General features: G+C 63.8%; 96 protein-coding genes, 2 tRNA genes, 3 pseudogenes and 1 riboswitch (1 of these 102 only partly in view). Of the genes and pseudogenes, 60 read left to right on the top strand and 41 right to left on the bottom strand.

Annotated features, from left to right (window positions below):
* The 6 genes from ACN0X6_RS13940 to ACN0X6_RS13915 form a co-directional block, all read left to right on the top strand.
* Positions 1-285: the end of a lipopolysaccharide kinase InaA family protein gene (locus ACN0X6_RS13940; protein WP_417704750.1), read on the top strand. The gene continues 1,161 nt to the left of window position 1, outside the view; only the last 285 of its 1,446 coding nucleotides appear in the window; its start codon lies beyond the left edge, outside the window; the stop codon is at positions 283-285.
* A gap of 99 nt (positions 286-384) precedes the next feature.
* The gene (locus ACN0X6_RS13935; protein WP_417704748.1) at positions 385-2,115 is read left to right on the top strand and encodes a carbamoyltransferase; all 1,731 of its coding nucleotides are present in this window, start codon (positions 385-387) and stop codon (positions 2,113-2,115) included.
* Between the two features lie 13 nt (positions 2,116-2,128).
* Complete coding sequence (locus ACN0X6_RS13930; protein WP_417704746.1) at positions 2,129-3,187, top strand: glycosyltransferase family 9 protein; 1,059 nt, start codon at positions 2,129-2,131, stop codon at positions 3,185-3,187.
* Complete coding sequence (locus ACN0X6_RS13925; RefSeq protein WP_417704744.1) at positions 3,187-4,122, top strand: glycosyltransferase family 2 protein; 936 nt, start codon at positions 3,187-3,189, stop codon at positions 4,120-4,122. Before ACN0X6_RS13930 ends, ACN0X6_RS13925 begins: the two co-directional genes overlap by 1 nt.
* Positions 4,119-5,261, top strand: a complete 1,143-nt coding sequence (locus ACN0X6_RS13920; RefSeq protein ID WP_417704742.1) for a glycosyltransferase — start codon at positions 4,119-4,121, stop codon at positions 5,259-5,261. Before ACN0X6_RS13925 ends, ACN0X6_RS13920 begins: the two co-directional genes overlap by 4 nt.
* On the top strand, positions 5,258-6,127 hold the full coding sequence (locus tag ACN0X6_RS13915; protein ID WP_417704740.1) for a glycosyltransferase family 2 protein: 870 nt from the start codon (positions 5,258-5,260) through the stop codon (positions 6,125-6,127). The genes ACN0X6_RS13920 and ACN0X6_RS13915 overlap by 4 nt, the downstream gene beginning before the upstream one ends.
* Positions 6,128-6,138: 11 nt before the next feature.
* Here the strand turns inward: ACN0X6_RS13915 and ACN0X6_RS13910 are convergent, their stop codons facing one another.
* The gene (locus ACN0X6_RS13910; protein ID WP_417704738.1) at positions 6,139-6,786 is read right to left on the bottom strand and encodes a polymerase; all 648 of its coding nucleotides are present in this window, start codon (positions 6,784-6,786) and stop codon (positions 6,139-6,141) included.
* A gap of 14 nt (positions 6,787-6,800) precedes the next feature.
* Positions 6,801-7,916 carry an O-antigen ligase family protein gene (locus ACN0X6_RS13905; RefSeq protein WP_417704736.1) on the bottom strand — a complete coding sequence of 372 codons (1,116 nt, stop codon included), beginning with the start codon at positions 7,914-7,916 and terminating at the stop codon, positions 6,801-6,803.
* A gap of 185 nt (positions 7,917-8,101) precedes the next feature.
* Here ACN0X6_RS13905 and msbA point away from each other — a divergent pair, with 185 nt between their 5' ends.
* The 4 genes and pseudogenes from msbA (at position 8,102) to ACN0X6_RS13885 (ending at position 14,012) form a co-directional block, all read left to right on the top strand.
* A complete protein-coding gene (msbA, locus tag ACN0X6_RS13900) occupies positions 8,102-9,910 on the top strand; it encodes a lipid A export permease/ATP-binding protein MsbA (RefSeq protein ID WP_417704734.1) in 1,809 nt (602 codons plus the stop codon).
* Between the two features lie 41 nt (positions 9,911-9,951).
* A complete protein-coding gene (hldE, locus tag ACN0X6_RS13895) occupies positions 9,952-11,373 on the top strand; it encodes a bifunctional D-glycero-beta-D-manno-heptose-7-phosphate kinase/D-glycero-beta-D-manno-heptose 1-phosphate adenylyltransferase HldE (RefSeq protein ID WP_417704733.1) in 1,422 nt (473 codons plus the stop codon).
* Positions 11,374-11,515: 142 nt separating this feature from the next.
* A pseudogene (locus ACN0X6_RS13890) lies at positions 11,516-12,786 on the top strand (acyl-CoA dehydrogenase family protein).
* Positions 12,787-12,800: 14 nt separating this feature from the next.
* Entirely contained in the window at positions 12,801-14,012 is a 1,212-nt protein-coding gene (locus ACN0X6_RS13885; RefSeq protein WP_417704731.1) for an acyl-CoA dehydrogenase family protein, read from the top strand.
* 75 nt (positions 14,013-14,087) lie between these two features.
* On the opposite strand, the gene ACN0X6_RS13880 is transcribed toward ACN0X6_RS13885, so the two are convergent.
* From ACN0X6_RS13880 to thiC, 10 genes are all read right to left on the bottom strand, one after another.
* Complete coding sequence (locus ACN0X6_RS13880) at positions 14,088-14,810, bottom strand: PqiC family protein (protein ID WP_417704729.1); 723 nt, start codon at positions 14,808-14,810, stop codon at positions 14,088-14,090.
* 171 nt (positions 14,811-14,981) lie between these two features.
* The gene (gene parC / locus ACN0X6_RS13875; RefSeq protein ID WP_417704727.1) at positions 14,982-17,231 is read right to left on the bottom strand and encodes a DNA topoisomerase IV subunit A; all 2,250 of its coding nucleotides are present in this window, start codon (positions 17,229-17,231) and stop codon (positions 14,982-14,984) included.
* Positions 17,232-17,238: 7 nt separating this feature from the next.
* On the bottom strand, positions 17,239-17,724 hold the full coding sequence (locus ACN0X6_RS13870) for a retropepsin-like aspartic protease family protein (RefSeq protein ID WP_417704770.1): 486 nt from the start codon (positions 17,722-17,724) through the stop codon (positions 17,239-17,241).
* A 35-nt stretch (positions 17,725-17,759) separates the two neighbouring features.
* Positions 17,760-18,743, bottom strand: a complete 984-nt coding sequence (locus ACN0X6_RS13865; RefSeq protein WP_417704725.1) for an esterase-like activity of phytase family protein — start codon at positions 18,741-18,743, stop codon at positions 17,760-17,762.
* On the bottom strand, positions 18,743-20,641 hold the full coding sequence (gene parE, locus ACN0X6_RS13860) for a DNA topoisomerase IV subunit B (protein WP_192980214.1): 1,899 nt from the start codon (positions 20,639-20,641) through the stop codon (positions 18,743-18,745). The genes ACN0X6_RS13865 and parE overlap by 1 nt, the downstream gene beginning before the upstream one ends.
* A 15-nt stretch (positions 20,642-20,656) precedes the next feature.
* Positions 20,657-21,268, bottom strand: coding sequence for a YqiA/YcfP family alpha/beta fold hydrolase (locus ACN0X6_RS13855; RefSeq protein ID WP_417704723.1), 612 nt, complete (start codon positions 21,266-21,268; stop codon positions 20,657-20,659).
* A 61-nt stretch (positions 21,269-21,329) separates the two neighbouring features.
* Complete coding sequence (gene cpdA, locus ACN0X6_RS13850; protein ID WP_417704721.1) at positions 21,330-22,145, bottom strand: 3',5'-cyclic-AMP phosphodiesterase; 816 nt, start codon at positions 22,143-22,145, stop codon at positions 21,330-21,332.
* 199 nt (positions 22,146-22,344) lie between these two features.
* Positions 22,345-22,797, bottom strand: coding sequence for a DUF1249 domain-containing protein (locus tag ACN0X6_RS13845; protein ID WP_417704719.1), 453 nt, complete (start codon positions 22,795-22,797; stop codon positions 22,345-22,347).
* Positions 22,788-23,387: an NUDIX domain-containing protein gene (locus ACN0X6_RS13840; RefSeq protein ID WP_417704717.1), complete on the bottom strand. Its 600-nt coding sequence runs from the start codon at positions 23,385-23,387 to the stop codon at positions 22,788-22,790. Before ACN0X6_RS13840 ends, ACN0X6_RS13845 begins: the two co-directional genes overlap by 10 nt.
* Before the next feature lie 255 nt (positions 23,388-23,642).
* Positions 23,643-25,538 (bottom strand): phosphomethylpyrimidine synthase ThiC, encoded by a 1,896-nt coding sequence (gene thiC / locus ACN0X6_RS13835; RefSeq protein ID WP_417704715.1) that lies wholly within the window; start codon positions 25,536-25,538, stop codon positions 23,643-23,645.
* A gap of 98 nt (positions 25,539-25,636) precedes the next feature.
* Positions 25,637-25,743, bottom strand: a riboswitch (TPP riboswitch).
* 223 nt (positions 25,744-25,966) lie between these two features.
* Between thiC and ACN0X6_RS13830 the strand changes: the two genes are divergently transcribed.
* The gene (locus tag ACN0X6_RS13830) at positions 25,967-27,409 is read left to right on the top strand and encodes a TolC family outer membrane protein (RefSeq protein WP_417704713.1); all 1,443 of its coding nucleotides are present in this window, start codon (positions 25,967-25,969) and stop codon (positions 27,407-27,409) included.
* A 161-nt stretch (positions 27,410-27,570) separates the two neighbouring features.
* Here the strand turns inward: ACN0X6_RS13830 and waaA are convergent, their stop codons facing one another.
* Both waaA and ACN0X6_RS13820 read right to left on the bottom strand, forming a co-directional pair.
* Positions 27,571-28,836 carry a lipid IV(A) 3-deoxy-D-manno-octulosonic acid transferase gene (gene waaA, locus ACN0X6_RS13825; RefSeq protein ID WP_417704711.1) on the bottom strand — a complete coding sequence of 422 codons (1,266 nt, stop codon included), beginning with the start codon at positions 28,834-28,836 and terminating at the stop codon, positions 27,571-27,573.
* 43 nt (positions 28,837-28,879) lie between these two features.
* Positions 28,880-29,767: a LysR family transcriptional regulator gene (locus ACN0X6_RS13820; RefSeq protein WP_417704709.1), complete on the bottom strand. Its 888-nt coding sequence runs from the start codon at positions 29,765-29,767 to the stop codon at positions 28,880-28,882.
* An 89-nt stretch (positions 29,768-29,856) separates the two neighbouring features.
* Between ACN0X6_RS13820 and ACN0X6_RS13815 the strand changes: the two genes are divergently transcribed.
* The 4 genes from ACN0X6_RS13815 to ACN0X6_RS13800 all read left to right on the top strand — a co-directional run bounded on the left by ACN0X6_RS13815 (position 29,857) and on the right by ACN0X6_RS13800 (position 33,323).
* Positions 29,857-30,189 carry a DMT family transporter gene (locus ACN0X6_RS13815; protein ID WP_417704708.1) on the top strand — a complete coding sequence of 111 codons (333 nt, stop codon included), beginning with the start codon at positions 29,857-29,859 and terminating at the stop codon, positions 30,187-30,189.
* Between the two features lie 98 nt (positions 30,190-30,287).
* Positions 30,288-31,463 (top strand): NAD(P)/FAD-dependent oxidoreductase, encoded by a 1,176-nt coding sequence (locus tag ACN0X6_RS13810; RefSeq protein WP_417704706.1) that lies wholly within the window; start codon positions 30,288-30,290, stop codon positions 31,461-31,463.
* Positions 31,460-32,269, top strand: a complete 810-nt coding sequence (locus tag ACN0X6_RS13805) for an aldo/keto reductase (RefSeq protein WP_417704704.1) — start codon at positions 31,460-31,462, stop codon at positions 32,267-32,269. The genes ACN0X6_RS13810 and ACN0X6_RS13805 overlap by 4 nt, the downstream gene beginning before the upstream one ends.
* A 145-nt stretch (positions 32,270-32,414) precedes the next feature.
* Entirely contained in the window at positions 32,415-33,323 is a 909-nt protein-coding gene (locus ACN0X6_RS13800; RefSeq protein WP_417704702.1) for a metal ABC transporter ATPase, read from the top strand.
* 65 nt (positions 33,324-33,388) lie between these two features.
* Here the strand turns inward: ACN0X6_RS13800 and ACN0X6_RS13795 are convergent, their stop codons facing one another.
* Positions 33,389-34,918 carry an AhpA/YtjB family protein gene (locus tag ACN0X6_RS13795; RefSeq protein WP_417704700.1) on the bottom strand — a complete coding sequence of 510 codons (1,530 nt, stop codon included), beginning with the start codon at positions 34,916-34,918 and terminating at the stop codon, positions 33,389-33,391.
* 175 nt (positions 34,919-35,093) lie between these two features.
* Between ACN0X6_RS13795 and serB the strand changes: the two genes are divergently transcribed.
* Complete coding sequence (serB, locus tag ACN0X6_RS13790; protein WP_417704698.1) at positions 35,094-36,308, top strand: phosphoserine phosphatase SerB; 1,215 nt, start codon at positions 35,094-35,096, stop codon at positions 36,306-36,308.
* 63 nt (positions 36,309-36,371) lie between these two features.
* On the opposite strand, the gene ACN0X6_RS13785 is transcribed toward serB, so the two are convergent.
* From ACN0X6_RS13785 to ACN0X6_RS13765, 5 genes are all read right to left on the bottom strand, one after another.
* The gene (locus ACN0X6_RS13785; protein WP_417704697.1) at positions 36,372-38,441 is read right to left on the bottom strand and encodes an EAL domain-containing protein; all 2,070 of its coding nucleotides are present in this window, start codon (positions 38,439-38,441) and stop codon (positions 36,372-36,374) included.
* Between the two features lie 62 nt (positions 38,442-38,503).
* Positions 38,504-40,306: a molecular chaperone gene (locus ACN0X6_RS13780; protein WP_417704695.1), complete on the bottom strand. Its 1,803-nt coding sequence runs from the start codon at positions 40,304-40,306 to the stop codon at positions 38,504-38,506.
* Between the two features lie 167 nt (positions 40,307-40,473).
* Positions 40,474-41,334 carry an archaetidylserine decarboxylase gene (asd, locus tag ACN0X6_RS13775; protein WP_417704693.1) on the bottom strand — a complete coding sequence of 287 codons (861 nt, stop codon included), beginning with the start codon at positions 41,332-41,334 and terminating at the stop codon, positions 40,474-40,476.
* A gap of 70 nt (positions 41,335-41,404) precedes the next feature.
* Positions 41,405-42,220, bottom strand: coding sequence for a rhodanese-like domain-containing protein (locus ACN0X6_RS13770; RefSeq protein ID WP_417704691.1), 816 nt, complete (start codon positions 42,218-42,220; stop codon positions 41,405-41,407).
* Between the two features lie 50 nt (positions 42,221-42,270).
* Positions 42,271-43,794, bottom strand: a complete 1,524-nt coding sequence (locus ACN0X6_RS13765; protein WP_417704689.1) for an HDOD domain-containing protein — start codon at positions 43,792-43,794, stop codon at positions 42,271-42,273.
* 119 nt (positions 43,795-43,913) lie between these two features.
* Here ACN0X6_RS13765 and motA point away from each other — a divergent pair, with 119 nt between their 5' ends.
* Both motA and motB read left to right on the top strand, forming a co-directional pair.
* Complete coding sequence (motA, locus tag ACN0X6_RS13760; RefSeq protein ID WP_417704687.1) at positions 43,914-44,765, top strand: flagellar motor stator protein MotA; 852 nt, start codon at positions 43,914-43,916, stop codon at positions 44,763-44,765.
* Between the two features lie 3 nt (positions 44,766-44,768).
* Positions 44,769-45,770, top strand: a complete 1,002-nt coding sequence (motB, locus tag ACN0X6_RS13755) for a flagellar motor protein MotB (RefSeq protein ID WP_417704686.1) — start codon at positions 44,769-44,771, stop codon at positions 45,768-45,770.
* Here the strand turns inward: motB and rsgA are convergent.
* The gene (rsgA, locus tag ACN0X6_RS13750) at positions 45,764-46,795 is read right to left on the bottom strand and encodes a small ribosomal subunit biogenesis GTPase RsgA (RefSeq protein WP_417704684.1); all 1,032 of its coding nucleotides are present in this window, start codon (positions 46,793-46,795) and stop codon (positions 45,764-45,766) included. The genes motB and rsgA overlap by 7 nt on opposite strands.
* A gap of 87 nt (positions 46,796-46,882) precedes the next feature.
* Between rsgA and ACN0X6_RS13745 the strand changes: the two genes are divergently transcribed.
* On the top strand, positions 46,883-47,677 hold the full coding sequence (locus ACN0X6_RS13745; RefSeq protein WP_417704682.1) for a class I SAM-dependent methyltransferase: 795 nt from the start codon (positions 46,883-46,885) through the stop codon (positions 47,675-47,677).
* Between the two features lie 29 nt (positions 47,678-47,706).
* A complete protein-coding gene (gene orn, locus ACN0X6_RS13740; RefSeq protein ID WP_417704680.1) occupies positions 47,707-48,249 on the top strand; it encodes an oligoribonuclease in 543 nt (180 codons plus the stop codon).
* A 103-nt stretch (positions 48,250-48,352) separates the two neighbouring features.
* Here orn and queG read toward each other — a convergent pair.
* A pseudogene (gene queG / locus ACN0X6_RS13735) lies at positions 48,353-49,457 on the bottom strand (tRNA epoxyqueuosine(34) reductase QueG).
* A gap of 20 nt (positions 49,458-49,477) precedes the next feature.
* Here queG and ACN0X6_RS13730 point away from each other — a divergent pair.
* The 14 genes and pseudogenes from ACN0X6_RS13730 to ACN0X6_RS13665 all read left to right on the top strand — a co-directional run bounded on the left by ACN0X6_RS13730 (position 49,478) and on the right by ACN0X6_RS13665 (position 64,551).
* Positions 49,478-50,977: an NAD(P)H-hydrate dehydratase gene (locus tag ACN0X6_RS13730; RefSeq protein WP_417704678.1), complete on the top strand. Its 1,500-nt coding sequence runs from the start codon at positions 49,478-49,480 to the stop codon at positions 50,975-50,977.
* A complete protein-coding gene (gene tsaE / locus ACN0X6_RS13725) occupies positions 50,965-51,432 on the top strand; it encodes a tRNA (adenosine(37)-N6)-threonylcarbamoyltransferase complex ATPase subunit type 1 TsaE (RefSeq protein WP_417704676.1) in 468 nt (155 codons plus the stop codon). Before ACN0X6_RS13730 ends, tsaE begins: the two co-directional genes overlap by 13 nt.
* A gap of 10 nt (positions 51,433-51,442) precedes the next feature.
* Complete coding sequence (locus ACN0X6_RS13720) at positions 51,443-52,870, top strand: N-acetylmuramoyl-L-alanine amidase (protein ID WP_417704674.1); 1,428 nt, start codon at positions 51,443-51,445, stop codon at positions 52,868-52,870.
* Positions 52,870-54,750 carry a DNA mismatch repair endonuclease MutL gene (mutL, locus tag ACN0X6_RS13715; RefSeq protein WP_417704672.1) on the top strand — a complete coding sequence of 627 codons (1,881 nt, stop codon included), beginning with the start codon at positions 52,870-52,872 and terminating at the stop codon, positions 54,748-54,750. Before ACN0X6_RS13720 ends, mutL begins: the two co-directional genes overlap by 1 nt.
* A gap of 53 nt (positions 54,751-54,803) precedes the next feature.
* The gene (gene miaA, locus ACN0X6_RS13710; RefSeq protein ID WP_417704670.1) at positions 54,804-55,775 is read left to right on the top strand and encodes a tRNA (adenosine(37)-N6)-dimethylallyltransferase MiaA; all 972 of its coding nucleotides are present in this window, start codon (positions 54,804-54,806) and stop codon (positions 55,773-55,775) included.
* A 101-nt stretch (positions 55,776-55,876) separates the two neighbouring features.
* On the top strand, positions 55,877-56,137 hold the full coding sequence (hfq, locus tag ACN0X6_RS13705; RefSeq protein WP_003459200.1) for an RNA chaperone Hfq: 261 nt from the start codon (positions 55,877-55,879) through the stop codon (positions 56,135-56,137).
* Between the two features lie 12 nt (positions 56,138-56,149).
* Positions 56,150-57,451 carry a ribosome rescue GTPase HflX gene (gene hflX / locus ACN0X6_RS13700; protein ID WP_160019213.1) on the top strand — a complete coding sequence of 434 codons (1,302 nt, stop codon included), beginning with the start codon at positions 56,150-56,152 and terminating at the stop codon, positions 57,449-57,451.
* A gap of 97 nt (positions 57,452-57,548) precedes the next feature.
* The gene (gene hflK, locus ACN0X6_RS13695; protein ID WP_417704668.1) at positions 57,549-58,718 is read left to right on the top strand and encodes an FtsH protease activity modulator HflK; all 1,170 of its coding nucleotides are present in this window, start codon (positions 57,549-57,551) and stop codon (positions 58,716-58,718) included.
* Positions 58,718-59,587 carry a protease modulator HflC gene (gene hflC / locus ACN0X6_RS13690; RefSeq protein ID WP_417704666.1) on the top strand — a complete coding sequence of 290 codons (870 nt, stop codon included), beginning with the start codon at positions 58,718-58,720 and terminating at the stop codon, positions 59,585-59,587. The genes hflK and hflC overlap by 1 nt, the downstream gene beginning before the upstream one ends.
* 105 nt (positions 59,588-59,692) lie before the next feature.
* The gene (locus ACN0X6_RS13685) at positions 59,693-59,878 is read left to right on the top strand and encodes a DUF2065 domain-containing protein (protein WP_003459207.1); all 186 of its coding nucleotides are present in this window, start codon (positions 59,693-59,695) and stop codon (positions 59,876-59,878) included.
* A gap of 37 nt (positions 59,879-59,915) precedes the next feature.
* A complete protein-coding gene (locus ACN0X6_RS13680; RefSeq protein WP_417704664.1) occupies positions 59,916-61,103 on the top strand; it encodes an ATP phosphoribosyltransferase regulatory subunit in 1,188 nt (395 codons plus the stop codon).
* Positions 61,104-61,159: 56 nt separating this feature from the next.
* Positions 61,160-62,455 (top strand): adenylosuccinate synthase, encoded by a 1,296-nt coding sequence (locus ACN0X6_RS13675; RefSeq protein ID WP_021487874.1) that lies wholly within the window; start codon positions 61,160-61,162, stop codon positions 62,453-62,455.
* 179 nt (positions 62,456-62,634) lie between these two features.
* Positions 62,635-63,693, top strand: a pseudogene (locus ACN0X6_RS13670) (HAMP domain-containing protein); the annotation flags it as partial.
* Positions 63,667-64,551 (top strand): methyl-accepting chemotaxis protein, encoded by an 885-nt coding sequence (locus ACN0X6_RS13665; protein ID WP_417704769.1) that lies wholly within the window; start codon positions 63,667-63,669, stop codon positions 64,549-64,551. The pseudogene ACN0X6_RS13670 and the gene ACN0X6_RS13665, both read left to right, overlap by 27 nt.
* A gap of 124 nt (positions 64,552-64,675) precedes the next feature.
* Here the strand turns inward: ACN0X6_RS13665 and ACN0X6_RS13660 are convergent.
* Positions 64,676-64,762, bottom strand: a tRNA-Leu gene (locus tag ACN0X6_RS13660).
* Between the two features lie 84 nt (positions 64,763-64,846).
* Positions 64,847-64,933 (bottom strand) — tRNA-Leu (locus ACN0X6_RS13655).
* Between the two features lie 207 nt (positions 64,934-65,140).
* Between ACN0X6_RS13655 and rnr the strand changes: the two genes are divergently transcribed.
* The 8 genes from rnr to alr all read left to right on the top strand — a co-directional run bounded on the left by rnr (position 65,141) and on the right by alr (position 73,564).
* The gene (gene rnr, locus ACN0X6_RS13650; protein WP_417704662.1) at positions 65,141-67,648 is read left to right on the top strand and encodes a ribonuclease R; all 2,508 of its coding nucleotides are present in this window, start codon (positions 65,141-65,143) and stop codon (positions 67,646-67,648) included.
* On the top strand, positions 67,645-68,397 hold the full coding sequence (gene rlmB, locus ACN0X6_RS13645; RefSeq protein WP_417704660.1) for a 23S rRNA (guanosine(2251)-2'-O)-methyltransferase RlmB: 753 nt from the start codon (positions 67,645-67,647) through the stop codon (positions 68,395-68,397). The genes rnr and rlmB overlap by 4 nt, the downstream gene beginning before the upstream one ends.
* A gap of 174 nt (positions 68,398-68,571) precedes the next feature.
* Entirely contained in the window at positions 68,572-68,994 is a 423-nt protein-coding gene (rpsF, locus tag ACN0X6_RS13640) for a 30S ribosomal protein S6 (protein ID WP_003246846.1), read from the top strand.
* A gap of 28 nt (positions 68,995-69,022) precedes the next feature.
* Positions 69,023-69,253, top strand: a complete 231-nt coding sequence (rpsR, locus tag ACN0X6_RS13635) for a 30S ribosomal protein S18 (RefSeq protein WP_003246847.1) — start codon at positions 69,023-69,025, stop codon at positions 69,251-69,253.
* Between the two features lie 36 nt (positions 69,254-69,289).
* The gene (locus ACN0X6_RS13630; RefSeq protein WP_417704657.1) at positions 69,290-70,183 is read left to right on the top strand and encodes a hypothetical protein; all 894 of its coding nucleotides are present in this window, start codon (positions 69,290-69,292) and stop codon (positions 70,181-70,183) included.
* Positions 70,184-70,204: 21 nt separating this feature from the next.
* Positions 70,205-70,651 carry a 50S ribosomal protein L9 gene (rplI, locus tag ACN0X6_RS13625; protein ID WP_125833549.1) on the top strand — a complete coding sequence of 149 codons (447 nt, stop codon included), beginning with the start codon at positions 70,205-70,207 and terminating at the stop codon, positions 70,649-70,651.
* A 260-nt stretch (positions 70,652-70,911) separates the two neighbouring features.
* Complete coding sequence (dnaB, locus tag ACN0X6_RS13620) at positions 70,912-72,306, top strand: replicative DNA helicase (RefSeq protein ID WP_160019221.1); 1,395 nt, start codon at positions 70,912-70,914, stop codon at positions 72,304-72,306.
* Between the two features lie 181 nt (positions 72,307-72,487).
* The gene (gene alr / locus ACN0X6_RS13615; RefSeq protein ID WP_417704655.1) at positions 72,488-73,564 is read left to right on the top strand and encodes an alanine racemase; all 1,077 of its coding nucleotides are present in this window, start codon (positions 72,488-72,490) and stop codon (positions 73,562-73,564) included.
* A 68-nt stretch (positions 73,565-73,632) separates the two neighbouring features.
* Here the strand turns inward: alr and ACN0X6_RS13610 are convergent, their stop codons facing one another.
* On the bottom strand, positions 73,633-75,540 hold the full coding sequence (locus ACN0X6_RS13610) for a diguanylate cyclase domain-containing protein (RefSeq protein WP_417704653.1): 1,908 nt from the start codon (positions 75,538-75,540) through the stop codon (positions 73,633-73,635).
* A gap of 288 nt (positions 75,541-75,828) precedes the next feature.
* On the opposite strand from ACN0X6_RS13610, the gene ACN0X6_RS13605 reads away from it, so the two are divergent.
* From ACN0X6_RS13605 to ACN0X6_RS13580, 6 genes are all read left to right on the top strand, one after another.
* Positions 75,829-78,129 carry a YgiQ family radical SAM protein gene (locus ACN0X6_RS13605; RefSeq protein ID WP_417704652.1) on the top strand — a complete coding sequence of 767 codons (2,301 nt, stop codon included), beginning with the start codon at positions 75,829-75,831 and terminating at the stop codon, positions 78,127-78,129.
* Between the two features lie 175 nt (positions 78,130-78,304).
* Positions 78,305-79,546 carry a parallel beta-helix domain-containing protein gene (locus ACN0X6_RS13600; RefSeq protein ID WP_417704650.1) on the top strand — a complete coding sequence of 414 codons (1,242 nt, stop codon included), beginning with the start codon at positions 78,305-78,307 and terminating at the stop codon, positions 79,544-79,546.
* Positions 79,547-79,548: 2 nt separating this feature from the next.
* On the top strand, positions 79,549-80,655 hold the full coding sequence (locus tag ACN0X6_RS13595; protein WP_417704648.1) for an SO2930 family diheme c-type cytochrome: 1,107 nt from the start codon (positions 79,549-79,551) through the stop codon (positions 80,653-80,655).
* A 185-nt stretch (positions 80,656-80,840) separates the two neighbouring features.
* Positions 80,841-84,134, top strand: coding sequence for a DUF2126 domain-containing protein (locus tag ACN0X6_RS13590; protein WP_417704646.1), 3,294 nt, complete (start codon positions 80,841-80,843; stop codon positions 84,132-84,134).
* A gap of 119 nt (positions 84,135-84,253) precedes the next feature.
* Complete coding sequence (locus ACN0X6_RS13585) at positions 84,254-86,740, top strand: circularly permuted type 2 ATP-grasp protein (RefSeq protein ID WP_417704644.1); 2,487 nt, start codon at positions 84,254-84,256, stop codon at positions 86,738-86,740.
* The gene (locus ACN0X6_RS13580; RefSeq protein WP_417704642.1) at positions 86,737-87,630 is read left to right on the top strand and encodes a transglutaminase family protein; all 894 of its coding nucleotides are present in this window, start codon (positions 86,737-86,739) and stop codon (positions 87,628-87,630) included. Before ACN0X6_RS13585 ends, ACN0X6_RS13580 begins: the two co-directional genes overlap by 4 nt.
* Positions 87,631-87,679: 49 nt before the next feature.
* Here the strand turns inward: ACN0X6_RS13580 and azu are convergent, their stop codons facing one another.
* The 10 genes from azu to fabR all read right to left on the bottom strand — a co-directional run bounded on the left by azu (position 87,680) and on the right by fabR (position 95,853).
* On the bottom strand, positions 87,680-88,129 hold the full coding sequence (gene azu / locus ACN0X6_RS13575; protein ID WP_417704640.1) for an azurin: 450 nt from the start codon (positions 88,127-88,129) through the stop codon (positions 87,680-87,682).
* A 390-nt stretch (positions 88,130-88,519) separates the two neighbouring features.
* Positions 88,520-89,455 carry a DUF808 domain-containing protein gene (locus ACN0X6_RS13570; protein ID WP_417704638.1) on the bottom strand — a complete coding sequence of 312 codons (936 nt, stop codon included), beginning with the start codon at positions 89,453-89,455 and terminating at the stop codon, positions 88,520-88,522.
* Between the two features lie 68 nt (positions 89,456-89,523).
* Positions 89,524-90,111, bottom strand: a complete 588-nt coding sequence (locus tag ACN0X6_RS13565) for a TIGR00730 family Rossman fold protein (protein ID WP_417704636.1) — start codon at positions 90,109-90,111, stop codon at positions 89,524-89,526.
* 236 nt (positions 90,112-90,347) lie between these two features.
* Complete coding sequence (locus ACN0X6_RS13560; protein WP_417704634.1) at positions 90,348-90,962, bottom strand: LysE family transporter; 615 nt, start codon at positions 90,960-90,962, stop codon at positions 90,348-90,350.
* Between the two features lie 523 nt (positions 90,963-91,485).
* Complete coding sequence (locus ACN0X6_RS13555) at positions 91,486-92,400, bottom strand: glycerophosphodiester phosphodiesterase (protein ID WP_417704632.1); 915 nt, start codon at positions 92,398-92,400, stop codon at positions 91,486-91,488.
* 217 nt (positions 92,401-92,617) lie between these two features.
* Positions 92,618-93,190: a HupE/UreJ family protein gene (locus tag ACN0X6_RS13550; protein ID WP_417704630.1), complete on the bottom strand. Its 573-nt coding sequence runs from the start codon at positions 93,188-93,190 to the stop codon at positions 92,618-92,620.
* Positions 93,191-93,212: 22 nt separating this feature from the next.
* On the bottom strand, positions 93,213-93,827 hold the full coding sequence (gene ureG, locus ACN0X6_RS13545; protein ID WP_417704628.1) for an urease accessory protein UreG: 615 nt from the start codon (positions 93,825-93,827) through the stop codon (positions 93,213-93,215).
* Positions 93,828-93,841: 14 nt separating this feature from the next.
* Positions 93,842-94,516, bottom strand: coding sequence for an urease accessory protein UreF (locus ACN0X6_RS13540; RefSeq protein WP_417704626.1), 675 nt, complete (start codon positions 94,514-94,516; stop codon positions 93,842-93,844).
* Positions 94,517-94,553: 37 nt separating this feature from the next.
* Positions 94,554-95,054: an urease accessory protein UreE gene (ureE, locus tag ACN0X6_RS13535; RefSeq protein ID WP_417704624.1), complete on the bottom strand. Its 501-nt coding sequence runs from the start codon at positions 95,052-95,054 to the stop codon at positions 94,554-94,556.
* Between the two features lie 163 nt (positions 95,055-95,217).
* On the bottom strand, positions 95,218-95,853 hold the full coding sequence (fabR, locus tag ACN0X6_RS13530; RefSeq protein WP_072423248.1) for an HTH-type transcriptional repressor FabR: 636 nt from the start codon (positions 95,851-95,853) through the stop codon (positions 95,218-95,220).
* Between the two features lie 147 nt (positions 95,854-96,000).
* Here fabR and ACN0X6_RS13525 point away from each other — a divergent pair, with 147 nt between their 5' ends.
* Both ACN0X6_RS13525 and ACN0X6_RS13520 read left to right on the top strand, forming a co-directional pair.
* Positions 96,001-97,089: a ferredoxin reductase gene (locus ACN0X6_RS13525; RefSeq protein ID WP_417704623.1), complete on the top strand. Its 1,089-nt coding sequence runs from the start codon at positions 96,001-96,003 to the stop codon at positions 97,087-97,089.
* Positions 97,047-98,168: a fatty acid desaturase family protein gene (locus ACN0X6_RS13520; RefSeq protein ID WP_417704621.1), complete on the top strand. Its 1,122-nt coding sequence runs from the start codon at positions 97,047-97,049 to the stop codon at positions 98,166-98,168. Before ACN0X6_RS13525 ends, ACN0X6_RS13520 begins: the two co-directional genes overlap by 43 nt.
* A 67-nt stretch (positions 98,169-98,235) precedes the next feature.
* Here the strand turns inward: ACN0X6_RS13520 and ACN0X6_RS13515 are convergent, their stop codons facing one another.
* Positions 98,236-98,619: a hypothetical protein gene (locus tag ACN0X6_RS13515; RefSeq protein ID WP_417704619.1), complete on the bottom strand. Its 384-nt coding sequence runs from the start codon at positions 98,617-98,619 to the stop codon at positions 98,236-98,238.
* A 273-nt stretch (positions 98,620-98,892) separates the two neighbouring features.
* Between ACN0X6_RS13515 and ACN0X6_RS13510 the strand changes: the two genes are divergently transcribed.
* From ACN0X6_RS13510 to ACN0X6_RS13490, 5 genes are all read left to right on the top strand, one after another.
* Complete coding sequence (locus ACN0X6_RS13510) at positions 98,893-99,792, top strand: AEC family transporter (protein WP_417704617.1); 900 nt, start codon at positions 98,893-98,895, stop codon at positions 99,790-99,792.
* 93 nt (positions 99,793-99,885) lie between these two features.
* On the top strand, positions 99,886-100,833 hold the full coding sequence (locus tag ACN0X6_RS13505; protein ID WP_417704615.1) for an alpha/beta fold hydrolase: 948 nt from the start codon (positions 99,886-99,888) through the stop codon (positions 100,831-100,833).
* Between the two features lie 158 nt (positions 100,834-100,991).
* On the top strand, positions 100,992-101,498 hold the full coding sequence (locus tag ACN0X6_RS13500) for a TRAP transporter small permease subunit (protein ID WP_417704613.1): 507 nt from the start codon (positions 100,992-100,994) through the stop codon (positions 101,496-101,498).
* Positions 101,498-102,823 (top strand): TRAP transporter large permease, encoded by a 1,326-nt coding sequence (locus tag ACN0X6_RS13495; RefSeq protein ID WP_417704611.1) that lies wholly within the window; start codon positions 101,498-101,500, stop codon positions 102,821-102,823. The genes ACN0X6_RS13500 and ACN0X6_RS13495 overlap by 1 nt, the downstream gene beginning before the upstream one ends.
* A gap of 127 nt (positions 102,824-102,950) precedes the next feature.
* A complete protein-coding gene (locus tag ACN0X6_RS13490) occupies positions 102,951-104,003 on the top strand; it encodes a twin-arginine translocation signal domain-containing protein (RefSeq protein ID WP_417704609.1) in 1,053 nt (350 codons plus the stop codon).
* Positions 104,004-104,042: 39 nt separating this feature from the next.
* Here the strand turns inward: ACN0X6_RS13490 and ACN0X6_RS13485 are convergent, their stop codons facing one another.
* Positions 104,043-104,960 (bottom strand): LysR substrate-binding domain-containing protein, encoded by a 918-nt coding sequence (locus tag ACN0X6_RS13485; RefSeq protein WP_417704607.1) that lies wholly within the window; start codon positions 104,958-104,960, stop codon positions 104,043-104,045.
* Positions 104,961-105,076: 116 nt separating this feature from the next.
* On the opposite strand from ACN0X6_RS13485, the gene ACN0X6_RS13480 reads away from it, so the two are divergent.
* The 5 genes from ACN0X6_RS13480 (at position 105,077) to ACN0X6_RS13460 (ending at position 110,446) form a co-directional block, all read left to right on the top strand.
* Positions 105,077-105,406 carry a nuclear transport factor 2 family protein gene (locus ACN0X6_RS13480; protein ID WP_417704605.1) on the top strand — a complete coding sequence of 110 codons (330 nt, stop codon included), beginning with the start codon at positions 105,077-105,079 and terminating at the stop codon, positions 105,404-105,406.
* Positions 105,403-106,179, top strand: a complete 777-nt coding sequence (locus ACN0X6_RS13475) for an SDR family oxidoreductase (protein WP_160019261.1) — start codon at positions 105,403-105,405, stop codon at positions 106,177-106,179. The genes ACN0X6_RS13480 and ACN0X6_RS13475 overlap by 4 nt, the downstream gene beginning before the upstream one ends.
* 231 nt (positions 106,180-106,410) lie before the next feature.
* A complete protein-coding gene (locus ACN0X6_RS13470) occupies positions 106,411-107,784 on the top strand; it encodes a glutamine synthetase family protein (protein ID WP_417704603.1) in 1,374 nt (457 codons plus the stop codon).
* Between the two features lie 95 nt (positions 107,785-107,879).
* Positions 107,880-109,268 (top strand): aldehyde dehydrogenase family protein, encoded by a 1,389-nt coding sequence (locus tag ACN0X6_RS13465; protein ID WP_417704601.1) that lies wholly within the window; start codon positions 107,880-107,882, stop codon positions 109,266-109,268.
* A gap of 8 nt (positions 109,269-109,276) precedes the next feature.
* Positions 109,277-110,446, top strand: a complete 1,170-nt coding sequence (locus tag ACN0X6_RS13460; RefSeq protein WP_417704600.1) for an iron-containing alcohol dehydrogenase — start codon at positions 109,277-109,279, stop codon at positions 110,444-110,446.
* Positions 110,447-110,629: 183 nt separating this feature from the next.
* Here ACN0X6_RS13460 and ACN0X6_RS13455 read toward each other — a convergent pair whose 3' ends face one another.
* The 4 genes from ACN0X6_RS13455 to ACN0X6_RS13440 form a co-directional block, all read right to left on the bottom strand.
* Complete coding sequence (locus ACN0X6_RS13455) at positions 110,630-111,151, bottom strand: hypothetical protein (RefSeq protein ID WP_417704598.1); 522 nt, start codon at positions 111,149-111,151, stop codon at positions 110,630-110,632.
* A 55-nt stretch (positions 111,152-111,206) separates the two neighbouring features.
* Positions 111,207-111,689, bottom strand: a complete 483-nt coding sequence (locus tag ACN0X6_RS13450; RefSeq protein WP_417704596.1) for a hypothetical protein — start codon at positions 111,687-111,689, stop codon at positions 111,207-111,209.
* Entirely contained in the window at positions 111,690-112,046 is a 357-nt protein-coding gene (locus ACN0X6_RS13445) for a DUF6152 family protein (RefSeq protein WP_417704594.1), read from the bottom strand.
* A 106-nt stretch (positions 112,047-112,152) separates the two neighbouring features.
* Positions 112,153-113,418 (bottom strand): Hsp70 family protein, encoded by a 1,266-nt coding sequence (locus tag ACN0X6_RS13440; RefSeq protein ID WP_417704592.1) that lies wholly within the window; start codon positions 113,416-113,418, stop codon positions 112,153-112,155.
* Positions 113,419-113,645: the final 227 nt, after the last annotated feature.

Genomic DNA, 113,645 nt, shown 5'->3' with positions numbered 1-113,645 from the left:
TTACCCGCCGAGGCGGAACTGCGGGCGCTGGATGACCTGTTTGCAGCGCTGCTGCGCGAGCGCATCAGTCATGGAGACCTCAAAGGCAGCAATATCCTGTGGCAGGATGGGCGCTGGATGTTGATCGACCTGGACGCCATGCAGCAGCACCGCCGAGCCGGTAGTTTCGTGCCCGCCTATGCTAAGGATCGGGCGCGTTTCCTGCGTAACTGGCCGCAGGACAGCACGCTGTACCAGGTTCTGGACGAGCGCCTTCCATCGGTGGTGGCAAAACCGAACAGTTAAGGCGGTAAATGTGCCCGACCGGGGCGACTGAATAACGAACGCTGTTGCTTGAAGCTTGCCGCTTGAAGCCTGCAGCCGCTTTTTTAAGAGGCTTTACCCTTGGCATTGACGATCCTCGGCCTTTCCGGCGCCCTGAGCCATGATCCATCCGCCGCGCTATACATCGACGGCAAGCTTGTCGCTGCCGCCGAAGAAGAGCGCTTCGTGCGTGACAAGCATGCGAAGAACCGCATGCCCTACGAGTCCGCCAAGTTCTGCCTGGAGCAGGCCGGCATCAAGCCGTCCGACGTCGATGTGGTCGCTATTCCTTTTGCGCCCATCAGTCTGTTCGGCAAGGCGCGTTGGCATTACGCCAAGCGTTACTGGTATGCGCCGGATCGTGCGCTTGACGCGCTGCTCATGGGTAACCGCCGCTACAAGCGTTATCGCAAGAAGATCGTCTGGTGCCTGGAGCAGCTGGGTTTCGATGCCAAGAAGGTCAAGATCGAACCGGTCGAACACCACCTGGCCCACGCCGCCAGCGCTTACCATTGCTCGGGCTTCAAGGAAAAGACCGCGATCCTCGGCATCGACGGCAAAGGTGAGTACGCCACCACCTTCTTCGGCTACGGCGAGAACGGCAAGATCCACAAGATCAAGGAGTTCTTCGACCCGGACTCGCTCGGCGGTCTGTACGGTGCCATCACCGAATTCCTCGGTTTCGAGATGCTCGACGGCGAGTTCAAGGTCATGGGCATGGCGCCCTACGGCGACGCCAGCAAGTACGATTTCTCGCGCCTGGCCAAGTTCGAGAACGGCGAGCTGATCATCAACACCGACTACGCCAACGTCATCGGCCTGCGTCGCTACAAGGAAAAGGGCAAGGGGTTCTACTTCTCGCCCAAGCTGATCGAGTGGCTGGGCCCGAAGCGCGAAGGCGATATCGCCGACGACCCCTACATCCACTACGCCGCCAGCATGCAGGCGCTGTTCGAGAAGCTGGCGCTGGAAATGATGGACTACTACCTGGGCGACATCATCCGCGAGACCGGCAAGATCGCCTTTGCCGGTGGCTGTGCGCTGAACGTCAAGCTCAACCAGAAGATCATCGCCCGTCCCGAGGTGAAGGAACTGTTCGTGCAACCGGCTTCTGGCGACGCTGGTACGTCGGTCGGCGCTGCTGCCTATGTCTCGCACCAGCGTGGCGTGCCGGTGGAGAAGATGGAGCACGTCTATCTCGGTCCTGCCTACAGCAACGAAGACATCATTGCCGCCTGCGCGCGTCACCCGAACGCACCGAAGTGGCAGAAGATCGACGACATGCCGCAGCGCATCGCCAGGATCATGGTCGATGGCAACCCGGTGGCCTGGTTTCAGGGGCGTATGGAGTTCGGCCCGCGCGCACTCGGTGGTCGTTCCATCATCGGCTGCCCGAGCATCCCTGGCGTGGCCGATCGCATCAACGAGCAGATCAAGTTTCGTGAGCGCTGGAGACCGTTCTGCCCGTCCATGCTCGATACCGTCGCTGCGCAGATGCTCAAGGTCGATCATCCGAGCCCGTTCATGACCTTTACCTTCGAGGTCAACGACGAGTGGAAGGAGCGCGTCAGCGAAGTCGTCCACGAAGACGGTACCTCCCGCGCTCAGGTGCTCGAGCGTGAATACAACCCGCGCTGGTACGACCTGATGCTCGAGCTGGAGAAACTCACCGGCAACGGCGTGTCGCTGAATACCTCGCTCAACCGTCGCGGCGAACCGATGATCTGCTCGCCGACCGACGCGCTGAACATGTTCTACGGCTCCGACCTGCAGTACCTGATCATGGAAGATATTCTTGTCGTGAAAGAGTAATAGTTGGATGGCAATGGACTTGCAGAAACCTATGTTGCAGACGTGGGAGGAAGCGCAGGTCAGTCGCTCTGACTGCCATATCGCGTTGGTGCCTTCTCTCGGATTGGGCGACAGCCTGATCTATCTGGTCGTGGCCAACAACCTGGCGCGGGCCGGCTACCGTGTGACGATGCTGAGCAATCACCTCGCACACTTCGCCGACTGGTTGCCGAATTTCGCCGTTCTGCCGTTTCCCAAGCCCGAGGACACACACAGCCTGGCAGGCGACTACGACCTCGTGCTGTCCGACTGTGGCGGCATTGTGGTGGGTCTTGACCAGGACCCGCTGCAATTGGCGAAGCACTACGTGTTCGTCGGCACGCTCCGCGTCGATCCCGCCTATATCCATGACCACAGCGCTCGCGTCGAGCAGCGCTGCGGGCCTGAAAAGGCTGAGCTGATGAGCGCGCTGTCCCGCTGTGCAGGGCCGATGCGGGTGATTGATGACCCCTGCGTCACCATGGTTGACCAGGCAGTTGCTTTCTGTCGGACCCGATTGGCCATCGAGCAGGCGTCCTGTGATCCGGGTTTCAGCATTCCCGATGTCCATGTTGCACGCCGCTATCCCAAGCGGGTAATGCTGCACCCGACATCCTATAACCGGAAGAAGAACTGGCCTGTCCAAAAGTACCTGCGCCTTGCCCGCCGCCTCAAACGGCAGGGATACGATCCGCAGTTCGTGCTTTCACCGAAGGAGCGGGCCGAGTGGGGCGCGCAGTTGGGCGATGCCTTTCCGATTCCTCACTTTGCTAATGCTCGTGAGCTGGCGGTTTATCTCTATGAGTCGGGCTATATAATTGGTAACGATTCGGGCGTTGGGCATCTTGGGGCTGCCCTTGGTGTGCCGGTACTGACGGTGTACCGCAAGCGCCGGGACGGTTTCTGTTGGCGCCCCGGTTGGGGAAAGAATTCAGTGGTACGGCCTCGTATTTCGCTGGGTGCCGTAAAGAATGCTTGGATGTATTTTCTCAGCGTCGGGCGTGTAGAAAGAGCGTTCGGACGGCTGGTTGCCAAGAGTGAGGTAGGGATTTGATGGGCGTCGCAGGCAACAGCTCGGGTATTACGCTTTCAGTAGTGATTCCTGCTTACAACTATGCGGCGGTGCTGCCGCGTGCGATCGAGTCCGTCCTGGCCCAGGCCGAATCCGCTGGTTCGGTTGAATTGCTTGTCGTCGACGACGGCTCGACGGATGACACCGCAGCGACGCTGGAATTACTGCAGACGCGCTATCCGGGGCGTTTCCGTGTGTTGCGGAAAAGCAACGGGGGCGCATCCTCTGCTCGCAATTTGGGAATTCGGGAGGCTGCGGGAGATTATCTGCTGTTCCTGGATGCCGACGATGAGTTGGCACCTGGTGCACTGCAGGCGCTAAAGGAACACTTGTCCGCACACCCGGATACGCGTCTGGTGATCGGCGGGCACATTGCCGTATGGCCCGATGGCAAGCGCCGTGAACACGTGCCGACGGATCTGCCGGCAGAACCCTTGGAGCGTCTTCGTGCTTATCTGCTGGACAAGCGCCTGGCGTTGTCCAACGGCGCCTGTGTCATGCACCGCGAGGTCTTCGAGCGAGGCGGCTACCCCGAGCAGTTTCGCAGTGCCGAAGATATCCCCGTATTCGCACAGGCCGTGGCCAATTACGCCTGCTCGCTGATTGCACGGCCACTGGCATTGATACACAAGCACGATGACAGCCTGCGGCACCAGTTCAGCCATGCCAAGGCGGGTGGGTTGGCGCTGGTGGACGAGGTGTTCTCCCCCCGCCGGCTTGATGAGCGTTTCCAGGCGCTGAAGCCAGCGTTCTATGTGCAGCGTAGCCTGTCGCTTTTCCGCAGTGCTTACCTGGCCGGCGATGTGGCTGCTGCAAAAAGTTATTTCCGCTGCGCCTGTCACTGTGACTGGCGGGTGCTGTTGAAGGGATCGTATATGCGCAAGGCTGTGCGCCTGTGGCTCGGGATCGGTGTATGAGTCGCAAGATCAGGGTTCTGCAGATGCAGAACCGTTACAACGTCAATGCGTCCGATCTGGCCGAGCAGATCATTCAGGGGTTGCCCACGGACAACTTCGACGTCACCACGCTGTTTCTGCGTGGGCGGCCAGGTGAGGGCGAGCCGGAAAGTCGTGCTGCACGCTCCCTGTATCTGGGCTTCAGCCAGTCGGATCTCAAGGGGGTACGGCTGCGCGCGCTGTGGCGCCTTTATCGTCTGATCCGGGCTGAGCGTTTCGATGTGGTGATCGCCCATCGCTTCAAACCGATGAACATGCTGATGCTGCTCAACCGGGTATTGCGTATTCCGCTCTGCATCGGCGTGCAGCATGGAATTGGCGATTTCGATCGCCCCTACCGCCGCTGGGAGGCACGTCGGTTGCTGCAGGCGAACTGGCGTATCGTGGGCGTCTCCCGGGCTGTGCGCGACTATCTGATCGGTTGTGGCGCTGGTTTCGACGCGACCAATACGGCGCAGATCAACAACGCGATCGATATTGATCGTGCCGAAAGATTGCAACATCCCAAAGCATACGCCCGCGAGTTGCTTGGCCTTTCGCAGGAGCCTTTTGTCTTCGGGGCTATCGGTCGGCTGGTGCCGGTCAAGGGGCATGTCCACTTGATCGAGGCGTTTGCCCAGGTGCGTGCCCGTTACCCTCAAGCTCAGTTGGCCATCATTGGCGAAGGGCGCATGCGTCAGGAGCTTGAGGCGCTGGTCGCGCGCCTCGGTCTGGCCGATGCGGTGTTCCTGTTGGGCGCGCGTGAAGATGCCCTGCAGTATGTCAGGGCATTCGACGCTTTCGTCATGCCGTCTCTGAGCGAAGGGCTGCCGTTGGCCCTGCTGGAGGGTATGAGCGGGCACCTGCCTGTCATCGGCTCGGATATTCCGAGTCTGAAGCCCATCCTCGAGGATTGTGGAGGGCGCCTGTTTCCAAGTGGGCAGCCGGATGTGCTGGCCGCGATGATGATGGATCTGCTGGCCATGACGGAGCAAGAGCGGGATGAGGAAGGGGCTCGGTCGTATGCTTATCTGCGTCGAGCTCATGACATCGAGGATTTTCGCCGACACTACCGCAAGCTTGTAGAAGAAGGTGTTGGCAATGAAAGGCGTTTTTCATGAGTGAATCGAACCGGCAGCCGCTTGTCAGTGTTGTCATTTCGTCCTACAACCATGCGCCCTATATCGAACGCTGTATCGAAAGCGTATTGGCGCAAACCTATCCGAACATCGAGTTGCTGGTCGTCGATGACGGTTCCAGCGATGACAGTGTCGTGCGGATCCAGGCATTGCAGGCGCGCCACGCATTCGATTTCGTCGCCCAGGAGAATCAGGGGCTGGCTCGTACCCTGAATGCCTGCATCGCTCGTTCACGGGGGAGTCTGGTCGCGCCTTTTGGTTCCGACGACATTATGTGCCCCGAGCGTATCGCTATTCAGGTCGCCTATATGCAGGACAAGCCTGAGGTCGGCATCTGTGCCGGGGAAATCCAGTGCATCGATGCAGAGGGGAAACCGCAGTCTCGGCGTGAGCGCAAGCTTGGGTTTCGTCGCCTGGATTTTGAAGATCTGTTCAACGACAAAAAGGCCGGCGCTCCCGCCCCGACCCTGCTGTTTCGACGTGAGGCGCTGGAAGCCGTCGGGGGCTTCGATCCGCAGATCCGTCTGGAAGATCTGTTGGTCGAGTTGAAGATTACCCGGGCCGGATACTTCATCGACGTGCTCCCCGATGTGCTGGCGCAGTATCGGGTGCATGAAACCAACACCTACAAGAACCGGCGCATGATGGTGGACGCGGTGCTAAGCACCTATGGGCATTTCGCCGATCACCCGGATTATCCGAAGGTGTGCGCGGCCTTCATCAATTCGATGCTGCTCAAGTGTGCGCGCGATGACAAGCCGCTGGCTCGTGAGCTGTTGGCGCAACTGCCGATGAAGTACCGCAATCTGAAGACGGCTCGCGCGATTTTTCGCCTGATGACGCCCTGAGGTCGGGCGAATCAGGGCAGGGTTGGGTAGGCCTTGTTCAACGCACGTTCGAAGCTCATCGCGTGCCTGCTGCTGCAGTTCTGGGCATAGCCCGCTAGCCAATCCTGTCGATGCTGCTGTGTGAGCCACGCGGTGTCTTCCGGGTAGCGCAGAATGTGCTGAATATTGCGCTTGCGCTTGCCGGCATTGAGCGGGTGGCTGCCAACCTTCATGTCCGACAGGTCGATCAGCCCCAGTGTGCCGTCTGGCAAGCGCAGGACGTTGCCCAGATGCAGGGAGCGGAAGTAGACACCTGACTGGTGCAGATGGGCGAGAAAGGCTCCGAACTGACGAACTTCGATTGAGCGCTGTTCAGCATCGATCCGTCGCCAGTGGTTGCGCAGCGTGTCCCCTGGCAGCGGCCGGTACAGCACGGCATTCAATTGCCTGTCAGGAATGAGCAGCAGCTCCACGACATCCGGGCAGGCGACACCCAGCGCTTTCAGGCGCTGCACGTTGCTGGCGAAGCGCTCGCTCGGCAGGATCCAGAGCGCCGACGACAGCAGGCGCTTGCGCCGGTAGAACTTCAGGAAATTGCCGTCCGACAAGCGTGCGACCTTCAGCCCGAAGCCATCGCTTTCTATCGCGGTGGAGTTCTGCAGGAGCGCATCGAGCTGCAAGGGGCTGATTGTTCTCATCGTTTGTCCAGTTGGCGCTGCTGGATGGAAAGTGCTGCTATCAGTGACAGCGGAATCCAGATCAGGAACCAGCTTTCGTTGGGCCTGGAGAGGTAGGAGCTGCCTTCGGTAAGGCCGGCAGCGATACCGTAGACGAGCAGTGCCGATGCGATCTGAAAACCGGCGTGTCTTCTCTGTTGCAGACAGCGGAACAGGGCGGCTCCGTACATCATCAGCCATAGGATGAGTCCGACGGCGCCGAGTTCCAATAGCACGGCCAGCTCTACGTTATGTGGGTCACTCAGAAGGCGACCTATTTCCGGGATGTCGAAGATGAACTTACTGTCGTAGCCATATCCGAACCACGGCTTCGCGGCCGCCTGGGAAACGGCGTCGGCCCAGAGTTGAGGTCGGAAGGAAAGCCCGCGCTCCAGGAATATCTCCGGCATCGCTGCAAAGGTCGCGATGGCCAGGGCGATCAGCGCACCTATCAGGTAGGCCCCTCGACGAGGTGTCATCACCAGCATCCACAGGCTGGTCAGGGTCAGCGCCAGTAGCGGGGTGCGGGAGCCGGTGGCAAGCAGTGCAAGCAGCAATGGAGTGGCACAGATAATCGGTAGCCAGTCACGGCGCTCGCTCTGCGCGAGCCAGGCAGCCAGCCAGTAGGTGCAGAAGAAACCCAGCACATGGGACGTCAGCAGCGGATTGCTGAGCGCTCCGGTTCCAATCAGCCGTTGTTCGGATGGATAGGCGTTGGCGTAGATGCACAGATTGATCACGGCCGCGCCTACGGCCAATAGCGCCCCGACTCTCAGTGCGCCGAGCAGCAGGCGCTGATCCTTGCAGGCGATCAGGGTGCAGGCGGCAAAGATCATGAATACGTAAAGTGGCCGCTTGGCCAGGCTGCTCAGGCTGGAGTCTGCCTGGGTCCACGAAAGGCTCAGCAGCAGCCAGGCCGCGAATGTCAGGTAGGCCAGCGTGATCGGCTCCTTGAGCAACTGCATGAATATTCTTGGTGAGAGCAGCAGTGCGATCAGGGCGGGGGCGGCGAGCAGCGCGTAGAACAACTTCGTGTACTGGCTACCGTTCGCGGACCAGAATAGGCCGCTCAACAACACCAGGTAGCCCGCCACCAGCCAGTAGCTGGAAATGAAGTCGCTGATACGCAGGGGCATGGGGCGTGTGGGAGGGAGTGATGTCTGCACGTTTGAAACCGGTGGCTGATTTTTGAATGGGCGGCATCTTAATGCATCCTCGGGGGGGAGGCTGCATCTGTGCTAGAATTCGCGCTTTTTCGGCCAAGTCGAAGTGTGAGCGCATGACCGACAAACACACCCCAGCAAGCCCATCCAGCAGCCTGAAAATCTACCTCCGGCTACTCGGATATGTCAGGCCCTATGTAGGCATGTTCCTGATCAGCATCCTGGGTTACGTCATTTTTGCTTCCACCCAACCAATGCTGGCGGGCATCCTCAAGTACTTCGTGGATGGCCTGTCCAACCCCGACGTCGTGCTGTTCCCCACGGTGCCCTACCTGCGCGATCTGCAACTACTGCAGACGGTGCCCCTGCTCATCGTCCTGATCGCCGCCTGGCAGGGGGTCGGTTCCTTCCTGGGTAACTATTTCCTGGCCAGGGTCTCGCTGGGCCTGGTTCACGACTTGCGTATCGCGCTGTTCAACAGCCTCATGGTGTTGCCAAACCGCTATTTCGACAGCCACAACTCCGGTCACCTGATCTCGCGCATCACCTTCAACGTGACGATGGTCACCGGGGCTGCGACGGATGCAATCAAGGTGGTTATCCGCGAAGGGCTGACGGTCATCTTCCTGTTCGCCTACCTGCTGTGGATGAACTGGCAACTGACTCTGGTGATGCTGGCAATCCTGCCGCTGATCGCATTGATGGTGAACAGTGCCAGCAAGAAATTTCGCAAGCAGAGCAAGAAGATTCAGGTGGCGATGGGCGATGTTACCCACGTTGCCTCGGAAACGATCCAGGGCTACCGGGTGGTGCGCAGTTTTGGCGGGGAGACCTACGAGTCCCGGCGCTTTACCGCTGCCAGCCAGGACAATACCGAGAAACAGCTGCGCATGACCAAGACCGGAGCGGTGTACACGCCGATGCTGCAACTGGTGATCTACAGCGCGATGGCCGTGTTGATGTTCCTCGTGTTGCTGCTGCGTGGCGATGCTACGGCAGGTGACTTGGTGGCCTATATCACCGCTGCGGGGCTGCTGCCCAAACCCATTCGCCAGTTGTCCGAGGTCAGCTCGACGATTCAAAAGGGTATTGCCGGTGCCGAGAGCATCTTCGAGCAGTTGGATGAGCTGCCCGAGGTCGATCAGGGAACGGTAGAGCGCGAGCGCGTCAGCGGTCGTTTGGAAGTACGCAACCTGAGCTTCCAGTATCCGGACACGGAAAAGCCTGTGCTCAGCGATATCAGTTTCACCGCCGAGCCTGGGCAGATGGTGGCATTGGTCGGGCGTTCCGGTAGCGGAAAATCGACCCTGGCCAATCTGATTCCCCGTTTCTACCATCACGAAACGGGTCAGATCCTGCTGGATGGGGTAGACGTCGAGCAATACAGGTTGCGTAATCTGCGGCGTCATATTGCCCTGGTCACGCAGCAGGTCACTCTGTTCAACGACAGTGTGGCCAGCAATATCGCCTACGGCGACCTGGCCGATGCGCCGCGTGAAGCGATTGAGCAGGCGGTCGAAGCGGCCTACGCCAAGGAGTTCATCGACAAGCTGCCGCAGGGGCTGGATACCGAGGTTGGCGAGAACGGCGTGCTGCTGTCTGGTGGCCAGCGCCAGCGCTTGGCAATTGCCCGGGCTTTGCTCAAGGACGCACCGATCCTGGTGCTGGACGAAGCGACCTCGGCCCTTGACACTGAGTCCGAGCGGCATATCCAGGCCGCGCTGGATCGGGTCATGGAGGGCCGAACCACCTTGGTGATTGCACATCGTCTGTCGACCATCGAGAAGGCCGACATGATTCTGGTGATGGATCAGGGGCGTATCGTCGAGCGCGGTACTCATGACCAGTTGCTGGCCCAAAACGGTTTCTACGCACGTTTGCATTCCATGGGGCTCGATGAAGGCGCGCCCTTGGATATCGCCTGATAAACTACGAGCCCGCCAAGACTAAGGCCCCCGGAGTTCACATGAAGTTGACCATGCCCCGTTACGATCAAGCCGCCGTTCTGGTGGTGGGCGACGTGATGCTCGATCGCTATTGGCATGGCGGCACCTCACGGATTTCTCCTGAGGCGCCGGTGCCGGTGGTGCGTGTCGAGCAGATCGAGGATCGTCCCGGTGGTGCTGCCAACGTGGCCCTGAATATCGCCGCGCTCGGCGCGCGAGCCTTGCTGGTTGGCGTGACCGGCAATGATGAAGCCGCTGAAAGCCTGAGCGACAGCCTGCGTGGTGCGGGTGTGGATGCACATTTTCAGCGTCATGACAGCCGGCCGACCATCGTCAAGTTGCGGGTGATGAGCCGTCACCAGCAACTGCTGCGCATGGATTTCGAAGAGCCTTTCAACACCGATACCGCGGCCCTGGCGCGTGAGGTCGATAGGTTGCTCGATGGGATCAAGGTGTTGGTGCTGTCGGACTATGGCAAGGGTGCGTTGCAGAATCATCAGGTGTTGATCCAGGCCGCGCGCAAGAAGGGCATTGCGGTGCTGGCCGATCCCAAGGGCAAGGACTTCTCCATCTACCGTGGAGCCAGCCTGATCACGCCCAATCTGCATGAGTTCGAACTCATCGTGGGGGGGTGCGCCGATGAGGCCGAGCTGGTCAGCAAGGGCGCCACGCTGATGCGCGAACTGGAGCTGGGCGCGCTGTTGGTAACTCGTGGCGAGCACGGCATGACCCTGCTGCGCCCGGAGCACGCCCCGTTGCATCTGCCAGCCCGTGCCCGCGAGGTATTCGACGTTACCGGTGCAGGCGATACGGTCATTTCCACCCTGGCAGCGTCCATCGCTGCTGGTGAGGAGTTGCCGCTGGCGGTGGCTCTGGCCAACCTGGCTGCCGGCATCGTCGTCGGCAAGCTGGGCACTGCAGCGATCAGCGCGCCCGAGCTGCGCCGCGCCGTGCAGCGCGAAGAAGGCTCCGAGCGTGGCGTACTGAGCCTGGATCAGTTGCTGATCGCCATCGAGGACGCTCGCGCCCATGGCGAGAAGATCGTGTTCACCAATGGCTGCTTCGACATTCTTCACGCCGGCCATGTGACCTATCTGGAACAGGCCCGTGCGCAGGGTGACCGCCTGATCGTGGCGATCAACGATGATGCCTCTGTCAGCCGTCTGAAAGGTCCTGGACGTCCGATCAACGCCGTCGATCGGCGCATGGCCGTGCTCGCCGGTCTCGGTGCGGTGGATTGGGTGGTGAGCTTCGCTGAAGACACGCCCGAGCGCCTGCTCGCACAGGTACTGCCGGATGTGCTGGTCAAGGGCGGCGACTACGGCATCGATCAGGTGGTAGGTGCCGATATCGTCCAGGCCCATGGCGGCGTAGTACGTGTGCTGGGGCTGGTGGAAAACAGCTCGACCACCGCTATCGTCGAGAAGATTCGCAGCAAGTGACCGCTGGCTGAGCAAGGCGCAGACCTTGCTCAGCTTGTCCGTGGCTTGACCCGATTGCCGCCGCGCCGCGTCTTGAGGGTCATAGGCGTGTGCCAGTCGGCAGCGCATCATCGATGGCATCCCTCACGTGGAGCGAGATGCCATGATCGTCGATACACAGGGCCAGGCCCTGAACGTACTGAGCAAGCTGGCCCAGGCTGACTGGCCAGACCGCCTCAAGGTACGCAAATCCTTCGAGAAGCTCGTCTACAGCGGTAGCCGCGCCAGTTTTCGCCTGGCCGCCGGCGGCACCCGCAACAGGCCGCGCCCTGCAGCCGATGACCTGTTTGACCTGTCGCTGACCGAAGAACAGCAGATGCTGGTGGACATGCTCCAGGGCTTCGCACTGGAGGTTCTGCGCCCGGCCGCGCACGAGGCCGATGCCCAGGCTCACGTGCCGGCAGCACTGCTCAATCAGGCGCATGAACTGGGCCTGGCGCACTATGGTGTTGCCGAGGCACTAGGTGGTCTTGCTGGGGAGCGCACCGTGCTGAGCAACGCGCTGATCGCCGATAGCCTGGCGCAGGGCGACTTTTCTCTGGCCGCCGCCTTGCTGGTGCCGCTGTCTGCAGCCAATTGCATTCGTCGCTGGGGAAGCTCGGCGCAGCAGGCTGCCTGGTTGCCGGCATTCGTCAGCGAGCAAGGTGCGCCAGCCTTCGCCTTGGCGGTCACTGAGCCCGGCGTATTGACCGATGCTGGTCAGCCTGCGACGCGGGCGCGCAAGCGCGGCACGCACTATCTGCTCGATGGAGAGAAGGCGCTGGTCATCGCCGGTCTGGCTGCCAGTCGATTGATCGTAAGTGCCCAGGCAACTGATGGCCCGGCGCTATTTATCGTCGATGCGGCGAGCAAAGGCGTCAGCCGCCGTGCCGAACCGGGAATGGGGCTCAAGGCGTGTGGGTTGGCGCGTATTCAACTGAAAGGCGTCAAGGTGTCGAGCGAGTGCCGCCTGGCAGGCGATGGCTTCGACTTTCTGACCTTCCTCGATTACTCGGCCTTGGCATTCTGCGCCCTTGCAGTCGGTACGGCGCAGGCGGCACTGGATTACGTGACGAGGTACTGCAACGAGCGCCACGCGTTCGGCGAGCCGATCAGTCATCGCCAGGGCGTGGCCTTCATGGTGGCCGACATCGCCATCGAACTGGACGCCATGCGCGTGCTGCTCTGGCGGGCCTGCGCCCGTGCCGAGGCCGGTTTGCCGCTGCGCCGTGAGGCCTATCTGGCACGTCTGCTCTGTGTGGATAAGGCGATGAAGATCGGTTCCGATGCGGTGCAACTGCTCGGGGGCATGGTTTTACTCAGGAACACCCGGTCGAGCGCTGGTATCGCGACCTGCGCAGCTTGGCAGTGCTCGCTGGCGGCCTTCATCTCTGAACAGGCAGACAAGCATGAACCTGGAAACCCCCCGTAAATTCCACGGCCTGCAACAGCAGGCGCAGCAGGTGGCCAAGCACTACTTCCGGCCGATCTCGCGCAAGTATGACAAGGTCGAGCACGCCTATCCCAAGGAGCTGGATCTGCTCGCCGCGTTGCTCGATGGCATGAACGAAGGCTCGCCCGACGCAGTCGGTGCCGGCTCGGCCAGCAAGCGCGGGGCTGCACGCGAACAGCAGGCAGGCAACGAGAACGCTGGCAACATGGCAGCGCTGCTCGGCGTGATGGAGCTGTGCTGGGGCGATGTCGGCCTGCTGCTGGCCATGCCACGCCAGGGCCTGGGCAACGCAGCCATCGCGGCGGTGGCCAATGACGAACAACTGGCGCGTTTCGCCGGGGCCTGGGCGGCCATGGCCATTACCGAGCCCGGTTGCGGCTCTGACTCGGCCGCGATCCGCACCACGGCGGTGCGCGACGGTGATCACTACATTCTCAATGGCGAGAAGATCTTCGTCACCTCCGGTGAGCGTGCCGATGCCGTGGTGATCTGGGCCACGCTGGACAAAAGCCTGGGGCGTGCAGCGATCAAATCCTTCGTGGTGGAGAAGGGCACAGCGGGAATGACGGTTACGCGGCTGGAGAAGAAGCTGGGGATCAAGGCATCCGATACGGCTTCGATCAGCCTCAGCGATTGTCGGGTACCAGCGGCCAACCTGCTGGGAAACGCCGAGATCGACGTGCAGAAGGGCTTTGCCGGGGTCATGGAGACCTTCGACAACACCCGGCCGCTGGTGGCGGGCATGGCGGTCGGTGTCGCGCGTGCTGCGCTGGAGCGCACGCGTGAGTTGCTGATCAGGGCGGGCTGCCGCCTTGATTACGCCAAGCCGCTGCTGACCGTCACTCATGCCGAGGCGACACTGTATCGCCTGGAGGCGGAATGGGAGGCGGCGCGTCTGTTGACGCTGAAGGCCGCCTGGATGGCTGACAACAAGTTGCCCAACTCGAAAGAGGCCTCGATCGCCAAGGCCAAGGCCGGCCGTGTGGCCAGCGAGGTGACGCTCAAGTGCGTGGAGCTGGCCGGTGCGCTGGGCTACGGTGAGGATGAGTTGCTGGAAAAGTGGGCGCGCGACTCGAAGATTCTCGATATCTTCGAAGGCACCCAGCAGATTCAGTTGCTGATCGTCGCCCGGCGTCTGCTGGGCAAGAGTTCCAGCGAGCTCAAGTAAGCCCGCACGCCACGGCCGAGCGCTGGTGCGCACGGCGCACCCTACAAGCAAAAGCCCGCGTTCGCGGGCTTTTGCTTAGAAACGGAAGACTTCCGTATCGATCTTGATCGGTTCTGCCACCGGGATCTTTGGTTCGGCCGCGGAGGGTTCCTGCGGTTGGGCTTTGGCCACCGGAGGCTTCTTGCGCGACGGCTCTGGGGTAGGCTCGGCTGCAGCGATGGGCTGAATGGCCACTGCCAGTTCAGCCGCCAGGCGTTGCAGCAGAATACTCTGCGCCTTGACCTGCTCGGCCATGGGCCCGCCGTGCGCCTCTTCCAGGCGAATCAGGCGACTGTCGCGCAATTGTCCACGGCGGTCGAGCAGGCGCCACTGGGCTTCCAGCACGGCAGGTTGAGTCGGCCCCGAGTCCAGGCGGGTGATGGTCAGCATGACTTGGGCGTCGGCACTGAAGCCTGGTGCCGCAGGGGCTAGAACCAGGCGTTGGCTGTCCAGGCGCCAGGCCAGCTGGCGCAACATCTGCTGGTCGATATCGTTGGCCAGGCCGCTGGCCCAGCGGGCGTCATGCGCGGCCACCAGGCTGCCATCAGCCTGACGTTGCAGCAGATTTTGCTGGCGCAGGTAATCGGCCACGCTGATCGGACCGACCAGTACGGTCACACCGTTGTCCTGGGTCGGCGTTACGGCGCTGCCGCTATCGAGTTGGTAAAGAGGCACCGGCTTCTGCTGCAGCAGACTGCAACCACTCAATACGAGCAGCGCGGTCATAAGCAGGGCCACAGGGCGTACTACAGTCATCATTAATTCCAGGCAGCCGCTTCTGGGGCAGTTGCACATCGATCCCATATCATGCAGAGGGTCATTTGCGCATGACCCGGGGCGCGTATCATCCGTCAAACCGCGCTACGACTCCAGCCTTGACTGCTGGCTGGTAGCGCGGATATCCCGGAAGAACGAGGCGTGTTGCCGACGCTATTCGACCAGAAGCTGGTCGACACGCTGGAAGCCTCGCGGCAGCTTGTTGCCGCGGCGGCCGCGCTCGCCCTTGTAGTGCTCGAGGTCGTCGGCTTTGAGTGTCAGGGTACGCTTGCCGGCCTGCAAAACCAAACTGGCACCGCTGGGCAGCACGGCCAGATCGGTCAGATATTCCTCACGCGAGGCGACGCGCTCGCCGGGAATGCCGATGATCTTGTTGCCCTTGCCTTTGCCCAGTTGCGGCAGATCCGTGACCTTGAACAGCAGCAGACGACCTTCGGTCGTCACCGCAGCCAACCAGCCGTCTTCCAGATTGCTGACGGGCTTCGGTGCGACCACCTTGGCGCCGTTGGGCAGGGTCAGCAGCGCCTTGCCCGCCTTGTTCTTGGCCTGCAGATCCTCGCCCTTGACCACGAAACCGTAGCCCGCGTCGGAGGCGATCACGTACAGCGCATTGTCCTCCGGCAGCATCACGCATTCGAAGGTCGCACCCGGAGGCGGTGTCAGGCGACCGGTCAGTGGTTCACCCTGGCCGCGTGCCGACGGCAGGCTGTGGGCCGCGAGCGAATAACTCCTGCCTGTCGAGTCGATAAAGACTGCGTACTGGTTCGAGCGGCCCGGCGCTGCTGCCTTGAAGCCGTCGCCGGCCTTGTAGGAGAGGCCGGTGGCGTCGATGTCGTGACCCTTGGCGCAGCGCACCCAGCCTTTTTCCGAGAGCACCACGGTGACCGGCTCGGTCGGCATCAGCTCGGTTTCCGACAGGGCCTTGGCTTCGGCGCGGGCGACGATGGGCGAGCGGCGATCGTCGCCGTACTTCTCGGCGTCCTCGATGATTTCCTTGCGTACCAGCTTCTTCAGCTTGGCTTCGCTGCCCAGAAGAGCCAGCAGTTTTTCGCGCTCCTTGGCCAGCTCGTCCTGCTCGCCGCGGATCTTCATCTCTTCCAGGCGCGCCAGTTGACGCAGGCGGGTGTCGAGGATGTAGTCGGCCTGCACGTCGGTCAGGCCAAAACGCTCCATCAGCACCGGCTTGGGCTGGTCCTCGGTGCGGATGATGCGAATGACTTCGTCGAGGTTGAGGAAGGCGATCAGCAAGCCCTCCAACAGGTGCAGGCGACGCTCCACCTTGTCCAGGCGGAACTGCAGGCGACGACGTACGGTGCCGACGCGGTACACCAGCCACTCGCTGAGCAGGGTGCGCAGGTCCTTGACCTGTGGCTTGCCGTCGAGGCCGATGACGTTGGTATTGACCCGGTAGCTGGACTCCAGATCGGTGGTGGCGAACAGGTGGGTCATCAGCTCGTCGGCATCGACGCGGTTGGAGCGCGGGATGATGACGATGCGGGTCGGGTTCTCATGGTCCGATTCGTCACGCAGGTCGGCGACCATCGGCAGCTTCTTGGCCTGCATCTGCGCGGCGATCTGTTCCAGCACCTTGGCCCCGGAGACCTGATGCGGCAGGGCGGTGACGACGATGTCGCCGTCTTCGAGGCGATAGACGGCGCGCATGCGCACCGAGCCGCGGCCGGTCTCGTAGATCTTTTGCAGATCGGCCCTGGGCGTGATGACTTCGGCTTCGGTGGGGAAGTCCGGGCCCTGGATATGCTCGCAAAGCTGCTCGACCGTGGCGCTGGGCTCATCGAGCAGGCGCACGCAGGCCGCCGCGACTTCGCGCAGGTTGTGCGGCGGCACGTCGGTGGCCATGCCCACGGCGATGCCGGTGGTGCCGTTGAGCAGCAGGTTGGGCAAGCGCGCCGGCAGGGTCGCCGGTTCGTTCATGGTGCCGTCGAAGTTGGGCACCCAGTCGACAGTGCCTTGGCCGAGTTCGGAGAGCAGCACTTCCGAATAGCGCGACAGGCGCGCCTCGGTGTAACGCATGGCGGCGAAGGACTTGGGATCGTCCGGGGCACCCCAGTTGCCCTGGCCGTCGACCAGGGTGTAGCGGTAGCTGAACGGTTGCGCCATCAGCACCATGGCTTCGTAGCAGGCGCTGTCGCCGTGCGGGTGGAATTTACCGAGCACGTCACCGACAGTGCGCGCGGACTTCTTGTGCTTGGAGTCGGCATCCAGGCCCAGTTCGCTCATGGCGTAGATGATGCGCCGTTGCACGGGTTTCAGGCCGTCGCCGATATGCGGCAGGGCACGGTCCATGATCACGTACATGGAGTAGTTGAGATAAGCCTGCTCGGTGAAGTCGGCGAGTGAACGGCGTTCAACGCCTTCCAGGCTCAAATCGAGGGATTCGCTCATGCGGGCCTCATTGCAAGGTTGATTGGCGCAGCACCAGGGTGCCGCCCTTCTGACTGAATTCGAGTTGTTTCAGGGCACTCATGCCCAGCAGCACGTCGTCGCCGTCCATGCCGGGGGCGATCAGTGCGGCGACGTCACGCAGTTCGATATCGCCCAGGCGCAGGCTGTCCAGGCGTGTGCGATGCCCGGTGGCGCGGCCGTTGGCCGTGCTGATGATGATCGGGGCGCCGCGTTGCAGGCCGAGACGTTCGGCCACCGCGCTGGGTATCGCCACCTGGGTGGCGCCGGTGTCGAGCAGAAAGGTCACGTCATGCCCATCGATCTGGCCATCGACCAGGTAATGACCCTGACGACTACTGGCCAGGCTCACCTCGACGAAACCATCGCCATGCACCGACTGCGGCGCCTGGTTCGGGTTGCGCTGGCGATCTTCCCAGTTACCGAAGAAGTGCGTGGCCAGCAGCAGGCCGGCGCCCCAGGCGAGTATCAGCATCACTCGTCCGGCGCGGCGGCCCGGTGTCTGGTCACTCACGGACGTCGGCTCCAGCCGCCCTTGGGCGCGGCAAAACGCCAGACGATGGGACGCTCTTCGCCGTCGGCGCGGGTCTGACTACCATTGTCGACGCCGATCCAGGCGCCGTCCTTGTCGATCCACAGCGCTTCGGCCATGCCGTAGTTCGACGCGTAGCGGCGCGGCTCGCTCAAGGCCTCGGCTGCGAACGACCAGCAGATCTCCGTGGCGCCGTTGCTCAGGGTGCGTCGGCAGACCCGATGGGCCTGGCGCTCCAGGGTAAAGAGCTTTTCCTCGAAGTAATCCAGGCCGGAGAAATCACGCGGTGCCGGCTGGCCGCCCAGCGCTTCAGGCGATGCCTCGTCACCGCTCTCGCTGGTCAGCACGCAGCCGCCCGTGCAGCGCCAGCCGCTGCCGTTGCGATGCAACACGGCCAGGCCACGGCGACGTTGTTCTGCCGCCAGCCACAGGCGGTCGCCCGCCGGGTCGATGGCGATGCCTTCGAAGCCCTGGTTGAAATGCAGCAGCATGCCGCTGGCGCGCGCCTGGCGTACCAGGCCGGTCGGCAGGTTGAGCCACTGCGCATGGCCGTTGCTGCCGACCTGCAATACGGCGGCGCGGGTTTCGCTGATCAGGTAGCGGTTACCCTGCGCGTCGCAGGACATTCCCTCGAAATCCAGCTTGCCGCCACGCACCAGGCCAGCGGCCCAGTTGCGCATGCGCAGGCCCCAGGGCAGGGCACTCTCGGGTGGTTCGGGGGCGACGAAGGTTTCTGCTTCGGCGCGTAGCAGGCCGTCTTCGCGACGCAGTTGATAGAGGCGGTCGTCATCACGGTCGGAAACCGCCCACAGCGTTTCGCCGCACAGGGCCAGGCCGGAGAGGTTGCCGCCCGGCATGTCCGTCACCGGGTATTCGGCTTCCAGCTTCAGCTCTTCCAGCACCACCGGCTCGGCGTTCGCGACGCCGGCCAACAGACCCAGTGCAAGGAGGTGGTTGCGCATCAGGCCAGTACCTCGGCCAGGTTGCCCTTGCTTTCCAGCCAGCTCTTGCGATCACCGGCGCGCTTTTTCGCCAGCAGCATGTCCATCACTTCGCGGGTGCCCTCGAAATCATCCAGGGTCAGTTGCACCAGGCGCCGGGTGTTGGGGTCCATGGTGGTTTCACGCAACTGCGGCGGGTTCATCTCGCCGAGGCCCTTGAAGCGGGTGACCTGCGGCTTGCCGCGACGTTTCTCGGCCACCAGGCGGTCGAGGATGCCGTCGCGCTCGGCGTCGTCCAGGGCGTAGAAGATTTCCTTGCCCAGGTCGATGCGATACAGCGGCGGCATCGCTACGTAGACATGGCCTGCATCCACCAGCGGCCGGAAGTGACGGACGAACAGGGCGCAGAGCAGGGTGGCGATGTGCAGGCCGTCGGAGTCGGCGTCGGCAAGGATGCAGATCTTGCCGTAGCGCAGCCCGCTCAGGTCGCTGGAGCCGGGATCGATACCGACGGCCACGGCGATATCGTGAACCTCCTGGCTGGCCAGGACTTCGCTGCCGTCCACTTCCCAGGTGTTCAGGATCTTGCCGCGCAGCGGCATGATGGCCTGGAACTCCTTGTCGCGTGCCTGCTTGGCGCTGCCGCCGGCCGAGTCACCCTCGACCAGGAACAGCTCGCAGCGCAGCGGGTTCTGCCCTGCGCAGTCGGCCAGCTTGCCGGGTAGAGCCGGGCCCTGAGTGATCTTCTTGCGCTCGACCTTCTTGCCGGCCTTGAGGCGACGGCCGGCATTGCTGATGGCCAGCTCGGCCAGCGCCAGGCCGGTTTCCGGGTGGGCGTTGAGCCACAGGCTGAAGGCATCTTTAACGACGCCGGAGACGAAAGCCGCCGCTTCACGCGAGGACAGGCGCTCCTTGGTCTGGCCGGAGAACTGCGCGTCCTGCATCTTCATCGAGAGGACGAAGGCAATGCGCTCCCAGACGTCTTCCGGGGCGAGCTTGACGCCACGCGGCAGCAGATTGCGGAACTCGCAGAACTCGCGCATGGCATCGAGCAGGCCCTGGCGCAGGCCATTGACGTGGGTACCGCCCTGCGCGGTGGGGATCAGGTTGACGTAGCTTTCCTGCACCGCGTCGCCGCCTTCGGGCAGCCACAGCAGGGCCCAGTCCACCGCCTCCTTGTTGCCGGCCAGGCTGCCGACGAAGGGCTCGGCCGGCAGGCGCTCGAACTCGCTGACGGCATCGACCAGATAGGAGCGCAGGCCGTCCTCGTAATGCCACTCGACCTTCTCGCCCGAGGCCTTGTCTTCGAAGCTGACGTTCAGGCCCGGGCAGAGTACGGCCTTGGCCTTGAGCACATGCTTGAGACGGCTGATGGAGAACTTGAAGGAGTCGAAGTACTTGGCGTCCGGCCAGAAGTGCACACTGGTGCCGGTGTTGCGCTTGCCGACCGTACCGATGACTTCCAGCTCGCTGGCCTTGAAACCGTCGGCGAAGCTCATCTGGTATTCGTTGCCGTCACGCTTGACGGTGACCACCACGCGGGTCGACAGCGCGTTGACCACGCTGATGCCGACGCCATGCAGACCGCCGGAGAACTGGTAGTTCTTGTTGCTGAACTTGCCGCCGGCGTGCAGCTTGGTGAGGATCAGCTCGACGCCTGGCACGCCTTCTTCCGGGTGGATGTCCACGGGCATGCCGCGGCCGTCGTCGAGCACTTCCAGCGAATTGTCCTCATGGAGAATCACCTGGATCGACTTGGCGTGCCCGGCCAGGGCTTCGTCGACGCTGTTGTCGATGACTTCCTGGGCCAGGTGGTTGGGGCGCGTGGTGTCGGTGTACATGCCCGGGCGCTTGCGCACCGGGTCGAGGCCGGAAAGGACTTCGATGGCATCGGCGTTATAGGCGTTCTGCTGGGCCATAGGGTCTCTTGATCGTCAATTGAATACGGAAAAGTCGGTATCGCGCCAGAGTGTGGCGCTAATGCCGGCGAATGCGAAGAGTGCCGGCAGGCGTTCGGCGAAGCCCTGGAATCCATGATCACCACCGGCCTGGATGCGCAGGGCGCAGGCGCGGTAGTAACGCTCGGCGTCGCGGTAGTCGAGCGTTTCGTCGCCGCTTTGCAGCCAGACCTGGTAACGCGCCGGGTCGCTCGGCGGTGCAACCTCGAGTTCGGCCAGGGCCTGGACGTGATCTTCGGTAAGGTCCCAGGTCTCGTCGCTGTAGTAGTTCTTCTGCGGGCCAAGGTAGCCGTCGAAACGCAGGTGCGGCTGCACGGCGGGGTTGATCAGTAGCGCCTTCAGCCCATGCTGTTCGGCCAGGTACGTGGCGTAATAGCCGCCCAGGGAGCTGCCCACCAGCAGCGGGGCGCCGAGTTCGCTGATCAGCGCCTGCAACTGCGCCATGGCCTGACGCGGATGATGATGCAGGGCCGGTACGCGCAGCTGGTTTGCCAGACCCAGGTGGGCCATGGCGCGGCTCAGCTGGCTGGCCTTGTGCGAGGCCGGCGAGCTGTTCAGGCCGTGTATATAGAGGATGGATGCGGTCATGGAGCGGGAGGCTACTCGTCCGGGGCCTCAAGCTGCAAGCTTCAAGCTGATTGAGGGGATGTCAGTAACCCTTGACGCTGTAGTCCACTTCGAAATGGATGCCGGTGACGCGCGATACGCCGGTGTCCAGCCTGCCATCGGCATGCAGGCGCAGCCAGCGGTAGCCGGGGGCTTCACTGTCCACCTGAAACTCCTCGCTGCCCGGCGCGAACTGTACGCAGGTCGAAGGCGAAGCGAGCAGGCGCAGATTGCCGCGCTGCTGGTCGAACTCCTGATGGATATGTCCCCAGAGCACGGCGCGCGCCTGCGGGTAGCGGTCGAGCACAGCGAAGAGAGCGGCGGGGTTGCGCAGGCCGATGGGTTCCATCCACTTGCAGCCGATGGAGACCGGATGGTGGTGCAGGCAGATCAGGTGATGGCGCTGCGGCGCTTCGCCAAGGGCGCGCTCGAGCAGTTCGAGTTGACTCTCGGCAAGAAACCCGGGCACCGCACCCGGAATCGAGGAGTCGAGCATGACGATGCGCCAGGCGCCAAGGTCGATTACCGGCTCCAGCAACTCGCTGCCTTGGCAGGCGGCCTGCATCGGCGGGATTTCGTCATGGTTGCCGGCCAGCCAGCGAGTCGGCGCGTCGATGGCTGAGGTGAGTTGGCGAAAGCGCTGATACGACAGCTCGCTGCCGTCCTGCGAGAGATCACCTGTAGCCAGGATCAGGTCGATCTGCGGCTGTTCCTGCAGGACCCGTTCGATCACCCGCTGCAGGCTGTCGCACGTATCCATGCCCAGCAGCTTGCCGTCCGCTTCGGCGAACAGGTGGCTGTCGGACAACTGCACCAGCAGTACCGAGGAATCAGGGGATGGGGTGGGCAGGCTCGGCAAGACCGTCTCCTAGGGCACAATCGAGTGAATTATGGTGGTTGCTGCAGCAAAGGGAAAACCCGGGAAGCGGACGCAGATCACAGAAAAAACGCCAGGAGCGCTTTTTGCCGTCATTCGTGACAACCCTCAGGCAGGGCTGCTCACTCAAACCATGCAACGCCGCGCTATCGGCCCGGCATCGAAAAGCTTGATCGTCGGCCTACATCACGGGCTGCGGCTCATGCCCACAGGCCAGGCAATGACTCAGCCATTCACCGAGGAACAGGTTGAGCTGACTCTTTTCGTCCGGTTGATGCATCGCCGCGTTGGGGTAGGGGTAGCGAATATGCAGGCGGCGCGCGTTCTCGGCGCCGACGACCTCGGCCATACGCGCGTCGTGATAGACCCGCACTTCCAGTTGCGGCACCGGTAGCCAGGGCAAGCTGTGTTCCTGGCGCACGCACAGGGTGGTGGTGTAAGGGCAACTCTCCAGCACGTCCAGCGCCAGCACGCCGAGCAGGTGTTCGCCCTGGCTCAGCGCCACGCGGCGGCTTTCCGTGTGCTCGCGCATGTGCGGCAGCAGGCGCATCAGGCGCGCGTAGTTGGCCTCGCAAGCCGCTTGCAGCTCGACCAGGTCGACCCGATAGCGCTCGCGCAGCAGATTCACGACCACATCCCCCGCACTTCGTCGCGGTTCAGCGCCAGCCATTGCAGGGCGATGATGCTGGCTGCGTTGTCGATACGCCCGTCGCGCACGGCAGCCAGGGCATCTTCCAGCGACATCACCTGTACCCGGATGTCCTCGCCTTCCTCGGGCAGGCCATGCACACCGCCGGCACCTTCACTGCTGCAGCGCCCGACGAACAGGTGCACGCGCTCGTCCGAGCCACCGGGCGAAGGGTAGTACTGGGTGATCGGCCAGAGCGAAGTCAGGGGCAGGTCAGCTTCCTCGATGGCCTCGCGACGCGCGACCTCCTCGGGCTGCTCGTCCTTGTCGATCAGGCCGGCGACCAGCTCCAACAGCCAGGGGTTGGCGCTCTTGTCCATGGCGCCGACGCGAAACTGCTCGATCAGCACCACTTCGTCGCGCTGCGGATCGTATGGCAGCACGCACACGGCGTCGTGGCGCACGAACAGCTCGCGGGTCAGCTGCGGACCCATGTTGCCGGCGAACTGGCGATGGCGCAGCTTGATCCGGTCGAGGCGGTAGAAGCCGCGAAAACAGTTCTCGCGCCCGATGATGTCGATGTCGTCTTTGCCCATGGCAACTCCCCAGATAGTCGTAACGGGCCAAGCTCAGACTGTGTGAAAACTACTGCGCTCGCTCATGCTGCGTTAAAAAACGGCTCGTGCGCGAGTCCGATCAAAATGCTCATTTACAATTCGTAAACTGCGCTTTTCGCCGTTTTTTGCCTTGCCTGACCTTCGCTCGCTACGTTTTCACACGGTCTGATGCGGCCCGTTACCTGTCACACTAGCGAGCATAGCGCTGCCAGATCAAGCTTCCATGACGGCCTGTTACACGCGCTGGTAGAGCTGGCTGCCTTGCGCCTTGAATTCCTCGGCCTTGGCCTGCATGCCCTGCTCGGCATCCAGATCGACGGCGTCGATGCGCTGCTCCTTGGCGTACTCGCGCACTTCCTGGGTGATCTTCATCGAGCAGAACTTCGGCCCACACATGGAGCAGAAGTGGGCCACCTTGGCCGAATCCTTCGGCAGCGTCTCGTCGTGGTAGGCGCGCGCGGTGTCCGGGTCCAGGCCGAGGTTGAACTGGTCCTCCCAACGGAACTCGAAGCGCGCCTTGCTCAAGGCGTTGTCGCGGATCTGCGCGCCCGGATGGCCCTTGGCCAGGTCCGCTGCGTGGGCAGCGATCTTGTAGGTGATGATGCCGGTCTTCACGTCATCCTTGTTCGGCAGGCCCAGGTGCTCCTTGGGCGTGACGTAGCAGAGCATGGCGCAGCCGAACCAGCCGATCATCGCCGCGCCGATGCCGCTGGTGATGTGGTCGTAGCCCGGCGCGATGTCGGTGGTCAGCGGGCCGAGGGTGTAGAACGGCGCCTCGTCGCAGCATTCCAGCTGCTTGTCCATGTTCTCCTTGATCAGTTGCATCGGCACGTGGCCAGGGCCTTCGATCATGCACTGCACGTCGTGCTTCCAGGCGATCTTGGTCAGTTCGCCGAGGGTTTCCAGTTCACCGAACTGCGCTTCGTCGTTGGCGTCGGCAATCGAGCCCGGACGCAGGCCGTCGCCCAGCGAGAAGCTGACGTCGTAGGCCTTCATGATTTCGCAGATGTCTTCGAAGTGGGTGTAGAGGAAGTTTTCCTTGTGATGCGCCAGGCACCACTTGGCCATGATCGAGCCGCCGCGCGAAACGATGCCGGTCACGCGCTTGGCGGTCAGCGGCACGTAGCGCAGCAGTACGCCGGCGTGGATGGTGAAGTAGTCCACGCCCTGTTCGGCCTGCTCGATCAGGGTGTCACGGAACAGCTCCCAGGTCAGGTCCTCGGCGATGCCGCCGACCTTTTCCAGCGCCTGGTAGATCGGCACGGTGCCGATCGGCACCGGCGAGTTGCGGATGATCCACTCGCGGGTTTCGTGGATATGCTTGCCGGTTGACAGGTCCATCACCGTGTCCGAACCCCAGCGGATGCCCCAGGTCAGCTTGGCCACTTCTTCTTCAATCGAAGAGCCGAGCGCCGAGTTGCCGATGTTGCCGTTGATCTTCACCAGGAAGTTGCGGCCGATGATCATCGGCTCCAGCTCCACGTGGTTGATGTTGGCCGGGATGATGGCGCGGCCACGAGCCACTTCGCTGCGCACGAACTCGGGGGTGATCTCTTTCGGGATGGCAGCGCCGAAGCTGTGGCCGGCGTGTTGTGCATCGAGCAGACCGGCTTCACGCGCCTCGGCCAGCTTCATGTTCTCGCGGATGGCGATGTATTCCATCTCGGGCGTGATGATGCCCTTCCTGGCGTAATGCATCTGGCTGACGTTGTGCCCGGCCTTGGCCCGGCGCGGGTTGCGCACGTGGGCGAAGCGCATCTTGGTCAGCTCGGCATCGTTGAGGCGGCGCTGGCCGAACTCGGAGGACAGGCCCGGTAGCTTCTCGGTGTCACCGCGATCCTCGATCCAGGCGCTGCGTACGTCGGCCAGACCCTTGCGCACGTCGATGGTGACGTTCGGGTCGGTGTAGGGGCCGGAGGTGTCGTAGACGGTGACAGGCGCGTTGATCTCGCCACCGAAGTCGGTCGGCGTCACGTCCAGGCTGATTTCGCGCATCGGCACGCGAATGTCCGGGCGCGAACCCTGTACATAGATTTTCTGCGAGCGGGGGAAGGGCTGTACCGACTGTTGGTCGACCTGGGCGCTTTCGCTCAGAATCGGACTCAAATTCTGTTGTTGTTGTGTGCTCATCAAGGCTCTCTCCGGGATAGATGTCGGAGTTGGAACCTGAGCGGACGAAGGGCGCGAGATGCACCATGGAGCGGTGCCGAGAGGACTCGCCGGTACGCTGGCGAGGACATCTTGTTCCCTACGCAGGCCTTAACCTGATCAGGTTCAACGGGATCCGGCAGCTGCCAATCTCAGCCCCGCATATGGGGCACCCCGACAAGAACTCGGCCAGTCTAAACAAGCTGGTGGGAGAAAACCAACTCGGCGGTCAATAAACATCGACCCGTGCGTCGGAAAGCGACTGCGTGCGCTGCTGATGGCGGATTGTTCCCGACGAGCAACATAGCTTGCCGCCAGCTAGACTGATGCCGTCCATGGTGCGCTTGACCCCCGACTGTGGCGACCCGTAGCCTTGCCGATTACCGCCTATTCAAGGATCGACATCCATCATGTTGCGCAGACTATCCCTGGCAATCGCCGTGGCCGCCGCTTCGGTGGGCCTGGTTCAGGCCGAAGAGGCCCCGCTGTCGAGCAAGACCGACCTGGTCACCGTGTATCAGGAGGCGGCGAAGAACAACGCCGATATCGCCGCCGCGCGCGCCGACTATCAGGCTCGCCGCGAAGTGGTGCCGCAGGCGCGTGCCGGCTTGCTGCCCAACCTGTCGGCCGGTGCCAATTACGGCGACACGCGTACCGAGGTCGATTCGCCCAGCGTGACCCTCTCGCGCAGCGGTCTGGTCTATCAGGCCAACCTCAGTCAGCCGCTGTTCCGTGCCGACCGCTGGTTCCAGCTGCAGGCTGCCGAGGCCACCAGCGAGCAGGCTTCGCTGGAGTTGTCCGCCACCGAGCAGAACCTGATCCTGCAGAGCGCCGAAACCTATTTCGCCGTGTTGCGTGCGCAGGACACCCTGGCCTCGACCAAGGCCGAGGAAGCGGCCTTCAAGCGTCAGCTGGACCAGGCCAACGAACGTTTCGATGTCGGTCTGTCCGACAAGACCGACGTGCTCGAGGCGCAGGCGGGGTTCGATACCGCCCGCGCCAACCGCTTGCTCGCCGAGCGCGCGGTTGATGATGCCTTCGAAGCCCTGGTGACCCTGACCAACCGCGATTATCTGGCCGTCGAAGGGATCGTCCACACCCTGCCGGTGCTGGCGCCGACACCGAACGATGCCAAGGCCTGGGTCGACACCGCCGCCGTACAGAACCTCAACCTGCAAGCCAGCCTTTACGCTGTGACGGCCGCCGAAGAGAATCTGCGCCAGCGCAAGGCCGGCCATGCGCCGACCCTGGATGCCGTGGCCAGCTATCAGCAGGGCGATAACGACAGCCTGGGCTTCAGCAATTCCGGCTCCTTTGGTGCGCCGCGTTATAGCGGCGACGTCTCGCAGCGCTCCATCGGCCTGCAATTGAACATCCCGCTGTACAGCGGCGGCCTGACCAGCTCGCAGGTGCGCGAGGCATACCAGCGCCTCGGACAGACCGAGCAACTGCGTGAGAGCCTGCGTCGCCAGGTGGTGCAGAACACCCGTAACCTGTTCCGCGCGGTGAACACCGACGTGGAAACCGTACAAGCGCGCCGCCAGTCGATCATCTCCAACCAGAGTGCGCTGGAGGCCACCGAGATCGGCTACCAGGTCGGTACCCGCAACATCGTCGACGTGCTCGACGCCCAGCGTCAGCTGTTCAGCGCCGTGCGCAATTACAATGACGCGCGTTACGACTACATCCTCAACAACCTGCGCCTGAAGCAGGCGGCCGGCACCCTCAGCCCGGCCGACCTGGAAGCGCTGGGCAGCTTCCTCAAGCCGGACTACAACCCGGACAAGGACTTCCTGCCGCCGGATCTGGCCTCTGCCGCCGAAGAGCGCCTGCAGAACAATCAGGATTTCTGAGCCGTTCGCAGCAAGCAAAAAGCCCGACTCGCGTCGGGCTTTTTCATTTCGGCGATTGGTACGTAGGGTGCGCTGCGCGCCGATCGGGTTGGCGGTGCGCACGGCGCATCCTACCCGAGCCAAACCAAGTCATCCGTAGGGTGCGCCGCGCGCACCATGGGCTACAGAAGACGCTGCAACCCCTCCAGCAGGCGCTCCAGCGCGCCCTGGTTGGCCTTGAGTACGCTCAGGCCGGCCTCGCTCATGCGCTGTATCTCGCTCGGTTGGTTCAGCAGCGTCGCAACCCTGTCCGCCAACTGCACGGCGTTTTCCACCTCGCTCAGGGCGCCGGCGTCACGCAGTTGCGCGGCGATTTCCAGGAAGTTGAACAGGTGCGGGCCGCTCAGCACCGGCTTGCCCAGCGCGGCCGGCTCCAGCAGGTTATGACCGCCATTGGCCACCAGGCTGCCGCCGACGAAGGCGATATCCGCCAGCGCATAGAGAAACAGCAGCTCGCCCATGGTGTCGCCCAGCAGCACCTGGTCACCTGGCAGGACCGGTTCGCCCATGGAGCGGCGGCGTGTCGTCAGCCCTTCACTGATGCACTGCTCATGGACCGCGTTGAACCGTTCGGGGTGACGTGGCACCAGGATCAGCAGCGCATCCGGCCGCGTCTCCAGCAACTGGCGATGGGCGGCCAGGACGATCTCGTCTTCGCCCGCGTGGGTGCTGGCGGCAATCCAGACCGGGCGCTGCTCGGCCTGCCACTGGCGACGCAGCTCGACGGCGCGTTGCAGCAGCTCGGCATCGATCTTCAGGTCGAACTTGATCGAACCGGTGACTTGCACGCAGCCAGGGCGAGCGCCCAGCTCGAGAAAACGCTGCGCCTCGGCCTGGGTCTGCACGGCGATCAGCGACAGTTCGGCAAGCATTGGCGCGGTGAGTTTGCCAAAGCGTGCATAGCCGCGTGCCGAGCGCTCGGACAGGCGCGCGTTGGCCAGGGCTACCGGGATGCCGCGCTTGGCGCACTGATGGATGTGGTTCGGCCACAGCTCGGTTTCCATTACCACGGCCAGACGCGGCCGTGCGCGATCGAGAAAGCGCGCGGCGGCCCAGGGCAGGTCGTAGGGCAGGTAGCAGTGCTGCACGTTCTCACCGAACAGCGCCTGGATGCGCTCGGAGCCGGTCGGTGTCATGCAGGTCACGGTGATCGGCAGCTCGGGATAGCGCGCCTGCAGTGCGCGAATCATCGGCGCGGCGGCGATGCTTTCACCGACCGATACCGCGTGCACCCAGATGCCGTCCGCTTTCATCGCAGGCAGGCCGAAGGAGAAACGTTCGTCGATACGCCGAGCGTAAGCCGGCGCCTTGCGCGCACGCAGGGCCAGGCGCAGAGCAATCAGGGGCAGGGCCAGGTGCAGCAGCAGGGTGTAGAGGAGTCTGTTCATGGGGGCGCAGCTTATCGCCGCCAGCCATCGGCTGGAAGCAGGATCACGCGTGCGGGCGCAGCAGTTCACGCGCCAGGCAGTCGGCCAGCCAGTTGGCGGCGGGGCCGAGCGCACCGTCGCGACGGCAGACCAGTTCCACCACCAGCGGCAGCGGTGCCCAGTCGCTACGCAGTTCCTGCAAGTGGCCCTGATAGGTCGGATACTGCGCCACATGGCGCGGCAGCCAGGCCCAGCCAAGGCCGCGTATCACCAGCTCGGCCATGACGTAGAAGCTGTCGGCGCGCCACACCAGCGGACTGATCTGTTCGCCGCCGGGGTAGTGGCTGTCCTGCGGCGTCATCAGCAACTGACGGTGTTCGGCCAGGTCACGGCGTTCGACGCTGTCGAGCTCGGCCAGCGGGTGTTGCGGGCTGCACACCGTGACCATCTCGATGGTGCCCAGGCGCTGGCTTTCCAGCTCCCTTGGCATCTGCTCGTGATGAAACAGCAGGCCCAGATCGGCCTGGCGTTGCAGCAGCTTGCGCGCCACGTCGCCCTGGGCGCCGCTGGAAAGCTGCACTTCGAGCAAGGGGAAGGCGTCGGCCAGGGCTTCCAGGCTGGCCAGCACCGGCTGGTAGGGCATGGCCTCGTCCTGCGCCAGGCGCAGGCGCGCTTCCTCGCCGCGTGCCAGGCCCAGCGCGCGGCCATCGAGTCGCTCGCACTGCTGCAACACGCTGCGGGCCTGCTCCAGCAGCGCGATGCCCGCCTCGGTCAGACGCGGCTGGCGGCCACTGCTGCGTTCGAAGAGGGTGACGCCGAGATCGCTTTCGAGCAGGGCGATGGCGGTGCTGACCGCCGATTGCGCGCGTCCGGTTTGCCGAGCCGCAGCAGAAAAGGATCGGCTCTCGGCCGTACGGACGAACAGTTGAAGCTGATCGAGATTCCAGTTCATGGCTGACCTATCTCATAAGTAGATAGGTAATGACTTTATCCCATCATGGAAGAACTTAGAATTGCGCTCATCTTTCAGGAGTCGCCATCATGCCCGGATACCTCTATCTCGCCATTGCCATCGCGGCCGAAGTGGTCGCCACCACCTCGATGAAGGCGATCGACGGCTTCAGCAAACCCTTGCCGCTGCTGCTGGTGATTGGCGGTTACGCGATCGCCTTCTGGATGCTGATTCTGGTGGTGCGCACCATCCCGGTGGGCATCGCCTACGCCATCTGGGCGGGGTTGGGCATCGTCTTGGTCAGTATCGCGGCGATGTTCATCTATCAGCAGAAACTCGATCTGCCGGCTGTGCTCGGCATGGGGCTGATCGTCAGTGGCGTGGTGGTGATCCAGTTGTTCTCCAGCTCCACCGGTCACTGAGGCCGTGCGTAGCTGAGGGCCTTGGTGCGCATGGCACACCCTACGGGTACTGCCTTAAGCCGTTATACTGCGCGCCTGTTCTTCGCCGAGGCCCGTTCATGTCCCTGTCTCTCAGCACCGATGTCCTGATCGTCGGCGGCGGTATCGCCGGCCTCTGGCTCAATGCACGCCTGCGTCAGCAGGGCTTCGCCACTGTTCTGGTCGAGCGTGGCAGCCTGGGGGGCGGGCAGAGCCTGAAGTCGCAGGGCATCATCCATGGCGGTGCCAAATACGCCCTGCATGGCGCGCTGACCGGTGCCTCCGAGGCCATCGCCGATATGCCGCGACGCTGGCGCGAGGCGCTGGCGGGCCATGGCGAACTGGATCTGTCCGGTGTGCGCATTCTTTCCGACGCGCATTACCTGTGGTCGCCCGGCACCCTGGCCGGCAACCTCACCAGTTTCTTCGCCAGCAAGGCCGTGCGCGGCCGTGTCGATCAGGTCAAGGGCGAGCAATTGCCGCCGGCGCTGCAGCACCCGAAATTCAAGGGCAAGGTCTATCGCCTCGCCGAGCTGGTGCTCGATGTGCCGAGCCTGATCGCACGCCTGGCTGAACTGGCCGGCGACAGCCTGCTGGCCGCCGAGCGTATCGAACCGCTGCAGGTCAATGGCGAGCTGTGTGGGCTGGCCGTCGACGGTCGCGAGATTCGTGCGCAGCGCGTGGTGCTCAGCGCGGGGGCCGGCAATGCCGAGCTGCTCGCCGCGCTGGGCGTCGAACAGCCCGCGCAGCAGTTGCGCCCCCTGCATATGGTGCTGGCCAAGGGGCCGGCGCTGAAACCGTTGTACGCGCATTGCCTCGGCGCTGGGCCCAAGCCTCGGGTCACCGTGACCACCCATCCGGCGGCCGATGGGCAGTGGGTCTGGTACCTCGGTGGCGACCTGGCTGAGGCTGACGGCGTCGCGCGCGACGAAACTGCACAGATTCAGGCCGCGCAAAAGGAAATGGCGGCGCTGCTGCCTTGGGTCGACCAGAGCCAGACCCGCTGGGCCACATTGCGTGTGGATCGCGCCGAGCCCGCGCAGTCGGGCCTGGTGCGCCCGGACAATGCCTTTCTCGCCGAGCAACAGCGCCTGCTGGTGGGCTGGCCGACCAAGCTGGCGCTGGCGCCGGACTTTGCTGACCGCGTACTCGCGGCTCTGCAGCGCGATAACCTGCAGCCATCTGGCCATGCACCATTGCCTGAACTGCCGCGCCCAGCGCTGGGGCAGCCGGTGTGGGAGGCATTGCTGCCATGAGCACCCTGCACGAGCTGCATCGTCCGCTGGGCTCCACCGGCTTGCGGGTTTCGCCGCTGGGGCTCGGCACGGTCAAGCTCGGTCGTGACCAGGGCGTGAAGTACCCCAACGGCTTCACCATTCCTGACGATGCGCAGGCGCTGGCCTTGTTGCAGCAGGCCCGCGAGCTGGGCATCAACCTGATCGATACCGCGCCGGCCTACGGCCTCAGCGAGCAACGCCTCGGCCCGCTGCTGCGTGGTCAGCGTGATGAGTGGGTGATCATCAGCAAGACCGGCGAAGAGTTCGAGCAGGGACAGTCGCACTTCGATTTCTCCCCCGCGCATACTCGCCTCTCGGTCGAGCGCAGCCTCAAACGCCTGGAGACCGACCGTATCGATCTGCTACTGGTGCATTCCGACGGCAACGATCTCGCCGTGCTGCGCGAGTCAGGTGTGTACGAGACGCTGGCCGAGCTCAAGCGCGAGGGCAAGATCCTCGCCTATGGCCTTTCCGGCAAGACCGTCGAGGGCGGGCTGCTGGCGCTGGAACAAGGTGACTGCGCCATGGTCACGTATAACCTGAGCGAACAGGGCGAGAAGCCGGTACTGGACTACGCTGCCAGTCACGCCAAGGGCATTCTGATCAAGAAGGCGCTGGCCAGCGGGCATGCCTGCCTGGCCGAAGGTGTCGACCCGGTACGCGCCAGCTTCGAGCTGATCTTCGCTCATCCGGGCGTCAGCAGCGCCATCGTCGGCACCATCACGCCCGCGCACCTGGCGGCCAATGTCGCGACAGTCGCGGCGGTTTTGCAGGGCATCCGCTGAGGCCCCCGGTCACGTCCTCTTACAGCCTCGGGTTGTGCTGGGTGGTCGGCTTGGGGCAGCCTTGAGCGGTTTTCGCTTCAACCTGACCCTCGCGTGAGCGCTCGCTGCCGAGCCGCCTCACGCCCAGCCGGAACAAGGAGTCGAGATGCCGCGTACGCTGATCCGCAAGGACCCGAGTAACTTCAAGACCCTGCCGCTGTTCGTCGAAGCCGGCCCTGATGGCCTGAGCTACCAGAGCCTGGGACAGCCCCTGAATTTCCAGCAGATGCTCGAGCGTCGCCGCCCGATCGACGTGGCGGACAGCTCGCGGTTTTCCGTCGAGCTGGCCAACCTCGGTGTTTCCGTGCGCCTGACCCTGCGTCTGCACGGGCGCGACTACTGGCTGCTGGTGCGTCAGCGCCGCCCGGATCGCGGCGACACCGTGCTCAAGCTGATTTCCGGTTATGTGCCGGCGCATGAGCTCAACCTGCCATTGCTCACCGCCATTCAGGAGGTCGCCGAGGAGTGCCTGCTGGAGAGCGCCGATGGCTGGCTGAGCGGGCGTTTCGCCGATACCTGGTTGCCCACGCCCTATCAGGGCGCGCTGCGTTATCGCGAGTCGAGCCATTTTCGCCTCAGCCCGCTGTCCGGCGCTGCACGGCCGGTACAGTGCGGCAACCTGACCTTGCTCGAGCGCCCGCGCGCCTACGTGCATCTGCCTACCGCATCCTTGCAGCTGGTCTATGACCTGAGCCTGGAGCTGCCGCGCGATGCCCGGCAACTGAGCCTGTTCCATGTCGACGAATGCCTGGAAGACGGTCGCCTGGTGGCGCGTCTGGAGCGTCGTCGGCCGGATATCTATCTGCTGGCATTGCAGCGCGGTGCGCCCAGTGGTGGGTTGTTCACCCTGCGCAAGGGCGAGCTGCTGCCCGCCAGTACCCGAGGGGTGTGGCTGTCGGAGAGTTTTGCCGAACAGGATGGTTGGCTGGTGCGCGATGAGCGGATTCGCTGGAAGGACTGGTTGCAGCGCTACGGTGTCAAGCCGCCGCAGCGGCGCGCCTTGGCCAGCGCATAGGGCGGGTGCAACCCGCCGTTGGCCGTCTGGCGGGTTGCTCCCGCCCTACATGAGCTTCGCCGCTTTCACGCTCGGCTCTCGTGCATGCGCGTCAGCTGTCGCTCCAGCAGGGCCGGATAAGGATCGAGCAGGCGCTCCACGCAGCTGGCACCTTCCGGGCTGGCAATCGGACGGATGCGGGCGCGCTGGCGGACCAGGGCATCCTGGGCGACGCGTTGCTCGACCAGCAGCAGGTTGCGACTGTGCTGCGACAACGCCAGGGCGTCCAGGGCGCTGTCGCTGAGCAGCAGGTCGGCCTGGCCCAGCTCTTCCAGGTCGCTGCCCAGGGTCAGCCCCAGCTGCAGTTGCAGCGTGATGCCGCTGTCGGCGACCTCGATCTGCAGGGCATGGCCCAGGGCGCGCATCAGCTCGCCACAGCAGATCGCGTGGGTCAGGTAGTCCTCAGCGCATTCGCGCTCATGGAACAGCATCAGGCTGCTGCCGTCCTTGAGCGTGTGCAGTTGTCCCTGATAGAGCGCAGCAGCCTGTTCCAGGCAGCCCCGATAACGATCCAGCAGGTCCAGCAGGCGCGTACGCGGCAGGCGCCGAAGCTGTTCCTGGGCGCCGAGCTGAATGGCCAGTACGGCGCTGGCTTGCGATGGGCGCGGCGCCTTGGCGACCGGCGCAGGCGCTGCGGACTGGTCACGCAGATCGGCGAAGGGATCATCCGGCTCTATCGTGTCGGGCCAGGGCTTGAGCGGCTCGTCATCGCCATGCTCATCGCTGATCTCCGCTTCATCGAGGGCATGCTCGGCCGTGCTCTCATCCTGCTCGTCGAAGCGCTCGTCGTCTTCTTCGTGCAGATAGTCCTCGCTGTCATCGAGCAGTTGTTCGTCATCCAGTTCTTGCTCGGGCTCCGGTTTTTCCGGTACCAGACGCGCCTGCAGCTGGCGCGCCAGATCACCGATCTCGTCGTTGCGCCCGGCGCCCGGCGCAGGATCGTCAGGGTCGCGCAGCCATAGGCGCATCTGCAGCAGTGGCGTGGAAATATGCCGGCCGAGGCGCATGCTCAGGGACAAGGTCAGGGCCAGCAGAATCAGGCTGAGGATGCCCATGCTCTGCAGGCTGATGGTCATCGGCTGCTGAAACTGGCTCATGTCCAGGTTGATGCGCAACTGTCCGGCCATCACTTCCTGGAAGGTGATGGAGGTGGAGTACAAGCCTTCGCTTTCACCCAGCACGCTGCGTGTCGGGCGCGCGCCGGCTTCGGCGAGGATGCGACTGTCCACGCTGTAGATGGCCGCATGGGCCACCAGCGGGTTTTTCGCCAGATTGTTCAGCAGTACGTTGAGGCTGAGAATGTCGTTGGACACCAGCAGTTCGGTGGCCGAGGCCGCCGTCTGGGTGATCAGCGCCTGGCCCAGTGCATCGGCCTGCTGCTGCATGGCCTGCTTGAACTGCATGCCCATGACCCAGGCATAGATGACCATGGCCAGTGCCACCAGCAGCAGGCTGTGGCTGGCTATGCGCAGTACCAGGGGCACCCGCCGCTGACGCAGCGCGTGAAAGATCAGGATGAAGAAATTGTCGGGTTTGACGGGCGCAGGCCGGTTCACAGGAGCACGGCTCTTGTCGACTGAAGTTGCCGCGCAGTATAGCGAGCGGCCTGGGGCGGGCAAAGCGCGTGGCTGCCCGGATCGACGGGAAACTGGGTAGAATGTGCGCCTTTTCGTCGGTCAGTGGCCAATTCGCCGCTTGCCTGCCTCAATCGTTTGCCTTGGAGGGTGCGTCTTGCGCGAAATCGTCCTGATCAATATCACCGGCGAGGATCGCCCCGGACTTACCGCAGCCATCACCGGCGTGCTGGCTCAGGGGGGGGTGAACATCCTCGACATTGGCCAGGCGGTGATCCACGACACCCTGTCGTTCGGCATCCTCATCGAGATCCCCGACAACGGTCGCTCCCAGTCCGTGCTCAAGGATCTGCTGTTCACCGCCTACGAGCTCGATCAGCAGGTACGTTTCACCCCGGTTTCCGAAGACGACTACCGCCAGTGGGTCGGTGGCCAGGGCAAGGCCCGCCATATCGTGACGTTGCTGACGCGCAAGGTCAGCGCCGAGCAGCTGCAGCGGGTCAGTGCGATCACCGCCAAGTACGGCTTGAACATCGATCATATCGATCGCCTTTCCGGGCGCATGCCGCTGGATATGCCGGCTGAACAGGGCAAGGGCTGCATCGAGTTTTCCGTGCGTGGCGAGCCGGCCGATCCCGTGGCCCTGCGCGCCGAATTCCTCAGTGTGGCGCAGGAGCTCAACGTCGACATCGCCTTCCAGCGCGACTCGGTGTTCCGCCGTAATCGCCGTCTGGCGGTGTTCGACATGGACTCGACGCTGATCGAGGCCGAGGTGATCGATGAGCTGGCCAAGGCCGCTGGTGTTGGCGAGCAGGTGGCCGAGATCACCGAGCGTGCCATGCGTGGCGAGCTGGATTTCAGTGCCAGCTTCAAGGAGCGTCTGGGCTTGCTGCAGGGTCTGTCGGAAGACGTGCTGGAGGAGATCGGTGCGTCCCTGCGTCTGACCGAAGGCGCCGAGGTGCTGTTCGCCGAACTCAAGCGTCTGGGCTACAAGACCGCGATTCTCTCTGGCGGCTTCACTTACTTTGCCAAGCAACTGCAGGCCAAGCTGGGTATCGACTACGTGTTCGCCAACGAACTGCAGATCGAGAACGGCAAGGTCACCGGCGTGGCCGTCGAGCCCATCGTCGATGCGCAGCGCAAGGCCGATCTGCTGCGCGAACTGGCGCAGAAGGAAGGTTTGCAACTGGAGCAGACCATCGCCGTCGGCGATGGCGCCAACGACCTGCCGATGCTCGGCCTGGCCGGTCTCGGCGTGGCCTTCCGCGCCAAGCCGCTGGTCAAGCAATCGGCCAAGCAGGCGATCTCCACCCTGGGCCTGGACGGCATTCTGTATCTGCTCGGCTTTCGTGATCGCGAGGGGCAGGAATAAGCATCGGCGCTGCGTCGGATATGAAAAAGCCGCCTGTTCAGGCGGCTTTTTCGTCGGCGTGACTCATTCGTCGCCGGCCGAGAAGTCGTAGTCCATCGACTGGCTCGGACCCTGCAGGTAGTAACCCTGAATGAAGTTGACCCCGGCCTGCCACAGCGTGGCCAGGACGCTGGCACTTTCGACGAAGGGCACGATGGTCAGCTTGGCCTGGGCATGCAAGCTGCTGAGCAGGGTTTTCAGCGCTTCCTGGTTCTCTGCATTGCTCAGGTCCTGGGAGAACGAACCATCGACTTTCACGAAGTCCACTTGCAGATGCTTGAGCGTGTTGAACGGGTTCAGCGCGCAGCCGAACTGACTCAAGGCCACCTTGCAATGCAGTTCCGCCAGGCCCTGGGTCAGCGCCTTGGCCTGCTTCAGGTAGGCAATGGCGTCCGGCTCGCTGAACTGGAACACCAGTGAGTCCGATGGCAGGCGTGCGGCCTTGAGTGCCACGCTGAGCCAGGGCAGCAGCGTCTGGTCCTGCAGGCTGGCGCTGGACAGGTGTACGAACAGGCGCGTGTTATGGCCTCTGGAGCGGTGGTCTGCCAGCAGCTTGATCGAGTTGAGGATCACCCAGCGGTCGATCTTCTCGCCGAGGCCGGCATCCTTGGCGGCGGCGAGGAACTCCAGCGGCGGCACCTCCGTACCCTGAGGATTGAGCAGGCGCAGCAGCACTTCGTAGTGTTCGTGGGCATCGCCACGCAGGCTGATGATCGGCTGGAACAGCAGCCGGAAGCTGTTGTTCTCCAGCGCCTGTTGCACCATCGCCAGCAGGCTGCCGCGGTTGGCCGCTGCGGCGAGCTCATCGGCCGGGTTGAACACTTTGATGGCATTGCCGTCACTGAGCTCGTCGGCACAGCGGTGCGCGCGATCGATGACTTCCTGCGCCTTGGCGGTCTTCTCGCTAAGGCCGGCGACGCCAATCGACAGCGTGGTCTGGGCGGTGCGCCCGCTGACATCGAACAGGTGGGCTTCGACTTTCTTCAGCAGGGGCGCCAGGCTGGCTTGGCACTGCTCGGGCGACTGGCCCGGGAGCAGGGCGGCGAACACGTCGTCACCGAAGCGGGCCAGCTGGGTGTCCGCCGGGAAATGTGCGCGCAGCAGGCCGGCCAGGTCGGTCAGCAGCAGGTCGATGCCAGCCAGGCCGATCTCGCCCTGCATGCTGGCGTAACGGTCGACACGGATATACGCCAGGGTCGAGGGCTGACCGGTGTTGACGGCGCGCTCGGCAGCGTTGTCCATCAACTCGAGGAAGTGGTTGCGGTTGAACAGGCCGGTGACCAGATCCTGGCTGCTGATCTCGCGCAGTTTCTCTTCCAGTTCGGCATTGGAGGTTTCCGCGCGGATCACCACCTGAATGCACGGCTCGCCATCATAGGTGGCGGGGGAGAAGGTCATTTGCGCGGCGAAGCTGCTGCCATCGGCACGTACGCCCTGGCAATTGAGCTCGGCATTGCCTTCGGCGCTCTGGTAGTTCTTCAGGAAATCCTTGAACGCAGCGTGATCGGCACTGGCGATCAGGTCGATCATCGGCATGCCTTCCAGCTCTTCGCCATCCTCGTAGCTGAACAGCTCGAGATAGGCCCGGTTGGCATAGATGTGCATGCCGTCGTGGACGTAGGTGATGGCGTCCACCGAGCTTTCCAGCAACAGCTGGCAGCGTTTCTCCGCTTCGCGCAATGCCACTTCGGCGGCACGACGGGCGCGACGCTCCTCGAGGTTGGCCAGCTCGCGCTTGGCTACCAACACCAGGCGTTCGTCCTCGCCTTGCGGCAGGGCGTCTTGCGCGCCGAACAACAGGGCTTCGGTGATGCTCTCGGAATCGTTTTCCTCGACCAGTTGGATGACTGGGATGTCCTTGGCCTGGCGGCGGATGGCGCTGATCGCCTCGCTCGGGTCGAGATGCTCGCTGCTCGCTGCGCAGATCAGCAGGTCCCAGGTCTGTTGCAGTGTCTCGGTCAGGTCATCGCTGGAGGTCAGACGATGCACGCGAGTAGCATGCCCGGCGTTGCGGAACAGACTGACTAGGCGCTCAGCCTCGTTCTGCGAGTCTTCGAGAATCAGCAGGCGGATGGTTTTTTTTTCGATGGCCATAGAGGGGTCATTACCGCGCCGAACGGACGCGAAAAGGCGACAAATGGTGAGTCCGCCGGAGCCTACAGCGACTTCCAGAGCGAGTCAAAATCTTCCTCCCCTGCAGGCTTCTGGCTTTGCGAGGCTGTGACCGGTGTCCCGGGCGCACCTTCTTCTTCGCCCACGCGGCGATACTCGAACTGGCTGAAGCTGCCGGTGCTGACCTGCCTGCGGGTGAGCAGGGCGCGGTGTTCCTCGCCGTGGTCGTTGATCAGTACCTTGCTGCCCTCCTGGAATGGCAGGCGCGGGGTGATCAGGCTGGCGGGGCGAGAAATGGCGCTGATTTCCGGTAGCAGCAGGGCGCGCAGGTACTGGCTGTTCTGCTCGGCCTTGCGCAACAACTGCAGGCCACAGGGGCGCGCGTGCGGCGCGATCAGCTCGATACCCATCTGCGTGCCGCCGCCACGAACCTGACGAATCCAGCGCACGATGGCCACGCTCCAGCCCTGGCTGGGGTTGTCTTGTACGCCCAGCAGCTCACCGGCCTGCAGTTGGCTGGGGACGTCCTTGGGCCAGGACAGGCAGTAGCCGCCGGGGCTGTGATTGACGATGGGCAGGGGGAAGGTCGGGTAACTCTCGCCATTGTTCTCAGGTTGCGCCTGTTCACCCGGGGTTACCTTGGTGTACTGAATCTCTTCGAAGTGGATTTCGTCAGTCGCATTGCGCTGGGCATCGAAGGCGTTCGACCAGACATCAGGCTCGCCCGTGGAAGGCTTGAACACCGCAGCGCCCAGCTCGACCGGACGCTTGAGTACTTCGGCGAACGAGCAGCATCCGGAGAGGAAGAAATGCAGCGCGGTCATGCCGATGCACAGGGTCAGGCTGCCTTGCCCAGGTGTGCGCTGGAAGGTGCGCTCGGCGATGTCGCCCCAGGCTGCGGCAACATGCTGCAGCAGATCGAGGGTGATGCCCTCCGGGATCATCAGGCGCGATTTGCTGCGCTCTTCTTCGGGGAGCTCCAGGTATTCCTTGATGGCATCGACCAGCGGCTGCGTGTCGATACCCAGCAGGTGGTGCAATTCGCTGCTCTGATACAACGACTTGTAGCGCGGCGGGCCGTCGACCTGCGGCGCCAGCACGAACAGGCTGTCGGCATGGTCGCCTGGCAGCAGCTTGACCAGCGCGCTCCAGGGTTCCAGCGCTTGCGCCAGGCGGGCGATGCCGTTCTGACGCATCTGGTTGGTGCGCGCACAGCCCAGCAGCAGTGCGGTCACGTAGGACTGTTCGGTGCTCAGGCCCTGGGTGTGACGGGCCAGCGGGTCACGAATGACCTGGCGCTGCAGGCGCTGCTCGCAGGCAATCTGGTAGAGCTGGTGCAGCTCCAGCCAGAGTCCTTCCGGGACCGGGCAGTACAGCTGGCTGGCACGAATCAGCGGGCTGCACAGGCTGTGGCTGGCGCGCTGCAGGGAGACGGCGAGCAGTTGGTCGCGATCCTTGCCGCTGCGGGTGATCACGCGGGAGATGATCAGCTTATAGCCGACTGCCAGGTGGTTCTGCAGCGCCTGGCACAGGTTGGCTACCTTGCGCGGGCGCTCGTCGAGAACGATGGCCTGGTTGAGAAAATGACGCTCCAGGTGTTGGCAGACGAAGCTGACTTCCGGGCGCAGCAACTCGAGCAGCTGCAGGCGGTTTTCCGAGGGGGTGAGGAATTGATTGAGTTCCACCAGGCTCTGATACAACTGACGCGCGGTTTCGCCGATGTTCGCCTTGGGTAGCCCTGCGATCCAGCGTTTCAGATCGCGGGGACTGCCGTCGCAGAAACTCAGGCTCTGCTTGCTCGGCGTGGGAACGCGCAACAGTTGAAGGTGGGTACTCTGTCTATCCATCAAACTCGGATACTCCGGCCACGCAATGCCAAGCGGCTCTAGTAATAGTCTTTCGAACTCTAGCAGTATCTGCCTGCGCTGGCAGCCCGTCCGCGCGGACGGGCTGCCTCGCCAGAGTACGGATCCATGACCGAACGGTCGAGCTGCGGGTTCCTTTTCTCAGCGGCTCAGTCCTGAGCCGTGCCCATCAGCTGGCCCATGCGCACCGGGCTGCCAGCGTCCAGCTCCTGGGCCCATTGCACCTGATTCGGGCCGAACAGGACGATGGCCGTGGAGCCCAGTTTGAAACGCCCCATTTCTGCGCCCTTGGCCAGTTCGATCGGCCCGCGCGCCTGCGCGTCATAGCGGGTGCTCTTGAGCTCGCGCTTGGGCGGCGTGACCAGGCCGGCCCATACCGTCTCGACGCTGGCGACGATCATCGCGCCCACCAGTACCACCGCCATCGGTCCGCGCTCGGTGTCGAACAGGCAGACCACGCGCTCGTTGCGGGCAAACAGTTCCGGCACATTTTCCGCGGTGGTCTGGTTGACCGAGAACAGGCGGCCCGGCACGTAGACCATTTCTTTCAGCGTGCCGCCCAGCGGCATATGGACGCGGTGGTAGTCCTTTGGTGAGAGGTACACGGTGGCGAACTGGCCACCCATGAACGGCGCTGCGCGTTCGGCGTCGCCACCGAGCAGTTCGACAGCGCTGAAGCTATGGCCCTTGGCCTGGAAGATGCGGCCGTGCTCGATGGCGCCGAGTTGGCTGATCGCCCCGTCGGCCGGGCTGAGAATGGCACCGGGGGCTTCATCCAGCGGGCGCGCGCCGTCTTTCAGGGCGCGGGTGAAGAATGCGTTGAAATGTTCGTAAGCACGCAGGTCCTCGACTTGCGCTTCGCTCATGTTGACCTGGTACTGCTTGGCGAACCACGAGATCAGCGGATTCTTCAGCCAGCCGATACGGCATTCGGCAACGCAGCCGATCAGGCGCGACAGCAGGTGATGAGGCAGCAGGTATTGGCTGAGAATAAAAAGACGTTGTTTCATCGTGTTTCCTTGAAGGTTCTGAGCCGGCGCTGGCGTGGCCAGGCCGGATGCAACTGAATGGTCGACGGGCTCAGCGTTCGATTGGCGTATCAGGCAGGTTGCCCCACTCGGACCACGAGCCTGCGTAGGCCTTTACACGCGGGTAACCGAGCGCCTTGGCGACCACGTAGCTGAAGCCGGAGCGGCGGTGCGTCTGGCAGTGAGTGATCACTTCCTTGTCCGGCGTGATGCCCAGGCCTTGCAAGACGTCGGCGATATCCGTGCGGATGCGCATGCCGCGTTGCGGGTCCATGCCAGCGGTCCACTCGAAATGGGTGGCGCCGGGGATGTGCCCGCCACGCGCGGAGCTCAGTTTTTCGCCGCGGTATTCGTCCGCAGCGCGCACGTCCCAGATGGCCAGGTCGGCAGCATCCAGGCGCGATTGCAGGTACTCGCGGGTGGCGGTGGGGGCATCGCTCAGCGTCAGCGATACCTGGGTGCGGGTCACTGCGGGCTGTTCCTGGCTCAGTTCGAGGCCATCGCTGATCCAGGCCGGCAGGCCGCCATTGAGGAAGTGGTAACGCTGATGGCCGATCACGTCGAGCAGCCAGATGAAACGACCGGCCCAGGGGCCGCCCTCATCGTCGTAGACCACATAAGTGGCATCCGCACGGTGACCGATATCGGCGAACAGCGCTTCGAGCTGCGCTCGCTCGGGTAACAGGCCGGGAGCGGGTGGCACGCCCAGTTGCGTGCGCTTGGCATCCACCCAGCGCGCGCCCGGAATGTGGCCGGCGGCATAGCGCGCCGCACTGCTCAGATCGAGCAGGATCAGGTCGTCTGCATCCAGGCGTTCGGCCAGTTGGGCAGGCTCGATCACCAGTGGCAAGTTGTCGAAGGCGGACATGACGGCCTCCCTGAATGAAAAGAGGTCGATTGTAGCGGAAACAGAGCGCTTCAGCGCCCGCGCCTGGAAAAGCTGCCCAGTGCGCGTTCGATGCACTGCACGGTCTTGCCGAACGCCTGCAGGCAGACGTCATTGAGCGGTTGGCCGTCCTGATCGGCCACGACCAGCATCACCACCCGACCGTTGTTGGCTACGGAACGCAGCAGCAGATGCTCGCTGGGGAACAGGGCCTTGAGGTTGCCCGGCAGCAGTGCTGAAAACTGCGCCACGTTGCCGGGCGTCAGGCGCAGTTGCCCCGGCGTGCTGAGCAGGCGTTTCAACACCTGGCTTTGTGCCGGGTCGAGGCTGAGGGTGGCCGCGCTGGCATCGAGCCCCACCTGTTGCTGGGTTTGCAGGCGGGTGTGCTGGCGATCGGCAAGCAGCAGCAGGACGCGTTTCAGGCCGCAGGCCTGCAAGGCGTCGCGAGCGCAGGCGGTCAGCTGCGGCACGTTGGCAAAGGTGCTGGGTTCGGCGAGCAGGCGTGCACAGTGCTGACGCCAGGTGGCAAGGTCATCGCGCTGGGGTGGCGCTGCGGTGGCAACGGCTGGTGTCAGGCGATGGGCGTCCCATGGCCAGATCAGTGCCTGGGCCGGGTGCCACAGCGCGTGATCGTGAATCAGGCGGGCGCTGCTCACGGCGTGCTGGTGCACTTGCTGTTGCAGCTCGCTCAGAGGTATCTGCAGATAAAGTCCGGTAAGGCGCTGCCAGCGCAGGCTGTGCGCGGTATCCCAGGCATGGTGAGCGGACACTGCCAGGCCGTTGGCCAGCAGCACGCAATTGCTCGGATGGGTGAGCCAGTGCCGCAGGGGGATGTCGGCGTCGAGCATCTGCTGCTGATGTAGCGGGTGTTCATTGTCGCGTGCGATGTGCAGCGCCCGGACCAGTTGGCGCCGATCACGCTCGAGCAGGCGGTAGCCGCGCACGATCCACTCCGGCAGTCGCCAGCGCTCGGCCAGTTTGACGCACAACTGAATCAGGGTGACGCCGAGCAGCTCTTTCTCGACTGCAGCGGGTCGCTCACCCTTGAGCAGCACACGTTGCTCCCAGGCTTCGAACAGCTGTGGATGGGCACACAGCAATGGCCAGATCGGCGCCAGAAACAGCAGGCTGCAACCATGCAGCTCGTTCCACAGGCGCGCCAGGCGTGCGCCGAACAGGCCGCGAGCCTGTTGGCTGGCATGCTGACTGATCAGCAAAATCTGCTTGAATGGCAGAGGGATGTCGTGCTCTGGCAGGGCAGGTGCCTGATTGAGAAGAGCCTCGCAGCGGCTCAGGCCCAGGCGCGACAGCGCGGTTTCGACGCTCTCGGCTGGATCGCTGAGGCTGTTGCTCGATTGGTTTGCCTCGCGCAGCACCTGCAGGGCGAAGGAGGGGCTGCATTCTATCGCCTCGGCAATTTCACGCCAGGTTCGGCGGCTGTCTCCCAGGATGCGACGCAGGCGCAAATGCTGCTGCTGCTCGATAGGCAGTGGCAACTTGCCCAGGTGTTGTACCCAGGCGTCCAGAGTGCGTGGCAGAGACTTTGACGTCGGCATATTGGCTCGAGTCGAACTGGCTTTTGACCATAACTGGCTATAGTCTGGCGTATAAGTTCCGATAATTAGAAGGGTTGTTTTCAATAACCCATCCACTAGGCTCTGCAAGCGTTTATTCCATGGTAAAAATCTTAGGCATCATTGTCGTCTTTGGCTGTGTGCTCGGCGGGTTCATACTCTCGGGCGGGAAGTTCATGGCATTGATCCACCCCTTCGAGGTTCTGATCATTGGTGGCGCGGCGCTGGGGGCATTTCTGCAGGCCAACCCGGGCAGCATGTTCATGACGGTGTTCAAGAAGTCGCTGAGCATGTTCGGCAGTCGCTTCACCCACGCTTATTACCTCGAAGTGCTCAAGCTGCTGTACGAGATCCTCAACAAGAGTCGCCGCGAGGGCATGATGGCCATCGAAGCGGACATCGAAGATCCCAACGCCAGCCCGATCTTCAGCAAGTATCCCGGCGTGCTCAAGGACGCGCGGATGACCGCGTTCATCTGCGATTACCTGCGCATCATGTCTTCCGGCAACATGGCTCCGCACGAACTGGAAGGTCTGTTCGACATGGAACTGGCCAGCCTCAAGGAGGAAGTGGAGCACCCGGCGCACGCCGTGGCCAAGGTCGCCGACGGCATGCCGGCCATGGGTATCGTCGCGGCCGTGCTGGGTATCGTGATCACCATGTCGATCCTGGCAGAAGCGGATAACGCACAGATCGGTGAAAAGGTGGGTACTGCCCTGGTCGGCACCTTCCTCGGCATTCTCGCTTCGTACGGTTTCTTCGGCCCGTTGTCGAACGCCCTGGAGCATGATGCCAAGGAAGAACTGAACCTTTACGAAGCGATCAAGGCGACCCTGGTCGCTTCTGCCTCGGGCATGCCGCCGACACTGGCCGTGGAGTTCGGGCGCAAGGTGCTGTATCCGGCGCATCGTCCGAGCTTCAGCGAGCTCGAACAGGCCATGCGCGGCAGCTAAGCCATGGAAAACAACCAACCCATCATCGTCAAGCGGGTCAAGAAGACCGCTGGCGGCCATCATGGCGGTGCCTGGAAGATCGCGTTTGCCGACTTCGCAACCGCCATGATGGCGTTCTTCCTGGTCATGTGGCTGATGACATCGGCCACTCCGGAACAGAAGAAAGCCATTTCCGGCTATTTCCAGGACCCGATCGGTTTCACCGAGAGTGCCAGCCCGTACGCCATCGACCTGGGCGGCACGCCCACGCCAGCGCCAGAGCGCACCCTCAATCCGGATATTTCCGAGACGCCGGAGAGTCAACCGGATGAGGTTGGCGTCAGCACCGATCAGATCGAAACCCTGGCTGAAAAGATGGAGCAGGAGCGTCTGGAGCTGCTGTTGCAGGAGCTGCAGAACAAGGTCGAGGAAAATCCCGAGCTGCAGCGCTTCAAGGACCAGATACTGTTCGAAATCACCCAGGACGGCCTGCGCATCCAGATCATGGACGCCGAGAACCGACCGATGTTCGCCCTCGGCAGTGCCGACCTGCAGCCCTATTTCGAAGACATCCTGCTGGCCATGGCCGATACCATTCGCGCGGTGCCGAACAAGATCAGTATCAGCGGTCATACCGATGCCAAGCCGTTCGTAGGGCGCGGTGATTTCGGCAACTGGGAGCTGTCATCCAATCGTGCCAACGCGGCGAGGCGCACGCTGGTGGCGGGCGGGTATGCGGACGAGCAGGTGGCGCGGGTGGTCGGCTATGCCTCGTCGGCTTTGTTCGACCGCGAGGACCCATTCAATCCCGTCAATCGGCGCATCGATATCGTCGTGCTGACCAAGAAGGCGCAGCGCGCCATCGAGGGCGAACAAGGTGTCGAGGAAGGGGCTGCGCCCGTGCCCGCGCCAGGCGAGGCACCGGCGGACGCGACGAGCGAACCGCTGGCGCCAGAGCAACTGCAGCAACGCCTGAATATCTTCGAAGAAGGCGCCCTGCAGTTCGATCAGCTGGGCAATCAGTAGCCGTCGTCTGGCAGGCTGGCAAGTATATGGCGGTAGCTGGCCATGCGCTGCGCCTGAATGCGCCCGTCCTCGAGCGCCTGCAGCAGCGCACAACCGGGTTCGCGGTCATGCTTGCAGTCACGGAAACGGCAGCGCCCGAGCAGGTCGTGGAATTCGATGAAGCCCGCTTCCACGTCATCACGGCTGACATGGCCGAGGCCGAATTCGCGAATGCCGGGGGAATCGATCAGTTGACCGCCTCCGGGAAAGTGGAAAAGCCGTGCGGTGGTGGTGGTGTGTGTGCCCTTGCCGGTTAGCTCCGACAGCGCGCCGACACGCGTATCGACACCGGGCAGCAGGCTGTTGACCAAGGATGACTTGCCTACGCCGGATTGGCCCACGAATACGCTGACGTTTCCGTTCAGGCGGCTTTTCAGCTGCTCCATGCCATCGCCCTGATGGGCCGAGACCTCCAGCAGCGGATACTCGAGCTCTCGATAGACCCTGAGCAGGGCGTCCAGCGCCACCTGGTTCTGCTCATCGATCAGATCGGCCTTGTTCAGCAGCAGCAGCGGGCGAATGCCCGCGTGCTCGGCAGCTACCAGATAACGGTCGATCAGGTTGGCGTGCGGCTCGGGCAGTGGCGCGAAGACGATGACAATCTGGTCGACGTTGGCCGCCACCGGCTTGAGTTGGCCGCGCATGTCGGGGCGACACAGCTCGCTGTTTCGCGGCAGTTGCGCGACGATGACACCATCACCCTGATTGCCGGGACGCCAGACCACCTGATCGCCGGTGACCAGCGCCGGCAGGTTGGCACGCAGGTGGCAGCGAAACACCTGGCCGGCCAGTTCGCCCTGCAAGCCTTCAATTTCTACCTGTACGCCAAAGTGGGCGATCACCAGACCGGTCTGTTCCGGCCCGAGGTCGCCGCCTTCCAATGCTTCCATTGCCCGTGATTCACGCTTGGCGGCGCGGGCAGCGCGTTCGCCTTGAATCTTTTCGATCCGCCAGTTCTGGCGGCGGTTGAGTTGGCGTTTGGCCATGGAGCATCCGGGTAGTGGAGTGTTGATCGCGGCGAGTTTAGCATGAGCGCTCGGCGGCCATTCGGCTGTCAGGAACAGAGGTTGGGAATGACGACAGGCGAGGGACGAGCGGTGCTGCGGCTACCGTTATTGCGCGCTCTTTTGGCGCAGGGCCTGGCCTTGGCGCTGGTGGTGGTGCTGGTCTATCTGCTGGCGTTGCTGCCCTGGCGCATGTCGCTGTTTTCGGTGGCGCTGCTGCAAGGTGTCGTGGCTGCCGGGATCGGCTGGCGCCTGGGGCTGTCACGTTGGTGGTGGTGGATCAATCTGGCGTTCCTGCCCGCACTGCTGGTGACGCAGCGCGCCGATTTGCCGGCCTGGCTGTTCCTGCTGGGCTTCGTGCTGTTGCTACTGGTCAACTGGAACAGCCTGCGCGAACAGGTGCCGCTCTACCTGAGTGGACGCAAGGCGCAACAACGCCTGCTGCAGTGTTTGAGCGAGCGTGAGTTGCCGCTGCGCTTCGTCGATCTGGGGTGTGGTACTGCAGGTACGCTGCTGCAGCTGGCCAGACGGTTTCCGCGCGGGCAGTTCGTCGGTGTCGAAACGGCGCCCCTGCTCTTCGCATTCGCCTGGCTGCGCTGCCTGCTGCAGGAGAACTGCAGCATTCGTTATCGGAGTTTGTGGCAGGTCGAGCTTGGCGATTTCGATGTCGTCTACTGCTTTCTCTCGCCGGTGCCGATGCCGCGTCTGTGGGCCAAGGCGCACGTCGAGATGCACGCCGGTAGCTGGCTGATCAGCAACACCTTCGAGATTCCGGGCGTGCCGGCTGATCGCGCGCTCGACGTCAACGAAGGGCGGCAAACGTCGCTGTTGCTCTGGCAGATGCGGGGCGCCGAGATCCGCTAGACTTGGCGCCTGAGCCAAGGAGCCTAACCATGCAAAACCCCAACAACCTGATCTGGATCGACCTGGAAATGACCGGGCTGGAGCCGGAGCGCGATGTGATCATCGAGATGGCCACCATCGTCACCGACAGCGAGCTGAACGTGCTGGCCGAAGGCCCGGTGATCGCCGTTCACCAGAGCGACGCGGCCCTGGCCGGTATGGACGAATGGAACACCCGTACCCATGGCCAGAGCGGCCTGACCCAGCGCGTACGTGAGAGCAAGATCGACACGGCGGCGGCCGAAGCACAGACCATCGCCTTCCTCGAGCAGTGGGTGCCCAAGGGCAAGTCACCCATCTGCGGCAACAGCATTGGCCAGGATCGCCGCTTCCTCTACAAGTACATGCCGGCGCTGGAAGCCTACTTTCACTACCGCTACCTGGACGTATCGACGCTGAAGATCCTGGCCGGTATGTGGGCGCCAGCGGTCAAGGACAGCTTTCAGAAAACCGCCACCCACCAGGCGCTGGATGACATTCGTGAATCCATCGCCGAGCTGCGTCACTACCGCGAGCATTTCCTCAAGGTCTAAGCTCGCCTGTAGGGTGCGCCGTGCGATACCCGTGATGCAGGCGTCAATTCGCCCGTATGCAATCCGGGGAAATGGGCGGCGCTATTCCCGGATTTCATCCGGGCTACAGGGCGCCGTGCCGCTCCAGCGCCCACTCGACATGCTCGCGCACCAGCGGCGATGGATGATCGCGACGCGCCTCCAGGGCCTGTAGCACCGGGATGGTCGAGGGCGCATTGCCCAGGCCGACCGCCAGGTTGCGCAGCCAGCGCTCGTAGCCGGCACGGCGTAGCGGCGAGCCTTCGGTGCGGCTGAGAAACTCCTCTTCCGTCCACATGAAAAGCTCGGCCAGGCCGCTGTTGTCCAGGCCGTGGCGCGGCTGGAAGTCGCTCTGCTCGGTGGGGCGGGCGAAGCGATTCCAGGGGCAGACGATCTGGCAGTCGTCGCAGCCGAACACCCGGTTGCCGATGGGCGCACGCAGCTCCTCCGGAATGGAGCCTTTCAGTTCGATGGTCAGGTAGGAGATGCAGCGCCTGGCATCCAGCACGTAGGGGCCGGTGAAGGCCGCAGTGGGGCAGATATCCATGCACGCGCTGCAGCGTCCGCAATGCTCGCTGCCGTGTGGGGCATCCACCGGCAGTGGCAGGTCGACGAACAGTTCGCCGAGAAAGAAATAGCTGCCGGCCTTGCGGTTGAGCACCAGGGTGTTCTTGCCGATCCAGCCGAGCCCGGCCTTCTCGGCGATGGCCTTTTCCAGCACCGGGGCGCTGTCGACGAAGGCGCGGTAGCCGAACGGGCCGATCTGCTGCTGGATGCGTTCGGCCAGTTGTTGCAGGCGCTTGCGGATCAGCTTGTGATAGTCGCGGCCCAGGGCGTAGCGCGACACGTAGGCCTGCTCCGGTTCCTTCAGGCGCTGGGCCATCTGCGTATCGCCAGGTAGATAGTCCATGCGCAGCGACACCACGCGCAGGGTGCCGGGCACCAGTTCGTCCGGGTGTGAGCGCTTGCTGCCATGAGCGGCCATGTACTCCATCTCGCCCTGGTAGCCGGCCGCCAGCCAGCGCTGCAGGTGCGCTTCGTGTTCGCCCAGCTCGACATCGGTAATACCGACCTGCTGGAAGCCCAGCTCGCGTCCCCAGTCCTTGATGGACAGGGCCAGGGCGTTGAGGTCGAGGGTTTGGTCGGACATGGGCGGGCGCAGGCGATGGACGTAGGTATAATTCTGCCAGACATCCGTCGCGAGCGAGCCATGCATTCACTATCCGCCTCTTTACCGTTGAGCTTGCACAGTGCCGAACAGGTGCGTGCGCTGGATGCGCAGTTGATCGCCGCCGGCACCCCGGGCTTCGAACTGATGCAGCGCGCCGCCCACGCAGCCTGGCGCGCCCTGCGCAGGCGCTGGCCGGATACCGGCGAACTGACCGTGCTGGCCGGGCGTGGCAACAATGCCGGTGACGGCTACCTGATTGCCGCCCTGGCCCTGCGTGCCGGATGGCGTGTGCGGGTGCTGGCGGTGGGCGAGCCCGCTGCTCTGAGTGGCGACGCAGCTCAGGCCTGCGCCGAGGCGCGAAGTGCGGGCGTGGATGTTTTGCCCTGGAGCGAGTGCGCGCCCTTGGCCGGTGTGGTGGTCGATGCGCTGCTCGGCACGGGCCTGGCGGGTGCGGTGCGTGAACCCTATGCCCAGGCGATCCGTATGCTAAACCAGAGCGGTTTGCCGGTGCTGGCGGTGGATATTCCCTCAGGTCTGCACGCCGACAGCGGCGCACGTCTCGGTGTGGCAGTGCGCGCCGATCTGACCCTGACCTTCATCGCCCTCAAGCTCGGCCTGCTGACGGGCGTTGGCCCGGAGCTGTGCGGCGAGCTGCAGTTCGACGATCTGCAAGGCGATGCCCGGCTATTGGCCCAGGCGCCCAGCGTGGCGCAGCGTCTCGATCCGGCCAATCTGCCGCGCCTTGCGGCGCGCTCGCCGGTGGCGCACAAGGGGCAGTTCGGCCACCTGCTGGTGATCGGTGGCGATCTGGGCATGGGTGGCGCCGCGCTGCTCTGTGCCGACAGTGCCCTGCGTGCCGGCGCCGGCCTGGTGTCACTGGCGACGCGGGGCGAGCATGTCGCGGCTGCGTTGATGCGTCGGCCTGAAATCATGTGTGCGGCGGTGGCTTCGGCCAATCAGCTGCTGGCACTGAGCGGGCGCGCCGATGTCTGCGTGGCAGGGCCTGGCCTGGGTCAGGGTGCCTGGTCGCGCAGTTTGCTGTCTGGCGTCAGCGGTCTCGATGCGCCTCAGGTCTGGGATGCCGATGCGTTGAATCTGCTGGCTGCCGGGCAGGTCGCCGCGCCTCGCCAGGGCGTGCTTACACCGCATCCGGGCGAAGCGGCGCGTTTGCTGGGCATCGATACCGCCGCCGTGCAGGCTGATCGGCCGGCTGCAGCGCGGGCCCTGGCGCAACGTTTTGGTCTGGTGGTGGTGCTCAAGGGTGCCGGCAGCCTGGTCGCTGCACCGGATGGGCGTCTGGCGCTGTGTGATCGCGGCCATCCGGCGATGGCGGGTGCGGGGTTGGGAGATGTCCTGGCAGGGTTGATCGGTGCGCTGCTGGCGCAAGGCATGGCGGCTTATGATGCGGCCTGCCTGTCGGTATGGCTGCACGCGCGGGCTGGAGAGGTGCTGGCGGCGCAGGGGCGCGGGCTGGCTGCCGGTGATCTGCCCTGCACCATTCGTCAGTTATTGGAGGAGTTGAGTCCGTGTGTGAAGTGAAACTCGAAGCGGCCGATGAAGCGGCGATGCTGGCCTTGGGCGCACGGCTCGCCGAAGTCAGTGGTGGCCTGGGCATCATCTATCTGCATGGCGATCTGGGCGCCGGCAAGACCACCCTCTCACGTGGCATCCTGCGCGGCCTGGGCCATGCTGGCGCGGTCAAGAGCCCGACCTTTACCCTGGTCGAGCCCTACGAGATTGGCGACGTTCGGGCCTTTCATTTCGATCTTTATCGTCTGGTCGATCCAGAGGAGCTGGAGTTTCTCGGCATCCGTGATTACTTCGAAGGGGATGCCTTGTGCCTGATCGAATGGCCGCAGCGTGGCGCGGGCGTTTTGCCAAAGCCCGACCTGGACATTACCATTAGCTCCCAAGCGGGCGGCCGTTCGCTGTTGCTGCAGGGGCATGGGGCTCGAGGGGAGGCCTGGTGCAAGGTCCTGAGCGGCAATGAATGAATAAGAAACGATGGGGTTGGTTATGCGCATAGGCGCGCTGGTTACCGCTGTGGGGGTGTTGTTGGCGGCCCTGGCTGCCGAGGCCCTGGCTGCCTCCGATATACGGAGCGTGCGCCTGTGGCGTGCCCCGGACAATACCCGTCTGGTCTTCGATCTGTCTGGCCCGGTGCAGCACAGCGTGTTCACCCTGGCCGCACCTGATCGCATCGTTATCGACGTCAGTGGCGCCAAGTTGGCTACCAGTCTCGAGCAGCTTTCGCTCGCTAACACCCCGATCACCGGCGTGCGCTCGGCCCAGCGCAGTGCTGATGACCTGCGCGTGGTCATCGACCTGTCGGCACCGGTTTCGCCCAAGAGCTTCACCCTGGCGCCCAATCAGCAGTATGGCCATCGCCTGGTGGTCGATCTGTTCGATCAGGGCAGTGCCCCGCCCGCTACGCAGGCGCCCAGCATTGCCTCTGGCGCACCTCCTGTGCCGGTCACGCCGACCCAGCCGCCGCCGAAGTTGACACCCGTGCCCAATGGCAAGCGCGATATCGTCGTCGCCATCGATGCAGGTCATGGTGGCGAGGACCCGGGCGCGCTTTCGCCGGTCAAGGGGCAGTACGAAAAGCACGTGACCCTGGCCATTTCCAAGGAGTTGCAGCGGCAGATCAATGCCGAGAAGGGCTTCCGTGCCGAGCTTGTGCGCACCGGCGACTATTTCATCCCGCTGCGTAAACGCACCGAGATCGCGCGCAAGAAAGGTGCCGATCTGTTCGTGTCCATTCATGCCGACGCGGCGCCGCGCGCCTCGGCGTTCGGCGCTTCGGTCTATGCCCTGTCCGAACGTGGTGCCACGTCCGAGACCGCGCGCTGGCTGGCCGACGCCGAGAACCAGTCCGACCTGATTGGTGGCGCCGGCAATGTCAGTCTCGACGACAAGGACAAGATGCTCGCCGGCGTGTTGCTGGACCTGTCGATGACCGCTTCGCTGTCCTCCAGCCTCAATGTCGGGCAGAAGGTGCTGTCGAACATGGGTGGCATCACCCCGCTGCACAAACGCCGCGTCGAACAGGCAGGCTTCATGGTGCTGAAATCGCCGGATATTCCCTCGATCCTGGTGGAAACCGGCTTCATCTCCAATCCCAACGAAGCCAAGAAACTGCATAGCGCCAGCCATCAGCAGGCACTGGCGCGTTCGATCACCTCCGGGGTCAAGCAGTTCTTCCATGAAAATCCACCGCCTGGCACTTACGTTGCCTGGCTGCGTGACGAAGGCAAGATCGCTGCTGGCCCGCGCGAACATGTGGTGTCGCGGGGCGAGAGCCTGGCGCTGATCGCCCAGCGTTACCAGATCAGCCTCGCGTCCCTGCGCGGTGCGAACAAGCTCAAGGGTGACGTGATCAAGGTCGGCCAGACATTGCAGATACCCGCCACAGCGCTGGCAGCCCAGTAGTGAGTGTCATGTCCCGTATTCATTTGCTCAGCCCGCGCCTGGCCAACCAGATCGCCGCGGGCGAGGTGGTCGAGCGCCCGGCTTCGGTCGCCAAGGAACTGCTGGAAAACAGCCTGGACTCCGGTGCCCGGCGCATCGATGTCGAGGTCGAGCAGGGTGGCGTCAAGTTGCTCAAGGTGCGCGACGACGGTGGTGGTATCGCCCCGGACGACCTGCCCCTGGCGCTGGCGCGCCATGCCACCAGCAAGATTCGTGAGCTGGAAGATCTCGAGGCGGTGCTCAGCATGGGCTTTCGCGGCGAGGCGCTGGCGTCGATCAGCTCGGTATCGCGCCTGACGCTGACCTCGCGTACCGCCGGCGCCGACCAGGCCTGGCAGGTGGAAACCGAAGGCCGCGACATGGAGCCACGCGTGCAGCCTGCCGCGCACCCAGTCGGCACCTCGGTGGAAGTACGCGATCTGTTCTTCAATACCCCGGCGCGGCGCAAGTTCCTGCGGGCGGAGAAGACCGAGTTCGATCATCTGCAGGAGGTGATCAAGCGCCTGGCGCTGGCGCGCTTCGATGTGGCTTTCCACCTGCGGCACAACGGCAAGACGGTGTTTGCCCTGCACGAGGCGGGTGACGAAATCAGCCGTGCGCGCCGCGTCGCGTCTGTCTGCGGGCCGGCTTTTCTGGAACAGGCGCTGCCAATCGAGATCGAGCGCAGTGGTCTGCGCTTGTGGGGTTGGGTCGGCTTGCCGACCTTCTCCCGCAGTCAGGCGGATCTGCAGTACTTCTACGTCAATGGGCGCATGGTGCGCGACAAGCTGGTGGCCCATGCGGTGCGCCAGGCCTATCGCGACGTGCTGTTCAATGGCCGTCACCCGACCTTCGTGCTGTTCCTGGAAATCGATCCGGCGACGGTGGACGTCAACGTGCACCCGACCAAACACGAAGTGCGGTTCCGTGACAGCCGCATGGTCCACGACTTCCTCTATGGCACGCTGCATCGCGCCCTGGCCGATGTGCGCCCGGAGGATCAGGTGGCAGCGCCGGCGGCCGTATCGCCGATGATGCGCCCGAGCGGCCTGGCGGCCGGTGAGTTCGGCCCGCAGGGCGAAATGGGCCTGGCGGCCAGCATTCTTGAAAGCCCGGCTCCCAGCGTGCAGCCGGCCTGGCGCGGCAGTGGCGCCGGATATCAGCAGCCCGCAGGCAACCCCGGCGTATCCACTGGCGAAGCCCAGGCCGCGTATCGCGAATACTTCTCGCCGTTGCCGAACGCTCAGGCTCAGCCCATGCCGCAGGAGCAGGGCGACATTCCACCACTGGGTTACGCCATGGCGCAGCTCAAGGGCGTCTACATCCTCGCCGAAAACGCCCAGGGCCTGGTGGTGGTGGACATGCACGCCGCGCACGAGCGCATCACTTACGAGCGTCTGAAGCACGCCATGGCCAGTGAAGGCTTGCGCGGCCAGCCGCTGCTGGTGCCTGAGTCCATCGCCCTCAGCCAGCGCGAAGCCGATTGCGCCGAGGAGCATGGCGAGTGGTTCCAGCGCCTGGGCTTCGAGCTGCAGCGCCTGGGTGAGGAAACCCTGGCGATTCGCCAGATTCCGGCGTTGCTCAAGCAGGCTGAGGCCACCCAACTGGTGCGTGACGTGCTGGCCGATCTGCTCGAGTACGGCACCAGCGACCGCATCCAGGCGCATCTCAACGAGCTGCTGGCGACCATGGCTTGCCATGGCGCGGTGCGCGCCAATCGGCGCCTGACCATTCCCGAGATGAACGCTCTGCTGCGGGATATGGAGCAGACCGAGCGCAGCGGCCAGTGCAACCACGGGCGCCCGACCTGGACGCAACTGAGTATGGATCAGCTCGACAAGTTGTTCATGCGTGGTCAGTAATTGAATGAAGCCCTGAGCCAGGGGCGCCCGTCTTCGTGTTTCGAGTCATACCGATGTCTTCGCTTCCTCCTGCAATCTTCCTGATGGGCCCGACTGCCGCCGGCAAGACCGATTTGGCCCTGGAGCTTGCCCGGGTATTGCCGTGCGATCTGATCAGCGTCGATTCGGCGCTGGTCTATCGCGGCATGGATATCGGCACGGCCAAGCCGGAGCGAGTCGTGCTGGACGCGTTTCCCCATGCGTTGATCGATATCCGCGATCCGGCCGAGAGCTATTCGGCGGCCGAGTTTCGCGCCGATGCCCTGGCGGCCATGGCTGAGAGCGCTGCGCGTGGGCGTATTCCGCTGCTGGTGGGCGGCACCATGCTGTATTACAAGGCCTTGCTGGAAGGGCTGGCCGATATGCCTAGCGCCGATCCGGCCATCCGCGCCGAGCTGGAAGCAAGGGCTGCGGTCGAAGGGTGGGAGGCGCTGCACCGGGAGCTGGCTGAGGTCGATCCGCAGTCCGCCGCGCGCATCCATCCCAACGATCCGCAGCGTCTGACCCGGGCGCTCGAGGTCTATCGCGTGAGCGGCCAGAGCATGACCGAGCATCGTCTGCGCCAGGCTGCAGGAAATCCCGATGCGGGCACATCAGGCGCCGGGCAATTACCCTATACTGTTGCTCAGCTTGCTATCGCACCAGCGCAGCGTCAGGTTTTACATGACCGCATCGCTCAACGATTTCGGGTGATGTTGGAACAGGGGTTCGTGGAAGAGGTCGAAGCCCTGCGTAGACGAAGTGACTTGCACGCGGGATTACCGTCTATACGGGCGGTGGGTTATCGCCAGGTATGGGAATACCTTGATGGCGAGCTGTCCCGGGACGATATGGTCGAGCGGGGCATCATCGCCACTCGGCAATTGGCCAAGCGTCAGTTCACCTGGCTACGCGGTTGGGAGAACTTGCACTGGCTCGACAGCCTGGCCTGCGACAATCTGTCTCGCGCCTTGAAATACCTGGAAAGCGTCTCCATATTGAAATGAGACCTTGCCGCTGGTCGTCTATCCTTGGGGGTGGGACGGCCTGAAGCCATTGTTTACCTACTAAAATTATTGAAAATTGATCCTCGAAAGGAGTGCGGCACATGTCAAAAGGGCATTCGCTACAAGACCCTTACCTGAATACCCTACGTAAGGAACGCGTCCCTGTTTCCATCTATCTGGTCAACGGCATCAAGCTGCAGGGCCAGATCGAATCCTTCGACCAGTTCGTCATCCTGCTGAAGAACACTGTCAGCCAGATGGTCTACAAACATGCTATTTCCACCGTCGTGCCAAGCCGCCCGGTGCGTCTGCCAAGTGCTGGCGATGCCGAGCAGGCCGATGGCGAGCCGGGTAACGCCTGATAGGGGGCTGCATTGTTCTTCGAGCGTCATGAGGGCGGTGAGCGGGCCATCCTGGTTCATCTGGAAGGCCAAGACTCCGAGGCGAGCGAAGATCCCCAGGAGTTCCAGGAATTGGCCATGTCGGCAGGCGCTGACATGGTCGCTTTCTTTTGCGTGCCCAGCAGTCGTCTGACTGCCAAGTTCCTTATCGGCAGTGGCAAGGTCGAGGAGCTGCGCGATCAGGTCAAGGCCATCGAGGCCGATCTGGTCATCTTCAATCACACCCTGACACCGAGCCAGGAGCGCAACCTTGAGCGCGCCTTCGAGTGTCGTGTGCTCGATCGCACCGGGTTGATCCTCGATATCTTCGCGCAGCGTGCGCGCACCCACGAAGGCAAGCTGCAGGTCGAGTTGGCTCAGCTCGATCACATGAGCACGCGCCTGGTGCGTGGCTGGACTCACCTCGAGCGGCAGAAGGGGGGTATCGGCCTGCGTGGTCCGGGTGAAACCCAGCTGGAAACCGACCGCCGCTTGCTGCGTGTGCGCATTCGCCAGATCAAGCAGAAACTCGAGAAGGTGCGCAGTCAGCGCGAGCAGGCGCGCCGTGGGCGCAGGCGCGCGGATATCCCTTCGGTTTCCCTGGTGGGTTACACCAACGCGGGCAAGTCCACGCTGTTCAATGCGCTCACCACCTCCGAGGTCTACGCAGCTGACCAGTTGTTCGCCACGCTCGACCCGACTTTGCGTCGTCTGCAGCTCGACGACCTGGGGCCGATCGTGCTGGCCGATACCGTGGGTTTCATTCGTCACCTGCCGCACAAGCTGGTCGAGGCCTTCCGCGCTACGTTGGAAGAATCGAGCAACTCCGATCTGCTGCTGCACGTTATCGATGCCCATGAGCCCGAGCGTATGGCGCAGATCGAACAGGTGCAGAACGTGCTCAAGGAGATCGGTGCACACGAGTTGCCGATGCTCGAGGTATACAACAAGCTGGATTTGTTGGATGGTGTCGAGCCGCAGATCCAGCGCGATGCTGATGGCAAGCCGCTGCGCGTCTGGTTGTCGGCCCGCGAGGGGCGTGGTCTCGAGCTGTTGCGTCAAGCAGTGGCGGAACTGCTGGGCGAAGATCTGTTCGTCGCCACGCTGCAGTTGCCGCAACGTCTGGGGCGACTGCGTGCGCAGTTCTTCGCGCTGGGAGCGGTGCAGAGCGAAGAGCATGATGAGTTGGGGCGCAGCCTGCTGGCGGTACGTTTGCCGCGAGTCGAGCTCAATCGCCTGGTGAGTCGCGAGGGTTTGGAGCCTCAAGCCTTCATCGAACAACATACTTTGCAATAAAGCCTGGGACGGTGGCTTTGCTGTCATCATAGGGCTTTGGGTAGCATTGGCCGGCGCGCCGTGGGCGCGCCTTCGCTTTATCAGTACGGAGAACGCTATGGCTTGGAATGAGCCGGGTGGCAACTCGAACAATCAAGACCCTTGGGGCGGCCGCAAAGGCGGTGGTCGGCAGGGGCCGCCGGATCTCGACGAAGCGTTCCGCAAGCTGCAAGAAAGCCTCAACGGGCTGTTTGGCGGTGGCAAGAAACGTGGTGACGACGAATCGGGGCGCAGCGGCGGCGGCGGTGGCTTAGGCCTGCTGTTCGTCGGCCTTGGCCTGTTGGCGGTGGTATGGCTGTACAGCGCGATCTACGTGGTGGACGAGCAGGAGCAGGCCGTGGTGCTGCGCTTCGGCAAGTACCACGAGACCGTTGGTCCGGGCCTGAATATCTATTTCCCGCCAATCGATCGCAAGTTCCAGGAAAACGTCACGCGTGAGCGCGCTTACACCAAGCAGGGCGCCATGCTGACCGAAGACGAGAACATCATCGAAGTGCCGCTGACCGTGCAGTACCGGGTGACCAACCTGCAGGACTTCGTGCTCAACGTCGACCAGCCGGAAGTCAGCTTGCAGCACGCCACCGACAGCGCCGTGCGCCACGTGGTGGGTTCCACCGAGATGGATCAGGTGCTGACCGAAGGTCGTGAACTGATGGCCAGCGAGGTGCGTGAGCGCCTGCAGCGTTTCCTCGACAACTACCGGACCGGCATCACCATCACTCAGGTGAACATCCAGAGCGCTGCGGCGCCGCGTGAGGTTCAGGAAGCCTTCGATGACGTGATCCGTGCCCGTGAAGACGAGCAGCGTGAGAAGAACCAGGCCGAGTCCTACGCCAACGGCGTGATTCCGGAAGCACGTGGTCAGGCCCAGCGTCTGCTGGAAGAGGCCAACGGTTACCGTGATGAGGTCATCGCTCGCGCCCAGGGTGAGGCGGATCGCTTCACCAAGCTGGTGGCCGAGTACCGCAAGGCGCCTGAGATCACTCGCGAGCGTCTGTACATCGACACCATGCAGGAAGTGATGAGCAACACCAGCAAGGTTCTGGTCACCGGTGACAAGGGGCAGAACAACCTGCTCTATCTGCCGCTGGACAAGATGATCGACAGCCGTGGTGGTGCTTCTTCCTCCAGTTCTGCCAACAGCAGCAATACGACAACGCGTGATCCGGCCGTGCCGCTGAGCAGCGATCTGTCGCAGCGTAACCTGCGTTCCCGGGAGGGCCGTTGATGAACAACAAGTCCCTGATCGGCCTGATCGTGGCCGTGGTCGTGGCCCTGGTGGCATGGAACAGCTTCTATATCGTGGCGCAGACCGAGCGTGCGGTGTTGCTGCAGTTCGGTCGTGTGGTTGAGCCTGATGTACAGCCTGGCCTGCATGTGAAGATCCCCTACGTCAACCAGGTGCGTATCTTCGACGGTCGTTTGCTGACGCTGGATTCGACGTCTTCTCGTTTCCTCACTCTGGAGAAGAAGGCGCTGATGGTCGACGCCTATGCCAAGTGGCGGGTGAAGGATGCCGAGCGCTTCTATCAGTCCACCTCGGGTATGAAGCAAGTCGCCGATGAGCGCCTGGCGCGTCGTCTGGAAGCGTCTCTGCGTGACCAGTTCGGTAAGCGCACCCTGCACGAGTCGGTATCCGGTGAGCGTGATGCGCTGATGGCCGACGTGACCGCGACCCTCAACCGCGCCGCCGAGCGTGAGCTGGGTATCGAGGTTGTCGACGTAAGGGTCAAGGCCATCGACCTGCCGCGCGAAGTGAACCGCAGCGTGTTCGAGCGGATGAGCACCGAGCGTGAGCGCGAGGCGCGCGAGCATCGCGCCAAGGGTCGTGAGCTGGCCGAAGGTATTCGTGCTGACGCCGATCGTCAGCGTCGCGTGCTGCTGGCCGAAGCCTATCGTGAAGCTGAAGAGCTGCGCGGTGATGGTGATGCCCAGGCTGCTTCCATCTACGCTGCTGCCTTCGGTCAGGATCAGGAGTTCTACTCCTTCTACCGTAGCCTGCAGGCTTACCGTGAAAGCTTCGCTGACAAGCGCGATGTGCTGGTGCTGGACCCGGGCAGCGATTTCTTCCGCTACCTGGAAAAATCCAGGCCTTGATCGGCAACCCTGGCGGCGCGATGCGTCGCCAGGGTGACCGCGAGGTAAAACGTGGTATCATGCGGCAGCCGGGAAAATCCCGGCTTTTTTGCGTCTGTGGGAATCATGTGGCAGGAACTCGGCATCGCACTGTGTCTGGTATTGGTGCTGGAAGGCATCCTGCCCTTCCTCTATCCGCGCCATTGGCGCGGAGCGGTCATGCAGGCAGCTCGTCTGCCCGACCGCCGACTGCGCCTTATGGGGCTGGCCAGCATGCTGCTGGGTACGGCCCTTCTATATCTGCTTCACTGAAGGCTTGTGCCGCCCGGATCGAGAGGGGAATGGCGAAATGGCAACGGTAGACCGCTGGCTGCTGCCAGATGGCATCGAAGAAGTACTGCCGCCGGAAGCGGCGCGCATCGAGGCGGCACGCCGCCAGGTGTTGGATCTGTTCCAACGTTGGGGTTACGAGTTCGTCGTCACCCCCCATATCGAGTACCTGGAATCCCTGCTGACTGGCGCCGGCCAGGATCTCGACCTGCGTACCTTCAAGGTCACCGATCCGCTGTCCGGTCGGCAGATGGGCTTTCGTGCCGACATCACCCCGCAGGTGGCGCGCATCGATGCTCATACCATGCGCCGCGAGGGGCCGAGCCGTCTCTGCTATGCCGGCAGCGTGCTGCATGCGCAGCCGCGTGCACTGACGACGTCGCGTAGCCCGATCCAGCTGGGTGCCGAGCTCTATGGCGACGCCAGTCCGGCCAGCGATATCGAGGTGATCAGCCTGCTGGTCGAGACCCTCGAGCTGGCTGCGGTGCCGGACGTTCATATGGATCTCGGTCATGTCGGTATCTACCGTGGTCTGGCGCGTGCCGCCGGTCTTTCCGGTGAGGCTGAGCAGCAACTGTTCGATGCGCTGCAGCGCAAGGCCATGGATGAGATCGAAGGCCTGACCGCCGCGTTGCCGGCAGGGCTGGGCAGCATGCTGCGTTCGCTCGCCGAGCTGTGTGGCGGCCGGGAAGTGCTGGATCTGGCTCAGGCCGTGCTGGTCGAGGCGCCGGATGCGGTGCACGCTGCGCTCGATGAGCTGGTGGCCATCGCCGATGCGCTGGAGCTGCGCTATCCGGAGCTGCCGCTGTACTTCGACCTGGGCGAATTGCGCGGCTACAACTATCACACCGGCGTGGTATTCGCGGCCTTCGTGCCGGGTGAGGGCGGTGCCATCGCTCAGGGCGGTCGTTACGACGATACCGGTGCGGTATTCGGTCGTGCGCGCCCGGCTACCGGCTTCTCCACCGACCTGAAGACCCTGGTGACCCTGGGTGACATGCGCGTGGACGAGACGGTCAGCGGTGTCTGGGCGCCGGACAATCATGATCTCTATCTGTGGCAGGCCGTTCGTCGTCTGCGTGGCGAGGGCGAGCGCGTGGTACAGGCGCTGCCCGGGCAGAGCGAGGCGGATGCGCGCGAAGCAGGCTGTGATCGGCTGCTGACGCTGCACGATGGACGTTGGCAGGTGGCGCCCCTGGCGTCCTGAATTCATTTTCGCCGGCCCGCAGCCGGCATCGAAGCTTGCGCGAAGAGGACAAGTTTATGGGTAAGAATGTCGTCGTCCTGGGCACCCAATGGGGTGATGAGGGCAAGGGCAAGATCGTCGACCTGCTCACCGAGCAGGCCGCTGCAGTCGTGCGTTATCAGGGCGGTCACAACGCTGGCCACACCCTGGTGATCAACGGTGAGAAGACCGTCCTGCACCTGATTCCGTCCGGCATCCTGCGTGCTGGCGTCGAGTGCCTGATCGGCAACGGTGTGGTCGTCGCTCCCGATGCTCTGATGCGCGAAATCACCAAGCTGGAAGAGAAGGGTGTACCGGTGCGTGAGCGCTTGCGTATCAGCCCGGCCTGCCCGTTGATCCTGTCCTACCACGTAGCGCTGGATCAGGCGCGCGAGAAGGCTCGTGGCGACGCCAAGATCGGCACCACCGGTCGCGGCATCGGCCCGGCTTACGAAGACAAGGTCGCGCGTCGCGGCCTGCGCGTCGGTGATCTGTTCCACCGCGAGCGTTTCGCCGCCAAGCTGGGCGAGCTGCTGGACTACCACAACTTCCAGCTGGTCAATTTCTACAAAGAGCCGGCCATCGACTTCCAGAAGACCCTGGATGAGTGCATGGAATACGCCGAGCTGCTCAAGCCGATGATGGCTGATGTCACCGCCGTGCTGCATGACCTGCGTCGTGAGGGCAAGGACATCATGTTCGAAGGTGCCCAGGGCTCGCTGCTGGACATCGACCATGGCACCTACCCCTACGTGACCAGTTCCAACACCACTGCTGGCGGTATCGCCACCGGTTCCGGTTTTGGTCCGCTGTACCTGGATTACATCCTCGGCATCACCAAGGCCTACACCACCCGTGTCGGCTCCGGGCCGTTCCCGACCGAGCTGTTCGATGACGTCGGTGCCTTCCTCGCCAAGCGTGGTCACGAATTCGGCGCCACCACCGGTCGTGCCCGTCGTTGCGGCTGGTTCGATGCGGTGATCCTGCGTCGCGCCATCGAGATCAACAGCATCTCTGGTCTGTGCCTGACCAAGCTGGACGTGCTCGACGGTCTGGAAACCATCCGTATCTGTACCGGCTACAAGGACGCCAACGGCCAGGTGCTGGTCGATGCGCCGACCGACGCCGACAGCTACATCGGTCTGCAGCCGGTCTACGAGGAAATGCCGGGCTGGAGCGAGTCCACCCTGGGTGCCAAGACTCTGGAAGACCTGCCAGCCGCTGCTCGTGCCTATATCAAGCGGGTGGAAGAGCTGGTCGGCGCGCCGATCGACATCATCTCCACCGGTCCGGATCGCAACGAGACCATCGTGCTGCGTCATCCGTTCGCCTGATCGAGCTGCTCTCCAGCTGCACAGGAGCCGCCTTCGGGCGGCTTTTTTGTGCGCGTCCATGCGGGCGTTCCCGTCGGGGTGCTGGGCATGCGCTTTGCTTGTATTCAATAAATCCCGGAAGTCGCCGTTATAGCTATTACGGTCGTTGAGGAGTGTTCCCAGTGTTCGCCATCGTTTCCATGTTGCGTAGCCGTCTGTTGCGGCCGGTGTTCGTCGCGCTTGGCCTGGCCATGTTGGTGCAGGTCGGTTTGGCTGTTTGGCTGATGCGCGCCTCGGTCGACGGCATGGTCGAGGATCTGGCGCAGCGCCTGGGGGGCGAAAGTCGCCGTCTGGCTGAGGAGCTGGAGGCTGCCGAGCGGGAGATGACGCAGGGCCTTTCCGCGCTCGCCGGCAGTACCCGTACGCGCCTGGGTGAAGGGCTTTCCGGCCAGCTGAAGAATGAACAGGCGCAATTGCGCGTGGTGCTCGAAGGCAATCTCAAGCAATCCGGTCAGGCGCTGGCGCAGCTGCTGGCCGGGGTGGCGCCGAAGTCCATCTGGGATCTGGATATTCCTGCGCTCACTGCGCTGACCCGAATCGCTCAGCAGGATCCGGCGGTACTGTTCGCCATCATCTACGACGCCGAGGGTCAGCGCCTGACGCGCAACTTCAATCGCAGCAACGCGCAGGTGCGTGAACTCGTCGCTGCCGGGCAGGGTGGCTCGCCGCTGGAGAAACTGGTGGATGCGGCTTCACGCGATCCGCGCGTGTATGTGGTCGAGGCTGATATCAATCCAATGGGCTCGCGTATCGGCAGGGTGCAGATGGGCCTGTCGCTGGATGTGGTGGAAAAGGAGCTGGCCGCGCTGGACGGCCGCTTTGCGTCTTTGGTCAGCGGCGCCGGTGAGTTGGTCGATAGCAGTCTGGCTGGCGCTTCCGAAGAGGCGACCGGTGCGCTGCGCGAGCGTCTGCAGTCGGCCGAGCGCTACACCCAGGAAATGGCGCGCAACGGTGGCGAATCGGTGCGCGTGGCGGCGGATTCGCTGCGTTGGAACATCGCCCTCGGGCTGTTGGTCGTGGGGGCGCTGGCAATGCTGGTGGTCGCTCTGGTGCTGGGTTGGCGAGTACTGAGTCGCCTGCGCCTGCTCAGTGCGGCGCTCAATGATCTGGCGGCAGGCGAGGGGGATCTGACGCGGCGTGTGAGCATCGACAGTCAGGACGAGGTCGGCGAGATGGCCGATGCGGTCAATCGCTTCATCGCCAAGCTGCAGCCCATCGTGCGTGAGTCGGGTGAGGTGGCGTTGCGCACCGGTGAGCAGATTCGCAGTCTGACCCAGCGCGGCGTGGCGGCCGAGGCCGCTGCCGGACGGCAGCGCGATGAGGTGGCCGGCAGTCTGCAGGCACTGGCGCAAATGGCCGACGAGGCGCAGGCGGAAAGCCAGGCCATGCAGGACGCGCTGCAGCGTGTCGACACTATCCGCCAGGCGGCGCACGAGAACGCGGCTATCGCTCAGCGTCTGTCCGCGCTGATCGAAGGCTTGGTGGCGCGGGTGGCCGATGGCTCGGCGGTGATCGAGCGGCTGGCCAAGCAGAGCGAGCAGATCGAGGTGGTGTTGACGGTGATTCAGTCAATTGCCGAGCAGACCAACCTGCTCGCGCTCAATGCCGCCATCGAGGCGGCGCGCGCCGGCGAGAGTGGTCGCGGGTTTGCCGTGGTGGCTGACGAGGTGCGGGCGCTGGCGAGCAAGACTCAGCAGTCTACCGGCGATATCCAGACCCATATCGCCGCATTGCAGCGCGGTGCTCAGGAGGCGGTTGCCGCCATCGCCCAGGCGGGCGCGCAAGGCAGTGAAGGTCTGCAGGTGCTGCGTGACAGTGCGCGTCTGCAGCACTCGGTGCAGCAGTCGGTGGACGAGGTGCATGGCGCCATCAATGCAGCGACCCAGGCAGCGGCGCATCAGGCTGACGGCGCTGGTGCGGTGCGTGGGCGTGTCGAGATCATTCATGCCGAAGCGCAGCATGCGGCCGAGGCGGTGACGGCGATTGCCGGCAACGCGCGAGCGCTGGACGAGCTGGCGACGCAGCTCAAGGCCAGCCTGGGGCAGTTCAAAGTGTAGGGTGCGCTGTGCGCACCTCGCCGCTCTAAGGTTTTGGCGGGTGCGCGCAGCGGCGCACCTGCGAGGTGGCACGCTTTTTCGTGGGCAATAAAAAACCGAGCCATTGGCTCGGTTTTTTGAAATTTGGTGCCCAGGAGAAGACTCGAACTTCCACGACCGTTAAGTCACTGATACCTGAAACCAGCGCGTCTACCAATTCCGCCACCTGGGCACTACAGCAATGTTCGTCGTTGCCGACACGGAGCGTTGCATCCGTTTATTTGCAAAGTGGGTTATCAAGCCACTTCACGAAATTTGGTGCCCAGGAGAAGACTCGAACTTCCACGACCGTTAAGTCACTGATACCTGAAACCAGCGCGTCTACCAATTCCGCCACCTGGGCACAGAAACCGATGAATCATCATCTGCTTCGTGTTACAACGTCTGCTCGACGCTGTGGGCGCGAACTATACGGGCGGGCATTTACCTTGTAAACCCCTGACCCCAAAAAAATTATTGTCACCGGAAAAGCTGCCCCGGATGCCTTTTTCGCGCTTCAATAGGCATATGGCATACACCCTTATACATAAGCACAGGTAATCCTCCTTACATGGCCGATTGGCAATCCCTCGATCCCGAGGCCGCCCGCGAGGCGGAAAAATACGACAACCCCATCCCCAGCCGTGAGCTGATCCTTTCGCATCTGGCCGAGCGCGGCGCGCCTGCCAGTCGTGAGCAACTGGTCGAAGAGTTCGGTCTGCATACCGAAGATCAGCTCGAAGCCCTGCGACGCCGACTGCGCGCAATGGAGCGTGACGGTCAGCTCATCTATACCCGTCGTGGCACTTACGCCCCGGTGGACAAGCTCGACCTGATCTGTGGTCGCATCAGCGGTCACCGCGACGGCTTCGGCTTCCTCGTGCCGGATGACGGCAGTGACGACCTGTTCCTCAGCCCGGCGCAGATGCGCCTGGTGTTCGATCGTGATCGCGCGCTGGTGCGGGTGGCGGGTTTCGATCGGCGTGGCCGCCGTGAAGGCGGTATCGTCGAGGTGATCGAACGCGCTCATGAGAGCATCGTTGGCCGTTACTACGAAGAGAACGGCATCGGTTTCGTCGTCGCCGACAATCCCAAGATCCAGCAGGAAGTGCTGGTCACCCCGGGGCGCACTGGCGGTGCGCGCATCGGTCAGTTCGTCGAGATCAAGATCACTCACTGGCCCACGCAGCGTTTCCAGCCGCAGGGCGACATCGTCGAGGTGATCGGCAACTACATGGCGCCGGGCATGGAGATCGACGTCGCGCTGCGCAGCTACGACATCCCGCACGTCTGGCCCGAGGCGGTGGTCAAGGAAGCGCGCAAGCTCAAGCCCGAAGTGGATGAGAAGGACAAGGAGAAGCGCATCGATCTGCGCCATCTGCCCTTCGTCACCATCGACGGTGAAGACGCCCGCGACTTCGACGATGCCGTCTACTGCGAGAAGAACAGCAGCCGCTGGAAGCTGTTCTCCGGTGGCTGGAAACTCTACGTGGCCATCGCCGACGTCTCGCATTACGTCAGGGTCGGCTCGGCGCTGGACGCCGAGGCGGTCGAGCGCGGCAACTCGGTGTACTTCCCCGAGCGCGTCGTGCCGATGCTGCCGGAGGAATTGTCCAACGGCCTGTGCTCGCTCAACCCGCATGTCGATCGCCTGGCCATGGTCTGCGAAATGACCATGTCCAAGAGCGGCCAGATGGTCGACTACAAGTTCTACGAGGCGGTGATCCACTCCCATGCACGCCTGACCTACAACAAGGTCAGCCTGATGCTGGAAGATCCCAAGAGCAGCGAGGGCAAGTCCCTGCGCAGCGAGTACAAGGAGGTCCTGCCGCACCTCAATCAGCTCTACGCGCTGTATCAGGTGCTGGTCGCCGCTCGTCACGAGCGTGGTGCCATCGACTTCGAAACGCAGGAAACGCGTATCGTCTTCGGCACCGACCGCAAGATCGACGAGATCCGCCCGACCCAGCGCAACGATGCGCACAAGCTGATCGAGGAGTGCATGCTGGCCGCCAACGTGGCCACCGCGCGCTTCATGCAGGATCACGAGATTCCGTCGCTGTATCGCGTGCACGATGGCCCGCCGCCGGAGCGCCTGGAGAAGCTCAAGGCCTTCCTCGGTGAACTGGGGCTGTCGCTGCAGCGTGGCAAGTCCAAGGATGGTCCGTCACCCAAGGACTATCAGCGCCTGCTGGAAAGCATCCGCGAGCGCCCGGACTATCACCTGATCCAGACCGTGATGCTGCGTTCGCTGAGCCAGGCGGTGTACAGCGCGCAGAACGAAGGGCACTTCGGTCTCAATTACGAGGCTTATACCCACTTCACCTCGCCGATCCGTCGCTATCCCGACCTGCTGGTGCACCGCGCCATTCGCAGCGTGGTGCGTTCCAAACGCGACACCACGCACGTGGAGCGTGCCGGCGCGGCAGTCATGCCCAAGGCGCGTATCTATCCGTACGACGAAGCGACCCTGGAAAAGCTCGGCGAGCAGTGCTCGATGACCGAACGCCGTGCCGACGAAGCGACCCGCGATGTGGTCAACTGGCTCAAGTGCGAGTTCATGCAGGATCGTGTCGGCGAGACTTTCGCGGGCGTGATCACTGCCGTGACCGGTTTCGGCATCTTCGTCGAGCTGCGCGACATCTACGTCGAGGGTCTGGTGCACGTGACCGCGTTGCCGGCCGACTATTACCACTTCGACCCGGTTCACCATCGCCTGTCCGGTGAGCGCAGCGGCCGCAGCTTCCGTCTCGGCGACAGCGTCGAGGTCAAGGTGATGCGCGTCGATCTGGACGAGCGCAAGATCGACTTCGAGCTGAGCCAGGACAAGGCCGGCAAGGGTGATGACGTGCGTCGCGGCGGCAAGCCCAATGGCATGGGCAATACCGACGTGCAGAAAAGCCGGGACGTGAAGAAGGCGCTGTTGGCTGGCGCCAAGGCCGGCAAGGGCGCGAGTGGCAAGGGGGCTGCCGGCAAGTCGACGAACAAGCCGGCCGGCGGTTCGCGCAAGGGCTCCGGGCGTGGCGACAGTGCCCCGCCACCTGCCGGTAAGCCGCGCAAGCCTAAGGCCAAGTCATGAGTGATCTGGAAAAGATCTACGGCGTGCATGCCGTAGAAGCCCTGCTGCGTCATCACCCCAAGCGGGTCAAGCAGGTCTGGCTGGCCGATGGTCGCAGTGATCCTCGGGTGCAACCCTTGCTGGAGCTGGCTGCGCAGTCTCGCGTAAAAGTGGGGCAGTGCGAGCGCCGTGAGATGGATGCCTGGGTCGAGGGCGTGCACCAGGGTGTGGTTGCCGATGTCAGCCCCAGTCAGGTCTGGGGCGAGGCGATGCTCGAGGAGCTGCTCGATCGCTGCGAAGGTCCGCCTTTGCTGCTGGTGCTCGACGGCGTGACCGATCCGCACAACCTGGGGGCCTGCCTGCGTACAGCGGATGCCGCCGGCGCGTTGGCGGTGATCGTGCCCAAGGACAAGTCGGCAACCCTCAACGCCACGGTGCGCAAGGTGGCCTGCGGCGCTGCCGAGGTGATTCCGTTGGTGGCAGTGACCAATCTGGCGCGCAGCCTAGAGAAGTTGCAGCAGCGCGGCCTGTGGGTGGTCGGTACGGCCGGCGAGGCCGAGCTGGAGGTCTATCAGCAGGACATGACCGGGCCGACGGTGCTGGTCATGGGGGCCGAGGGCAAGGGCATGCGCCGCTTGACCCGCGAGCATTGCGATTACCTGGTCAAGCTGCCCATGGGCGGCAGTGTCAGCAGTCTCAACGTCTCGGTTGCCACCGGCGTCTGCCTGTTCGAGGCCGTGCGTCAGCGTCAGGCCAAGCGCAAGGGCTGACTGCTCAAATAATCGCCAGTTCATCTTGCGCGCGGCAGGGGGCTTCTCTAGAATGGCGCCCCTTGCCGTGACGGCAGGCCTTTTCGCGCCTACCGCCTGGCAAGCTCATCACGAGAAAACCCACTCCTTGCCTGACCACCTTAGTTGGCAGGCTACAACCCGTAAGGAGCATTTATGCGTCATTACGAAATCATCTTTCTGGTTCACCCGGACCAGAGCGAGCAAGTCGGCGGCATGGTCGAGCGTTACACCAAGCTGATCGAAGAAGACGGTGGCAAGATTCACCGCCTGGAAGATTGGGGCCGTCGTCAGCTGGCTTACGCCATCAACAACGTCCACAAAGCCCACTACGTGATGCTCAACGTAGAGTGCACCGGCAAGGCCCTGGCCGAGCTGGAAGACAACTTCCGCTACAACGACGCCGTGATCCGTAACCTGGTCATCCGTCGCGACGAGGCCGTCACTGGCCAGTCCGAGATGCTGAAGGCCGAAGAAAACCGCAGTGAGCGCCGCGAGCGTCGTGAACGTCCTGAAAACGCCGAGTCCAACGACGGCGATGACAGCGACAGCAACGACAGCGACAACGCTGACGAGTAATCCACGGATCTATTGAGGAGCCAATCACATGGCACGTTTCTTCCGTCGTCGTAAATTCTGCCGCTTCACCGCTGAAGACGTGAAAGAGATCGATTTCAAAGATCTCAACACCCTGAAAGCCTACATCTCGGAAACCGGCAAAATCGTTCCTAGCCGTATCACCGGTACCAAGGCTCGTTATCAGCGTCAGCTGGCCACCGCTATCAAGCGCGCCCGCTTCCTGGCCCTGCTGCCCTACACCGACAGCCACGGCCGCTGAGACCGGACAGTCGACAAGAGTTAAGGAATAGATCGCATGCGCGCCCTGGCTGAATACATCATGCGCGGCCGTATGCAGGCCACCCTCGTGGTGGTGGGATCGGCAGCGATGCCGCTGTTGTTCTGGTTGAGTGCAGCCGCTGGCAGCCTGGTGCTGCTGCGGCGTGGAGCCAGTGATGCCATCGGCATCCTGGCCTGGGCCATGCTACCGGCGATTGCCTGGTGGTATTTCGGCGAACCGCGCACCTTGCTGGTGCTGGTCGGTGCGCTGGGGCTGGCGTTGTTGTTGCGCGCCAACTGGACCTGGAACCGCATACTGCTGAGCAGTGTGGCACTGGGCCTGGTGTATGGTTTTGTCCTTGGGGCAGTGTTCCGCGAACCCATCGCGGCCATGGCTGGTGAGCTGCAGAAGCTTTTGCCAACCATGTTCGATGGCGCTCACCAGCAATTGTCGGTGAGCGAACGCGAGCGTCTCGAGGCTTTGATCGCACCGGTGCTGACCGGGCTGCTGGCAGCCTTGCTGCAGATTCTGAGCTTGCTGAGCCTGATCCTTGGGCGTTACTGGCAGGCCGTGTTGTACAACCCTGGCGGTTTTGCTCGCGAGTTTCGCGCGCTGAGACTGCCGCTGCCACAGGCGCTGTTGCTGCTGGCGGGCATGATGCTAGGTCCCAATCTGGGGCCGCAGTTGGCCATGCTCACGCCGCTGTGCAGTGTGCCGCTGCTGTTCGCCGGGATTGCCCTGGTGCACGGCCTGGTGGAGAAGGGTGGGCTCGCTCGCTTCTGGCTGGTGGGCATGTACATCACGCTCCTGCTGTTCATGCAGCTGATCTATCCGTTACTGGTGGTCTTGGCCATCGTCGACAGTCTGTTTGATTTTCGCGGTCGCCTGGCGCGCAAGAACGGCCCGGGCTCTGCGAACGGTGAAGGTTAAAAGTTAAGAGGTAAGACCCAAATGGAAGTCATCCTGCTGGAAAAAATCGCCAATCTGGGCAACCTGGGCGACAAAGTGAACGTTAAAGCCGGTTACGGCCGTAACTTCCTGCTGCCGCAAGGCAAAGCCACCGCTGCCACCGAAGCCAACGTTGCTGCTTTCGAAGCACGTCGCGCCGAACTGGAAAAAGCGGCTGCCGAGAAGAAAGCTTCCGCTGAAACTCGCGCTGCTCAGCTGGCTGAACTGGAAGTCACCATCACCGCCACCGCTGGCGATGAAGGCAAGCTGTTCGGTTCCATCGGCACCCACGACATCGCTGACGCCCTGACCGCCTCCGGCGTTGAAGTGGCCAAGGCCGAAGTGCGTCTGCCGAACGGCACCATTCGCCAGGTTGGCGAATACGACGTAGCTGTGCACCTGCACACCGACGTCGAAGCCACCGTCAAGGTAATTGTGGTCGCCGCCTAAGAGCCCGCCCACGATCTGCTGCGCGTCGGCCCTGCTGCGTTGAAAGCTGGTTCGGAATGCTCATTTACTACTCGTAAACTGCGCTTCCTCACCAACTTTCGCCTTGCAGGGCTCTAGCTCGCGAGATCATGGACAGACTCTAGCTAGTAGCCGCCAAGCGGACTTGCGCTGTGGCGTAGGTCTGCTGACAATCGGGCACGGTATCGCTCTGCGATCCGTGCCCTTTGTTTTTTCTATCGCCGCATTTTCTCCCCGAGCCTATGAACGACATCAGCATTCCCGAGCAATACGACCTGCAGACTGCCGCCCTGAAAGTGCCGCCGCACTCCATCGAGGCGGAACAGGCGGTACTCGGCGGCCTGATGCTCGACAACAATGCCTGGGAGCGCGTGCTCGATGGTGTGTCGGATGTCGATTTCTATCGCCATGACCACCGGCTGATCTTCCGCGCCATCTTCAAGCTGGCCGAGCGTAACGAGCCCTTCGACGTGGTGACCCTGTCCGAGCAGTTGGACAAGGAAGGGCAGCTGTCGCAGGTCGGCGGCCTGGCCTATCTCGCCGAGCTGGCGAAGAACACGCCGTCGGTGGCCAACATCAAGGCCTATGCGCAGATCATTCGTGAGCGCGCCACGCTGCGCAAACTGATCAGCATCAGCAACGACATTGCCGACAGCGCCTACGCCCCAGAGGGCCGTACCGGTGAGGAAATTCTCGACGAAGCGGAGCGTCTGATCTTCCAGATTGCCGAGGACCGCCCCAAGACAGGCGGGCCGGTGGGCATCAACGACATTCTGGTCAAGGCCATCGACCGCATCGACACGCTGTTCAACAACGGCGACGCGATCACCGGTCTGTCCACCGGTTTCGATGACCTGGATAACCTGACCAGTGGCCTGCAGCCGGCCGACATGATCATCGTCGCCGGTCGTCCGTCGATGGGTAAGACCACCTTCGCCATGAACCTGGTGGAAAACGCCCTGATGCGTAGCGACAAGGCGATTCTCGTCTACTCGCTGGAGATGCCGTCGGAATCCATCGTGATTCGTATGCTCGCCTCGCTCGGGCGCATCGACCAGACCAAGGTGCGTGCCGGTCAACTCGACGATGACGACTGGCCGCGCCTGACCAGCGCGGTCAACCTGCTCAATGATCGCAAGCTGTTCATCGACGATACCGCCGGCATTTCCCCGAGCGAGATGCGTGCGCGCACGCGGCGTCTGGCGCGTGAGCACGGCGAGATCGGCCTGATCATGGTCGACTACCTGCAGCTGATGCAGATTCCCGGCTCCAGCGGCGACAGCCGGGTCAACGAGATCTCCGAGATCTCGCGCTCGCTCAAGGGCTTGGCCAAGGAGTTCAACTGCCCGGTCATCGCCCTTTCACAGCTCAACCGTGGTCTGGAGCAGCGTCCCAACAAGCGCCCGATCAACTCCGACTTGCGTGAGTCCGGTGCAATCGAGCAGGACGCCGACATCATCATGTTCGTCTACCGCGATGAGGTGTATCACCCCGAGACCGAGTACAAGGGGGTGGCCGAGATCATCATCGGCAAGCAGCGTAACGGCCCGCTGGGTACCGCGCGCCTGGCCTTCCTCGGCAAGTATTCGCGCTTCGAGAACCTGGCGCCGGGTAGCTACCAGTTCGAGGACGAATAACCGCGCGCGAGCAGTGTAGGAGCGAGCCCGGCTCGCGAATCACGCAGCTCTGTAGCCAGGATGAAATCCGCGGCTCTCGGCGCAGAAGCCCCCGGACTGCATCCGGGCTACGCTCTAGATCAATGAAATCGGGTGCCCAGCGGTTAAGATGGGCGCCCGTTTTTCGTTCAGGCCTTCTGTCATGCGTCCGCTTGCCGCCATCGTCGACCTCTCCGCCATCGCTCATAACTACGCCGTCGCCAAGCGCTGCGCGCCCGGGCGTCAGGCCTTCGCCGTGGTCAAGGCCAATGCCTACGGGCATGGCGTGCGTGAGGTGGTAACGGCGCTGCACGAGGTTGCCGATGGCTTTGCCGTGGCCTGCCTGGAGGAGGCGGCCGAGGTGCGCGCCATGCATGACAAGGCGCGCATCCTGCTGCTCGAGGGCTGCTTCGAGGCTGGTGAATACGCCATCGCCGCGCAGCTGGGCCTGGATGTGGTGGTGCAGAGCGCGGCGCAGGCCGAGGCGCTGATTGCCGCAGAGTTGGCGCGTCCGCTCAACGTCTGGCTCAAGCTCGACTCCGGCATGCACCGCCTCGGTTTCGACGCCGCCAGCCTGCGCCTGTGGCATGCGCGGTTGCAGGGCGCCGACCAGGTCGCCGAACTCAACCTGCTCAGCCACTTCGCCTGCGCCGACGAGCGCGGTCATCCGCTGACCGAACAGCAGGTCGAGCGTTTTCTCGATCTGCTGGATCTGGATTTCAATCAGCGCTCACTGGCCAACTCGGCGGCCGTGCTGACCATTCCTGCGGCGCATATGGACTGGCTGCGCCCCGGCATCATGCTCTACGGTGCTACGCCGTTCGCCGAGCTGAGTGCACGCGAGCTGGGGTTGAAACCGGCCATGACTCTGGCCGCGCGGGTGATCGCCGTGCGTGAGGTGGCCGTCGGTGAAAGCGTTGGTTATGGCGCGACCTGGGTCGCCGAGCGACCTTCGCGTATTGCCACGGTCAGCTGCGGTTATGCCGATGGTTATCCGCGCCATGCGCCCAGCGGCACGCCGGTGCTGGTCGAGGGACAGCGTGCCGCGCTGGCGGGCAGGGTGTCGATGGACATGCTGGCGGTGGATATCACGGATCTGCCTGAGGCCGACATCGATTCGCCGGTGGAACTATGGGGCAGCAATCTTCCGCTGGATGAAGTGGCGTCAGCCTGCGGCACCATTGGCTACGAATTGCTGAGCAAAGTCACCGCGCGGGTGCCGCGACGCTATATCGGCTAGCGGGATCTCTGCCAGGGCGGGTGCAACCCGTCATCGGCAGCCTGGCGGGTTGCGCCCGCCCTTCGGGGCTAAGCCAGGCCGCTGGGGACTTTCAGCACGTCCAGCTGCAGGCAGGCCTGTTCGCTGAGCTCGCCATCGTCGCCATGCACGCGCGAACCGGAACGACCCAGTTCCTTCACCCGGTAAAGGGCCATGTCTGCCGCCTTGTACAGCCCGGTGAAATTCTTCGCATGGCGCGGATAGAGCGCTACGCCGATGCTGATGGTCACGCGCAGGCGCTCGGCACCGTAGCGCACGGGCTCGGACAGCTCTGCCAGCAGGCGTTCGGCGATTTCCCGGGCCTGGCTTTCGGCATCGCTGCCGCAGATCAGTGCGGCGAACTCATCGCCGCCCAGGCGGGCAACCGCATCACCGGCGCGAACGTGCTCGCGCAGGCGCTTGGCGATCACCTGCAGCATGAGGTCGCCGGCGGCGTGGCCGAAACGGTCATTGATCGGCTTGAAGTGATCCAGGTCGATCAGCAGCAGCGCCACGCTCTCCTTGTGCCGTTCGGCGTGAGCCAGGGCTGACTCGCAGCGCTCGACCAGATAGCGTCGGTTGGGCAGTTCGGTCAGCGAGTCATGGAAGGCGGCGTGCTGCAGTTCGCGTTCGCGGTCGCGGAGCTGTTCGTTGGTCGCGGCCAGCTCGGCGGTACGTGCGGTTACTGCAGCTTGCAGTTCGTCGGCGCTGGCCTGCAGTTGCGCCAGGCGTGCAGTTTTCTCACGATCTGCCTGTTGCAGGGCAACGGCGCGCTCCTGCTTGAGTATCTGGATGCGATAAGCCAGGGCGAAGGAGAACAGGATGGATTCGGCTGCCACGGCCAGCGGGAATACGTAGGCGTTCCATTCGGCCGGTTGCAGCACCCCGGTGGTGCGCAGCAGCAGGATGGCGACGCTGCCCAGGACCAGACCATAACCATAGAGATACAGCTGCGCCGGGAAGAACCCCTGGCGCCAGCGGATCACGGCGCTGCCCAGAGCGGCGGGGATGCTGGTCAGCGACAGCAGGGCGATGGCCCAGGCCGCAAGGTATCGTTGATCGAACAGGGTCAGGGCGATAGCGATGAGATAGACCACGCAGGCCATGTTCAGCAGGTGATGCGCCCAGCGTACGTGAACGCGCGTCTGCAGCAGCGTCTGGGTGAAGCGGCTGGCGAACAGTCCCCACAACGACGGCAAGGTGATGCGGTCGAGCCACGCCGGCACCGGGTGGTTGGGCCACAGGTACTGCGCGCCATGACCGGTCATGCTCATGATGAACAGCAGGGCGAAGGCGGTGGTCAGCACGTACCAGAAATAGGCCTTGTCGCGCAGCGAGATGAGGATGAACAGGTTGTACAGCAGCAGTGCGAAAACCACGCCATAGATGGCGCCGAGCGCAAGGTTCTCGCGGGCTGCCAGTTGTTTAAGGTCATCAAGTTGCCAGATGCGCAGCGGGAAGGAGTTGCCCGCCGGGTCGAAGGCGCGCAGGTAGAAGGTGGTTGGCCGTTCACCCAGGGTTGGCAGGTCGAACACCATGCGTCGGTAGGGGTGGTCGCGGTTCTCGCTGAAGGCGACGCGCTCACCGGATTGACGCACCAGCCAGCCGCCCTGGCCGTCGGGCTGGTAGAGCTGCAGGTCGAGTTGGGTCACCGAGCCCACTTCCAGCACCCAGCGGGCGGGGGCACGCATGTCGCGTTGCACGGTGAGCTTGATCCACCAGGGATTGAGGCTCTGGCCGACGCTGGCACGGCCATTGGCGGGTTGAAAGCGCGACTGCAGCTCAGGGGCGGCAAGGTCATCGATGGTCAGGGTGCCCCGAGCGTCTTCCAGCAGCTCGATATGCGCATTGAGCGGCATGCCGCTGCTGGCGTCGGTGAGTACCACGGACGCCGCTGCCAGGCCCGTGGTCGACAAGCCGAGCAGAAGAGCGAGCAGAAGGGCGAAGCGCTGCAGCATAGATGTCCTGGAGACGGCTGACCGAGTAATTGAGTATATGCACAGGATTGTTATCGGACGAAAACAAATATGGCGTAAGGCTACTGCAGGAAGATGTCTGATTTTCTGTCCTTTCCTTGCCGAAGCCGGTTCTGTGCAAGCGCCGCTAACCAGGCGGGTTAGCCAGCCCCGTGCTTGAGCGTTTGTCGCCGTGCGTGGGGGCGCTATTAAACCCAGCGCTTTAGTCTGGTTTGGTCAATATTTGTGCTATTATCCGCGCCCCTCGTGATAGCCCATTGATCAAAAAATATGCAAGCCGCCAAGCCGCTGTTCGACTATCCCAAGTACTGGGCCGAGTGTTTCGGGCCTGCGCCCTTCCTGCCGATGAGCCGGGAAGAGATGGATCAGCTTGGCTGGGACAGCTGCGACATCATCATCGTCACCGGTGACGCCTACGTCGATCATCCTTCGTTCGGCATGGCCATCATCGGCCGCCTGCTCGAGGCCCAGGGCTTTCGCGTGGGCATCATTGCCCAGCCGGATTGGCGCAGCAAAGACGACTTCATGAAGCTCGGCGAGCCGAACCTGTTCTTCGGCGTCGCCGCCGGCAACATGGACTCGATGATCAACCGCTACACCGCCGACAAGAAGATTCGTTCCGACGACGCCTATACGCCCGGCGGCCTGGCCGGCAAGCGCCCGGACCGCGCCAGCCTGGTCTACAGCCAGCGCTGCAAGGAGGCCTACAGCCACGTGCCGGTGGTGCTGGGCGGCATCGAGGCATCCTTGCGCCGTATTGCCCATTACGACTACTGGCAGGACAAGGTCCGTCGTTCGATCCTGATGGACGCCACCGCCGACATCCTGCTCTACGGCAACGCCGAGCGCGCGGTTGTCGAGATCGCCCAGCGTCTGTCGCGTGGCGAGCAGGTCGAAACCATCAGCGATGTACGCGGTACGGCTTTCATCCGTCGCGATACGCCCGAAGGCTGGTATGAGGTCGACTCCACCCGTATCGACCGTCCGGGCCGCGTCGACAAGATCATCAACCCCTACGTCAATACGCAGGACACCGAGGCCTGTGCTATCGAACAGGCCAAAGGTGAGGTTGAAGACCCCAACGAAGCCAAGGTGGTGCAGATTCTCGACAGCCCGCGCATGACCCGCGACAAGACGGTGATCCGTCTGCCGTCGTTCGAGAAAGTGCGTAACGACCCGGTGCTCTATGCCCACGCCAACCGTGTGCTGCACCTGGAAACCAACCCGGGCAACGCCCGCGCGCTGGTGCAGAGGCATGGCGAGGTGGACGTGTGGTTCAACCCGCCACCCATCCCCATGACCACCGAGGAAATGGACTACGTGTTCGGCATGCCCTATGCGCGCGTGCCGCACCCGGCGTACGGCAAGGAGAAGATTCCGGCCTACGAAATGATCCGGTTCTCGGTGAACATCATGCGCGGCTGCTTCGGCGGCTGTACCTTCTGCTCGATCACCGAGCACGAGGGACGCATCATTCAGAACCGCTCGCACGAGTCGATCATCCGCGAGATCGAGGAGATGCGCGACAAGGTGCCGGGCTTCACTGGCGTGGTCTCCGACCTCGGCGGGCCAACTGCCAACATGTACCGCATCGCCTGCAAGGACCCGGAAATCGAGCGTCATTGCCGCAAGCCGTCGTGCGTGTTCCCCGGTATCTGCGAGAACCTCAATACCGACCACTCGTCCCTCATCGAGTTGTACCGCAAGGCCCGCGCGCTGCCGGGTGTGAAGAAGATCCTGATCGCCTCGGGTCTGCGCTACGACCTGGCCGTGGAGTCGCCGGAGTACGTCAAGGAGCTGGTCACCCACCACGTTGGCGGCTACCTGAAGATTGCCCCGGAGCACACCGAGCGTGGCCCGCTGGACAAGATGATGAAGCCGGGGATAGGCAGCTACGACCGCTTCAAGCAGATGTTCGAGAAGTACTCGAAGGAGGCGGGCAAGGAGCAGTACCTGATCCCGTACTTCATCGCCGCGCACCCGGGCACCACCGACGAGGACATGATGAACCTCGCCCTGTGGCTCAAGCGCAACGGCTTCCGTGCCGACCAGGTACAGGCGTTCTACCCGTCGCCGATGGCTACGGCCACCGCCATGTATCACTCGGGCAAGAACCCGCTGCGTAAGGTCACCTACAAGAGCGACGGCGTCGAGATCGTCAAGAGCGATCAGCAGCGTCGCCTGCACAAGGCGTTTCTGCGCTATCACGATCCGAAAGGCTGGCCGTTGCTGCGTGAGGCGCTGACGCGCATGGGGCGCAGTGATCTGATCGGCCCTGCCAAGCATCAACTGATTCCGGCTAACCAGCCAGCTGCTGACGATGGCTACCAGAGTGCGCGGCGCAAGAACTCCACGCCGGTCGGTAGCAAGAAGGCGGGTAATGCAGGCAAGATGCTCACTCAACATACGGGGCTGCCGCCGCGTGGCAGTGATGGCAGCAAGCCCTGGGACAAGCGTGAGCAGGCCAAGGCGGCGGCTGAGGCGCGTAACCAGCAAGCCGCGCGTGAACGTGCTGGCGCCGGTAAAGGCAAGGGCAAGAAGCCTGGGAAGAAGCCCGCAGTGCCGCGCTGAATCTCAGCAGCACGCACGAAAACGCCAGCACTGCGCTGGTGTTTTCGTTTCAGAAGCCCGACCGGCAATCCTGTGGGTTGGGCGTTGGTCCTCTGGCATCATTTTGCGGTGGGCTTGTCTGTTTTTGTTTTGGTACTATAGTTCCATAATATAAAAACAACAGTGGAGTCCCATCATGCGCCTTGCTGCTCCCTCGGTTATTGCTCTGTCCTTGCTGCTGACGGCATGCGGGGAGAGCGAAGCGCCGCCCGTGGCCAATCTCGACTTTCAGAAGCAGCTGCAGACGCAGCTGATCAAGGCCAAGCCGGGGGAGGTGGTCGAGATTCCCGCCGGCACCTGGCAGCTCGACCGAAGTCTGAGCCTCAAGGTCAGTGGCGTGACATTGCGCGGTGCTGGCATGGATCAGACCATCCTCAACTTCAAGGGGCAGAAATCCGGCGCCGAAGGGCTGCTGGTGAGCGCCTCCGACTTCACCATCGAGGACCTGGCGCTGGAGGATACCAAGGGCGATGCGCTCAAGGTGGTCGGCGGCCAGAACATCATCATCCGTCGCGTGCGCACCGAGTGGACCAATGGCCCGGCGACCGAGAATGGTGCCTACGGCATCTATCCGGTACAGACCGAGAATGTGCTGATCGACGGCGTGGTGGCCATCGGCGCTTCGGACGCCGGCATCTATGTGGGCCAGTCGCGTAACGTGGTGGTTCGCAACAGCCGTGCCGAGCGCAACGTCGCCGGCATCGAGATCGAGAACACCATCGGCGCCGATGTCTATGACAACGTCGCCACCGGCAATACCGGCGGCATCCTGGTGTTCAACATGCCCAACCTGCCGCAGCCCGGTCACACCACACGGGTCTACCGCAACAAGGTCGAGAGCAACAACCACAAGAACTTCGGCCACCAGGGCACGCCGGTCGCCAGTGTCCCGGCGGGCTCTGGCGTGCTGGTCAACTCCAACGACAAGGTAGAGATCTTCGATAACGATATTGGCGACCACCGCACCGCCAACGTCATCGTCAGCAGCTACTTCAGCACCGGTTACACCGACCTCTCCACCGAGGCGGACTTCGATCCCTACCCGGAGGCCATTCATATCCATGGCAACCGCTTCGGACCGGGCGGCGACAGCCCTGATAACCTCGAGCTGAAAGCGCTGAGGCTGGCCAGGTTCGGTCTCAATGGCCGCCTGCCGGACATCCTCTGGGACGGCTACGTGAACCCCGAAAAGCTGGTCGATGGCAAACTACCGGTGGAACTGGCCATCTGCATCGACAATGGTGATGCCGGCATCGTCAACGTCGACGGCCCCGGCGGCTACAAGAACATCAGCACGGACATTGAGCCACATCGCTGCGAGCTGCCCCGTCTTCCTGTCGTCGAGTTGCGCGCAGCTCTGGCCGAGGCAGGTGAGTAAGCATGAAGCACGCCTGGCTGTTGCTTGCCGCCGTGCTGCTCGGCGCCTGTGAGCAAGCGCGCACGCCCCTGTATCTGCCCAGCAGTGAAGACTATCCGCAGAAGCTCAGCGCCTGGGGTGTGCTGCAGCAGCGTGACGGCCAGTTGCAGCCTGCCTACGGTGTACAGCCCTACGATCTGAACACACCGCTGTTCACCGATCATGCGCACAAGCTGCGTACGATCTGGCTGCCCGAAGGGAGCCAGGCTCGCTATGCCGAAGCACGTTTCGAATACCCCGTTGGCACCGTGCTGAGCAAAACCTTCTACTACCCGATCGATGCCCAGGGCAGGCTGCTGCGCAGCGAGCAGCAGGGTACCGAGGCGGTGGAGCTGAAGCGGGTGCGGCTGATCGAGACGCGCATCCTGCTGCGCCAGGAGCAGGGCTGGGTCGCGTTGCCTTATGTCTGGGACGAGGCGCAACGTGAGGCCACGCTGGACTGGGCAGGCGCCAGCTTCGATCTGCAATTGCATGATGAAACGGGCGAGGTGCTGGCGGTCGACTATCAGGTGCCCGATGCCAACCAGTGCGCGGGGTGTCACGAGGAGCAGGCCGGCAAGGGTGTACAGCCCCTGGGACCGAAGGCGCGCCATCTGAACAAGGATTTCGCCTACGCCGAGGGCGCGGCCAACCAGTTGCTGCACTGGCAGAACATCGGCTTCCTGCAGGGTGTTCCGGCTGACATGGCCAGCGTTCCACGCAATGCCCTGTGGAGCGCGCCGCGCGAAGGGGAGAGCCTGGAGCATCAGGCACGCAGTTATCTGGATGCCAACTGCTCGCACTGCCATAACCGTGAAGGGCCGGGGCGAACCTCCGGTTTGTATCTCGATCCGGCTACGCCGCTGAGCATCGCCTATGGCCTGTGCAAGCAGCCGGTGGCTGCGGGCAAGGGCTCCGGTGATCGTCTGGTGGACATTCATCCCGGTGCACCGGAGAAGTCGGTGCTGAGCTTCCGCCTGCACAGCACCGACCCCAGCATCATGATGCCCGAGCTGGGGCGTTCCACCTCCCACCGCGAAGGGCTGGAGGTGATCGACCGCTGGATCGCCAGCCTCGATGGCGAATGCTGAAGTCGCGCGTGATTGTCATCAGTGCTGCCGGCGCCTGCTCTATAGTTGTGCGTCCATCTGAGCTTGGTGCAGGTAATGCCCCGATAAGGGGCTTGCGGGGCGCGGCACGCTGGGAAACAAGCGGGTTGCCTCTGGCATAAGTCTTGCGCTGCACTGAGTATCGTCCAGGCTAGCAGGAGGCCGCCGTGTCGATTCATGTCGCGCTGCACCATGTCACCCACTACCGCTACGACCGTGCGGTGAACCTTGGGCCACAAGTCGTACGTCTGCGGCCGGCACCGCACAGCCGCACACGTATCCTTTCCTATGCGCTGAAGATCGAGCCGGGTCAGCACTTCATCAACTGGCAGCAGGACCCGCAGGGCAACTACCTGGCGCGCCTGGTGTTCCCCGAGAAGACTCGCGAGTTCAAGGTCGAGGTGGACCTGGTCGCCGAGATGGCGGTGTTCAACCCCTTCGACTTCTTCCTCGAGCCCTACGCCGAGCGCATCCCTTTCGCCTACACCGAGGGCGAGCAGCGCGAGCTGGCGCCGTATCTGGTCAAGCTGCCGGCCACGCCGCTGTTCGCCAAGTACCTGGCCGGCATTTCCCGCGAGCCGGTGGCCAGCATCGACTTTCTGGTCGAGCTGAACCAGCGCCTGTCGGCCGATATCCGCTACCTGATCCGCATGGAGCCGGGCGTGCAGACGCCCGAGCAATCGCTCGAGCTGGCCGCCGGTTCGTGCCGTGATTCGGCCTGGCTGCTGGTGCAGCTGCTGCGTCACCTGGGCCTGGCGGCGCGCTTCGTCTCCGGCTACCTGATCCAGCTCACTGCCGACGTCAAGGCCCTCGACGGCCCCTCCGGCACCGACAAGGACTTCACCGACCTGCACGCCTGGTGCGAGGTGTATCTGCCCGGCGCCGGCTGGGTCGGTCTCGACCCGACTTCAGGCCTGTTCGCTGGCGAAGGCCATATTCCGCTGGCCTGCAGCCCGGAGCCTTCCTCGGCGGCGCCGATCACCGGCGGGCTGGACGAGTGCGAGGTGGAATTCGAGCACCTGATGAGCGTCGAGCGCGTGTGGGAGGCGCCGCGCGTCACCAAGCCCTACAGCGAGGCACAGTGGCAGGCGATCCAGGCGCTGGGCCGGCAGATCGACGATGACCTGCACAAGCACGACGTGCGCCTGACCATGGGTGGCGAGCCGACCTTCGTCGCCCTCGATTACCCCGATGACGACGAGTGGAACACCGCCGCGCTCGGGCCGAACAAGCGCCGCCTGGCGGCCGACCTGTTCTACCGCCTGCGCAGCCATTACGCGCCCAAGGCGCTGGTGCATTTCGGCCAGGGCAAGTGGTACCCCGGCGAGCAGTTGCCGCGCTGGTCGCTGAACTGCTTCTGGCGCCGCGATGGCGAACCGCTGTGGCATGACCCCAAATTGCTGGCCGATGAGAAGCGTGGCTATGGCGCTACGGCAGAAACGGCCGCGCGCTTTCTCGCCACCTTGGCGGACCGTCTGGGCGTGGACGGCGGTAACGTTTTTCCCGCCTATGAAGACTGGTTCTACTACCTGTGGCGCGAGCGCAAGCTGCCGGACAACGTCACCCCGAACGATCCGCGCCTGAGCGATCCGCTGGAGCGCGAGCGCCTGCGCAAGGTGTTCGATCAGGGGCTCGATGCGGTGGTCGGTCACGTGCTGCCGCTGGCCCGTCAGGTGGTCGGCGAGGGCTGGCAAAGTGGGCGCTGGTTCCTGCGTGACGAGCATTGCCGGCTGCTGCCCGGCGATTCGGCGCTGGGCTATCGCCTGCCGTTGGATTCCATGCCCTGGGTCAGTCAGGCCGACTACCCCTACGTCAATCCGGTCGACCCCAGCCAGGCGTTGCCGCCGCTGCCCAGCCCGGCGCAGATCCAGCGTCAGCTGCGCGGTGTCTGGCGCGGCGCCAGTAGCGGCCCGCAGAGCGTGCGGCCGGCCAGTGGGCAGTCGGCTGCCGGTATCGTGCGCACCGCGCTCTGTGCCGAGCCGCGCGAGGGTCGTCTGTATCTGTTCATGCCGCCGCTGAGCCATCTCGAAGACTACCTGGAGCTGGTCGCGGCCATCGAGGCCGTAGCTGCCGAGCTCGATTGTCCGGTCTTGCTGGAAGGCTACGAGCCGCCGCTGGACCCGCGCCTGCAGTTCTTCCGCGTCACGCCTGATCCGGGCGTGATCGAGGTCAACATCCACCCGGCCGCAAGCTGGGATGAACTGGTCGAACGCTGCGAATTTCTCTACGAGGCGGCGCGCCAGTCGCGCCTGTCCAGCGAGAAGTTCATGATCGACGGGCGCCACACCGGCACCGGCGGCGGCAACCACTTCGTCCTCGGCGGCGCCACGCCGGGAGATTCGCCCTTCCTGCGTCGCCCCGACTTGCTGCGCAGCCTGATCAGCTACTGGCACAACCACCCGTCGCTGTCCTACCTGTTCAGCGGTCTGTTCATCGGCCCGACGTCTCAAGCCCCCAGGGTGGACGAGGCACGCAACGATGCCTTGTACGAGCTGGAGATCGCCTTCGCGCAGATGCCCGAACCGGGCCGCGACTGTCCGCCATGGCTGGTCGACCGCCTGCTGCGCAACCTTCTGGTGGACGTCACCGGCAATACCCATCGCGCCGAGTTCTGCATCGACAAGCTGTACTCGCCGGATTCGGCCAGCGGCCGCCTCGGCCTGCTCGAGCTGCGCGCCTTCGAGATGCCGCCGCATGCGCAGATGAGCCTGGCCCAACAGCTGCTGCTGCGCGCGCTGATCGCGCGTTTCTGGCAGGAGCCCTACCAGCCGGCGAAGCTGGTGCGCTGGGGCACCGAGTTGCACGACCGCTTCCTGCTGCCGCATTTCATCGAGCAGGATTTCGCCGACGTGCTGCAGGAGCTGGGCGCCTTTGGCTATCGCCTGCGCAGCGAGTGGTTCGCCCCGCATCTGGAGTTCCGTTTTCCCAAGGCCGGTGATTTTGCCGTCAAGGGTATCGACCTGGAGCTGCGCCAGGCGCTGGAGCCTTGGCACGTGCTGGGCGAGGAGGGCGCCGTCGGCGGTACGGTACGCTACGTCGACTCGTCGCTGGAGCGCATGCAGGTGAAAGTCGCCGGCATGGCGCCGGATCGCTACGTGCTGACCTGCAACGGCGTGCCGGTGCCCTTGCGCCCGACGGGCAAGGTTGGTGAGTTCGTCGGTGGCGTGCGCTTTCGTGCCTGGCAGCCGGCCAGTTGCCTGCAGCCGACCATCGGCGTGCACGCGCCGCTGGTATTCGATCTGGTCGACACCTGGATGCAGCGCTCGCTGGGCGGTTGCCAGTACCATGTGGCGCATCCGGGCGGTCGCAACTACGACAGCCTGCCGGTCAATGCCTACGAGGCGGAGAGCCGGCGCCTGGCGCGCTTCTTCCGATTGGGTCACAGCCCAGGCAAGCGCCCTGTCGTGCAGCCGATGGATAATAATGAACTGCCGATGACCCTGGATCTGCGTCGAATTTGACCTTGATCCCATCTGTGGGAGGGGCTTTAGCCGCGAACGGTCGCCGCTGAAGCGTCTCTCACGGATGCGGCACATCAACCAGCGTCACGTTGCACCGCCTTGCCACTGCCGAGCCTGCCATGCACGATCTGCTAGCCGATTACCCTCTGCCCAACGGCGCCTACCATGAACTGCTCGACGCCAAGGGCAACGTGCGCGCGCACTGGCGCCGTCTTTACGAGCAACTGGCACGCAGCCGCCCCGAGCACCTGGCGCAGCGCGAAGCCATGCTGGCGCGGCAGATCCAGGAGAATGGCGTTACCTACAACGTCTACGCCGACCCCGATGGCGCCGACCGGCCGTGGGAGCTGGACCTGCTACCCAACCTGATTGCGGCTGACGAGTGGCAGCAGATCGCCGCTGGTGTGGCGCAGCGCGCGACCCTGCTCAACCGCGTGCTGGCCGACCTCTATGGCCCGCAGAAACTGATCGCCGAAGGGCTGTTGCCCACCGAACTGGTATTCGGCCATAACAACTTCCTCTGGCCGTGCCAGGGCATGCAGGCGCCGGGCGGCACCTGGCTGCACCTGTATGCAGTGGATCTGGCCCGGGCGCCGGACGGCCGTTGGTGGGTCACCGCCGACCGCACCCAGGCACCGTCCGGGGCCGGCTATGCGCTGGAGAACCGGCAGATCGTCTCGCGCGCCTTCCCCGAACTGTACCGCGACCTGCGCGTGCAGTACCTGGCCGGTTTCTTCCGTACCCTGCAGGACACCCTGGCGCGTCAGGCCCCAAGCGGCGGCGAAACACCGCTGGTGGTGCTGCTGACGCCGGGGCGCTTCAACGAAAGCTATTTCGAACACCTGTACCTGGCGCGCCAGCTGGGCTATCCGCTGGTCGAAGGCAGCGACCTGACCGTGCGCGACGCCACCCTCTACCTCAAGACCCTGGCCGGCCTGCGCCGCGTGCATGCAGTGCTGCGCCGCCTCGACGACGACTACTGCGACCCGCTGGAGCTGCGCACCGACTCCGCCCTCGGCGTGCCTGGCCTGCTCGAAGCCGTGCGCCGTGGCCGCGTGCTGGTGGCCAATGCCCTGGGCAGCGGTGTATTGGAATCGCCCGGCCTGCCGGGCTTTCTGCCGGCGATCAGCGAGCACCTGCTCGGAGAGGAACTCTTGCTGCCATCGATTGCCAGCTGGTGGTGCGGCGAGCCGCCGGTGCTGGACGAGGCGCTGGAAAAGCTCGACGAATTGCTGGTGCGCCCGGCCTTTCCCTCGCAAAGCTTTATGCCGGTGTTTGGCCGCGATCTCGACGAGGCGCAGCGCGCCAGGCTGGCTGAACGCCTGCAGGCACGCCCCTACGCCTATGTCGCGCAAGCGCGGGCCAAGCTGTCACAGGCACCGGTGTGGGATGGCAGCGGTTTGCAGCCACGGGCCATCGGTATGCGCGTGTTCGCCGTGGCCAGTGCCGATGGCTACCGGGTGATGCCCGGGGGCCTGACCCGCGTGGCCGCAGAGGCCGATGCCGAGGTGGTGTCGATGCAGCGCGGCGGGGCGAGCAAGGACACCTGGGTGCTCGGCACGCGGCAGAGCGTCGGCGAGCCCTGGCAGACGCAACGCACCATAGGGACTGCCGACCTGGTGCGCAGCGACCCCTTCCTGCCCTCGCGCGTGGTGGAGAATCTTTACTGGTTCGGTCGTTACGCCGAGCGCTGCGAGGGCAATGCGCGCCTGCTGCGCATCATGCTGGCGCGCTACGTCGATGACGATGACGACCCGCAGGCGCTGCAGAGCGCGCTGGCGCTGGCGCAGGAATTGGGCCTGCTGGCAGATCCCGAAGAGGGCGAGCTGGCGGCGCGTCTGCTGCAGGCGCTGCTCGGCAGCGACTGGCCGGCTAGTCTGCGCTCCAACCTGCAACGCTTGCAGTGGGCTGCTGGCAGCGTGCGTGGCAAGCTGTCCCAGGCCAACTGGCAGGCGCTGGTGGAGTTGCAGCGCGAGGCGCAGTTGCTGGAAGGCCAGCCGGCCGACTTCGGCGAGCTGCTGGATTTTCTCAACCGCCTGCTGATGTCGCTGGCGGCGCTGTCCGGTTTTGCCCTCGACGATATGACCCGCGACGACGGCTGGCGCTTTCTCATGCTCGGCCGCTATATCGAGCGTTTGCAGTTTCTCTGCGACAGCTTCGCCGGCTTCCTGCGCAGCGGTTCGGCCACCGACCAGTCGGCGCTGGAGTGGTTGCTGGAACTGGGCAACAGCAGCATCACCTACCGCACCCGCTACCTGGCCTCGGCGCAGTTGATCCCGGTACTCGACCTGCTGCTGCTCGATGAGCAGAACCCGCACGCCGTGATCTTCCAGATGCGTACCCTGCTGCGCTCGCTGGAAGGTCTCAACGAGCGTTTCGAGCTGCCGGCCGAGCGCTACCTGGTCTATCTGGAACAGCAACTCGCCGCCTTCAGCCTGACCAGCCTGGAGAACCCGCTGTTCGGCCCCGGCAGCACGCGGGCGGTGCTCGAAGGTCTGGCCGATATGCTGGTGGCCATCAGCGAGGCCGCCGGCGCGGTATCCGATCATCTCGGGCTGCGTTTCTTCGCCCATGTCGATGTCAGCCAGCGGACGCAATCCTCATGAGCAGCGCGTCGTATCAGGTGCTTCACGACACCCATTACCGGTACTCGGCGCCGGTTTCCCTGGCGCAACAACTGGCGCACCTGTGGCCGCGCGAATGCCCCTGGCAGCGTTGTCATGAACGGGAGCTGCGCATCGATCCGGCGCCCTGTCAGCGTCGTGACGGTCTGGACGTATTCGGCAACCCGCTGACCCGCCTGGTGTTCGAGCGCCCGCACGAGGCGCTGGTGGTCAGCGCACGGCTGCGCGTCGAGGTGCTCACGCGTGCGCCGCTGGACCTGGACGACTCGCCGAACTGGGAGGCTGCATGCGCCGCGCTCAGCTACAGCGGCAAACGGATGGAGCCTGCGTTGCTGGAGGCGGCACGCTACCGCTTCGAGTCGCCTTACGTGCGTCTCAAGCAGGTGTTCGCCGACTACGCCGACGATTGCTTCACGCCGGGGCGCCCGTTGCTGCAGGCGTGCCAGGCGCTGATGCAGAAGATCTTCGATGAGTTCAGCTTCGATGCCGAAGCCACTCAGGTGGCGACGCCGCTGCTGCAGGTACTGGAGGAAAAGCGCGGGGTCTGCCAGGACTTCGCCCACCTGATGCTCGCCTGTCTGCGCTCGCGCGGCCTGGCGGCGCGTTACGTCAGCGGCTACCTGCTGACCCAGCCACCGCCCGGCCAGCCGCGCCTGATCGGCGCCGACGCCTCGCATGCCTGGGTGTCGCTGTATTGCCCGCGTCAGGGCTGGGTGGATTTTGACCCAACCAACAACGTGCGCCCGGCACTGGAGCACATCACCCTGGCCTGGGGCCGGGATTTCTCCGATGTGTCGCCGTTGCGTGGGGTGATCCTGGGGGGCGGCAGCCACGACCCGGACGTGCAGGTGACGGTGCTGCCGCTGGGATGAGAGTCGTGGGAGGCTGCGACAGGCGCATCTCCCACGGTTAGTTGCGGCCTTAGTCGACCAGCTTCACGCTGCCTTTCATCAGCGAGTAGTGGCCGGGGAAGGAGCAGAAGAAGCTGTAATCCTCGCCTGCCGCCAGCTTGCTGACGTCGAAGGTCACCGACGTGCTTTCGCCGCCGCCGATCAGATCGGTGTGGGCGATCACACGCTCGTCACCGGCCTTGATGTAGCTGGCGTCCGGGCCGGCAGGAATGCCCTCGGTGGCCACGGCGGGCATGTCGGCGGTCTTGCTCAGCACCCAGTTGTGGCCCATGGCGGTCTTGGGCAGTGAGCCTGCGTGCTTGAGATTGACCGTGAAGGTCTTGCAGCTCTTGCTGATGGAGATGGCCTGGGTGTTGAAGGTCATCTGGTCGGTCGATTCGACGTCCACCGAGCATTCGGCAGCGAGTAGTGGTGTGCTGGCCAGGCCAAGCAGTGCCATCAGAGCAACGTTACGCAGCATCTTTGAAGCCTCCAGATTCTGAATTTCCGGTCAGGTCTGAAGAGATTCGCACAGCTTAGGGGACTTATGGATGCGACCGAACGCCACGCCTGGTTATCCAGAAAAGCTGTGGATAATTCTGTGGGGAAGCTCTGCAATGCTAGTCCCAGGCCTGGTCTCGCGGGCTTTCCGGGTATCTGCTCAGCTTTTGCCCAGGCGGTTTGATCTTCACTGAAAAATGCTTTGAAATGAATTGCTTGAGCAAGAGGTCAAGGCTTTTGCGCGTCTCTGGAAAGCCACTGGCCGGTTATCCACGAAAGATGTGGAGCAAGCTGTGGATAAGCTTTCGGCAAGCCAGCCTCGCCTGCGCCCGGCAAGGGGCGCAGACGATTGATGAGAAAATGAGCGATCTTAATGAACCGGTTTTTTGCGTAGCGCCTGCCACAGACCTGTGGCGAGGCTGACCAGCGGTACGCTGAGCAAGCCGGCGACGATGCCCAGCAGGGCATTGAGCAGCGTCGGCACCATGGCCGAGAGCAGATGGCCGGCATCGCGCGCGACCCATTCGGCGGCGTGATGCACGGCGCTTTCCACAGGCGGCAGGCCATGACTGAGAATGCCGCCGCCGACCATGAACATGGCTGCGGTGCCGATCACCGACAATGCCTTCATCAGCCAGGGGGCCAGGCGCAGGATGCCGCGACCGCAAGCCTGGGCGAAGACGCTGGTGCGTTGGCTGAGGTAGAGCCCGGCGTCGTCCAGCTTGACGATGCCGGCCACCAGGCCATAGACGCCCACGGTCATCAGCAGGGCGATGCCGCTGAGCACCAGCACCTGATTGAGGAAACTGGCGGCGGCGACGGTGCCCAGGGTGATGGCGATGATCTCGGCCGACAGCACGAAGTCGGTACGCACCGCGCCACGGATCTTGTCGCGCTCGAATGCCACCAGATCCACCTGCGCATCGGCGATGGCCTTCAGGTGCGCCTGTTGTTCGTCATCCTCTTGCTTGTGCAGCAGTTTGTGGATCAGCTTCTCGGCGCCTTCGTAGCAGAGGAACAGACCACCGAGCATCAGCAGCGGCACCACCAGCCAGGGCGCGACAGCGCTGATCAGCAGTGCGGCTGGCACCAGGATCGCCTTGTTGACCAGCGAACCCTTGGCCACGGCCCAGACGACCGGCAGTTCGCGGTCCGCCTTGACGCCGGTGACCTGCTGGGCATTGAGCGCGAGGTCGTCGCCCAACACGCCTGCGGTCTTGCGCGCGGCGATCTTGGTCATGGTGGCGACGTCGTCGAGTACGCTGCTGATATCGTCGATCAGGGCGAGCAGGCTGCTTCCGGCCATGTTGCGGCTTCCGTGAGAGAGAGAGAAGTCGCAGAGCGTAGCATTGTGTTACATGTCTGCGTATAGGCTCAGTCCGGCGAGCGATCCACCCACTTCGGCGCTGCGCTGGGGCGCCACTCGCTGAGGGCGTCGAGCAGGTTCTGCGGGCTGCTTGCAATCTGCAGCATCTCGCGGTGCTGCGGGCGAACGAAGCGTTCGGCAACCAGGTGATCGAGGAAGTCGCCGAGCTTGCTGTAGAAACCGTTCACCTCCAGCAGGCCCAGCGGTTTGGCGTGGTAGCCCAACTGGCCCCAGGTCCATACCTCGAACAGCTCTTCCAGGGTGCCGAGGCCGCCGGGCAGGGCGATGAAGGCGTCTGACAGCTCGGCCATGCGCGCCTTGCGTGCATGCATGCCATCCACCACTTCCAGGCAGGTCAGGTTGCGGTGGCCGATCTCGGCGCGCTCCAGGCTTTGCGGGATGATGCCGATCACTTCGCCACCGGCGTTCAGCGCTGCATCGGCGACCACACCCATCAGGCCGACCGCGCCACCGCCGTAGATCAGGCGAATGCCGCGCTGGGCCAGGTGCTGGCCGAGCGCTTCGGCAGCTTCGCGGTAGACGGGACTGGCGCCAGGGCTGGCACCACAGAAGACACAGACGCTATGCAGGGACATGGACGGATTCCTTGGCTGAGTGCGCCAAGGGTAACCAGCCGCTGCGTTCCGACCAAGCGTCAGTGCCGCGTATCAATGCCGCAGGTGGCGCAGGCGTAGCTGGCAAGTAGTGGTTTGAGCAGGTCGTTGAGGTACATGGCGCGACTTCCTGACGCAGGGACATGTGGATCAGGCTAGTCCCGTTGCTGGCAGCGCGCCGTTAGATTGTCTCGATGATGGCGATAGCCGCAGCGCGATCAGACCAGCTCCAGCGCGCTCATCCCGGCCAGACCCAACAGCACCACACCACAGGCTGCGTAGGTCAGGCGATGCCAGAGCAGCGACGCGGCGCGGCGAAACCAGTCCACCAGACCGGCGCAGATGAAGCACCAGAGCAGCGAAGAAACCATGAAGCCGGCGAAGAACACCGCCAGGTGCGTCGGCGTTGGCTGAGCGACGCCGATGGCTGCCATCGCCCCGCCCATGGCGGCCCAGTAGACTATGTTCTGCGGGTTGGTCAGCGACAGCGCAGCGCCCGCGGCGAAGGCACTGCCGGCGGCGACCTGACCATCGTCGCTGGGTTGCGGCGGGCGATGGGCGTCGCGCAGTGACTGATAACCGAGCCAGGCCAGGTAGAGCGCGCTGGCCAGCGTCAGCGGATAGCGAATCTGTGCGCTGTCGAGCAGCAGCGCCAGGCCGGTCAGGCCCAGGGCGGCCCAGGTGGCGTCGCCCACCAGCGAACCGATCTGTACCAGCAAGGCAGGTTTGTAGCCGTCACGCAGCCCACGGCGCAGGGTTTCGCTGAACACGGCACCCGGCGCGGCGTTGAAGACGAAGCCGAGGAGCATGGCGGCGAGGAAGAAGCTGAACATGGAGTGTCCTTACAAGGGGAGGCAGGGAAGCCTGATGTCATAGCAGGTGGCGTGCCAGACACTGATAATAAAGTTTTCCACGGGGGCTGTGGGTATCTCTGTGGGTAAGCTGGTGGTGCTCGTCTGCCGGCCTCGCCATGCGTCGTTAAGGCCGCACTGACGAATATTTGAGCAGCGGGATTTTTCCTTTGTGCACAGGGGGTTGACAATTTCAAAGGCGTTTTCCGGGCGGCTGTGTGGTTGTCCACGATGTCTGTGGATAGTTTTGTTGGTAAGCGCTGTAAGCTTTGCTGTAGGTCCCATGTGGCTTGGGTCTCAGCGCTTCGTTCGTTTTTTGAGCAGCGCCAGGTGACGGCCGTTTCGACAAGGATAAGGTGCGGATTGTCCAGCGTTTTCTGGGTGCGCCTCCAGGAGGCAACAGGTTATCCCCGGGTTTTGTTGGCAGCTCTGTGGATAAGCTGGTGGTAAAACCATGGAGCGCCTGTCAGGCCTGGCTACCATGCAAGTGGCGAGTTGCTCGCCATCACTGTGGCTGTAACGCGCTGAGCTGCGTCGGGCGGCCGAGCAGTTGCAAGGCCCGATCCGGGTAATCGGTGACCAGAGCGTTGGCGCCCATTTCCAGCAATCGCCGCATTTCCGGCTGCTCGTTGATCGTCCACAGCTGTACGTGCAAACCCCGCGCCTGTGCATTACGTATCAGACGCGCGGTGGCCAGGGTCAGGCCGCTATGCTGGGGAGGCATCTGCAGCACCGGATAGGAGGGCGACAGCAGGTCGCTCAGTCCCAGCCAGTTCAGCGCCAGCAACAGGCGCACCGAAACCGGTCCGGCCGAGGTGGCGACCTCCGGGCAGAGCTCACGAAAGCGCTTGAGGCTGCGCTCATGAAAGCTGCCGACGATGACCCGATCGAGTTGGTCATAAGCCGCCAGCATTTCGCAGAGCACGGCTTCCATGCCGACATCGGGCACCTTGATTTCGAGCACCTTGGGGATCAATGGGAAGCGCTCGAACACCTCTTCCAGCGCGGCGATGCGCGTGCCCTGGCCACGGTAGGGATAGCTCTGGCCGCCATCGGCCGTCCATTTGTAGCCGGCATCGAGCGCTTGCAGTTCGGCGAGGCTGAAGTGCGCGACCGCGCCCTGGCCATTGGTGGTGCGTTCCAGGGTTTCATCATGGATCACCACCAGCTTGGCGTCCTGACTCAGGTGCAGATCCATCTCTAGCATGTCGACGCCGAGGGCAGTGGCGCGCTCGAAGGCGAACAGGGTGTTCTCCGGCCACAGCCCCTTGCCGCCGCGATGGGCGATCACCAGGGGGCGTTCGCCGAGGTCTTCGAGCACTGCAGGCAGGCTCGCCGGACGGCTGGTCAGCGTGAGCACCAGCACGATGACGCCGATCAGCAGCAGCGGGACGAGCAGAAATCGGGTGAAGCGCAGCATGGGCCGGGTCTCGAGAGCGGTTCGGGACTTTGTGCCCCAGCGCAGGGGCGTTGGCAAGTGCAACGGCAAACGCCGGTAGCGCGCCGCTACCGGCAGTGCCTGCGATGTCGGCGTCGACATCGGTGCGCATGGCGTACCCTACGCGCTGAGGTAGGGTGCGCCGCGCGCACCGCGGGTGTCCTGGAACGATAGGATCGTCCCTGGGAATTGTCGGCGCTTAGCTGGCCAGCAGCCAGGCACCGGTGACTGCCGACGCAGCACCAGCGATGCGTACCAGCGGCGCCGCCGCTTGCGGCAGAAAGCGCACCAGGGCGAAACCGATGGCGTGCAGCGCGGCGGTGGCGACGATGAAGCCGACGGCATAACCGAAGGGGCTGGCCAGATCCGGCAGCTCCAGGCCGTGGGCGACGCCGTGGGTAAGGGCGAAGATGGCGGTCAGGGCAACGGATACCACCATCGGCAGACGAGCAGCCACGGCCACCAGCAGACCGAAGGCCAGCACCGAACCGGCAATGCCGGTTTCCATCAGCGGGATTTCCACGCCGGCGAAGCCGAGAAGGCCGCCCACCAGCATGCTGCCGACGAAGGTCACAGGCAGCGCCCAGCGCGCCGCGCCGCTCTGCTGGGCGGCCCACAGGCCGACGGCGAACATCGCCAGCAGGTGATCCAGGCCGAACACCGGATGGGCCAGGCCGGCCATGATCCCGGAGTCGCCATGCCCAGGGTGGGCGAAGGCCAGCGCCGGGGTGCAGAACAGGGCGATGGCGTAGAGGGTTTTGCGCAGATTCATGAGTATCTCCTTGAATGGGGAATCAGGCCGCCGTGAGCATGCCCTGGCGTTCGATGAAGGCGATGATCTCGTCGAGACCCTGGCCGATTTTCTGGTTGCTGAAGACGAAAGGTTTGTCGCCGCGCATCTTCAGGGTGTCGCGCTCCATCACCTCCAGGGAGGCGCCGACCAGAGGCGCCAGATCGACCTTGTTGATCACCAGCAGGTCGGACTTGCAGATACCGGGGCCGCCCTTGCGCGGCAGCTTGTCGCCGGCGGACACGTCGATCACGTACAGGGTCAGGTCCGACAGCTCGGGGCTGAAGGTGGCCGACAGGTTGTCACCACCGGATTCGACGATGATCAGGTCCAGACCGGGGAAGCGGCGGTTGAGCTGCTCGACCGCCTCCAGGTTGATCGAGGCGTCTTCACGAATGGCGGTGTGCGGGCAGCCGCCGGTTTCCACGCCGATGATGCGTTCGGGCTCCAGGGCCTCGTTGCGCACCAGGAACTGGGCGTCTTCCTGGGTGTAGATGTCGTTGGTGACCACGGCGATGTTGTAGCGCTCGCGCAGGGCGCGGCACAGGGCCAGGGTCAGGGCGGTCTTGCCGGAACCGACCGGGCCGCCGATGCCGACACGCAGGGGTTGGCTGTTCATTTCTGAGTTCCTCGTCAGGAGCGGAAGAGACGCGAGTACTGGCGCTCGTGCGCCATGCTCGCCAGGGTCAGGCCGAAGGCGGCGCTGCCCCAGTGTTCGGGGGAAAGGGTGGCCGCCTGCTGCTGGGCGGCATCGAGTTGCGGCAGCAGGCGGCTGGTCAGGCGCTGGGCGGCCTGTTGGCCCAGTGGCAGCACTTTCATCAACACCGCCAGCTGATTTTCCAACCAACCCCAGAGCCAGGCGGCCAGGGCATCGTCCGGGCTGATCTGCCAGGCGCGTGCGGCCAGCGCCCAGGCCAGGGCCAGGCCGGGTTCGTTCGGGGTTGCAAGTGCTTCGCGCGCCGCCTCGTCCAGCTCGGGCAGGCCTTCGAGCAGTTGCCGCAGCGAATAACCCATCTGCCGGCTCTCCAAGGCCAGCTCGCGGGTTTCACGACTGGCGCGGTGCTGTTCGGCCAGCGCCTGCAGGTGCGACCAGTCGCCCTCGTGCGCAGCGCGGCAGTGAGCCAGCAGCAGTGGTGCTTCGAAGCGGGCGAGGTTGAGCGTCAGTTGATCGGCCAGCCAGCGTTCGGCGCCTGCGGCATCAGTGATCAGGCCACTGTCGATGGCCCATTCCAGGCCCTGCGAGTAGCTGTAGCCGCCAATCGGCAACTGCGGGCTGGCCAGGCGCAGCAATGCCCAGGCGGGTTTCATGAACTGGCCCCGATACGCGCGGGCGACGGCGCTTGGCTCACTTGCGCACACCGAACTGGTGCAGGCGCGGGCCGTAGTTGAATTCTTCATCGCCGTGATGGGAATGGTGATGGCCGCCGCCGTAGGCACCTTGCTCGGGCTGATAGGGCGCTTCGATGGCTTCGACCGTGGCACCGAGCTGTTCGAGCATGGCCTTGAGCACGTAGTCGTCAGGCAGGCGCAGCCAGCCCTCGCCCAGTTGCAGGGCGACATGGCGGTTGCCCAGGTGGTAGGCGGCACGCATCAACTCGAACGGGCTGGCGCAGGTGACATGCAGCAGCGGCTCGGCCTTGGCCCGGATGCGCACGATGCGTCCGTCCCTGGCCTGCAGGCATTCGCCGTCGGCCAGTGCGGGCTGGCCTCGCTCGAGAAACAGGCCGACCTCCTCACCGCTGGTGGTGAAACAGCGCAGGCGGCTTTTGCTGCGTGCTTCGAAGGTCAGTTCCAGTTCGGCGTCGTAGGTATTGTGCGGCGCGATTCGGGCGTGGATCACCAGCATCTGTGTTTATTCCGGGGCAATGTGCCCGGAAATAGTGCAAGTGGCTTGCCAAGGCTGGAGAGTGGCGCAAGGCAGCGCATTTCTGCGTGCTGTGGATAACTTGGCGCAGTAGTCAGGATTTATTTGGTGCGTTTTTTCTGTGCGCGCACGGTTGTGGTGCGTGCTACTCGGAGGGCTTGCCCAGGCCCAGCCAGTGCTTGCCACCGACCATGATGAAGCGCAGTTGCTGGATGACCTTGGCCTCTGCCGTGAGGTGCGCCGGCAAGGTTTCGGCGGGCGGATCGATCAGTTCGGGCAAGGTGGCGAATACCGTCTTCACCACCAGATCCGACACCACGTCGAGCGCTGCATCGTCGAGGTGCGGCATGCGGTTCATCAGCTTGAGGTCGGCGGCCAGGTCGCTGGTGATGCGCTCGCGCAGGGCCGCAACGGCCTGGCGCACCGGTTGCGAGCCGCCGTACTGCTCGCGGGCGAGGAACAGGAACTGAGCGCGATTGGCGGCCACTTCGGCGAGGAAGATCCGCACCGAGGCGTCGATCATGCCGCGCATCTCGAACTCATGACGGCGCACCTGGCGGATCGCCGCACGGAAGGTTTCGCCCACCTCTGCCACCAGCGCCAGGCCCAGTTCGTCCATGTCGGCGAAGTGGCGATAGAAACCGGTAGGCACGATACCGGCGACGCGCGTCACCTCGCGCAGGCTCAGGCTGCCAAAGCCGCGCCCGCTCTCCATGAGGGTGAGGGCGGCGTCCATCAGGGACTGGCGAGTCTGCTGCTTCTGTTCGGCGCGTGGCGTCATGCGAAATCGGGTCATTGAGCGATGCCGCACTCTAGCAAATGCGCGGCGCCAGCGTCGAACCGTGCGAAGGTGTTTCGGTGAACGACTGTTGACTGAAATGCAGGCTATCTGTCAGTGTTGTGAACAAGTGTTCACTGGGTTTTTCTGATGGCTCTGCTTTCCCTGTCATTGGCGCGGCATGCTGCGGGTTGTCTGCAACCGCTGCGCCGGCTCTGTGCGGCCGGCTGGCTACGCGAGGCGGATATCGATCTGTGCTTGCGCTTGCTACACCCGGCGCTACGCCTCAACCGCATCTTCGCCAGGGTCGAGGCGCGTCGTTGGGTGGCCGACGACATGCTGGCACTGCAACTGCGCTGCAATGGCAATGCGCGGGACTGGCGAGCCGGGCAGCATGTCCAGGTTTATCTGGAGCAGGACGGTGTGCGCCACGGACGCAGTTACAGCCTGACGTCGGTGGCAGCCGACGGGCGTATCGAGCTTGCGATCAAGCGTCAGCCGGGCGGGCGCCTGTCCAATCTGCTGCTCGATCATCTGGAAGTGGCTAAGGTGATCGAGCTGGGTCAGGCATTTGGCGAGTTCGCCTGGCCGCAGGAGCAGGACGCCGTGTTGCTGTTGGCGGCCGGCAGCGGCATCACGCCGTTGCTCGGTTTGTTGCGTGATGCACTGGCGCGTGGCTTTTCTGCGCCGGTGACGCTGCTGCATCAGGTCCGTCGTCACGGCCAGCAGGCCTTTGCCGAGGAGCTGCAGGCGCTGGCTGCGCGCCACGCCAACTTCCAGGTGCGCTGGGTCTTCAGTGCCGAGTCTGGTGGCCGGCTGACGGCCGATCACATCGCTGCCCTGCCTGCCGAACACCTGCTGGTATGCGGCCCGCGCGGTTTCGTCGACACGGCGCGCGGCTGGTGGCGCGATGCCGGGCGCGGCACCAGCCTGCAGTCGGAAAGTTTCAGCCCGTTGCCGGTACTGGCCGAGCAGCAGGCACCCGAGGTGCGCCTGAGCTTTGCCCGCAGCCGCCAGCAGGCACTGGGTAACGGCAACGCCAGCCTGCTGGAGCAGGCCGAAGCCAATGGTTTGCGTCCAGCCCATGGCTGTCGCCAGGGCATCTGCGCCAGCTGCACCTGCCTGCTGCTGGCCGGCACGGTGCGTGATCTGCGTAGCGGTGAGCTGTTCGCCGAACCCAATCAACCCATACGTCCATGCGTCAGCGCCCCATATGGGGACGTGGAGGTCGACCTGTGAGCAATCGTCCTGATCGTGAGTTGACCCATGCCGAGCTCGAAGCCTTCGGTCAGGAGTTGGACGCGTTGCGTCAGCGCACCCTGGCCGACCTGGGCGAAGCCGATGCGCGCTATATCCGCCGCGTGCGTGGCGTGGTGCGTCTGTGCTGCTGGAGTGGCCGTGCGCTGCTGATGTGCGGTTGGTTCCCGCCGACCTGGCTGCTCGGCACGTTCTTGCTGGGGCTGGGCAAGATCCTCGAGAACATGGAGCTGGGCCACAACGTGATGCACGGCCAGTACGACTGGATGAACGATCCGGAATTTGCTGGCCGCCAGTACGAATGGGACATCGTCGGCCCCGCCGATTTCTGGCGGCACACCCATAACCACGTGCATCACACCTACACCAACGTGCTGGGCATGGACGATGACGTCGGTTATGGCGTGGTGCGCCTGTTTCCCGAACAGCGCTGGAAGCCGTTCTATCGCTGGCAGCCGCTGTGGGTGACGATTCAGGCGCTGCTGTTCCAGTACGCAGTGGCGATCCAGCACCTGCGCCTGGACAAGCTGGTGAAAGGCCGCATCAGCAAGGAAGAGGTGCGTCCGCTGGCGCGTCAGTTCGGTGCCAAGCTGGCGCGGCAGTGGGGCAAGGACTATCTGCTGTTTCCGCTGCTGGCCTTGCTGTTCGGTGCCAATGCCCTGGCTGTGCTGGCGGGCAATCTGGTGGCCAACCTGCTACGCAATCTGTGGACCTTTCTGGTGATCTTCTGCGGCCATTTCACCGAGAAGGCGGCGGTGTTTGCACCCGAAGTATTGGTAGGGGAGACGCGTGGGCACTGGTACCTGCGCCAACTGCGCGGTTCGAGCAACCTCTCCGGTGGGCCGTTGCTGCATATCCTGACCGGCAACCTCAGCCATCAGATCGAGCATCACCTGTTCCCGGATCTGCCCGCACGGCGCTATGCCGAACTGGCGCGTGAGGTGCGCCTGATCGCCGAGCGCTATGGCCAGCATTACAACTGCGGCACCTTGTGGGGGCAGTTCTCGACTGTGCTGCGGCGTATCTGGATCTACCGGCTACCCTCTGCAGGGATGGCGTGACTCGCCTGCAAATCACGGGCATGAAAAAGCCCGACGTTTGCCGGGCTTGGGGATGTTGCAATAGCGCTTAAGCCGTGCGGCCTCGTTGCTCGATCAGGCGATCGGAGCCGCCTTCGGCCAGCTGGACGCGCTGAGCGCCAGGGGTACGGTCGTAACCATCTGCGGCCAGCTGAACACGCTGAGCCCCCGGGGTACGCTCATAGCCACCCTCTACCAGTTGGATGCGTTGGCTGCCGGGGGTGCGGTCAGAACCGTCTTCAGCCAGCTGGATGCGCTGGGCGCCCGGGGTGCGGTCGGAGCCGTCTTCGGCGAGCGGTGCGATGGGTTGCTGTTGTACCTGGCTGTCCTTGGCTTCGCCCACCAGCGGGAAGGGCGCGCTGCTCGAGGCGGCGAATGCGGTGGTGGTGATCAGGCTAAGGGCCAGAGTGGCGAGGGTCAGTTGCGCTTTCATGTCGATGTCTCCTTGGGGAGTAATAAGTGGCGTCGGAGTCAATTCTTGAGGACATGGGCGCAGATAAGAACTTGACTGGCCTGATAGTGAACATCGACTCCCTCAATACTCGATTGGGAGGCTCTATCTCGGTGCTTGTGGCCGGGCGTCAAGCGTCGCGGCGAATGTTCAGCGAAGCATCGCGCCGAATGCCGGGCGCGCGTATGCTTGGCGACCCTTGCGGGTCGTGCTCGATCCGTCTTCTTCTGCAGTTCCCTGGAGGCAGGCTCAGCAATGCTCGCGGCACAGGCAATCTTGCCGATCTTCGCTCTGATCGTTCTCGGCTATCTGCTCGGCTGGCGCCAGTGGCTCACCAGCGAGTCGGCGGCCGGCTTGGCCAACATCACCTTCAAGCTGTTCATGCCGACGCTGCTGTTCGCCGGTATCGCCAAGGCATCGCTGGCCGAAGGCCTGTCGCCGATGCTGCTGTTGGCCTATTACCTGCCGGTGCTGCTGGTGTTCGTTGCGGTCAACGCGCTGGCGCACTGGCGTCGCGGTACGGCGACGCCGCTGGGCTTGGTGGCGGCGTTCTCCAACAACGTGCTGGTGGGCATCCCGCTGATCGCCAGCCTGATGGGCAACGATGGTCTGCTCTACGTGTTCGCCATCCTGGTGTTCCACAGCCTCACGCTGTTTTCCCTGCACAGTTTCTATGCTGCCTTTGGCAGCCAGGAGCGTGTCGACGGTCGCGCGCTGCTGAAGAACCTGGCCAACCCGATGATCATCGGCCTGGGACTGGGCGCACTGCTCAACCTGTCCGGGCTGCAGCTGCCGGACAGTTTGTGGCGGGCAATCACCTGGCTCGGCCAGGCCGCGCTGCCCTGCGCGCTGATCGTGCTCGGCGCCAGCCTGTCGCGTTATCGCCTGCGCCCTACCGGCGAGGCCTGGGGCGTGGCCTTGGCCAAGCTGCTGCTGTTCCCGGCGCTGGTGTGGTGGCTCAGTGGCCTGCTCCCCGGTCTGAACGAGACGGCGCGCAGTGTGCTGGTGCTGCTCGCTGCCTGCCCCAGCGGGGTCAACGTAATGGCCTTTGCCCGTAGCGCGGAGGACAGTCGCAGCGTCAGCGCGGCGATCTCGCTGTCCACGCTGCTGGCGGCGGTTTCACTGCCGTTGTGGATGCTGCTGGTGGGCTTCTGAGCGCATCGCCTGGCGATTCGTCCTTCCGGGCGATAGGCGTAGACGCGGTGCCTGGCTAGCATCGCGCTTCCCGCTCCGTTCAGGACTGCATCGATGAAACGACTCGCCCGCGTGCTGCTCGGCCTGCTGTTGGTGTTCGGGTTGACCCTTGCTGCCTTCGTCGCGCTCAACTGGGCTCCGGATCGCCCGCTGGGCGAACTCACGGCGCGCTGGGCGCCACCGCCTTCGCAGTTCGTCGAGATCGATGGAATGTCGGTGCACCTGCGTGACCAGGGGCGGCGCGATGACCCCGAGCCCATCCTGCTGTTGCACGGTACCTCCGCCAGCCTGCACACCTGGAAGGGTTGGGTAAAAGAGCTGGCCAGGCAGCGTCGCGTGATCAGCCTGGATTTGCCCGGCTTCGGCCTGACCGGGCCATTTCCCGATGGCGATTACCGGGTCGAGCGTTACACGCATTTCCTCCTGGCTCTGCTCGATCATCTGCAGGTGAGCCGTGTAGTGCTGGTCGGCAACAGCTTCGGCGGCCAGTTGGCCTGGCGCTTTGCCCTGGCTCATCCCGAGCGCAGTGCGCGTCTGGTGCTGGTGGATGCTGCCGGCTACCCGCGCAATGCCGAGTCCGTGCCGATAGGCTTTCGTCTGGCCGGCATTCCTGCCTTGGCGCCCGTGATGAGCCGGCTGCTGCCGCGCAGCATGATCGAGTCGAGCGTGCGCAACGTTTATGGCGATCCAGACAAGGTCGATGACGGACTGGTCGAACGTTACTACCAACTGACCCTGCGTGCCGGCAATCGTCAGGCCTTGCGCCAACGCTTCGTCCAGGCTCCCAGCGGCGAGTCGCATGAGCGTATCGGCGAACTCGAATTGCCCACGCTGATCATCTGGGGCGAGCGTGATCGGCTGATTCCTGTGAGCAATGCCGAGCGTTTCGCCGCCGATATCGAGGGCAGCCAGTTGGTGCTGTTCGACGACCTCGGCCACGTGCCCCAGGAAGAGGAGCCGCAGCGCACCGTCGCGGTGCTTGTCAGCTTCCTGGCACGTTGAGGCTCTAGCGCGGTATTTTCCAAGCCTTTGATTTTGTTCGTGGAAGCGCTGGCCGTTAGTGGCTGGCGCGTTTCCTGCTATGGCTCGGCGGGGCGGTTGGCTTTGGCGAATCTTCGTCTAGGCTGACGGGATAACGAACAAGAAAAGCAGGAAACTGCATGCGCAAGGGCATTAGAGCTTTCGTCCGGGTCGTGGACGCATTCAACCTGAGGGTCGGGCGTTTCGCCATGTACCTGATCTTCGCCATGCTGGCGGTGCTCCTGTACTCCTCCATCAGCAAGACCTTCTTCACGCCATCGATCTGGACCCTGGAAAGCGCTCAGTTCCTCATGGTCGCCTACTTCCTGCTCGGCGGTGCCTACTCGATGCAGCTCGACGCCCATGTGCGCATGGACCTGGCCTACAGCGCCTGGTCGCCGCGTACGCGCGCCGTGGTCGATGCCGTCACCGTGCTCATGCTGATCTTCTACCTGGTGATGCTGCTCATCGGCGGCATCTCTTCCACCGAGTACGCCATCGAATACAAGGAGACCAGCTATTCGGCGTGGTCGCCCTACATGGCGCCGATCAAGATCGTCATGTGTTTCGGCATCGTCCTGATGCTGTTGCAGGCGATCGCCACCTTCTTCAAGGACCTGTACGCCGCCCGTGGGGAGACGCTCTGATGAGCTACGAGCTGATCGCGCTTCTGATGTTCTCCTCGATGATGTTGCTGCTGCTCACCGGCAAGCGGGTATTCGGCGCCATCGGCTTCGTCGCTGCAGCTGCTGCGTTGCTGTTGTGGGGCGATGGCGGCTCGGAGATGGCCTTCAGCGCGGCCATGAAACTGATGAAGTGGTACCCGCTGCTGACCCTGCCGATGTTCGTGTTCATGGGCTACATGCTCTCCGAGTCGGGCATCGCCGAAGACCTGTACAAGATGTTCCATGTGTGGATGGGACCGCTGCCGGGCGGTCTGGCCATCGGCACCATCTTCCTGATGGTGGCGATCTCGGCGATGAACGGCCTGAGCGTGGCCGGCATGGCCATCGGCGCCAGCATCGCCTTGCCCGAACTGCTCAGGCGTGGCTACGACAAGATCATGATCACCGGGGTGATTCAGGCGGGCAGTTCGCTCGGTATTCTGATTCCACCCAGTGTGGTGCTGGTGCTCTACGGCATGATCGCGCGCCAGCCGGTGGGGCAGTTGTGGCTGGCCGGGGCCATTCCGGGGCTGATGATGGCCGGCATGTTCATGCTCTACATCGCCATTCGCTGCCGCCTGCAGCCGCATCTCGGCCCACCGCTGGCGCAGGCCGAGCGTGAGCAGATCAGCCTGCAGGAGAAGCTGCGGCTGCTCAGTGCCGGGCTGGTGCCAGTATTCATTTTTCTGTCGATGACCGGGCTGTTCCTGATGGGCTACACCAGCCTGGTGGAAAGCTCGGCCGTCGGTGCCGCCGCAGCGACCCTGGCGGCGCTGTTCAAGGGGCGGTTGAGTGGCAAGGTGATGGAGGAAACGCTGCGCAAGACCCTGGCCATCAGCTGCATGTTCATGTGGATCATTCTCGCCGCGCTGTGCTTCGGCGCGGTGTTCGACGGTCTCGGCGCGGTCAGGGCCATCGAAGGCTTCTTCGTCGACAGCCTGCACCTGGGACCGTGGCAGATTCTCATCCTGATGCAGATCTCGTTCATCCTGATGGGCATGTTCCTCGACGACACCGCCATGCTGGTAATCGTCGCGCCACTCTACATTCCGCTGGTCGGTGCCCTGGGCTTCGACCTGGTCTGGTACGGCGTGCTCTACACCATCACCTGCCAGATCGCCTACATGACCCCGCCGTTCGGCTACAACCTGTTCCTCATGCGGGCGATGGCACCTCCCGAGGTGAGCCTGCGCGACATCTACGTCTCGGTCATACCCTTCGTCTTCATCATGGTCCTGGCGCTGATCCTGGTCATGGTCTTCCCGCAGCTGGCGCTGTGGTTGCCGCACCTGCATTACGGCGGCTGATCAACGGAAATCGGCGCGTGCGCGCGCCAGCAGTCGAGCCGGTTCGTCCGGCCACTGGTAAGGCCGTCAGCTCTGGCGGCATTGAGCGGTTGTATTGCATCTGCATCGACACTATGGAGAGACCAGCATGAATACGAGACGCGATTTCCTCAAGACCGCCGCGGTCACCACCGGGGCCGTCGGCACCGCCAGCCTCGGTTCGTCGCACATCTATGCCGACGAGCCGAAGAAAATCACCTGGCGATTGCAGACCTACGCCGGTGCGGCGTTGGCCGAGCACGTGATCAAACCCTCGATCGACGCCTTCAACAAGGCCGCCAACGGCCAGATGGAGATCCAGCTGTATTTCGCCGACCAGTTGGTGCCGACCGGCGAGCTGTTCCGCGCCATGCAACGCGGCACCATCGATGCGGTGCAGAGTGATGACGACTCCATTGCCGCGCCCGTGGACGTCTCGGTCTTCGGCGGTTATTTCCCCTTCGCCACCCGCTACAGCCTCGATGTGCCGGTGCTGTTCGAGCAATACGGACTCAACGAGATCTGGGCCGAGGCCTACGGCGAGGTCGAGGGCGTCACCTGGCTCGGCGCTGGCGCCTGGGACCCTTGCCACTTCGCCACGGTTGAGCCGATCACCAGGCTCGAACACCTAAAGGGCAAGCGCATCTTCACCTTTCCCACCGCCGGCAAGTTCCTCACGCGCTTCGGCGTGATTCCGGTGACCCTGCCCTGGGAAGACGTCGAGGTGGCGATCCAGACCGGTGAGCTGGATGGCATCGCCTGGTCCGGCATCACCGAGGACTACACCGTCGGCTGGGCCAACGTCACCAAGTACTTCCTGACCAACAACATCTCCGGTGCCTGGTGCGGTTCCTACTTCGCCAACTCGGACAAATGGGCGCAAGTGCCGGAGCACCTCAAGACCCTGTTCAAGCTGTGCATGGACAGCTCCAACTACTACCGCCAGCACTGGTACTGGGGCGGCGAGGCGCAACTGCGGGTCGAAGGCGGCAAGCTGGAACTGACCTCCATCCCGGCCGAGGAGTGGGCCACGGTAGAGGCCGAGGCGTTGAAGTTCTGGGACGAAATCGCCAAGACCAGCCCGCGCTGCGCCAAGGTGGTGGACATCTTCAAGAAGTACAACGCACTGATGGCCAAGGCCGGAGCGCCTTATCGCGGTTGATATTGCCGCCCGCTTGCACCCCGATTGCCCGCCCGCCGCTCAGCCCGGGGGCGGGCAGCGCTGCAGGTTCTCTCGGGCCAGGTCCGTGAATGCCTTGAGCGCGGCAGACGGATTGCGTCGATTGGGGTAGTACAGACACATTTCATCTCTCGGCGGCGTCCAGTCCTGCAGCACCCGCTGCAGGTCTCCAGCGTCGACTTGCGCCTGGACCTCCTGCTCCAGAAAGAGTCCGAGCGCCACATTCGCCTGCACGATGGCCTTGGCCACACTCGGCTCGTCCACGGTGAACCGACCCTCGACATCGAGCCTGAGCACTTCGCCCGCCTGTTCGAAGTACCAGGGATAGATGGCGCCGTTGGGCAGCCGGATGCGCAGGCATTCATGCCGCATCAGATCCGCTGGGTTCTGCGGTTCGCCGTGCTTGGAGAAATACAGCGGCGTCCCCACCACGGCATAGCGCTGTGTCTGGCCCAGTGGGATGGCAATCATGTCATTGGGGATCAGGTTCGATGCGCGCACGCCCAGATCGAAGCCTTCCGCGACGACGTCCACCAGTCGCCCCTCCGTCACCAGATCGATCTGGACGCGCGGGTAGCGGTCGGCAAACTCCAGGACCAGTGGCAGGAGGGCGGTGCGCGCTGCGCTGGCAAATGCGTTGATTCTTATCACGCCAGCAGGTTCTGCGTTGTGCGAGCGAACCGTTTCCAGCGCGCCGCGCAGAGCCTGCAGGGCTGGTTCCACCTGCTCAAGATAGCGGCTGCCCGCCTCTGTCAGCGACACGCTACGTGTGGTGCGATTGAACAGGCGCGTCTGCAGAGTCGCCTCCAGCTTGGCGATGGTGCTGCTCAGCGCAGTGGTGGAAACATTCAGGTCGATAGCTGCCCGGCGAAACGAGGCGCGGCGGGCCACGGCCAGGACGGCCTCCAGCTCATGAAGGGTAAGACGTGAGTCGGACATCGGATTGTCCTTCTATGCGGGATTGGTCATCAGGCTTTGTCCCAATTGAGCAGATTATCTGGCGCGAGGCAAGATGGCAGTCCAGCAAGCCTGACAACCCCGAGAGGACCCAGCTTATGAACCTGCAATTGCCGAGCGCCGTTCAGGCCTACTTCGAGATCAGCAACGGTGATGACATCTCACGCATGGCGGCGTGTTTCTGCGCGGACGCCAGCGTGACCGATGAAAACCGCAGGCATCAGGGGATCGAGGCCATCGAATCCTGGCAGCGGGCCGTGCGGCAGGCATTCACCTATCGGGTGGAGCCCATCGAGTCATCTGGCGAGGGTGATCAACTGAGCGTCACGGCAATGGTGAGCGGTGATTTTCCCGGCAGCCCGCTACCGCTCAGGCATGTTTTCACGCTCCGTGATGGGCGGATCCGCTCACTGGAGATTGCCCCATGATGAACCTCGAACTTGCCGGCAAGCGTGTGCTGGTCACCGGTGGGACCAAAGGCGTGGGGCTCGCAGTGGTTCGTTTGTTCCACGCCGAGGGGGCGCAGGTGCTGACCGCGGCGCGACAGGCCGATAGCGCCGTACCGCCAGATATCTTCGTTGAGGCCGATCTTTGTACCCGAGAAGGTTGCGCTGCGCTGGTGGCGGCTGCGGAGCAGCGCTTGGGCGGGGTCGACATCCTCGTGCACGTGCTGGGTGGCTCGTCCGCTCCCGGCGGCGGTTTTGCTGCGCTGGATGACGAGCAGTGGCAGCGCGAGCTCGATCTGAACCTGTTTCCGGCTGTACGTCTGGACCGTGCGCTGCTTCCGGGCATGCTGCAGCGCGCGGCGGGCGTGATCATTCATGTGACATCCATCCAGAGTCGTTTGCCACTGCCCGAGGCGACCACCGCATATGCCGCAGCCAAGGCCGCCCTCTCGACTTACAGCAAGAGCCTGTCGAAGGAGGTGTCACCCAAGGGCGTGCGCGTCGTGAGGGTTGCTCCGGGCTGGATCGAAACCGAGGCATCGGTGGCCCTGGCCGAGCGATTGGCAGAGGAGGCGGGCACGGATTACGAAGGCGGCAAGCGCATCATCATGGAGGCGCTGGGAGGCATTCCGCTCGGCCGCCCATCGAAACCCTCGGAAGTCGCTGAACTCATCGCTTTCCTGGCGTCACCTCGGGCAGCCGCCATCACCGGCAGTGAATTCCTGATCGATGGCGGCACGGTGCCGACCGCCTAGAGCGTCGCGGTGGACAGCCTGCGGTTGTCCACCGCCTTGATCGTCATCGCCTATTTTTCTGCCCAGCTCCCTGCCATCCCGGCAATCCTGTACCACACTCTATGAGCCTGAAACGGACGCTGTCACACGCGTCGTGCTGAGCCCGTGCGTCGTCGGCCCTGCCTGGCCGGTCATGGATGCCCAGCCCTTCGCTGAACCCGTCCGCGATAACAACAAGACACAGGGGGTAGCATGTTCAAACCACGGGATGTAAAGACCGTCGGCGAGGCCCGGCGCATCGTCGAGGAGCGTGGCCTGAGCCACGTCAAGGTCGGTCTGTTCGATAGCGACGGTGTGATGCGCGGCAAGTACATGAGCCGCAGCAAGTTCTTCTCCGCCCTCGAGCAGGGTTTCGCCTTCTGCGATGTGGTGCTCGGCTGGGACGTCAAGGATCAGCTCTACGACAACGCCCAGTACACCGGCTGGCACAGCGGCTACCCGGACGCGCCGGTACGCATCCTGCCGCACACCTGCCGCGAGATTCCCTTCGAGAACGGCATGCTGCTGTTTCTCGCCGAATTCGACCAGCAGGCCGAGGCGGTGTGCCCGCGCGGCACCCTGCGGCGGGTGATCCAGCGCTGCCAGGACATGGGCTTCGAGCCCTATGCCGCGCTGGAGTACGAATTCTTCATGTTCGATGAAACCCCGGACTCGGCACGGGCCAAGGGTTTTCGCGATCTCAAGCCATTCACTCCAGACTGGTTCGGCTACTCGATGATCCGCAACTCGGTACATGCCGAGCTCTATCACCAGATTCTCGAAATGGGCGAGGCGATGGACTTTCCCATCGAGGGTCTGCACACCGAGACCGGCCCCGGCGTGCTGGAGGCGGCCATTGCCTACGACCGTGCCGAAGCCGCGGCGGACAAGGGCGCGCTGTTCAAGACCTTCATGAAGGTGCTGGCCCAGCGCAACGGCCTGATGGCCACCTTCATGGCCAAGTGGTCCGGCAAGTATCCGGGGCAGAGTGGGCACATCCACGTCTCGCTGCGTGATCGCAGTACTGACAAGTCAGCCTTCTACGACCCCAGCCAGGCACACAACATGAGCAAGCTGCAGCGGCATTTTCTCGCCGGGCAGCAGCGCCTGATGCCGGAATTCCTGTGCATGGTGGCGCCGACGTTGAACAGCTATCGGCGCCTGATCCCCGGCTTCTGGGCGCCGACCGATGCCACCTGGGGCGTGGAGAACCGCACCGCCGCGCTGCGGGTGATCCCCGGCAGCGACAAGTCGCAACGCCAGGAGTACCGCCTCGGCGCCGCCGACGGCAACCCGTTCCTGGCGCTGTCGGTGGCCATCGGCTCGGGCTTGTACGGTGTCATGCAGGAGTGGGAGCCGACCGAGCCGGTCAGCGGCAACGCCTATGCGGTCAAGCATCCTGAGGAACTGGCGCTGCCGCGCACGCTGTGGGATGCCGCGCAGCGCCTGAAGGGCTCGCAGGCCGCCCGCGAACTGTTCGGCGATGCCTTCGTCGAGCACTTCGCCGCCAGCCGCGAATGGGAAGAGCGCGAGTACCGTCGCCATGTCAGCGATTGGGAGCTGGATCGCTACTTCGAAATCATCTGATTCCACCGTCCGTAGCCCGGATGCAATCCGGGGCGGTTTCGTCGAGTGTCCCGGATTGCATCCGGGCTACGCGGGCAAGGTTTCTGGAGCACCTTATGAGCAAACTGCAATGCATTTCCCCCATCGACGGCTCGGTCTATGTCGAGCGTCGTCTGGCGTCCAATCCCGAGGTGCTGGTGGCGCTGGCCAAGGCCGAGCTGGCGCAGCAGGCCTGGAAGCAGACGCCGCTGCGCGAGCGTATCGCCATCGGCCGGCGCGCCATCGAGATCTTCGCCGCGCGTGAGGCACAGTTGGCCGAGGAACTGTGCTGGATGATGGGCCGGCCGATTCGTTATGCCGCTGGCGAGATTCGTGGCTTCGTCGAGCGTGCCAGCCATATGGCGGATATCGCCGAGGGCTCGCTGGCCGATATCCGCCTGCCGGAGAAGGCCGGTTTCACCCGTTTCATTCGCCGTGAGCCACTGGGCCTGGCCTTGATCATCGCCCCCTGGAACTACCCCTATCTGACCGCCGTCAACGCGGTGATGCCGGCGCTGTTGGCGGGTAACGTGGTGCTGCTCAAACACTCGGCGCAGACGCCGCTGTGCGCCGAGCGCATGGTCGAGGCCTTCGCCGAAGCCGGTCTGCCCGAAGGCGTGTTCCAGTACCTGCACCTGAACCATGGCGAGACCGAGGCGCTGATTCGCTCGCCGAGCATCGACCACGTCGCCTTCACCGGTTCGGTGCCCGGGGGCGCCATGGTCGAGCGCGCGGCTGCCGGGCGCTTCATCAGTGTCGGCCTGGAACTGGGTGGCAAGGACCCGGCCTATGTCAGGGCCGACGCCGATGTGCAGCACGCGGTGGAAACCGCCATCGACGGCGCCTTCTTCAACTCCGGGCAGTCCTGCTGCGGTATCGAACGCATCTACGTGCACGAGTCATTGTTCGATGAGTTCGTCGAGCGCGCGGTGGCGCTGGTGCGCCAGTACAAACTGGGGCGTTCCGACGACCCGCAGACCACCCTCGGGCCGCTGGTACGCAGTGATGCCGCCGACTTCGTTCGCGCGCAGATCGCCGAAGCGCTCGCGCAGGGCGCCAGGGCGCATATCGACCCCGCCGAGTTTCCACTGGATGCGCCGGGCACGCCCTACCTGGCGCCGCAGGTGCTGACCAACGTCAACCATGAAATGCGCGTGATGACCGAGGAATCCTTCGGTCCGGTGGTGGGCATTCAGAAGGTTGCCAGCGACGAGGAAGCGCTGGCGCTGATGAACGACAGCGAGTTCGGCCTGACTGCGGCGATCTTCAGTCGCGACGTCGACGCCGCCATGGCCCTGGCTGATCGGGTGGAGGCCGGCACGGTGTTTCTCAACCGCTGCGACTACCTCGACCCCGGCCTGGCCTGGACCGGTGTGAAGCACTCCGGGCGTGGCTGCACCCTGTCGCGTGTCGGCTATGAGCAACTGACCCGGCCGAAGTCCTTCCACTTCAAGACTCAGCTGTGAGGCGCGCAATGACTCTCGATCAGTACCGCATGAACTGGAACTACCCGACCTCGATGCGCGTCGGCGTTGGCCGCATTGCCGAATTGGCCGAGGCCTGTCGTCAGCTCGGCATGCGCGCGCCGCTTCTGTGTACCGACCCCGGCCTGGCGGCGTTGCCGATGATCGACGCGGCGCTGCGTCAGTGTCGTGACGCTGGACTGAAGGCCGGATTGTTCTCGGCGATCAAGGGCAACCCTACCGGCGCCAACGTGATGGACGGAGTCGCCGCGTTCAAGGCGGGCGCGCATGACGGGGTGATCGCCTTCGGCGGTGGCTCGGCGCTGGATGCCGGCAAGGCCATCGCCCTGATGGTCGGCCAGGAGCGGCCGCTGTGGGATTTCGAGGACATCGGCGACAACGCCAGTCGCGTCAATGTCGCTGGCATGGCGCCAGTGGTGGCGGTGCCGACCACCGCCGGCACCGGATCGGAAGTTGGCCGCGCCTCGGTGATCACCGACGATGCTGCGCATATCAAACGCATCATCTTCCACGCACGAATGTTGCCGGCGCTGGTGATTCTTGATCCCGAGCTGACGGTCGGTCTGCCGGCGAAAATCACCGCCGCCACCGGCATGGACGCGCTGTCGCACAGCCTGGAGGCGTTCTGTTCGCCACTGTTCCACCCGATGGCCGAGGGCATCGCTCTCGAAGGCATGCGCCTGGTGCAACAGTACCTGCCGCGTGCGGTAAGCCAGGGCACGGATGTCGAGGCGCGGCTGCAGATGCTGGTGGCCTCGAGCATGGGTGCCACCGCCTTCCAGCGTGGCCTCGGCGCCATGCATGCGCTGGCGCATCCGCTGGGAGCGCTGTACGACGCCCACCACGGCTTGCTCAACGCGGTGCTGATGCCTTACGTGCTGGTGGCCAACCGCGGCGCCATCGAGCCGCAGATGGAGAAGATGGCGCGCTACCTGGCCTTGCCTGGCGGCGGTTTCGATGCGGTGTTGGAGTGGGTGCTGGCACTGCGCAGCGAAGTGGGCATCGCCCATAGCCTGGGCGAGATCGGCATCGACGATGCCCGCATCGAGCAGGTCGGCCGCATGGCCGAAGTCGATCCCTCGGCGGGCACCAACCCCATCGCCTTCAGCGCCGCCCAGTACAGCGCGTTGTTCGAGAAAGCGCTGCGCGGGACCTTGTAGCCCGGATGCAATCCGGGAGCGGTTGGTCTGCTTTGCCCCGGATTTCATCCGGGCTACGGGATGGGTTCTGTCGGCGAGTAGGGCGTACTCGCGAAGCAGTACGCCGCTGGGATTTGTGCCGCTCCGAACAATAGCGGACTGTTCGCCTCGCTAAGAGCGGCCAACGTTACTTCATTCGTCCGCTTACTCCGCCTGCAACGCTTCCAGCGCCGGCGCGGCATATATGCCCACTTCCACCGCCAGTTCCATCACGCGCGGCAGGTCGCTGGCGTACACCAGCACCGCTTGCAGCTCGTCGTCCAGCGCTTCGCTGAAGTCCAGCAGCACGTAGCCGCCGGTTTCCGGCGACAGCGCGGAGAGCTGCACCTGGATGCGATTGAGCGCCTTGAGCGGCTCGGTCTTGGCCAATTGCTTGGGCTTGAGCACGAACTGCACCTGCGGGCCGAAGGATTCGGTGATGCGCTGGAACAGTTCTTCATAGCTGTCGGCCTGGAACAGCACGGTGTCCGGCAGGCTGCCAACCACCACCCATTCGCCCAGGGGAATGGGGAATTCGTCGTCGTAGTTGACGTCCGGGTTGGCGGCGAGGAAGGCGGCCGGATCGGCATAGGCCTGAGTGGCCTCATCGGCGATACGGGCGATCTCGTCCTCGGGCAGGCAGCCGGAGCTTATCTTGGCGATCAGTTCTTCCAGCTGGGCTTTCATCGGGGCATTCCTGTTCAGGGACGAAGGCGCGCAGGATAAGGCAAAGCACGCTGTGCTAGAAGTAGGCCAGCAGGCGGCCGAGGCTCATTACCAGTAGCCACAACAGCAGCGATAATGCTGCCTGCATTCGACCGAACAGCGGCGCGTACGTATCCCAGTCACTCAGCCGGGCGCTCCACAGGTGGCGAAACAACAGGGCGTTGCCGATGCCCAGGGCGATCAGCAGCAGCTTGAGCTGCAGCAGAGGGTCAACTGCCAGTGGCCCGGCGTCGGCGGCGAACAGACAGATGCCGCTGCCCAGCAGGAGCAACAGACCGGCCACCGCCAGTGGCGTCAACGTGCGCGACAGCGCTGCCAGCGGGAAACTGCGGCCGGCGCCAAGCAGGCGCGCATCGAGCAGCAGCATGGGCCCAAGCAGCAACACCAGGCCAAGCAGATGCAGCAGGTTGAGCGCCGGGTAGAGCAGTGCCGAGCTGCGCATCTGCTCGCCCAGGACCGTGGCTTCGAGCCAGGCGGCCCAGGCGATCAGGCTGTCCATCTAGCGCAGTTCGATGGTGCGACCGTCGACTATGATGCGCTCGGCGCGGATCTCAGGGGTGCCGTCCTTGCGTGGGTAGCCGACTATGGTCACGGTCTTGCCCGCCGTCAGGTCGGCTTCCGGCAGGCCGCGTGCCTGCAGACGGCTGATCGGGGCGAGGATCACCTGCCAGGTGCGCCCGTCGTGCTCGATGCTCACATCGGCGTGCGGGTTGCGGTAGTTGACGCTCTGCAGCGGCACTTCCAGGGTCAGGAGCCGATCGGCGTCATAGGAACTCCAGCCGTGGTGAGCCTGGGCAATGGCGGCGGCCAGCAGCAGGCCAAGTGCGGTGGTGAGGTGCAGCAGTTTCTTCAGCATGGCGATCACCCGGTGGACTGATGGAACACCGGGTAAACCTAGACCCTGTAAATGATGCTGCGGCGGACGGGCAGCATTTGGAAACAGAATGAGGCGGTCAGATGCCTCAGCCGTAGCGTTTCTTCGCTTCGATGGCCAGGCCGCTGCCGATGCTGCCGAAGGTATTGCCCTCCACGCTGCGCGCGTTGGGCAGCATGGCGGCCACGCTCTGACGCAGCGCCGGCACGCCGCTGGAGCCGCCGGTGAAGAACAGGGTGTCGACCTGATCGGCAGCGATCCCGGCATCGGCGAGCAATTGCGTGAGGCTGGCGCGGATGCGTTCGAGCAGCGGCTCGATGGCGTTCTCGAACAGCGGGCGAGTCAGCTCGGCGACCAGGCCCGGCTCCACGCGTGACAGGTCGATGGGGTGCGCGTCCTGCTCGCTGAGGGCGATCTTGCTCTCTTCCACCTGCATCGCCAGCCAGTGCCCGGCACGCTGTTCGATCAGGCCGAACAGGCGGTCGATGCCGGTGGCGTCGACGATGTCGTAGCGCATGTTCTGCAGGGCCAGCTGGGTCTTCTGCGCGTACAGCGCGTTGATGGTGTGCCAGGTGGCCAGGTTGAGGTGGTAGCTGGTGGGCATGAAGGCGTCGCTCTTCATCCGGCTGCCGTAGCCGAACAGCGGCATCACGCCGGCCAGCGATAGTTGCTTGTCGAAGTCCGTCCCGCCGATGTGCACGCCGCCCGTGGCGAGGATGTCGTCCTGGCGCTCGGCCAGGTGATGGCGCTCGGGTGCCAGACGCACCAGGGAGAAGTCCGAGGTACCACCGCCGATGTCGACGATCAGCACCAGCTCCTCGCGGTCCAGGCTCGACTCGTAGTCGAAGGCCGCCGCGATGGGCTCGTACTGGAACGACACGTCCTTGAAACCGAGCTTGTGCGCCACGGCCACCAGGGTGTTCTGTGCGTCCTGATCGGCAGCCGGGTCGTCATCGACGAAGAACACCGGGCGGCCCAGCACCACCTCCTCGAAGGCACGTTCGGCCTGGGTTTCGGCACGCTTCTTCAGCTCGCCGATGAAGAAGCCGAGCAGGTCCTTGAACGGCAGGGCGCTGCCCAGCACGGTGGTTTCGCTCTTCAGCAGCTTGGAGCCCAGCAGGCTTTTCAGCGAGCGCATCAGGCGCCCTTCGTAGCCTTCCAGATACTCGTACAGGGCCAGGCGGCCATAGACCGGGCGGCGCTCCTCGGTGTTGAAGAAGATCACCGAGGGCATGGTGATCTTGCCGTCTTCCAGCGACAGCAAACTGTCCTGGCCGGGGCGCAGCCAGCCGACGGTGGAATTGGAGGTGCCGAAGTCGATGCCTAAGGCGCGGGCGGGCGTGGAAAAGGACATGGAGCGCAGGACCAGAGTGATTGCCGGGAAAGTGTTCTGCGTCGCCGGACGACGCCCCAGCGTGCTGCCTGAGGTGGCAGGTCACGAAACGGCCGCGCATTCTATGTCAGTGCGTGGGGTTGTCAAATGTGTGGAGCGCCGGTAGCGGTTGTTCGCTCGCCATGCGCGCCATGCGCGCCACCCAGCGGCCTTGTCAGGACGCTGGTGTGGCGCGAGGGTTGCGTCAA

The sequence above is a fragment of the Pseudomonas sp. genome (assembly GCF_048269965.1).
GTDB lineage: Bacteria > Pseudomonadota > Gammaproteobacteria > Pseudomonadales > Pseudomonadaceae > Aquipseudomonas.
The sequence above is the reverse complement of the archived record's forward strand: the minus strand, read 5'-3'. Positions and strand labels throughout refer to the sequence as shown.

Excerpts from the sequence above, each read along its gene's own strand:
- ACN0X6_RS13930 (WP_417704746.1), top strand. The coding sequence starts at position 2,129 with ATGGACTTGCAGAAACCTATGTTGCAGACGTGGGAGGAAGCGCAGGTC.
- ACN0X6_RS13925 (WP_417704744.1), top strand. The coding sequence starts at position 3,187 with ATGGGCGTCGCAGGCAACAGCTCGGGTATTACGCTTTCAGTAGTGATT.
- ACN0X6_RS13920 (WP_417704742.1), top strand. The coding sequence starts at position 4,119 with ATGAGTCGCAAGATCAGGGTTCTGCAGATGCAGAACCGTTACAACGTC.
- ACN0X6_RS13915 (WP_417704740.1), top strand. The coding sequence starts at position 5,258 with ATGAGTGAATCGAACCGGCAGCCGCTTGTCAGTGTTGTCATTTCGTCC.
- msbA (WP_417704734.1), top strand. The coding sequence starts at position 8,102 with ATGACCGACAAACACACCCCAGCAAGCCCATCCAGCAGCCTGAAAATC.
- hldE (WP_417704733.1), top strand. The coding sequence starts at position 9,952 with ATGAAGTTGACCATGCCCCGTTACGATCAAGCCGCCGTTCTGGTGGTG.
- ACN0X6_RS13885 (WP_417704731.1), top strand. The coding sequence starts at position 12,801 with ATGAACCTGGAAACCCCCCGTAAATTCCACGGCCTGCAACAGCAGGCG.
- ACN0X6_RS13880 (WP_417704729.1), bottom strand. The coding sequence starts at position 14,810 with ATGATGACTGTAGTACGCCCTGTGGCCCTGCTTATGACCGCGCTGCTC.
- parC (WP_417704727.1), bottom strand. The coding sequence starts at position 17,231 with ATGAGCGAATCCCTCGATTTGAGCCTGGAAGGCGTTGAACGCCGTTCA.
- ACN0X6_RS13870 (WP_417704770.1), bottom strand. The coding sequence starts at position 17,724 with ATGCTGATACTCGCCTGGGGCGCCGGCCTGCTGCTGGCCACGCACTTC.
- ACN0X6_RS13865 (WP_417704725.1), bottom strand. The coding sequence starts at position 18,743 with ATGCGCAACCACCTCCTTGCACTGGGTCTGTTGGCCGGCGTCGCGAAC.
- parE (WP_192980214.1), bottom strand. The coding sequence starts at position 20,641 with ATGGCCCAGCAGAACGCCTATAACGCCGATGCCATCGAAGTCCTTTCC.
- ACN0X6_RS13855 (WP_417704723.1), bottom strand. The coding sequence starts at position 21,268 with ATGACCGCATCCATCCTCTATATACACGGCCTGAACAGCTCGCCGGCC.
- ACN0X6_RS13840 (WP_417704717.1), bottom strand. The coding sequence starts at position 23,387 with ATGGGCAAAGACGACATCGACATCATCGGGCGCGAGAACTGTTTTCGC.
- thiC (WP_417704715.1), bottom strand. The coding sequence starts at position 25,538 with ATGAGCACACAACAACAACAGAATTTGAGTCCGATTCTGAGCGAAAGC.
- ACN0X6_RS13830 (WP_417704713.1), top strand. The coding sequence starts at position 25,967 with ATGTTGCGCAGACTATCCCTGGCAATCGCCGTGGCCGCCGCTTCGGTG.
- waaA (WP_417704711.1), bottom strand. The coding sequence starts at position 28,836 with ATGAACAGACTCCTCTACACCCTGCTGCTGCACCTGGCCCTGCCCCTG.
- ACN0X6_RS13820 (WP_417704709.1), bottom strand. The coding sequence starts at position 29,767 with ATGAACTGGAATCTCGATCAGCTTCAACTGTTCGTCCGTACGGCCGAG.
- ACN0X6_RS13815 (WP_417704708.1), top strand. The coding sequence starts at position 29,857 with ATGCCCGGATACCTCTATCTCGCCATTGCCATCGCGGCCGAAGTGGTC.
- ACN0X6_RS13810 (WP_417704706.1), top strand. The coding sequence starts at position 30,288 with ATGTCCCTGTCTCTCAGCACCGATGTCCTGATCGTCGGCGGCGGTATC.
- ACN0X6_RS13805 (WP_417704704.1), top strand. The coding sequence starts at position 31,460 with ATGAGCACCCTGCACGAGCTGCATCGTCCGCTGGGCTCCACCGGCTTG.
- ACN0X6_RS13800 (WP_417704702.1), top strand. The coding sequence starts at position 32,415 with ATGCCGCGTACGCTGATCCGCAAGGACCCGAGTAACTTCAAGACCCTG.
- ACN0X6_RS13785 (WP_417704697.1), bottom strand. The coding sequence starts at position 38,441 with ATGGCCATCGAAAAAAAAACCATCCGCCTGCTGATTCTCGAAGACTCG.
- ACN0X6_RS13780 (WP_417704695.1), bottom strand. The coding sequence starts at position 40,306 with ATGGATAGACAGAGTACCCACCTTCAACTGTTGCGCGTTCCCACGCCG.
- asd (WP_417704693.1), bottom strand. The coding sequence starts at position 41,334 with ATGAAACAACGTCTTTTTATTCTCAGCCAATACCTGCTGCCTCATCAC.
- ACN0X6_RS13770 (WP_417704691.1), bottom strand. The coding sequence starts at position 42,220 with ATGTCCGCCTTCGACAACTTGCCACTGGTGATCGAGCCTGCCCAACTG.
- ACN0X6_RS13765 (WP_417704689.1), bottom strand. The coding sequence starts at position 43,794 with ATGCCGACGTCAAAGTCTCTGCCACGCACTCTGGACGCCTGGGTACAA.
- motA (WP_417704687.1), top strand. The coding sequence starts at position 43,914 with ATGGTAAAAATCTTAGGCATCATTGTCGTCTTTGGCTGTGTGCTCGGC.
- motB (WP_417704686.1), top strand. The coding sequence starts at position 44,769 with ATGGAAAACAACCAACCCATCATCGTCAAGCGGGTCAAGAAGACCGCT.
- rsgA (WP_417704684.1), bottom strand. The coding sequence starts at position 46,795 with ATGGCCAAACGCCAACTCAACCGCCGCCAGAACTGGCGGATCGAAAAG.
- ACN0X6_RS13745 (WP_417704682.1), top strand. The coding sequence starts at position 46,883 with ATGACGACAGGCGAGGGACGAGCGGTGCTGCGGCTACCGTTATTGCGC.
- orn (WP_417704680.1), top strand. The coding sequence starts at position 47,707 with ATGCAAAACCCCAACAACCTGATCTGGATCGACCTGGAAATGACCGGG.
- ACN0X6_RS13730 (WP_417704678.1), top strand. The coding sequence starts at position 49,478 with ATGCATTCACTATCCGCCTCTTTACCGTTGAGCTTGCACAGTGCCGAA.
- ACN0X6_RS13720 (WP_417704674.1), top strand. The coding sequence starts at position 51,443 with ATGGGGTTGGTTATGCGCATAGGCGCGCTGGTTACCGCTGTGGGGGTG.
- miaA (WP_417704670.1), top strand. The coding sequence starts at position 54,804 with ATGTCTTCGCTTCCTCCTGCAATCTTCCTGATGGGCCCGACTGCCGCC.
- hfq (WP_003459200.1), top strand. The coding sequence starts at position 55,877 with ATGTCAAAAGGGCATTCGCTACAAGACCCTTACCTGAATACCCTACGT.
- hflK (WP_417704668.1), top strand. The coding sequence starts at position 57,549 with ATGGCTTGGAATGAGCCGGGTGGCAACTCGAACAATCAAGACCCTTGG.
- hflC (WP_417704666.1), top strand. The coding sequence starts at position 58,718 with ATGAACAACAAGTCCCTGATCGGCCTGATCGTGGCCGTGGTCGTGGCC.
- ACN0X6_RS13685 (WP_003459207.1), top strand. The coding sequence starts at position 59,693 with ATGTGGCAGGAACTCGGCATCGCACTGTGTCTGGTATTGGTGCTGGAA.
- ACN0X6_RS13680 (WP_417704664.1), top strand. The coding sequence starts at position 59,916 with ATGGCAACGGTAGACCGCTGGCTGCTGCCAGATGGCATCGAAGAAGTA.
- ACN0X6_RS13675 (WP_021487874.1), top strand. The coding sequence starts at position 61,160 with ATGGGTAAGAATGTCGTCGTCCTGGGCACCCAATGGGGTGATGAGGGC.
- ACN0X6_RS13665 (WP_417704769.1), top strand. The coding sequence starts at position 63,667 with ATGGCCGATGCGGTCAATCGCTTCATCGCCAAGCTGCAGCCCATCGTG.
- rnr (WP_417704662.1), top strand. The coding sequence starts at position 65,141 with ATGGCCGATTGGCAATCCCTCGATCCCGAGGCCGCCCGCGAGGCGGAA.
- rlmB (WP_417704660.1), top strand. The coding sequence starts at position 67,645 with ATGAGTGATCTGGAAAAGATCTACGGCGTGCATGCCGTAGAAGCCCTG.
- rpsF (WP_003246846.1), top strand. The coding sequence starts at position 68,572 with ATGCGTCATTACGAAATCATCTTTCTGGTTCACCCGGACCAGAGCGAG.
- rpsR (WP_003246847.1), top strand. The coding sequence starts at position 69,023 with ATGGCACGTTTCTTCCGTCGTCGTAAATTCTGCCGCTTCACCGCTGAA.
- ACN0X6_RS13630 (WP_417704657.1), top strand. The coding sequence starts at position 69,290 with ATGCGCGCCCTGGCTGAATACATCATGCGCGGCCGTATGCAGGCCACC.
- rplI (WP_125833549.1), top strand. The coding sequence starts at position 70,205 with ATGGAAGTCATCCTGCTGGAAAAAATCGCCAATCTGGGCAACCTGGGC.
- dnaB (WP_160019221.1), top strand. The coding sequence starts at position 70,912 with ATGAACGACATCAGCATTCCCGAGCAATACGACCTGCAGACTGCCGCC.
- alr (WP_417704655.1), top strand. The coding sequence starts at position 72,488 with ATGCGTCCGCTTGCCGCCATCGTCGACCTCTCCGCCATCGCTCATAAC.
- ACN0X6_RS13610 (WP_417704653.1), bottom strand. The coding sequence starts at position 75,540 with ATGCTGCAGCGCTTCGCCCTTCTGCTCGCTCTTCTGCTCGGCTTGTCG.
- ACN0X6_RS13605 (WP_417704652.1), top strand. The coding sequence starts at position 75,829 with ATGCAAGCCGCCAAGCCGCTGTTCGACTATCCCAAGTACTGGGCCGAG.
- ACN0X6_RS13600 (WP_417704650.1), top strand. The coding sequence starts at position 78,305 with ATGCGCCTTGCTGCTCCCTCGGTTATTGCTCTGTCCTTGCTGCTGACG.
- ACN0X6_RS13595 (WP_417704648.1), top strand. The coding sequence starts at position 79,549 with ATGAAGCACGCCTGGCTGTTGCTTGCCGCCGTGCTGCTCGGCGCCTGT.
- ACN0X6_RS13585 (WP_417704644.1), top strand. The coding sequence starts at position 84,254 with ATGCACGATCTGCTAGCCGATTACCCTCTGCCCAACGGCGCCTACCAT.
- ACN0X6_RS13580 (WP_417704642.1), top strand. The coding sequence starts at position 86,737 with ATGAGCAGCGCGTCGTATCAGGTGCTTCACGACACCCATTACCGGTAC.
- azu (WP_417704640.1), bottom strand. The coding sequence starts at position 88,129 with ATGCTGCGTAACGTTGCTCTGATGGCACTGCTTGGCCTGGCCAGCACA.
- ACN0X6_RS13570 (WP_417704638.1), bottom strand. The coding sequence starts at position 89,455 with ATGGCCGGAAGCAGCCTGCTCGCCCTGATCGACGATATCAGCAGCGTA.
- ACN0X6_RS13565 (WP_417704636.1), bottom strand. The coding sequence starts at position 90,111 with ATGTCCCTGCATAGCGTCTGTGTCTTCTGTGGTGCCAGCCCTGGCGCC.
- ACN0X6_RS13560 (WP_417704634.1), bottom strand. The coding sequence starts at position 90,962 with ATGTTCAGCTTCTTCCTCGCCGCCATGCTCCTCGGCTTCGTCTTCAAC.
- ACN0X6_RS13555 (WP_417704632.1), bottom strand. The coding sequence starts at position 92,400 with ATGCTGCGCTTCACCCGATTTCTGCTCGTCCCGCTGCTGCTGATCGGC.
- ACN0X6_RS13550 (WP_417704630.1), bottom strand. The coding sequence starts at position 93,190 with ATGAATCTGCGCAAAACCCTCTACGCCATCGCCCTGTTCTGCACCCCG.
- ureG (WP_417704628.1), bottom strand. The coding sequence starts at position 93,827 with ATGAACAGCCAACCCCTGCGTGTCGGCATCGGCGGCCCGGTCGGTTCC.
- ACN0X6_RS13540 (WP_417704626.1), bottom strand. The coding sequence starts at position 94,516 with ATGAAACCCGCCTGGGCATTGCTGCGCCTGGCCAGCCCGCAGTTGCCG.
- ureE (WP_417704624.1), bottom strand. The coding sequence starts at position 95,054 with ATGCTGGTGATCCACGCCCGAATCGCGCCGCACAATACCTACGACGCC.
- fabR (WP_072423248.1), bottom strand. The coding sequence starts at position 95,853 with ATGACGCCACGCGCCGAACAGAAGCAGCAGACTCGCCAGTCCCTGATG.
- ACN0X6_RS13525 (WP_417704623.1), top strand. The coding sequence starts at position 96,001 with ATGGCTCTGCTTTCCCTGTCATTGGCGCGGCATGCTGCGGGTTGTCTG.
- ACN0X6_RS13520 (WP_417704621.1), top strand. The coding sequence starts at position 97,047 with ATGCGTCAGCGCCCCATATGGGGACGTGGAGGTCGACCTGTGAGCAAT.
- ACN0X6_RS13515 (WP_417704619.1), bottom strand. The coding sequence starts at position 98,619 with ATGAAAGCGCAACTGACCCTCGCCACTCTGGCCCTTAGCCTGATCACC.
- ACN0X6_RS13510 (WP_417704617.1), top strand. The coding sequence starts at position 98,893 with ATGCTCGCGGCACAGGCAATCTTGCCGATCTTCGCTCTGATCGTTCTC.
- ACN0X6_RS13505 (WP_417704615.1), top strand. The coding sequence starts at position 99,886 with ATGAAACGACTCGCCCGCGTGCTGCTCGGCCTGCTGTTGGTGTTCGGG.
- ACN0X6_RS13500 (WP_417704613.1), top strand. The coding sequence starts at position 100,992 with ATGCGCAAGGGCATTAGAGCTTTCGTCCGGGTCGTGGACGCATTCAAC.
- ACN0X6_RS13495 (WP_417704611.1), top strand. The coding sequence starts at position 101,498 with ATGAGCTACGAGCTGATCGCGCTTCTGATGTTCTCCTCGATGATGTTG.
- ACN0X6_RS13490 (WP_417704609.1), top strand. The coding sequence starts at position 102,951 with ATGAATACGAGACGCGATTTCCTCAAGACCGCCGCGGTCACCACCGGG.
- ACN0X6_RS13485 (WP_417704607.1), bottom strand. The coding sequence starts at position 104,960 with ATGTCCGACTCACGTCTTACCCTTCATGAGCTGGAGGCCGTCCTGGCC.
- ACN0X6_RS13480 (WP_417704605.1), top strand. The coding sequence starts at position 105,077 with ATGAACCTGCAATTGCCGAGCGCCGTTCAGGCCTACTTCGAGATCAGC.
- ACN0X6_RS13475 (WP_160019261.1), top strand. The coding sequence starts at position 105,403 with ATGATGAACCTCGAACTTGCCGGCAAGCGTGTGCTGGTCACCGGTGGG.
- ACN0X6_RS13470 (WP_417704603.1), top strand. The coding sequence starts at position 106,411 with ATGTTCAAACCACGGGATGTAAAGACCGTCGGCGAGGCCCGGCGCATC.
- ACN0X6_RS13465 (WP_417704601.1), top strand. The coding sequence starts at position 107,880 with ATGAGCAAACTGCAATGCATTTCCCCCATCGACGGCTCGGTCTATGTC.
- ACN0X6_RS13460 (WP_417704600.1), top strand. The coding sequence starts at position 109,277 with ATGACTCTCGATCAGTACCGCATGAACTGGAACTACCCGACCTCGATG.
- ACN0X6_RS13455 (WP_417704598.1), bottom strand. The coding sequence starts at position 111,151 with ATGAAAGCCCAGCTGGAAGAACTGATCGCCAAGATAAGCTCCGGCTGC.
- ACN0X6_RS13450 (WP_417704596.1), bottom strand. The coding sequence starts at position 111,689 with ATGGACAGCCTGATCGCCTGGGCCGCCTGGCTCGAAGCCACGGTCCTG.
- ACN0X6_RS13445 (WP_417704594.1), bottom strand. The coding sequence starts at position 112,046 with ATGCTGAAGAAACTGCTGCACCTCACCACCGCACTTGGCCTGCTGCTG.
- ACN0X6_RS13440 (WP_417704592.1), bottom strand. The coding sequence starts at position 113,418 with ATGTCCTTTTCCACGCCCGCCCGCGCCTTAGGCATCGACTTCGGCACC.